This is a genomic window from Iningainema tapete BLCC-T55, assembly GCF_014698965.1.
GTDB classification, from domain to species: domain Bacteria; phylum Cyanobacteriota; class Cyanobacteriia; order Cyanobacteriales; family Nostocaceae; genus Iningainema; species Iningainema tapete.
Window position 1 is genome coordinate 23,362 of sequence record NZ_JACXAE010000043.1, and the last position, 115,343, is coordinate 138,704.

Annotated in this window: 92 protein-coding genes, 4 pseudogenes and 1 riboswitch (1 of these 97 running past the window's edge); of the genes and pseudogenes, 51 read left to right on the plus strand and 45 right to left on the minus strand. The window is 42.2% G+C overall.

The features are described from left to right. The 13 genes and pseudogenes from ICL16_RS11510 to ICL16_RS11575 all read right to left on the minus strand — a co-directional run. A partial coding sequence (locus ICL16_RS11510; protein WP_202895505.1) for an AAA-like domain-containing protein occupies window positions 1-2,666 on the minus strand: 2,666 nt, incomplete at its 3' end. After that, a complete protein-coding gene (locus tag ICL16_RS11515; RefSeq protein WP_190827556.1) occupies window positions 2,666-4,708 on the minus strand; it encodes an AAA-like domain-containing protein in 2,043 nt (680 codons plus the stop codon). The genes ICL16_RS11515 and ICL16_RS11510, both read right to left, overlap by 1 nt. A gap of 311 nt (window positions 4,709-5,019) precedes the next feature. Beyond that, window positions 5,020-5,106 (minus strand): annotated as a pseudogene (locus tag ICL16_RS11520) (Uma2 family endonuclease); the annotation flags it as partial. A gap of 63 nt (window positions 5,107-5,169) precedes the next feature. Next, entirely contained in the window at window positions 5,170-5,361 is a 192-nt protein-coding gene (gene rpsU, locus ICL16_RS11525) for a 30S ribosomal protein S21 (protein WP_190827558.1), read from the minus strand. Between the two features lie 220 nt (window positions 5,362-5,581). Further along, window positions 5,582-5,896, minus strand: a complete 315-nt coding sequence (locus ICL16_RS11530) for an RNA recognition motif domain-containing protein (RefSeq protein ID WP_190827560.1) — start codon at window positions 5,894-5,896, stop codon at window positions 5,582-5,584. 357 nt (window positions 5,897-6,253) lie between these two features. Next, window positions 6,254-6,410: pseudogene (locus ICL16_RS11535) on the minus strand (Uma2 family endonuclease); the annotation flags it as partial. Between the two features lie 45 nt (window positions 6,411-6,455). Then, complete coding sequence (locus tag ICL16_RS11540) at window positions 6,456-7,037, minus strand: tetratricopeptide repeat protein (protein ID WP_190827562.1); 582 nt, start codon at window positions 7,035-7,037, stop codon at window positions 6,456-6,458. A 227-nt stretch (window positions 7,038-7,264) separates the two neighbouring features. Next, the gene (locus tag ICL16_RS11545) at window positions 7,265-8,122 is read right to left on the minus strand and encodes a hypothetical protein (RefSeq protein WP_190827564.1); all 858 of its coding nucleotides are present in this window, start codon (window positions 8,120-8,122) and stop codon (window positions 7,265-7,267) included. Next, window positions 8,109-8,684 (minus strand): annotated as a pseudogene (locus ICL16_RS47200) (DUF4365 domain-containing protein). Before ICL16_RS47200 ends, ICL16_RS11545 begins: the two are co-directional and overlap by 14 nt. A gap of 235 nt (window positions 8,685-8,919) precedes the next feature. Then, window positions 8,920-9,315, minus strand: coding sequence for a hypothetical protein (locus ICL16_RS11560; protein WP_190827571.1), 396 nt, complete (start codon window positions 9,313-9,315; stop codon window positions 8,920-8,922). Between the two features lie 24 nt (window positions 9,316-9,339). Further along, a complete protein-coding gene (locus ICL16_RS11565) occupies window positions 9,340-10,698 on the minus strand; it encodes a S8 family serine peptidase (protein WP_190827573.1) in 1,359 nt (452 codons plus the stop codon). Between the two features lie 290 nt (window positions 10,699-10,988). Then, complete coding sequence (locus tag ICL16_RS11570) at window positions 10,989-11,747, minus strand: hypothetical protein (RefSeq protein ID WP_190827575.1); 759 nt, start codon at window positions 11,745-11,747, stop codon at window positions 10,989-10,991. Window positions 11,748-11,811: 64 nt separating this feature from the next. Continuing rightward, window positions 11,812-13,164: an LVIVD repeat-containing protein gene (locus tag ICL16_RS11575; protein WP_190827578.1), complete on the minus strand. Its 1,353-nt coding sequence runs from the start codon at window positions 13,162-13,164 to the stop codon at window positions 11,812-11,814. Window positions 13,165-13,290: 126 nt separating this feature from the next. Between ICL16_RS11575 and ICL16_RS11580 the strand changes: the two genes are divergently transcribed. Together ICL16_RS11580 and ICL16_RS11585 are read left to right on the plus strand one after the other, a co-directional pair. Next, on the plus strand, window positions 13,291-14,265 hold the full coding sequence (locus ICL16_RS11580) for a LysR family transcriptional regulator (RefSeq protein WP_190827580.1): 975 nt from the start codon (window positions 13,291-13,293) through the stop codon (window positions 14,263-14,265). 124 nt (window positions 14,266-14,389) lie between these two features. Beyond that, a complete protein-coding gene (locus ICL16_RS11585; protein WP_190827583.1) occupies window positions 14,390-15,979 on the plus strand; it encodes a flavin monoamine oxidase family protein in 1,590 nt (529 codons plus the stop codon). 12 nt (window positions 15,980-15,991) lie between these two features. Here ICL16_RS11585 and ICL16_RS11590 read toward each other — a convergent pair whose 3' ends face one another. Continuing rightward, on the minus strand, window positions 15,992-17,395 hold the full coding sequence (locus ICL16_RS11590; protein ID WP_190827585.1) for a PP2C family protein-serine/threonine phosphatase: 1,404 nt from the start codon (window positions 17,393-17,395) through the stop codon (window positions 15,992-15,994). Between the two features lie 439 nt (window positions 17,396-17,834). Between ICL16_RS11590 and ICL16_RS11595 the strand changes: the two genes are divergently transcribed. From ICL16_RS11595 to ICL16_RS11635, 9 genes are all read left to right on the plus strand, one after another. Beyond that, a complete protein-coding gene (locus tag ICL16_RS11595) occupies window positions 17,835-18,578 on the plus strand; it encodes a VOC family protein (protein ID WP_190827587.1) in 744 nt (247 codons plus the stop codon). A gap of 17 nt (window positions 18,579-18,595) precedes the next feature. After that, entirely contained in the window at window positions 18,596-19,162 is a 567-nt protein-coding gene (locus tag ICL16_RS11600) for a hypothetical protein (protein WP_190827590.1), read from the plus strand. Between the two features lie 78 nt (window positions 19,163-19,240). Next, window positions 19,241-19,861: a DJ-1/PfpI family protein gene (locus ICL16_RS11605; protein ID WP_190827602.1), complete on the plus strand. Its 621-nt coding sequence runs from the start codon at window positions 19,241-19,243 to the stop codon at window positions 19,859-19,861. Window positions 19,862-19,898: 37 nt separating this feature from the next. Next, entirely contained in the window at window positions 19,899-21,716 is a 1,818-nt protein-coding gene (locus ICL16_RS11610; protein WP_202895504.1) for an AGE family epimerase/isomerase, read from the plus strand. Between the two features lie 36 nt (window positions 21,717-21,752). Next, window positions 21,753-22,820 (plus strand): methyltransferase, encoded by a 1,068-nt coding sequence (locus ICL16_RS11615; protein ID WP_190827605.1) that lies wholly within the window; start codon window positions 21,753-21,755, stop codon window positions 22,818-22,820. Then, window positions 22,814-23,251 carry an anti-sigma factor antagonist gene (locus ICL16_RS11620; protein ID WP_337906985.1) on the plus strand — a complete coding sequence of 146 codons (438 nt, stop codon included), beginning with the start codon at window positions 22,814-22,816 and terminating at the stop codon, window positions 23,249-23,251. Before ICL16_RS11615 ends, ICL16_RS11620 begins: the two co-directional genes overlap by 7 nt. A 68-nt stretch (window positions 23,252-23,319) precedes the next feature. After that, window positions 23,320-25,443: a glycogen debranching protein GlgX gene (gene glgX / locus ICL16_RS11625; RefSeq protein WP_238360733.1), complete on the plus strand. Its 2,124-nt coding sequence runs from the start codon at window positions 23,320-23,322 to the stop codon at window positions 25,441-25,443. 67 nt (window positions 25,444-25,510) lie between these two features. Further along, window positions 25,511-25,840, plus strand: a complete 330-nt coding sequence (locus ICL16_RS11630) for an anti-sigma factor antagonist (RefSeq protein ID WP_190827611.1) — start codon at window positions 25,511-25,513, stop codon at window positions 25,838-25,840. A gap of 69 nt (window positions 25,841-25,909) precedes the next feature. Continuing rightward, complete coding sequence (locus tag ICL16_RS11635; protein WP_238360734.1) at window positions 25,910-26,347, plus strand: ATP-binding protein; 438 nt, start codon at window positions 25,910-25,912, stop codon at window positions 26,345-26,347. 63 nt (window positions 26,348-26,410) lie between these two features. Here ICL16_RS11635 and ICL16_RS11640 read toward each other — a convergent pair whose 3' ends face one another. The 3 genes from ICL16_RS11640 to ICL16_RS11650 all read right to left on the minus strand — a co-directional run bounded on the left by ICL16_RS11640 (window position 26,411) and on the right by ICL16_RS11650 (window position 30,096). Beyond that, complete coding sequence (locus tag ICL16_RS11640; RefSeq protein WP_238360735.1) at window positions 26,411-27,013, minus strand: DUF1045 domain-containing protein; 603 nt, start codon at window positions 27,011-27,013, stop codon at window positions 26,411-26,413. 46 nt (window positions 27,014-27,059) lie between these two features. After that, window positions 27,060-27,827, minus strand: coding sequence for a GntR family transcriptional regulator (locus ICL16_RS11645; RefSeq protein ID WP_190827614.1), 768 nt, complete (start codon window positions 27,825-27,827; stop codon window positions 27,060-27,062). A gap of 487 nt (window positions 27,828-28,314) precedes the next feature. Then, window positions 28,315-30,096 (minus strand): iron uptake porin, encoded by a 1,782-nt coding sequence (locus ICL16_RS11650; RefSeq protein ID WP_190827621.1) that lies wholly within the window; start codon window positions 30,094-30,096, stop codon window positions 28,315-28,317. A gap of 937 nt (window positions 30,097-31,033) precedes the next feature. Here ICL16_RS11650 and phnD point away from each other — a divergent pair. From phnD to ICL16_RS11705, 11 genes are all read left to right on the plus strand, one after another. Beyond that, on the plus strand, window positions 31,034-31,963 hold the full coding sequence (phnD, locus tag ICL16_RS11655; RefSeq protein ID WP_190827627.1) for a phosphonate ABC transporter substrate-binding protein: 930 nt from the start codon (window positions 31,034-31,036) through the stop codon (window positions 31,961-31,963). Between the two features lie 90 nt (window positions 31,964-32,053). Next, a complete protein-coding gene (gene phnC, locus ICL16_RS11660; RefSeq protein ID WP_190827630.1) occupies window positions 32,054-32,845 on the plus strand; it encodes a phosphonate ABC transporter ATP-binding protein in 792 nt (263 codons plus the stop codon). After that, on the plus strand, window positions 32,805-33,608 hold the full coding sequence (phnE, locus tag ICL16_RS11665; RefSeq protein WP_190827632.1) for a phosphonate ABC transporter, permease protein PhnE: 804 nt from the start codon (window positions 32,805-32,807) through the stop codon (window positions 33,606-33,608). The genes phnC and phnE (ICL16_RS11665) overlap by 41 nt, the downstream gene beginning before the upstream one ends. Before the next feature lie 2 nt (window positions 33,609-33,610). After that, window positions 33,611-34,405, plus strand: a complete 795-nt coding sequence (gene phnE / locus ICL16_RS11670) for a phosphonate ABC transporter, permease protein PhnE (RefSeq protein WP_190827634.1) — start codon at window positions 33,611-33,613, stop codon at window positions 34,403-34,405. After that, complete coding sequence (gene phnG, locus ICL16_RS11675; protein ID WP_190827637.1) at window positions 34,402-34,869, plus strand: phosphonate C-P lyase system protein PhnG; 468 nt, start codon at window positions 34,402-34,404, stop codon at window positions 34,867-34,869. The genes phnE (ICL16_RS11670) and phnG overlap by 4 nt, the downstream gene beginning before the upstream one ends. After that, window positions 34,856-35,440, plus strand: a complete 585-nt coding sequence (gene phnH / locus ICL16_RS11680) for a phosphonate C-P lyase system protein PhnH (RefSeq protein ID WP_190827639.1) — start codon at window positions 34,856-34,858, stop codon at window positions 35,438-35,440. Before phnG ends, phnH begins: the two co-directional genes overlap by 14 nt. Before the next feature lie 28 nt (window positions 35,441-35,468). Further along, on the plus strand, window positions 35,469-36,563 hold the full coding sequence (locus ICL16_RS11685) for a carbon-phosphorus lyase complex subunit PhnI (RefSeq protein ID WP_190827641.1): 1,095 nt from the start codon (window positions 35,469-35,471) through the stop codon (window positions 36,561-36,563). After that, window positions 36,563-37,525 carry an alpha-D-ribose 1-methylphosphonate 5-phosphate C-P-lyase PhnJ gene (locus ICL16_RS11690; protein ID WP_190827643.1) on the plus strand — a complete coding sequence of 321 codons (963 nt, stop codon included), beginning with the start codon at window positions 36,563-36,565 and terminating at the stop codon, window positions 37,523-37,525. Before ICL16_RS11685 ends, ICL16_RS11690 begins: the two co-directional genes overlap by 1 nt. Further along, entirely contained in the window at window positions 37,518-38,348 is an 831-nt protein-coding gene (locus ICL16_RS11695) for an ATP-binding cassette domain-containing protein (RefSeq protein ID WP_190827644.1), read from the plus strand. Before ICL16_RS11690 ends, ICL16_RS11695 begins: the two co-directional genes overlap by 8 nt. Window positions 38,349-38,362: 14 nt before the next feature. Next, window positions 38,363-39,070, plus strand: coding sequence for a phosphonate C-P lyase system protein PhnL (gene phnL, locus ICL16_RS11700; protein WP_190827646.1), 708 nt, complete (start codon window positions 38,363-38,365; stop codon window positions 39,068-39,070). 15 nt (window positions 39,071-39,085) lie between these two features. After that, on the plus strand, window positions 39,086-40,228 hold the full coding sequence (locus ICL16_RS11705) for an alpha-D-ribose 1-methylphosphonate 5-triphosphate diphosphatase (protein ID WP_190827649.1): 1,143 nt from the start codon (window positions 39,086-39,088) through the stop codon (window positions 40,226-40,228). Here ICL16_RS11705 and cax read toward each other — a convergent pair. From cax to ICL16_RS11730, 6 genes and pseudogenes are all read right to left on the minus strand, one after another. Then, entirely contained in the window at window positions 40,225-41,292 is a 1,068-nt protein-coding gene (gene cax / locus ICL16_RS11710; RefSeq protein WP_190827651.1) for a calcium/proton exchanger, read from the minus strand. The genes ICL16_RS11705 and cax overlap by 4 nt on opposite strands. A 199-nt stretch (window positions 41,293-41,491) precedes the next feature. Further along, the gene (gene ilvD, locus ICL16_RS11715; protein WP_190827653.1) at window positions 41,492-43,174 is read right to left on the minus strand and encodes a dihydroxy-acid dehydratase; all 1,683 of its coding nucleotides are present in this window, start codon (window positions 43,172-43,174) and stop codon (window positions 41,492-41,494) included. A gap of 96 nt (window positions 43,175-43,270) precedes the next feature. Beyond that, a complete protein-coding gene (locus tag ICL16_RS11720; protein WP_190827789.1) occupies window positions 43,271-43,690 on the minus strand; it encodes a pentapeptide repeat-containing protein in 420 nt (139 codons plus the stop codon). A 158-nt stretch (window positions 43,691-43,848) separates the two neighbouring features. Then, window positions 43,849-44,475 carry a TenA family protein gene (locus ICL16_RS44800; RefSeq protein WP_202895506.1) on the minus strand — a complete coding sequence of 209 codons (627 nt, stop codon included), beginning with the start codon at window positions 44,473-44,475 and terminating at the stop codon, window positions 43,849-43,851. Between the two features lie 51 nt (window positions 44,476-44,526). Beyond that, window positions 44,527-44,832 (minus strand): annotated as a pseudogene (locus ICL16_RS44805) (Uma2 family endonuclease); the annotation flags it as partial. A 46-nt stretch (window positions 44,833-44,878) separates the two neighbouring features. Beyond that, window positions 44,879-45,454 (minus strand): Uma2 family endonuclease, encoded by a 576-nt coding sequence (locus tag ICL16_RS11730; RefSeq protein ID WP_190827657.1) that lies wholly within the window; start codon window positions 45,452-45,454, stop codon window positions 44,879-44,881. A gap of 202 nt (window positions 45,455-45,656) precedes the next feature. On the opposite strand from ICL16_RS11730, the gene ICL16_RS11735 reads away from it, so the two are divergent. From ICL16_RS11735 to ICL16_RS11745, 3 genes are all read left to right on the plus strand, one after another. After that, window positions 45,657-46,715: a chlorophyll a/b binding light-harvesting protein gene (locus ICL16_RS11735; RefSeq protein ID WP_190827659.1), complete on the plus strand. Its 1,059-nt coding sequence runs from the start codon at window positions 45,657-45,659 to the stop codon at window positions 46,713-46,715. 94 nt (window positions 46,716-46,809) lie between these two features. Continuing rightward, the gene (locus ICL16_RS11740; RefSeq protein WP_190827661.1) at window positions 46,810-48,324 is read left to right on the plus strand and encodes a chlorophyll a/b binding light-harvesting protein; all 1,515 of its coding nucleotides are present in this window, start codon (window positions 46,810-46,812) and stop codon (window positions 48,322-48,324) included. A 95-nt stretch (window positions 48,325-48,419) separates the two neighbouring features. Next, a complete protein-coding gene (locus tag ICL16_RS11745; protein WP_190827663.1) occupies window positions 48,420-49,148 on the plus strand; it encodes an alpha/beta fold hydrolase in 729 nt (242 codons plus the stop codon). Here the strand turns inward: ICL16_RS11745 and ICL16_RS11750 are convergent. Both ICL16_RS11750 and ICL16_RS11755 read right to left on the minus strand, forming a co-directional pair. Continuing rightward, window positions 49,145-49,306, minus strand: coding sequence for a hypothetical protein (locus tag ICL16_RS11750; protein WP_190827665.1), 162 nt, complete (start codon window positions 49,304-49,306; stop codon window positions 49,145-49,147). The genes ICL16_RS11745 and ICL16_RS11750 overlap by 4 nt on opposite strands. Before the next feature lie 169 nt (window positions 49,307-49,475). Continuing rightward, window positions 49,476-49,748, minus strand: a complete 273-nt coding sequence (locus ICL16_RS11755) for a hypothetical protein (protein WP_190827667.1) — start codon at window positions 49,746-49,748, stop codon at window positions 49,476-49,478. Window positions 49,749-50,297: 549 nt separating this feature from the next. On the opposite strand from ICL16_RS11755, the gene fldA reads away from it, so the two are divergent. After that, window positions 50,298-50,810 (plus strand): flavodoxin FldA, encoded by a 513-nt coding sequence (gene fldA, locus ICL16_RS11760; RefSeq protein WP_190827669.1) that lies wholly within the window; start codon window positions 50,298-50,300, stop codon window positions 50,808-50,810. 46 nt (window positions 50,811-50,856) lie between these two features. Here fldA and cobW read toward each other — a convergent pair whose 3' ends face one another. Both cobW and ICL16_RS11770 read right to left on the minus strand, forming a co-directional pair. Continuing rightward, window positions 50,857-51,891 carry a cobalamin biosynthesis protein CobW gene (cobW, locus tag ICL16_RS11765; protein WP_190827671.1) on the minus strand — a complete coding sequence of 345 codons (1,035 nt, stop codon included), beginning with the start codon at window positions 51,889-51,891 and terminating at the stop codon, window positions 50,857-50,859. A 25-nt stretch (window positions 51,892-51,916) separates the two neighbouring features. Further along, window positions 51,917-52,064, minus strand: a riboswitch (cobalamin riboswitch). Between the two features lie 41 nt (window positions 52,065-52,105). Further along, window positions 52,106-52,879, minus strand: a complete 774-nt coding sequence (locus tag ICL16_RS11770) for a pentapeptide repeat-containing protein (RefSeq protein WP_190827673.1) — start codon at window positions 52,877-52,879, stop codon at window positions 52,106-52,108. A 41-nt stretch (window positions 52,880-52,920) separates the two neighbouring features. Between ICL16_RS11770 and ICL16_RS11775 the strand changes: the two genes are divergently transcribed. Continuing rightward, window positions 52,921-53,124, plus strand: coding sequence for a hypothetical protein (locus ICL16_RS11775; RefSeq protein WP_190827676.1), 204 nt, complete (start codon window positions 52,921-52,923; stop codon window positions 53,122-53,124). 202 nt (window positions 53,125-53,326) lie between these two features. Here the strand turns inward: ICL16_RS11775 and ICL16_RS11780 are convergent, their stop codons facing one another. After that, the gene (locus tag ICL16_RS11780; protein WP_190827678.1) at window positions 53,327-53,836 is read right to left on the minus strand and encodes a pentapeptide repeat-containing protein; all 510 of its coding nucleotides are present in this window, start codon (window positions 53,834-53,836) and stop codon (window positions 53,327-53,329) included. Window positions 53,837-54,321: 485 nt separating this feature from the next. On the opposite strand from ICL16_RS11780, the gene ICL16_RS11785 reads away from it, so the two are divergent. The 10 genes from ICL16_RS11785 (at window position 54,322) to ICL16_RS11820 (ending at window position 62,976) form a co-directional block, all read left to right on the plus strand. Next, window positions 54,322-56,316, plus strand: coding sequence for a general stress protein (locus ICL16_RS11785; protein ID WP_420485269.1), 1,995 nt, complete (start codon window positions 54,322-54,324; stop codon window positions 56,314-56,316). An 81-nt stretch (window positions 56,317-56,397) separates the two neighbouring features. After that, window positions 56,398-56,868 carry a BON domain-containing protein gene (locus ICL16_RS11790; RefSeq protein ID WP_190827680.1) on the plus strand — a complete coding sequence of 157 codons (471 nt, stop codon included), beginning with the start codon at window positions 56,398-56,400 and terminating at the stop codon, window positions 56,866-56,868. Window positions 56,869-56,893: 25 nt separating this feature from the next. Then, window positions 56,894-57,337 carry a CAAD domain-containing protein gene (locus ICL16_RS11795; RefSeq protein WP_190827682.1) on the plus strand — a complete coding sequence of 148 codons (444 nt, stop codon included), beginning with the start codon at window positions 56,894-56,896 and terminating at the stop codon, window positions 57,335-57,337. A 311-nt stretch (window positions 57,338-57,648) separates the two neighbouring features. Beyond that, window positions 57,649-58,059, plus strand: coding sequence for a hypothetical protein (locus ICL16_RS11800; protein ID WP_190827684.1), 411 nt, complete (start codon window positions 57,649-57,651; stop codon window positions 58,057-58,059). A 151-nt stretch (window positions 58,060-58,210) separates the two neighbouring features. Further along, complete coding sequence (locus ICL16_RS11805) at window positions 58,211-60,466, plus strand: cation:proton antiporter domain-containing protein (RefSeq protein WP_190827686.1); 2,256 nt, start codon at window positions 58,211-58,213, stop codon at window positions 60,464-60,466. A 22-nt stretch (window positions 60,467-60,488) separates the two neighbouring features. After that, the gene (locus ICL16_RS46770; protein WP_273038637.1) at window positions 60,489-60,620 is read left to right on the plus strand and encodes a type II toxin-antitoxin system HicB family antitoxin; all 132 of its coding nucleotides are present in this window, start codon (window positions 60,489-60,491) and stop codon (window positions 60,618-60,620) included. Next, entirely contained in the window at window positions 60,601-60,798 is a 198-nt protein-coding gene (locus ICL16_RS45590; RefSeq protein ID WP_238360736.1) for a hypothetical protein, read from the plus strand. The genes ICL16_RS46770 and ICL16_RS45590 overlap by 20 nt, the downstream gene beginning before the upstream one ends. Further along, window positions 60,798-60,920, plus strand: coding sequence for a hypothetical protein (locus ICL16_RS46775; protein ID WP_273038638.1), 123 nt, complete (start codon window positions 60,798-60,800; stop codon window positions 60,918-60,920). Before ICL16_RS45590 ends, ICL16_RS46775 begins: the two co-directional genes overlap by 1 nt. A gap of 98 nt (window positions 60,921-61,018) precedes the next feature. Then, complete coding sequence (locus ICL16_RS11815) at window positions 61,019-62,362, plus strand: APC family permease (protein WP_190827688.1); 1,344 nt, start codon at window positions 61,019-61,021, stop codon at window positions 62,360-62,362. After that, window positions 62,359-62,976 carry an SAM-dependent methyltransferase gene (locus tag ICL16_RS11820; protein WP_190827690.1) on the plus strand — a complete coding sequence of 206 codons (618 nt, stop codon included), beginning with the start codon at window positions 62,359-62,361 and terminating at the stop codon, window positions 62,974-62,976. Before ICL16_RS11815 ends, ICL16_RS11820 begins: the two co-directional genes overlap by 4 nt. A gap of 2 nt (window positions 62,977-62,978) precedes the next feature. Here the strand turns inward: ICL16_RS11820 and ICL16_RS11825 are convergent, their stop codons facing one another. Further along, entirely contained in the window at window positions 62,979-63,572 is a 594-nt protein-coding gene (locus ICL16_RS11825) for a TetR/AcrR family transcriptional regulator (protein ID WP_190827692.1), read from the minus strand. 126 nt (window positions 63,573-63,698) lie between these two features. Between ICL16_RS11825 and ICL16_RS11830 the strand changes: the two genes are divergently transcribed. The 6 genes from ICL16_RS11830 to ICL16_RS11855 all read left to right on the plus strand — a co-directional run bounded on the left by ICL16_RS11830 (window position 63,699) and on the right by ICL16_RS11855 (window position 74,778). Further along, window positions 63,699-64,445 carry a 2Fe-2S iron-sulfur cluster-binding protein gene (locus tag ICL16_RS11830; protein ID WP_190827694.1) on the plus strand — a complete coding sequence of 249 codons (747 nt, stop codon included), beginning with the start codon at window positions 63,699-63,701 and terminating at the stop codon, window positions 64,443-64,445. 3 nt (window positions 64,446-64,448) lie between these two features. Continuing rightward, window positions 64,449-65,456 carry an FAD binding domain-containing protein gene (locus ICL16_RS11835; protein ID WP_190827696.1) on the plus strand — a complete coding sequence of 336 codons (1,008 nt, stop codon included), beginning with the start codon at window positions 64,449-64,451 and terminating at the stop codon, window positions 65,454-65,456. A gap of 34 nt (window positions 65,457-65,490) precedes the next feature. Then, window positions 65,491-67,638 carry a xanthine dehydrogenase family protein molybdopterin-binding subunit gene (locus tag ICL16_RS11840; protein WP_190827699.1) on the plus strand — a complete coding sequence of 716 codons (2,148 nt, stop codon included), beginning with the start codon at window positions 65,491-65,493 and terminating at the stop codon, window positions 67,636-67,638. Between the two features lie 139 nt (window positions 67,639-67,777). After that, window positions 67,778-69,931 carry a xanthine dehydrogenase family protein molybdopterin-binding subunit gene (locus ICL16_RS11845; protein ID WP_190827701.1) on the plus strand — a complete coding sequence of 718 codons (2,154 nt, stop codon included), beginning with the start codon at window positions 67,778-67,780 and terminating at the stop codon, window positions 69,929-69,931. 292 nt (window positions 69,932-70,223) lie between these two features. Next, on the plus strand, window positions 70,224-71,564 hold the full coding sequence (locus ICL16_RS11850; RefSeq protein ID WP_190827703.1) for an efflux RND transporter periplasmic adaptor subunit: 1,341 nt from the start codon (window positions 70,224-70,226) through the stop codon (window positions 71,562-71,564). Between the two features lie 7 nt (window positions 71,565-71,571). Further along, window positions 71,572-74,778 (plus strand): efflux RND transporter permease subunit, encoded by a 3,207-nt coding sequence (locus ICL16_RS11855; RefSeq protein WP_190827704.1) that lies wholly within the window; start codon window positions 71,572-71,574, stop codon window positions 74,776-74,778. A gap of 93 nt (window positions 74,779-74,871) precedes the next feature. Here the strand turns inward: ICL16_RS11855 and ICL16_RS11860 are convergent, their stop codons facing one another. Further along, the gene (locus tag ICL16_RS11860) at window positions 74,872-75,990 is read right to left on the minus strand and encodes a glycoside hydrolase family 5 protein (protein ID WP_190827706.1); all 1,119 of its coding nucleotides are present in this window, start codon (window positions 75,988-75,990) and stop codon (window positions 74,872-74,874) included. A gap of 800 nt (window positions 75,991-76,790) precedes the next feature. On the opposite strand from ICL16_RS11860, the gene ICL16_RS11865 reads away from it, so the two are divergent. The 3 genes from ICL16_RS11865 to ICL16_RS11875 all read left to right on the plus strand — a co-directional run bounded on the left by ICL16_RS11865 (window position 76,791) and on the right by ICL16_RS11875 (window position 85,466). Beyond that, window positions 76,791-78,833, plus strand: a complete 2,043-nt coding sequence (locus ICL16_RS11865; protein WP_190827708.1) for a caspase family protein — start codon at window positions 76,791-76,793, stop codon at window positions 78,831-78,833. Continuing rightward, complete coding sequence (locus ICL16_RS11870; protein ID WP_190827709.1) at window positions 78,826-84,630, plus strand: nSTAND1 domain-containing NTPase; 5,805 nt, start codon at window positions 78,826-78,828, stop codon at window positions 84,628-84,630. The genes ICL16_RS11865 and ICL16_RS11870 overlap by 8 nt, the downstream gene beginning before the upstream one ends. Before the next feature lie 176 nt (window positions 84,631-84,806). After that, window positions 84,807-85,466 carry a beta-class carbonic anhydrase gene (locus ICL16_RS11875; RefSeq protein ID WP_190827711.1) on the plus strand — a complete coding sequence of 220 codons (660 nt, stop codon included), beginning with the start codon at window positions 84,807-84,809 and terminating at the stop codon, window positions 85,464-85,466. 37 nt (window positions 85,467-85,503) lie between these two features. Here ICL16_RS11875 and ICL16_RS11880 read toward each other — a convergent pair whose 3' ends face one another. From ICL16_RS11880 to ICL16_RS11925, 10 genes are all read right to left on the minus strand, one after another. Then, window positions 85,504-86,022, minus strand: coding sequence for a hypothetical protein (locus tag ICL16_RS11880; protein ID WP_190827713.1), 519 nt, complete (start codon window positions 86,020-86,022; stop codon window positions 85,504-85,506). Next, window positions 86,019-86,462, minus strand: a complete 444-nt coding sequence (locus tag ICL16_RS11885) for a DUF6932 family protein (protein WP_190827714.1) — start codon at window positions 86,460-86,462, stop codon at window positions 86,019-86,021. Before ICL16_RS11885 ends, ICL16_RS11880 begins: the two co-directional genes overlap by 4 nt. A gap of 60 nt (window positions 86,463-86,522) precedes the next feature. After that, window positions 86,523-88,070: a metallophosphoesterase family protein gene (locus ICL16_RS11890; RefSeq protein ID WP_190827716.1), complete on the minus strand. Its 1,548-nt coding sequence runs from the start codon at window positions 88,068-88,070 to the stop codon at window positions 86,523-86,525. Then, the gene (locus tag ICL16_RS11895; RefSeq protein ID WP_190827722.1) at window positions 88,067-89,038 is read right to left on the minus strand and encodes a YegS/Rv2252/BmrU family lipid kinase; all 972 of its coding nucleotides are present in this window, start codon (window positions 89,036-89,038) and stop codon (window positions 88,067-88,069) included. The genes ICL16_RS11890 and ICL16_RS11895 overlap by 4 nt, the downstream gene beginning before the upstream one ends. 90 nt (window positions 89,039-89,128) lie before the next feature. Beyond that, complete coding sequence (locus tag ICL16_RS11900; protein ID WP_190827724.1) at window positions 89,129-91,117, minus strand: hybrid sensor histidine kinase/response regulator; 1,989 nt, start codon at window positions 91,115-91,117, stop codon at window positions 89,129-89,131. 10 nt (window positions 91,118-91,127) lie between these two features. Then, on the minus strand, window positions 91,128-93,266 hold the full coding sequence (locus tag ICL16_RS11905; RefSeq protein ID WP_190827726.1) for an ATP-binding protein: 2,139 nt from the start codon (window positions 93,264-93,266) through the stop codon (window positions 91,128-91,130). A gap of 2 nt (window positions 93,267-93,268) precedes the next feature. Then, entirely contained in the window at window positions 93,269-94,273 is a 1,005-nt protein-coding gene (locus ICL16_RS11910) for an ATP-binding SpoIIE family protein phosphatase (protein WP_190827728.1), read from the minus strand. Window positions 94,274-94,280: 7 nt separating this feature from the next. Next, a complete protein-coding gene (locus ICL16_RS11915) occupies window positions 94,281-94,682 on the minus strand; it encodes an anti-sigma regulatory factor (RefSeq protein WP_238360737.1) in 402 nt (133 codons plus the stop codon). Beyond that, the gene (locus tag ICL16_RS11920; protein WP_190827730.1) at window positions 94,663-95,046 is read right to left on the minus strand and encodes an STAS domain-containing protein; all 384 of its coding nucleotides are present in this window, start codon (window positions 95,044-95,046) and stop codon (window positions 94,663-94,665) included. Before ICL16_RS11920 ends, ICL16_RS11915 begins: the two co-directional genes overlap by 20 nt. 19 nt (window positions 95,047-95,065) lie before the next feature. Then, window positions 95,066-95,926: an STAS domain-containing protein gene (locus ICL16_RS11925; RefSeq protein ID WP_190827732.1), complete on the minus strand. Its 861-nt coding sequence runs from the start codon at window positions 95,924-95,926 to the stop codon at window positions 95,066-95,068. Window positions 95,927-96,222: 296 nt separating this feature from the next. On the opposite strand from ICL16_RS11925, the gene hemC reads away from it, so the two are divergent. Together hemC and glgA are read left to right on the plus strand one after the other, a co-directional pair. Next, window positions 96,223-97,191, plus strand: a complete 969-nt coding sequence (hemC, locus tag ICL16_RS11930; protein WP_190827733.1) for a hydroxymethylbilane synthase — start codon at window positions 96,223-96,225, stop codon at window positions 97,189-97,191. A gap of 151 nt (window positions 97,192-97,342) precedes the next feature. Further along, window positions 97,343-98,758, plus strand: coding sequence for a glycogen synthase GlgA (gene glgA, locus ICL16_RS11935; RefSeq protein WP_190827736.1), 1,416 nt, complete (start codon window positions 97,343-97,345; stop codon window positions 98,756-98,758). 47 nt (window positions 98,759-98,805) lie between these two features. Here the strand turns inward: glgA and ICL16_RS11940 are convergent, their stop codons facing one another. Both ICL16_RS11940 and ICL16_RS11945 read right to left on the minus strand, forming a co-directional pair. Beyond that, entirely contained in the window at window positions 98,806-104,187 is a 5,382-nt protein-coding gene (locus tag ICL16_RS11940) for an ATP-binding sensor histidine kinase (RefSeq protein WP_190827738.1), read from the minus strand. An 89-nt stretch (window positions 104,188-104,276) separates the two neighbouring features. Beyond that, window positions 104,277-105,566, minus strand: a complete 1,290-nt coding sequence (locus ICL16_RS11945) for an aminotransferase class I/II-fold pyridoxal phosphate-dependent enzyme (RefSeq protein ID WP_190827740.1) — start codon at window positions 105,564-105,566, stop codon at window positions 104,277-104,279. Window positions 105,567-105,937: 371 nt separating this feature from the next. Here ICL16_RS11945 and ICL16_RS11950 point away from each other — a divergent pair, with 371 nt between their 5' ends. Next, the gene (locus tag ICL16_RS11950; RefSeq protein ID WP_190827742.1) at window positions 105,938-106,840 is read left to right on the plus strand and encodes a M23 family metallopeptidase; all 903 of its coding nucleotides are present in this window, start codon (window positions 105,938-105,940) and stop codon (window positions 106,838-106,840) included. A 363-nt stretch (window positions 106,841-107,203) separates the two neighbouring features. Then, window positions 107,204-107,803, plus strand: coding sequence for a peptidoglycan-binding protein (locus ICL16_RS47205; protein WP_190827750.1), 600 nt, complete (start codon window positions 107,204-107,206; stop codon window positions 107,801-107,803). 253 nt (window positions 107,804-108,056) lie between these two features. Here ICL16_RS47205 and ICL16_RS11960 read toward each other — a convergent pair whose 3' ends face one another. Beyond that, window positions 108,057-109,946, minus strand: coding sequence for a PAS domain-containing sensor histidine kinase (locus tag ICL16_RS11960; RefSeq protein ID WP_190827752.1), 1,890 nt, complete (start codon window positions 109,944-109,946; stop codon window positions 108,057-108,059). Window positions 109,947-110,241: 295 nt separating this feature from the next. Further along, window positions 110,242-110,979 (minus strand): hypothetical protein, encoded by a 738-nt coding sequence (locus ICL16_RS11965; protein ID WP_190827754.1) that lies wholly within the window; start codon window positions 110,977-110,979, stop codon window positions 110,242-110,244. 663 nt (window positions 110,980-111,642) lie between these two features. Here ICL16_RS11965 and ICL16_RS11970 point away from each other — a divergent pair. Beyond that, window positions 111,643-112,725, plus strand: a complete 1,083-nt coding sequence (locus ICL16_RS11970) for a methyltransferase (RefSeq protein WP_190827756.1) — start codon at window positions 111,643-111,645, stop codon at window positions 112,723-112,725. 46 nt (window positions 112,726-112,771) lie between these two features. Here the strand turns inward: ICL16_RS11970 and ICL16_RS11975 are convergent, their stop codons facing one another. Then, window positions 112,772-115,343, minus strand: partial view of a PAS domain S-box protein gene (locus ICL16_RS11975; RefSeq protein ID WP_190827758.1) — the 3' portion only. 209 nt of this gene lie beyond the right edge of the window; 2,572 of the gene's 2,781 nt are visible here — the last part of the coding sequence; its start codon lies off the right edge, out of view — the gene reads right to left on this strand; the stop codon is at window positions 112,772-112,774.

Genomic DNA, 115,343 nt, shown 5'->3' on the forward strand with positions numbered 1-115,343 from the left:
GATGCGGTGACGATGCGCTGTCCATCCGGGCTAAAACTGGCACTTTTGACACCGTACTGATGCCCAGTCAGTTGGGCTAGCTGCTTGCCGGATAAATCCCACACCCGGGCGGTGTTGTCTTTTGATGCGGTGACGATGCGCTGTCCATCCGGGCTAAAACTGGCACTGATGACATAGTCCTGATGCCCAGTCAGTTGGGCTAGCTCCTTGCCGGACAAATCCCACACCCGGGCGGTGTCGTCAAATGATGTAGTGACGATGCGCTGTCCATCCGGGCTAAAACTGGCACTGTAGACAACGTCCTGATGCCCAGTCAGTTGGGCTAGCTCCTTGCCGGACAAATCCCACACTCGGGCAGTTTTGTCCGATGATGCGGTGACGATGCGCTGTCCATCTGGGCTAAAACTGGCACTGATGACACTGCGCTGATGCCCAGTTAGTTGGGCTAGCTGCTTGCCGGATAAATCCCACACCCGCGCAGTGTTGTCATCTGATGCGGTGACGATGCGCTGTCCATCCGGGCTAAAACTGGCACTTTTGACACTGCGCTGATGCCCTTGGAGTTGAGTCTGCTCTCGGATGTTGTCGAGAATTGTTTGTAAAGCCAGAATGGGACTGGCGGCTGGATATTTTTCTACAGGGCGTCCGTCTTTAACCAGTTCTTTCAACCTTTGTCCTGCATTTATAGCTGACAGTAATGCTTCTATTTGTTGAAACTCAAACTGACGTAATGCAGTCACCCCTGCCTGTTCCAGGCTAGTGCCTTCCCGTGCTTCTTTTGCTTCTTTAAGGGCTTGTGTTTGTGCTGCTTGTGCTTGTCGCCGGCTTAATCGCGCTGTTTGAACTTGTGTTTGAGCTTGCACAACTTGTTCTTGTGCTTGACCTGCTTTTTTCTCTGCCAAACTTACTTTTTGTTGTGCTTCCTTAGTTCTCTGTACCGCCTCTTGCTTGACACTTTGCAGATTCTTATTAGCATCAGCTAATTGTAGTTCCGATTGTTCAACTTTCTTTTCTGCCTGTTGCTGTTTTCCTTGTGCAACTCTGAAATTCTCTTCTGCTTGCTGCTGTACTCCTTTGGCTTTTTCCGCTTGTTTGTTGGCAACTATTTTATCCTGAGTCGCTTTCTGGATTGCTTGTTTTGCCTTATTTAGTTCTAATATGGCAGAACTTCTTTGTTGATTTGCCTGCTCCCGTTGTGATTCAGCAAAAAGTTTTTGTTGATTTGCCTGCTCCCGTTGTTGATTTGCCTGCTCCCGTTGTTGATTTGCTATGCCTGCTAATCCCAAGGCGATGCTTGCCCCAATTACGGACAATGCCAATATTGTACTCCCAACTAGAATTTGCCGCTTGGATCTGCGTTGCGCGGAGGTTAATTCTAATTTTTGGCTGGCAGATATGAACTGATAATCTTCATCGCTCAAACTTTTACCATCCGCCCATTTCAAGGTTTCCTGCAACGCCTGCCCCCGCAATAAGCGCGATTCATCTTGATAACCCGAATCTACCCAAGCTGTCAGTGCTTCTGCATAAGGGCGCAAATCTGCCAGTGTTTTTTCCAGCCAACTCTGATTAAAAACTTCTGCATAAATGCGGTTGTAAACTTTCAACTTCCCCTCACGCCTAACTACCAATCCTGATAGCCGCAATTCTATTTGTTCAAGACTACCATCTGCGGCGATCGCACCTTGTTGCAATTGCTGATATAATCCTAGTAGACGACCTGTACGCTGTCCGCCACTCCGTAAAATGCGATCGCGTATCGTCTTCAAATGCTCTGGTTCATCCTGTGCCTCCCAGTTAGAAATTACCAATCTTTGCACCAACTGCTCTACCCATTGTGTAACGCCATGCTCTGGAATGGGATCATCAACAGTTTGAATTAGCTTACAAACTTTTTGTGTCAAAAATGGGTGTCCCCCTGTCCAATCCAATACTGCTTGCAACACAACTTTGGGATTGGTAGCTTTAACTGCCAAACCTTGAGCTAACGGTTTAGCTGATTGTAAGTCAAAGCCAGTCAATTCAATGGCTCTACCAATATTAAATGGTGTGCGTCGCCTGTCTTGAATCAAATCTGAGGGAGTAGCCACCCCCAGCAGGGCAAACGTGAGTCGTCGGTATTCCAACTTATCTGCTCGATTATTATAACAGTCACGGATAACAGCAAAAAAATCATCTAAGTTGAATTTGAGGCTGAGAATACTGTCGATTTCGTCTACAAAAATCACTAAGTTTTGCTCAATCAACTTCAGTAAAACTTCTTCAATAAACTTGCTAAATAGTAACACAGGAGATAGCTTTGCATGACTCAACCACCAGTTGTCTAAATCAAATTTTTCAGATAAATTGAGACTGTTCGCTATCCTATCAATTACTCCTGCATACCACTGTTCTGGAGTGGTATCCGATGCACCAATAGCTGTAATATCAACAGCAGCACAAGCTATGCCCTCTGCCCGCAACCGTTGCATAGTTCTTACTCGCAAGCTTGATTTACCCATTTGCCGGGAGTTAAGCACATAACAGAACTCTCCTGCTTTCAAGGCTTCGTAAAAGTCATAATCTGCTTGCCGCGTTACATAGGTAGGGGCTTCAATCGGCAGACTCCCCCCGACTTGATATTGGTAGGATGGGTGGTTTGCCCAAATCAGTTGCTTTCCATTCATCAGCTTACCCCCAAGCGATCGCCAAAATACTGCCGATACAAGTCACATAAAGGCATCACATCATTACCTTGGAATTTCACCAAGCCCATACTACGTAACTTAAATGCCAACCCTGTCTCTATCCTTACTGGTTGAGGAGATGCAATGACTTGTTTGATGGCAGCCACTAAATTGGCATCTTCTTGTAAGTTTGATAGATGGCGACGTAGATGATCGCTGAACATTCCTGCTTCAGTAGGTGCTGTTTGTAACAATTGCGGCAAACTAATCCTACCACGGGCAATTTCGTAAAGCGATCGCCTGACTAAATAAGGATGTCCGCCCACCATTGCCATGAGTTGCGTTACCTCCGCCTGACTCCAATCAAGCTTGTGTCGTTGCACCAAATCTTGCACTTGTGACTGATTTAACTCTGGTAACTCGATTGGCAATCCCACGTTAAAAGGTGACTGATTAATATTCAAAGGAATGTAAACTTCTTTGGAATGCACAATTACCAATCTCAGTTTTTTCCAAATTTCCTCATTCTTTGCTATCTCATGCCAAACTCGTAGCAATCCAAAAAAGTCAGCAGCAAGTTCAGGATGTTGGAAAACCTGATCGACTTCATCCAAACCTAAAACCACTGGACTAGTAATTGTTGATAACAGGTATTTTTGAAAGTAGTTTGTACACTTGCTCTTGCTACCAAGAACACTTTGCCAATAGTCAGTTAGCTTATTCGTTAGATTCAATTTATCAGTAATGCTATCACAGAACCACTGCAAGAATTTATCCAGGCTGGTGAAAGACTCTGCATCCGCTGATTGAAGGTTCAAGTATGCAGTTTTACAACCTTGTTTCTGGGCATGGTGGAGAATACGTGTTAGAAGTGAAGTTTTCCCCATCTGCCGGGGAGCTTTAATCCGAATGAGTGCCCCTGGTTGTAAAATTGTTTCATAACAGTCTGCCTCAATCGGGGAACGCTCCACATAAAAGGCAGAGTCTAGACTGACTTGTCCTTCTGGTTGCTCCCAACTTTGAGTGAGCGGTGTTGATTGTGGTATAATATTAGGCTGCTTGCTCCTTGCTGTTTCACCTCCATCAAACAGTTGCCGTATCGCTTGGAGAATCCGCGCTAAAAGTGAAGGTTGCGAAGGCGACAACAAAGAACTTGTTGGTGAGGTTTGAACGCTAGTTGATACCTGATAAATGTTGAGCAGTGACTGGAGGGCTTGTAGCGCAACAGAAGCATCTTGGTAACGCTGACGATAATCAAAGCGCACCATTTTATCTAAAACTTCTTTAAAACTTGGGTTGAGCTGGGCGCACTCACTAAATAAAGCACAATGCAACTCGCCTGTGTGGAAGTCTCGCGGTAGATTTAAAGGTTCTAACCCTGTCAATGCTTGAAAACAAATGATCCCAACTGCATAAATATCGCTGCTGAAATAGGGACGAAAAGCTTGTTGTTCGGCGGGCATATAACCAAGAGTACCGATTGCCACTGTCTGACTTGTTTCCCCCTGATTATTAATTCCCAAAGCACTGATTTCCTTAACTGCCCCAAAGTCAATCAGCACAATTTTCCCATCTTTGCGCCGCCGCCTTAAATTCGGTGGTTTGATATCCCGATGGATGACGTTGTTTTGATGAACAAATGCCAAAACTTCCAAGATGTCCTTCAACAGTTTAAAGACAACTTGCTCACTCTTGGGTGAGCCTGGAATAATTTCTTTTGTTAAGTCATGTCCTTCAACATATTCTTGCACCAAATAAAATTGCCCACCTTCTTCAAAGTGGGCAAAAAGTTCGGGAATTTGATTGTTCTGCTTGCCTAACCGATACAGAGTTTGTGCTTCCCTCTCAAATAACCTTTGAGCGATTGACACCGTAGCAGGATTTGGGTTTTTTGGTTTGAGATGTTTGACAACACATTGTGGTTTTTCTGGTAAGTGCAAATCATTAGCTAAGTAGGTATTGCCAAACCCCCCGCAGCCCAATAGTTTAGTAATTTCGTAGCGATTTCCAAGCTTTTCTCCAATTAAAGGGTCTTGGCTCATATGGATTTTCGTACTCCAAGAGCTAAATTGCTAACCAGTCAAACTAATGAGTAATTAATAGTTTGTGCATTTTGCTAAAATAGCATACATTAAATATTAATATTTTCTAAGTGTAATTAAATAAATTTAACAATTAATTATATGGGGGTATCTCAGGGCTATTTCATTCTTCCGCAATCCGCCTAGAACTGAAGTTCTAGGCTTATAGCTCAAGTCGGTTTTAACCGACTAAATTGTTGATTTTCAGTCCGTTTTAACGGAAAATGTTGGGATAGCGACTGTTAGTTTGAATGATGTGGCGATCGCCCTTTGCGTCCATGATCTGGTAAGGGAGCCATGAACAGAATCTCTCCGGGGCAGTATTTAATGCGAGGGATCGAGCGATCGCCCAGTTGCTGACGAGCTTGCCTAGTGCTACTGTTGAGCAATGTTTGCTTTTTTTGTGGAGTTGTGTTAGCAATCTAACGGGAACGTCTTTTATACCGCTTAGACTTAGCAACTTCCTTAGCTTTACGCTTGTGTTTCTCTAAAGGAGTTTCAAAATGACGATGTTTCTTTATATCTGAAAAAATCCCCGCATTAGAAACTTCTCGCTTAAATCGACGTAAAGCTGACTCAATCCCTTCATTTTCGCCCATAATTATTTGGGTCATTTTCTCTCCTAGTTGATTAACTTAATTGATGGCAACAAGCTGGGTATAAACAATCGCAGTGAAATTTAAGTAAAAAAGGGCAGACAAAAAAGGATCTGCCCATAATACCCAAAATTTAAATTATTTGTTTGGGATGAAACGATTGGAGCAATAGCTGGGACTTATCTCAAAGCTTAGTAGCTTCAAGAGTATCAAATTTCCCAATATTTCCCCTCAAAACTTAGTAGCGGCGAGAGTATCCCCCTCCTCCACTATTGTTTGAGCGTCTACCACCACCAAAAGAATCTCTATCTTCACGCGGTTTAGCCTTATTAACCTTGAGGTTACGTCCCATCCATTCAGCAGTGTCCAGGGCTTCAATCGCCGCTGCTTCTTCTGCATCTGTTCCCATTTCTACAAAAGCGAAACCACGCAAACGACCAGTTTCCCGGTCTTTGGGCAATTGAACGCTTTTAACAGTACCATATTCTGCAAAGACTTGCTTTAGGTCTTCATCTCCAACTTCATAAGAAAGATTACCTACATAAATTGACATAAAAACATCTCCAAAACTAAATGATGTAGAGATTTAGATTCGGAGAAAAGCTTGTAAATAAGTAAACACAAACTAGATAACCGAAAATAATCTTCGATTATCATAACATGGAATGAACAGGTTGTGCTTACCATCCCATATACTACATCGGCACGCAAAATTTAATGATTACATCAACCTCAAAGCCAAGTGAAATACTGATAAGTAATTGTTATAGAAGGTTTTTGCACACCCTTGGTAAGGCGGCGAGCGCTCCTTCAATCCTCGTCACGGGCTTTTTAATTTGTTTCGCAACTCCCGAATAGCGGTACTTGTATTGCGCTGAGCAATTTGTAAGCACTCGTTAATTGCTTCAATAGCCATCAACAGAATCTCTCCGGGGCGGTATTTAATGCGGGGGATCGAGCGATCGCCTAGTTGCTGACACAGTACTTGATAGTCTTGCCAACTACAGTTGACTACTAACTGCCCCTGGAGGTAACTGGATTTTCTCCGGTGTGACAACAGCAAACATTCAGCTTACACCTCATCAACTGGGTCATCTACTATAATTTTCACTTTAGACTATGACATGCTGGGGTTGCGGCAAATCTATAAATAAAAACTGTACTACTTGGCGTGCTTGTTCAATACGTTTTCTTGGTTCAGCATATGGTTCAGCAGCCAGTGCCTTCTCCAACTCAAAAAGCGCACGTTCATTGTCTCCCTTTGCACCATGAATCAATCCATATAAATGGTGATGCCTTGCCCAATTATCATTTTTCGATGCTGCCACTCTTAAAGCACCAAATGCCCAATCGTAGGAACCCTGAATAGCATGACATAAGGCGCTGCGGCAGCAAGACTTGTAGTTGTCTTCATCAGATTTGCAGGATGCCAACACGTCTGCTACCGCTCTTATTACTAACGTGGTATTTTTAACTTTAACTAGTTCGGCGATTGCTTTTTGAGTAAGTCCAGCATTAACGAATACCAGTACACCGCTTGCCAAGAATTGTTCAACCGCAACGCTAGCAGGCACTTTCACAAGATTTCCCAACCAAGAAGCTACCTCTGCATAATTGTACTCAGATCGCAACCTATCTTCTAGCAAGAACTCTTGCAAAATCATGCTTTTGAAAACATCAGTAGAACAAATCATATACGCCTTGTCTTTGCTTGTGTTGTAACTTAACTATTCAGTACAACTTAGCATTACACAGCAGAAGTTAGGGAAAACGAAGGTATAACACAGTACCGTTATTTGTCTACACTATTAATTAATTCTTGTAAAAGATAGCCTTTATACTCTGTGTCATTTTTTTATCAATTCAGATAAATATTCTTTCTCCTTTTTTTATCCTACTCCTCCTACTATTAATCTTTTAACTACCTCGGATCTATAAGGAGTTTAATTCTTTCTAATTCTACTTTACTAACTATTTCAAAAGCTTGTACTATTTTATGAAGCGGCAACTTTGTGATTGCTCCCTTTTCTGGGTTTACCGACCCCCATTCTATAATTAAATCTGAGTCTAGTTCCATAAAACTTTTTATTAAAATTTTGAATTTAACTAACGGTTCATCCGGTAATTTTTCAATTTCTTTTCTTAAAATCTCATAATTATCATTGCTGCTTACTTGTATAAGAGCAATGAAACTTTCTGCTGCTTGTTCCGCTACTAAATTTTCAAATAAATCTGGCTGCCTATGTTCTGGTAAAGCAACTCTTATCCCAAAAGATCCTTGAAATGTGTCTATTAATGATAATTCTAGTTCAGATTTTCTACTATTTTTTTCAAATCTTTTTCTCACCGTTTCACTTTTTAAACTTTCTATCGAGCAAAAAAAATCTTGCAGAGATGTTAAAACTGTTCCTATCTCTTTTGCCGACACCTCATGTTGATTTTTTTCTAAAAACTGTATTTTTATATCTATTACTTCTCTGTTTTTTTCTTTTGCAATTGATGATGTGTTTTCTAAAGCTTTTAAAATTTCTGTTTTATGTCTTTCTTCTACTTTTGCTAATACAGTTACCAGTTCCTCCATTTTTATTTCAAAATCAGCGAATTCTTTATCTAGTGGTACAAGCACACTTATTTTTTTATCTTTCTTTATGTAAGACCATACTGATGCTATTCCCTCTACCTCCTTCTGTTTTTTCCATCCTTTGTATTCAAGATACATTAATATTTTGTTAAGGGATATATTTGTAAATAATTCTGTGTCTATTTTATATGGTATCATTTTCTCTTGTTTGCCTCTCTGTTGTATACTCTGTTATTAGGTCTAATCCAAGGAGTCTTTTTCTATAGTCTAACGATTCTTTCATGATTCCTTTTAATGCTTCCGGCGTTAGTACATTCTCTTTTGGAATTTTTATTCTTATTTTCTCTTTGTTCTGAGTTTCTTTCTCTCCTTTTAAAGATACCCAATATCCGCATTTCTTCAATAACGTTTCTTGTTGTTCTTTATCTACACTTATCCAGTTAGTTGTTTCTTCTGGTACTATAACTATAATTAAAATTACAGGATCTATAGATTTTTTTCTCAACTGATTATAATTTTTAACTTCTAAGTCATACTTAAAATATCTTTATTCTTCATAAAAATATTTTAAAGTTGTACATTTATTTTGTACTGCTATTCTAGGTGCCTCTCCGTTTTCTAATTCTGAACCTATAATTTCTAAATCTATGCCTCTATTATCTAATGGTCTTTCTGACCTTATTGTTATATATCCACATGCTGATGCTAATGTATGAATATATCCATAACTGAATTCTTCTTTTTTACTGTTTTCATCCATCCCTTCAAGTAGTAACTTGAATACTCTCCTTTTAATGTATTTATATAAATCTTATGAGTCGTATTTTTCTTGACCCTAATTAAATGGTAGACGCACATGAAAGTGAAAGGTTCCTGGGGTAAAAAATTGTTAAAGTCTTGCCTATGTTGGCAAATTTATCCGGAAAGTGATACCATTGCCTAGAAAGCATTAGTGCTAAAGTCGTCGGCAATGGCTCTGCAATTTAAGAAGTAGGCTAGTAGTAAGTGTCAAACCCATCTCCTGGATAAATTTGTTGATCCTCCATTACGGCTTTAACCGCATCTGATTGAGCAAGTGCTTTAACACCTGCTGCCGAGATTTCCACTGGAATAGTTCCCAGCGCATTCGGATCTTCGGCAAGTTGTTTACCGCCGAAATCCTGAATGATCTTCCGAATATAACTCAGAGCCTGCTTTGCCCCTGTGCGTATTCCTTCCACCTTTGCTACTCGCTCAGATGGAGATTGACGACGATTGACAGAGTTAAACACGCCATTGTCAAACTTGAGCATGACAACAACGCGAACCTTCTGTTGTGGCTGTAAACAACTTAATCGATGTGCAAACTCAGAGCTGATCTTATTCCCATTAAATAGGTTATGTTGATACATATTGTGTGCGATCCCTGACTGCCCTCAACTAAGAGCTTTCAACGCTTCAGTAGGTTGAATTAATCCCCATCCCCAGCGATTATCTTGTAACCGCTGAGAACCTACTGGGTGTTTTGCCGTTTCCTTGAGTACCTTTATGATATCAGTTACGGGTGCAGTGGGATTAGCTGCCATTAATAAAGCTGCAACCCCAGCCACATGGGGAGTTGCCATAGAAGTTCCGTCCATATAGTTGTATGCGTAGGTTCCGTCAGGTGTTTTAGTTGGTGGTATGCATGAGTATACCTGAACTCCAGGGGCAACTACATCCGGTTTTGTAACTAATTTATTCGGTTCTTGTTCAGGAAATACTAAACTCGCTCCACTACTAAAGAAAGCAACATCAACTTTATTTTGGGGCAACTTTTCCACTGCTCCTACTGAAAAGGCATTATGAATATTCCCTGGTGAACTAGTATTTCCATGGTTCTCGTTACCGATCGCCACTACAGGTAGAATACCATACTGCTCGATTAATATATCCAAAACTTCGGCAAACATTGGCTCATAGTAGTACAAGCCCAAAGACATATTAATAATGTCAGCACCTTTTTCTATTGCCCAAGAAATTCCTTCTAACAAGGTTCTTAGAGTAGTATCACCAATCAGCACACCAGCAACTAACAAATTTGTTTCTGGCGCAACCCCGATAGAAATACCTTTCGCTGCTTGCCCACCTGCAATTGTGCCACATACATGTGTACCGTGCTGTCCACTGTCAAAAGGTGGAGACGCAGTAATTCGTCTACCCAAAGGATCGATGACGACAAATTTTTTGACACGATTTTTTAGTGCTGGATGAGCAGCATACACTCCCGTATCCAACACAGCCACATTAATATTCTCTCCCTTGGTCGTTTCCCACAACTTAGGAACCTCCAAATGCTTTAGTCCCCAAGTTAGTTGATCTTCGCTTTCGGTCCTAATTAAATCAGAATATTCGATTTTACGCGGTTGAATCAGACGTATTTGCTGATTTGGTAAAATTGCTACTACATTAGGTTGTTCTGCTAAAGCTTCTAAAGTTTTGGGAGTTACTTCCACCGTAGCCACTGGTAAAGTACCCGATCCAATCGCAGAAACCTCCAATGGTTCATCATGATAACCCAGATCGCGACTAGCTTCTTGGTAGTGGTCAAAAATTTCTTCTTGTACAGCTTTTTGAATTGCAACTTGTTGTTGAACCTCGAACATCCGCCTCTTGGCTTCACGCAAACGACCTCGTGGCGGCAGACCTTCTGTTTGCGGGGTATGGTAAATTACTATTGCATCCCGTTTTTCATCTTCCTCAAGATCGGCAAGAAATGGTTCAAACGCTGGTGAGATTTTATTTTCGATACTCATAGTTTTTAGTTTATTGTTTAGGTTTTCAACTAGTGTAAGTAGACGGATTTAATATTTACCTTTGTGTCCGAAGAATGCTAATATTACGCGAATGTAGAGACGTTCCGCCGGAACCTCTCTACAAAATCGGTGTTTAATTTGTGGGATTAATGCATTCGCCTACCCCAACCCATAGCACCCTGCGTTATGAGACATCCATCGTAACATATCGTATTTTTACTTAAAAATACTGTGAAAAGTATTTAATTATACCAAAAGAGGTAGAAGCACAACCAAAGGATATACTATATTTAAGGTAATAGATGATTTAATGTTCTGACATTTTTTAATTCAGGATCGTTAATCTGTAGAGACGTTCCATGAAAAGTCTCTGCTGCGTTTGAAGCCAAAAGTTCTGCGGCTTCTTGCATCAGATAATTTTGCTCTGTGTGAATTTCCTGTAGCCTTTGTGAAATCTCTGCCAACCGTTGTTGCTTCTGCTGCAAAGGTGGAGAGGGTAATTGAGGTAAGGCTTCTACTATATCACTTGTTTTATTGCTTGCTTGTTTAACTACTCTCCACATCCAAGAGAACCCTTTGGAGGTAACTTTAAATAAACCTTGAAGTAATTTAAAAGGAAGTTGCAGTAATGATAGACTTGCCGATTCAATCCAACTACCAACTACTTTGATTGTAGTCCAAAGCAGAGCTAGCGAGACTAGCAGAATTACCGCACTGATAATTGGGTGATTAACCCCCCAACCTAGTATTTGTAGAAAACGAAAAATTGCCGGATGTTCAACTAGCCAGTTATCTACAGAAGAAGTAATGGCTGTTTGTACTGCATCTTTTGTAGTACTCTTAATTTGTTCAGCAGATTGCAAAGACTGTTGTAAAGTTGTTGTAACGGAGTTAATAGCGCGATCGCTTGCCCCAGTTGCTGTTTGCTGCAAAGACTCCTTAACTTGCTGAGCGCCAAGAGACAGAGAGTTAACTTTTGCATTCACCAAATCCAATGTGTGCTGCCAACGCTCTCCAACTCCCTCAGGGATACTAACTTGAAAAACCATAACAAAACCTTGGTAGGGTGCGTTAATGCAGTGTAACGCACCTTAACCTATAGGTGGAGCCTCATTAACCAGGACTCAGTTGTCCAGTATACTTGAGAATCCAAAGACCCTGATTTTTATGGGTAATGTATATGTAACCTCTCGTATCAACTAGTACATCCTCTGTTTGCAGAGCTAAGCGTCCTTTGGGCATCGGACCAAATCGTTTTGTCGGTTCAGGCGGCAAGAAAAAGCCTATCTCCGTTGGCTGGCGCGAATTCGCAACGTTGAAAATGCGAAGTCCCGCGTTAAAGTGTGCGATGTAAAGTAAGTTGCCCTGCTTCTGTACTGCCCGATTGTGCTGTAATAGATTAATGTTGTGGGGACCTGACCAACCACCTTTCTCAAAGAAGTCACGATAGGGAAGCTCTGGTGGCGGCACTGGCTCAGGCATAGTGGAGAGCAGAACCGGGTTGGTTGGATCTGAGATATCAACAATCGAAGCGTGATGCAAAGGTCCTTTTCCGTAGGAAGTGTCTTCGGAGTTGACATATGCCAACCCCTTGGACGGCAGCGGCAGCACGCTATGCGCTCCAAACTGTAAGTGAAACGGAGGGCTAAAGTCTAGCCGACCAATTTGCTTTGGTTTGGACACATCACTGATATCCAAAACGATCATGCCTGCCGAACCGTATGGTAGATAAGCTCGATTACCAATCACGTATGGCGGACCATGTAGTGAGATTTCAGGTTCCGGAGGTTTCTCAAGCGCTGCTGTATGCTGTCCTGGCACCCACCATCGTCCCGCTTCCACAGGTCGAGCCGGGTTAGTGATGTCAACAATCACATAAATGTTTCCTTCGTAACCAGGCATCCCAGCAGCGAGATGCATATACCGTCCACCAGCGTAGAAGTTACGGTGTGTACCTGTGCCACCAGTGCGAAACTGACCCAGCCGCTTCGGATTAAGCGGCTCTTTAATGTCCCAGATCACTACTCCTTCATCAAACGGTTGATTAGGCTCTCCACCAAAACCAGGCAGAATCCTCTCCAACGAAGTGATCATCGTATTCCCGGACAGTTCCATTTGTCCTGTAAAGGTGTTTGCAGGTCCAGGAATAAACTTGACCACCTTTGGCTTTGACGGATTAGTTACATCCACAATGCTCCAGCCCCGATGCCAGAAGTGACCCATGTAGAGATACCAACGACCTTGGTGTTCCGTGATAGACATTTTGAAGGCTGGTTTTCCATTCAAGTCACTATAGCCCACAGCTTGAACATTGCTGCTCAAAGCTCCTTGAGGAAGCTGCTGAGCGTGTGCAATGGTTGCAACTATAACTGTTAGCAGTAGAAAACCAGCGCTCAACACTAGAGCAAGTCGAATCCAAGTTGCTATAGCAATACCTGCCAAGAGAATTTTGATGCTTTGCTTCATTGCCAAATATATAGTTGTATGCTTTACAAAAATAAAATCGTCTTATTTCAAAAATAGAAGGAATGTTTTAAGATTGTCCAACAGCTGTTTAAGGGTAAATTAACAACTTAGAGTTACTAATTCGTTATGGAATTTCGACATCTCACATATTTTGTTGCTGTTGCCGAGGAACTGCACTTTGGTCGCGCTGCTAAACGGTTGTATGTCACTCAGCAAGCATTAAGCAAACAAATTCATTGCCTAGAGGCTGAATTAGAAATACAGCTTTTTTACAGAACAAAGCGCTCCTGTCAACTAACTGAGGCAGGAGTTGTGTTTTTGGAGGAAGCACGCCGACTTCTAGATCAGGCTCTTCATGCTGTGCAGGTAACCAAACGTGTAGCTCGTGGAGAGGTTGGGCAACTTAAGCTCAGTTTTGCATCTCCTGCTCTTCATAGCGTGCTGCCAAAAATCCTCAAAATTTTCCGTGAAACACATCCAGATGTGGAAGTTATCCTGAAAGAAATTTCTACGCTCGAACAGGTGAAAGCTCTCTTGAAGAACGAGGTTGATGTTGGATTCCTTTATCCTCCAATTAATGAGAATTCTTTAAACCTCCAACCTATTTTAGAAGAAGCTTTAATGATTGTTTTGCCCGCATACCATCCCTTAGCAGCTTTAAAACATTTGCCATTAGAGGCATTAGCCAACGAACCCTTTATTTTACATCCACGACATGAAGGACCTGTATTGTATGACCAAATCATGAGTTTGTGTGAGCAAGCAGGTTTTCAACCCAAAGTGGTGCAAGAAGTGGCAATGAGTCAAACCCGCATTGGCTGGGTAGCTGCTGGAATTGGCATCTCCTTTGTTTTTGCAAGTCTTCAAAACCTGATCAATTCGGAGGTGGTTTACCGCGCTTTAGATGGAGCAACTCTAACCTTGCAACTTGCTGCTGCTTGGCGAGTCGATAATTCATCACCCGTCTTACAGGAGTTTCTCAAGGTCACTCAAGATCTTGTTCATCAGTCAGCACTAAAAAATATTGACAGTGAATCGAAATCACTGTCAATAGCAACACGCAGCAACCAACAGATCATTATTTCCGCAAACAAGGTTTGAGGTATTCCGTATCGCCTCAAGTACGTTGGATAGGCACATACGAGTCCTCACATAAACTCATGATGGTGCGTTACACTACGTTAACACACCCTACGATATTGTAATATTTATAGAGGTAAAATAAATGGCTAGGTCACCACTGATGACATCGTTGCGACGAGCTTACAAAGTCGCAAGGGCTTCAGTAAAAACAGGAATTCCCACAGACGAGTTAGTTGACATCTTCCAACAAAGAACCTCTCGCCGTCGTTTACTATACGGGGGTTTGGCGTTAGCAAGTGCGGTTGGAGCAGTACTTTCCAGTGGACGTGATTCGGTTGCATTTGCTACGATTCCCAAAGTGCTGGTGGTGGGTGCGGGAATTGCCGGACTAACTGCTGCTTATCGACTCAAACAGGCAGGGGTTCCTTTCGATATCATTGAGGGGAGAAATCGGGTTGGTGGCAGGATACAGAGTTTACCTAATGTGGGTGGTACTTCTGTCTCAGTGGATGTGGGTGGAGAATTTATTGATACTAGTCATACTAGCATGCGATCGCTTGCTCAAGAACTTGGGTTACAAACTGCCGATTTGTTAGCAGCAGATGAAGGTTTGACACGGCAAACTTGGTATTTTGAAGGACGCAAAATACCAGAAACAGAAATTATTAATTACTTTATCCCTTTAGCTAATAAAATTGAACAAGATTTAGCTGCCATTGGTGATGCACCCTTAAGTTATAAATCTTATAATCAGGCGACTGCGGTATTAGATAATACTTCTTTAGCTGATTATTTAGACTCAGTTGATATCAACCCAATTTTACGGCAGATGCTCCGAATTGCTTTCACCACAGAACTTGGTCGAGAGCCAGAGGAACAGACTTCTCTAAACTTACTGTTTCTGATTAGCACTGATACAAATACATTTGAAGTATATGGTGAAAGTGATGAAAAATACCAAATTATTGGTGGAAATGACCAACTACCCCGTTTACTAGCACAGTCTTTAGCTAATCATATCGAAATTGGCACTGAGTTGGAAGCTATTAACACACGTCCTGATGGTCGCTACAAAGTAAGTCTTCGCTCTGGTTATAGAACTTTTGAGCGGACTTATGAACGGATTTTGCTCACATTACCATTTAGTACATTGCGTTTAGTATCATTGCGGGTGAATTTACCACCAGTGAAAAGGCGAGCGATCGCTCAATTAGGTTACGGTACAAATACTAAGTTAATCACAGCGTATAGTAAAAGGGTGTGGCGCGATCGCTATAACTCAACAGCCGCAATATTTACTGACACAGGCTTTCAAAACACTTGGGAAGCCAGCCGTTACCAAAGCGGTAAGAGCGGTGTAATTACCGACTATACTGGTGGACGACAGGGTTTAGCTATTAGTAAAGGTTCACCCCTATCCCAAGCACAAATACTTTTACCACAATTAGAGCAGATTTTCCCAGGAATCACTAAAGAGCGTCAAGGGAATGCCATCCGCACAGAATGGCTGAAACAAGAGTACACACGCGGCTCTTATTCGTGCTATTTAGTTGGACAGGTAACTAGTATAGGTGGATCTGAAGGAGAAACTGTTGGTAATCTCTTTTTTGCTGGAGAACACTGTTCACAAGGGGCACAAGGTTACATGGAAGGTGGTTGTAGCACAGGAGAAACCGCCGCCAAAGAAATCCTGCGTTCTTTGGGGTTGCGTTCTGGGCGGAGTGTTTACTAATCAAACGCCAAGTTATCTTGTTTGGGGTAACCACTGCACAGCCAACATGGTAATGTCATCAAATTGTGCTGCGTTATTGATGTGAGTGAACAAATTAGTTTTAATGCGCTCCAGTAAGTCAGATACAGATGAGGTTGGCTGCTCTAGGAGTGATAACAGTCTTTGAAGAGTAAAAAACTCACCCTTCGGGGCACGAGCTTCTGTTACCCCGTCGGTATAGCCAATTAAGATGTCACCAGGCTCGAGCTGAACCTGGTGAATTTTAAACTTCATGTCTGGGATCATTCCCACTGCAGGTCCAGTAGGTTTAAGACTTTGCTTTACCCCCTGAGAGTTAACGACAAACAGAGGTTCATGCCCAGCGTTGATGTAGGCTAGTGAGTTTGTAGCCGGATTTAGCACTCCAAAAAAGAGCGTGGCAAACATACCCATTTGAGCATGATTTTGGGTAATGTAGTTGTTCGTCAACTCAACAGCTTTGAGGGCGTTGATTTGAGCTAGAACAGGTGCATCAAGTGCGTCAACATCACAACACGAATCCTCATCGTCAGTAACTATAGACAATCCGTATAAGTTGGTTTGCCCAGAAAAAATTCTCATTAAGCTGCGAAACAAAGCCATAAAGAGTGCCGCACCCACACCCTTATCACAAACATCAGCAATGACCAATCCTAGATAATCACCAGGAAGCATGAAAGCGTCATAGAAGTCACCTGCTACCTGACGAGCTGGATAGAAACAGGTTGCAATTTCCAAATTAGGTAATTGTGGAATTTCTGTAGGCAGAAAATCTCTTTGAATCTGCCTGCCTTTTTCTAGTTCATCATCCAGTGCTCTTTTGGCTTGAGAAAGTAGATCGGCTTGCTGCTTGATCAGATGCGTTGCTAACTTATGAAGTTGAGCTTGAGCTACCAGTAATTGATGTACATCCAACAACTTATACACTTCACGATCAAATTTTACGACTAGCGGTTCGGTAAGTAACTCCGGAGGACGTTGCAAACACCGACTAGCCGCTTTGACAATTAACGTATTGCTGGGAAAAACTAGTACATCTGTTTCAATATAGGTATACAAACGACTAAGTGGAGCACACAAAAATAGCTCTCTGGCATAGGGACGACTAATAATTCTCAAGAATAGCTGCCGCGAAACTTTCCCTTTAAACTGACCTTGCTCTGTGAGAATTGCTCCAGGGAGTAACGGATTTTGTTCAAAAGCCTTTGCTAGGTCTTCCCCTGGACATGAGAGATCTATTTGGAAATCATACAGAGACAGTTCTTGCAGAGTCGATTCTAACTTAAGACTCTCAAATAAATCTTGAAAACGCTCTTGGTAGTCGCCAAGGGTTGGTTGAGTGTTGCTACTAACCTCACATGACTCAGTACAGGCGTTTAGGAACTGATGAATCAGCATAATAGCACAATAATCTCATATATATTAAGGCTTTCAACCGCAAATCCTATTAATAATTTTTTGAAACTAGCCTAACATAATACCATAAAAATAAGTTTTTGCCTAGAACGATAAAACTAATTTTATCATCTTTATTCTTTAGAGTATACCTACAGAATCTGGAAAAAAGTCAGAACAATTTAACAAAATTTTTTAACTGAATATAAGCAAAAATTAAACTACTTTTATCCTAAATTTAACTAAGTAGGGAGGGTATACAAGTCGGCATACTTATATGGATAACCTCATAAATAATTTTTAATTGAACCGCCACTTTGGATTTAAGCAACCCACCATAAATTGAAAATAAGACGAATCGAGATTGACTTCTTTCCATGTTTTTGCAAGGTTCTCACCTCGATAGCGTTTAACTTAACCAGCGACTCAGAGGACTAGAGTTATGACTGTAGCACAAATAGCTGGCTCGTTTGAACAAAAAGCTTCCTCTGCTATCAGCAAGCAGTTGAGAGGAGTTCATCATATTGGCCTCACTGTTGAGGACATGAAAAAAGCCTTGGAATTTTATACCGAAGTGTTGGGTGGAAAAGTCATCATTCCAGAAATCGGTCTGAGCGGCGAGATTATGCACAATACTTTGCTTCAAAAAGAAGAGATTGAAGCGATCGCCCTTGGAGTTGAGCCGAAAACCATTGGTATACCGAACCTCAGAGATGGTGAGCAAAATCTTGACCTTTACTTCATTCAGTTTGAGAATGTTGTCCTGGAAATTCTGCAATACAGAGATGCATCAGCGCAACCCAACGGTGCTGATGCTTTCCCAGTGAAAAATCCATATTCCAGTCCGGCTTGCATCAACTCAATGCATATCTCCTTTTATTTAAAGGACGATGTGGATGTGGATGAGTTCGTGAAAAACTTGGAAGCAGAGTGTCACAAACGTGGGATGGATCAAGTAAAGTGCAACCGTATTGTTCGCGTTAAATCAGAACAAGAAAGGAAAGAGACGAATTCTCAGTACAATTCTTGCAAACTATTTGAACCTTCCTTTGGTGATTTTGAAGGATGGACACTGGTTTACTGCAAAGGTCCTAATGGAGAGCAGTTGGAATTTAACCAGGTACTGCGTAAAGCAAAAGTTCTGTTTGAAACAGCACAACAAGAATACCAAAAAGCTACTGTGTAAAAAGGAGATAAACAGTCATGCGTCAAAGAGTTAACTACTACAAAGATTTAGCTGCTGATTATTCCAAACCTGGATTAGTGTCTGAAGAAATCAAGGAAAAACTCATCCAGTTGTCTGAAGAATTTATTTCTAAAAAAGAACTGACTTTACCACCGACTAGTGCTGATTATACTGCAAAACAAATTGAGAAAGAGAATAGAGAATGGTGGCCTACTCATTGTGAGGCATTGAGACAGGGACGCGGTGACCTCTTAACAGGCGAATATCGTGATGACCTTGTTTATTTATGCCAAGATGGTTACTATGTCGGCTTAACAGAACAACAAGAGCGAGAGAAACATTGGTGGGCATTGATTTCACAACCAGGGGTGTCGATGTGCTGGCCAATAGTTATGTTTCATGAAGATGTTACCTTCTTTGAATGGAAGTCTGTAGACGATGAAACGGGCGAAACAATTGCTAAGGGAAACGTAACTTTCCTGCGTCGCGGTCATCGAGGAGGCGTCTACTTAAAAACAGAGCAGTTGACTTTTTACCGTGATGTTTTTGCATCTAATGAACTCCTGAATTTAATCAAACTCTAATACGTTGACAGTTGACCGTTGACAATGAACAGTCAACAGTCAACTTATGTTCACTTTTAGAAAGGTAGTCAAGACGATATGACAATTAGAAGCAAAGGCAAAATCGGTGTCCTCATTGAAGAACACTTTGATGAAACAGAGTATCGGCGCTTCAATGAATTCTTCCCAGAGCATGGATACGAAGTGGAATATATTTCCAATCTTTGGAATCAGGAAAAACTTACTTTTAAAGGTAATGACCACACAGAAGAAGTGACAGTTACAGTTGATTTCAAGGATGTCCATCCAACTGATTACAAAGGCATTATGCTCATCGGCGGCTATGCAATGGATCGCTTGCGCTATCAAGTCGCGCCCAAACTCGGTCAACCCAACCAGTCACCTGCTGTGGAGTTTCTCCGTCAAGCTGTAAAAGCTATGGATGAGAGTGATGTGAAAATAGGCACGATTTGCCATAGCTTGTGGCTATTTTGTGCAGATCCAGAACTCATTAAAGGTCGTAAGGTGACTTGTGCTCACAACATCATTTGTGATGTCGAAAATGCTGGTGGAACCATCATATATAAAGGCGAACAAACTGCAACTCTTTATATAGATGGCAACCTCATATCATCCCAACATCCTGGAGTTGTTGAAGAGTTTTTGCAAGCCTTTTTAGCGGAACTGGAAAAGAAAGATAAATTACCTATCACCGTTTAACAGACCGTTAAATACATTCCTTGGGAGTGCATTAATCATGACCAATATCAATTTTCCCTTTTCAGATTTAATCGCTGGGTATGTTACTCATTTTGACGCAGAAAATGACATTTTTGGGATCAAAACATCAGATGGTAGGGAATTCCATGCAGTATTGAGTCCTATGACTTATGCCAAACTCGTTCAAAACCTCGAAGAGCCTTATCCAGATGCTACTGGTGCAATGAGGTCAATGCTTGTACCAGGACGCTATCTGTTTACCTATGGGATTTTTTATCCTGATAGCCCCAAATTTGAAGCCAAACAAATTATTTTTGTGGGTCGAACTGAAAACGATTATGTTTTTGAGAAACCCCACTGGTGGATCAATCAGATTCACTCGCTGGCAAGTTTTTACCTCAAAGCTCAGTTTGGGGAAGAGGAAATTGACTACCGCAACTATCGTACCGACTTGACCCTAGCTGGTGCTAAGCAAATCTTTAATTTTCGTCAAGAAACCGATACTATTTCACGCATGGTTTATGGGTTTGCTACCGCTTATATGTTAACTGGCGAAGAGCGATTTCTTGATGCTGCTGAAAAAGGCACTGAATATCTGCGCGAACATATGCGGTTTGTGGATTTAGACGAAGGCATTGTCTATTGGTATCACGGCATTGATGTCCAGGGTGAGCGTGAACACAAAATCTTTGCCTCAGAATTTGGTGATGACTATTACGCCATCCCAGCCTACGAGCAGATTTACGCCCTAGCAGGTCCAATACAAACTTACCGAATTACGGGCGACCCACGTATATTAAGCGACGCCCAGTTGACTGTCAAGCTATTTAACGACTTCTTCCTAGATCGAAGCGAACATGGTGGCTACTTCTCTCACATCGACCCTGTCACTCTCAACTCATACAGCGATTCCTTGGGTCGCAACAAAGCGAAAAAGAACTGGAACTCTGTTGGCGACCATGCTCCAGCTTACCTAATTAATCTTTGGCTGGCTACAGGTCAGCCAGAATACGCCAAGATGCTGGAGTATACCTTTGACACCATCGCAAAACGTTTTCCGGATTGGGAAAAAAGTCCTTTTGTTCAAGAACGTTTCTACGAAGATTGGTCGGCTGATACAACTTGGGGATGGCAGCAAAACCGCGCTGTGGTTGGTCACAACCTCAAAATTGCTTGGAACTTAATGCGGATGTACAGTCTCAAACACAAAGATGAGTACCTTGAATTGGCACAAAAAATTGCTCAAATCATGCCTGGGGTTGGCAGTGATTTGCAGCGTGGCGGATGGTACGACGTAGTTGAGCGCATTCTCGAACCAGGTCAAACCACTCATAGCTTTGTTTGGCACGATCGCAAAGCCTGGTGGCAGCAAGAACAAGCTATCTTAGCTTATTTCATTTTAGCTGGTTTGTTAAAAGACGAAGACCATCTCCGATTGGCACGTGAGTCTGCTGCCTTTTACAATGCTTGGTTCTTAGACACAGAAGACGGTGGTGTCTATTTCAATGTTCTTGCTAATGGTATTCCCTATCTCGTCAGTGGAAATGAACGTCGCAAAGGTTCACACTCAATGAGTGCGTATCATTCTACTGAGTTGTGTTATCTTGCTTCTGTTTACAGTAATCTCCTGATTCATCAGAATCCAATGGACTTTTACTTCAAGCCCACTCCAGGAGGATTTCCTGATCGCCTCCTGCGAGTGTCCCCAGATATTTTACCCCCAGGCAGTATCAAGATTGGTGCTTGTGAAATCAATGGAGAAATCTACACCAACTTTGACGCCCAAAACTTGATAGTGAAGCTACCAGAAACACAAGAGCAAGTAAGAGTCAAAGTGCAGATTGCCCCTAATTAAGTCAAAAGTAAAAAGTTAAAAACTAGGAGTAAGATTATGACCCAAGCAATTAATAAACCTGTAATTAACACTCTGAGCAAACCACTAACAGATGGCACACAAGTATGGGACGCGATCGCAGGTCTGCACGGACACCCAACAGTGTTAGTTGCTCATGAACTGAAACTATTTCCACTGTTAGCAAAAACACCACGCACTTTGCAAGAAATTTGTCAGAGCCTTAACCTTGCACCACGAGCAGCAAGAGCGCTTTTATCCATCTGCTCATCTATGGGTTTTATTCAACTAATAGATGGATACTACTCCCTAACTCCTGTAGCTTGTGAATATCTCCTGGAAACTAGCCCCACTTCTTTTTGTGGTTGGTTAGACTTAATGATTGCCAACGCCAGTTCTTTCTCCTACGAGGGAATTAAGAAAGCCATTGTGACAGATGCTCCTGTAGTTTACGAAGGTGACTCACTCTATAAAGTTCACGAACAGGAAGAAAAAGATGAACTTACCCGCACTTTTACACGAGCTATGCATTCTGCTAGCGTAGCTGCCGCTTTAGCTTGGCCCGAAACTTTAAACCTGTCTAGCAATAAACGTATGCTGGATATTGCTGGTGGTTCTGGCGCTCACAGCATTGGTGCGACTCTCAAATGGTCTAAATTGAGAGCGACGATTTTAGACATTGCGCCAGTTTGCGAAGTCGCGCAAGAGTATATTACCCAGTATGGGCTGCAAGAAAGGATTAGCACAGAAGTCAGTGATATGTGGAATGACCCCTTCCCGTCAGCTGATTTACACTTTTATTCATTGATTTATCACAATTATGACCTGGAGAAAAACCGCTTTCTCACCAGAAAAAGCTTTGATAGTCTTGAACCTGGTGGACGCATCATCATTCATCAGTGGCTATTTAATGATGACCTAACAGGACCATTCCCAACAGCGGCGTACAACGTAATTATGCAGTTATGGTGTGCTGGAGGACAGGAATATTCAGGTCTAGAGTTATCCACCCTGCTAGCAGAGGTTGGGTTTGTTGATATCGAAGTTAAACCAACCTTTGGCTATTGGAGCATTGTTACTGGTCGAAAGGCACAAGAACAGTGCTGAGTTTTAAGTATGAAGAATACTACTCAGCACCAAGCCCTATAAAAAGTGGTGTGGATAGAGTTTTTGCTCTGAGTACAATACCATTTGAACTTTTAAATATGGAAATCAAAACCCTGACAGTTGAAGAAGTAACGTTAGTAGAACTGGCAGGTGAAGTGGATGCAAATACAGTACCAATGGTTCAAGAGAAGGTTTTACCCTTAGCCCTACCAAGTACCAAAATTATTATAGATTTGACCAAGGTTTCTTATATGTCTAGTGCTGGTTTGCGAATACTATTGACGCTATACCGACAAACATATGCTCAAGACGGGAAACTAGTACTGGTGGGACTTTCGTCAGAAATTCAAGACATCATGTCTGTGACTGGATTTCTCGACTTTTTTACAACTTGTGAAACACTTGAGTCAGGATTAAAAGTGTTGAAATGATTGTATTTAATTTCGGAAAATGTCATATGCGACAGATCGCTTTTAACCACAATAAAGGATGAACTACAATGTTAATGGAACGCATTGATATTCATCCAACGCATAGCTATCAAAATTTTAAGCTACGCAGAGGAAAACCATTTCCTTTCGGTGCCACTCTAGTACCAGGAGGCGTTAACTTTTCGATTTTTTCCAGCACGGCAACGTCCTGTACGTTGGTACTTTTCAAAAAGCACGCCCCTGAACCAATGGCAGAAATTCCGTTCTGTAAAGAATTTCGGATCGGCAATGTCTTTTGCATGGTTGTATTTGATTTGGACTACGAAAACATTGAGTACGGCTATCGCATGGACGGACCTTTTAATCCTCAAGAAGGTCACTGGTTTGACAAAAGCAAAATTCTCTTAGATCCCTATGCCAAAATTATTGGTGGTCGGGATGTCTGGGGAACTCCTCCTGACTGGAATAATATTTATCAACATCGTGCGCGGCTGGCTTTCGACGACTTTGACTGGGAAGATGACAGACCTTTGGAAATCCCTCCAGAAGACCTGATTATCTACGAAATGCATGTCCGTGGCTTTACCCGTCATCTCTGTTCTGGTGTGAAACATCCTGGAACTTTTGCAGGTATCCGTGAAAAAATCCCTTACCTCAAAGAGTTGGGTGTTAACTGTGTTGAATTAATGCCCATTTATGAGTTTGATGAGTTTGAGAACAGCCGCGTTCACTCAGAAACTGGGCAATTACTGTTAAATTACTGGGGCTATAGCACCGTAGGGTTCTTTGCTCCCAAGGCTGGCTATGCCGCTTCGGGCAAATGGGGAATGCAGGTTGATGAGTTTAAAGCCCTCGTCAAAGCGCTGCACAAAAATGGCATTGAGATCATACTAGATGTGGTCTTCAACCACACAGCGGAAGGTAACGAGTACGGTCAGACAATTTCTTTCCGGGGGCTTGACAATAAAATATACTATATGCTTACCCCGGATGGATACTACTTAAATTTTAGTGGCACTGGCAACACGCTTAACTGCAACAATCCAATTGTTCGGAATATGGTGCTTGATTGCCTGCGTTATTGGGCAAGCGAATATCACATCGACGGCTTCCGCTTTGATTTAGCTTCTATCTTGGGACGCGATCCTTGGGGAGCACCACTGGCTAACCCACCATTGCTGGAATTGCTTGCCTTCGACCCAATTTTAGCTAAGTGTAAACTGATTGCTGAAGCTTGGGATGCAGGCGGACTGTACCAAGTAGGTAGTTTCCCGGCTTTTGGTCGTTGGGCTGAGTGGAATGGTAAATACCGCGATGGTATTCGTAAATTCCTCAAAGGAGATCCCGGTAGGGTAGGAGATATGGCACAACGACTACAGGGTTCGCCAGACCTTTATGCTGGGGCAGAGCGTGGACCTGCCACATCGATTAATTTCATTACAGCACACGACGGATTTACCTTGGCTGATTTGGTTTCTTATCACCACAAGCACAACGAAGCTAACGGTGAAGACAACAATGATGGGTGTAATGATAATGACAGTTGGAATTGTGGTGCAGAAGGATGGACTGAAGACCAAAGTATCCTTTCCTTGCGTCAACGGCAAATGAAAAATGCGATCGCCATGCTCATGGTAAGTCAGGGCGTGCCGATGATTCTGATGGGGGATGAGATGGGACGCACTCAGTGCGGTAACAATAATACCTATTGCCACGACAACGAACTGAACTGGCTGAACTGGAATTTGTTGGAATCCAATGCCAATCTATTTCGATTTGTTAAAAACTGCATTGCCTTCCGCATGGCTCATCCGGTGCTGAGAAATCGGTATCATTTCCGTAATATTGACTATGTGGGTAGTGGTTATGCTGATATTACCTGGCATGGTACCCAAGCTTGGAATGCAGACTGGTCTGAGCATAGCCGTGTCCTAGCTTTTCTGCTCTGTGGCAAACACGCTCAGCAAGGGACAGTTCAAGACAACTACATTTATGTGGCGATGAATATGCATTTTTGTTCGCACTGGTTTGAAATTCCGGGCTTGCGAGACGACATGAAGTGGTATGTGTTCGTCAATACAGGCGCAACTCCACCAGAGGACATCTGGGAACCAGGTACAGAACCGTTACTTGAGAATCAGTCTGGATTACTCTTAGGCTCCTGCTCTGTCGTCATCCTTGTTGGTAAATGATGTCCAAACGCTAAATTGCCTTCTTTTTACTTTCATTCCATCCAAATCTCAAATCAAAAATCGAACTATGACTTTCAACGCAACTTTAGAAACAAACAACGATATCGCTAAAATCACTTTGTCTGGAGAACTGGATGCAAGTACCGCACCAGTGTTTAAGGAGAAGGTGGAGGAGGCGGCAACGCAAAATGTCAAACGTCTTGTTTTGCTCGCGCAAGACCTAGAATATATGTCTAGTGCTGGTTTAAGGGTATTAATCTTTGCAAAGCAAAAGATGGGAGCAAAGGTTGAAATCTATATAGTAGGCGCTCAGGAAATGGTGAAGGATACCATTGAGCATACTGGCTTCCACTATAGTGTAGTGATGCTCGATGAATATAACGTACAACACGTATAGGAATTTTGCCTGTCGAAGGGTGGGCTGAAGCCCACCTTCCTTGTTGAGTATTTTTGCTCACAGATAACTATGATGGAACAACTAACTGTACCAAATTCTCTCGATTCTTTGAAAGCGATCGCCAACTACGTTATGGCAGTAGCAGCAGCAGCTGGTTTGGATAAAAAAGCTTCATATAAACTGCGGTTGGCGGTAGACGAAATCGCTACTAATATCATTGTTTACGGATATCAAGAAGCAGGTCGGTCAGGAGTATTATATTTACAAGCCGAATTAAACGAAAAAGCTTTAACCATCTGTATGGAGGATACTGGTACCCCTTATGATTCTACCCACACAGAGATGCCCAATGACCTCGATCAGCCATTGTCCAAGCGGCAGGTAGGTGGATTAGGAGTGTACCTGGCTATTCATGGCGTGGATAAATTCATTTATGAACGAGTGGGCAACCGAAATCGAAATATTTTTATAGTAAACAGGAGTACAGTCAAAATATTTCGTAATTGATAATTCGTAATTCGTAATTATTAATTACGAATTATTTTGCTCTATTAGTAATAGACATTCTCTTCAAATATTGACATAGTATAAAGTGTGAGCATGACTTCCGTTTTCACCTAATTCATAAATAGTAATCATTTGGATAGTACCGATAAAGTTTGAAGTAAATGATTTAATCAAATGCCTCAGATTTTCTTCGTCACGAATCCGACTACAATCAAGACTTCTACCTAAAGTGATATGAGGATGAAAAGCATCTAGAATATATCGATATCCATAGCTAAGATAATTATGTTTTTCTAAAGGAGAGTAATTAGAAGTGTCTTTTTGCCGATCTTCTTCTGTGAGAAAGATTAAATCTTGTAGTCGTTCAAAAACAAATTTATGAGCTTCATAAAATATGGGGTGATTTAATGTCAAAAAATACCAACCAGGTGGCTTATACTCTAATTTAGCGTCTTTAAACTCTAAGGAGTATTTTTGCTCTCGGCAATAATCACGTAATTCGCAAATCAATCTCACCCAATCAATAGGATTCCTAAATCTTCCTTGGAGAAGTGTAATGTGTGGAAGATTTTGTTCGGTTCCCAATAAAGGACTTAGTGGGCATATATGTAATAATTTCGTCTGTAATTCCACCAGAGATTCAATTGTCTCTGCGCTCGGAACCATTGCAATACCAACTTTCATGCTAGGTAAAGAAAATCTGAAAAGTTAATCAATCTTTACAAGAAACATCCAAGGAAAAGCGATCGCCTCGGAAATGGCTGACTGTATACTCGAATAATTCGTTATTTTGGTCGCAGACTTGGCTTTTAGTTGTTAATACTGGCGATCCTGGGGGAATTTTGAGAAGTTTCGCTTCTTCTTTGTAAGCCGCTTGCGTTTCAATTTGAGTGCGAGTACGACGCGGCTGAATCCCATAGTGGTTTCGCAGTAAACTGTAGAGAGAGTGAGCCTTGTAAATCAGTACAGGTAAGTCAGGAAATTTTTCCAACAGTAAATAGGAAATGCTGATACATAATGGCAGCATTTGCGGTACAGTGGTACTATCAGCCATAGTTGGTGATGCTGCACGTAGAAGTTTTACTCGAAATACTGAATTTCCCACATTAGTTTCTAATAAACTAGCAAGTTCTTCGCCGACTGTAATGCTTTTGCCACTAATGATTCGGATACAGGGAAGATAACCCAAATTGAATAAAGTTTGAGTAAAGTTAGTATTGAAGTTAAGAGAATAATCAATCTTTTCTTCTTTAACAAAAGCACCGCGCCCTTGTATTCTGTATACCAAATCCTTATCAACTACTGCTGTGATCGCCATGCGAGCTGTGAGCCGATGAACACTGTACTGAGTAGCTAATTCATTTTCTGAAGGTAAGCGATCGCCCGGACGATAAACACCAGCTTCAATATCGGCGATGAGCTTTTGTGCTATCTGATTGTAGAGAGAATTACCTTTTTGTGGTTGGTTTATGGGTTTCATAAAAACATCACCCCAATTTAATAATTACAGTTTGTTATTGTCGGCAAAAACCTTTAATCATCTACACAACGATTAAAATTGATAGTAAATCATAATTTTTTTTTAATTTAAAATTTAAATATTTTTTAATTTCCATCTTGTCAAGCTAATAAAATATAAATTAATAAGCAATATAGCAATCCTATTTGAGTTGCAAATGCTAGCTATCAAAAACCCGGTTTCTTAAAGAAACCGGGTTTCTCGGTGTTCGTAAATTATTTACGACTGCTATATATTTATGTTAATTGTTATTTATATAATACTTTTGATTTAAGAACAGGTAAAAAAATCAGTAATTTTTGTTTAAAATTACTGATTTTATAGTTAAAAACGATGTAGAGACGTTCCCTCATCCTTCATACAAGGATTGCAGACAACGAACAATTAAATTCGGTTGATGCCTTCTAAATATCGTCGCGTGTTTGATTCCAACGAGAACCTAAAATACCTAAAAACTGAAGGTCACACGCATAGCTCCTACATAAATGTTATTGTTGTTACTATTATGTTCTGGGTTAAAAATTACAAATGCTCCAGGGGTGATGGCGATATTGTCAGTCATCCTATAGCGATAGAAAGCTTCCAGATGGTATGAAGTATCCCGATCTTGAAAAAGACTAACATCGTTATCTGTTACCTTAGGTGGCATACCGAATACGAAACCCAGTAAGCTACCTTTAGAACCAATGTCAGACACACCCAATGTTGCCGCCCAGTTCCAAATGTTTGCGCTATCTCCTCTGGTTACATTAGTGGGAGTACCGTCTTCAGCGATCGCAGTCGTATAACCAACCCAACCAGATAGAGAAATTTTCGGGTTGAATCGGAAGTTTGCTTGTATCCCATAGTGATTAGCAGAAGTTGCAACGTTACCAAAAGGCTGATTAGCAAAAGCACTACCAGTCGTACCGGAGACTTGGACACCACCTGAGGAATTATAGTAGGAATGCACGTAGGTAAAACCTAAGTTAATGACATCATTAGGTCGAAATGCCAACTGCGCAAGGGCTGCATAGGAACCATCATCAAGGCCAAACTTCTGCGCCGGGTTATTGGCAACACCAGGGCGTGTCATATAGCCCAAACTTAAAGCAAGTGCTTTGTTAAAGTTATAGGTGAAAGTCGCTCCTGTACCTTCGGCACTTTCCCGGTAGATCGGATTAAAGCGCCCGAATCGGGAAAGCGCACCGTTACCACTTGAGTCAAAGCCAGGGTTAAAGTTGAACATATTGTCATTGAACTCACCCCCAGTTGCCGAAACATAGACAACTGCTTGCGACGTTAAGGGGAAGCGGTATTCTAGCTTTTGTAAGAAGGCACTATTGTTTTCATTGCCGTCATAACCCAATCGCGTCATGTTAGTTCCTGTCACCGCACTACCAAATTGGGTAATGTTGCGAGCTTGCAGACGAGCTTGCAGCCGATCTTTGCCAGTAAAACTGGTAAGGAAGTTGAGGCGTATACGATTGCCAAAGATAATGTTGGTGTTCAAGTCAGGATTGTTAGCAGTGCTACTAGAAGGAAGAGCTTGTTGATCACCAAAAGTATCAGCAATAGTAAAGATAGCTTCACCTACAAGTTTGGTAGTCGTTGAGAATTGATTTGCTTCCAATTGAGCAGTATGCGCTTCTAAAGTATCCACCCGACCGCGCAGGGTTGCTAGTTCTGGGGAAAACTCTTCTTGCAACCGTTGCAAAATAGCCAAATCTTCTTTTGTGACTAATTGAGCTGTTGCTGTGGCAATTAGTTCGCTGACTCGATCCAAACAAGCATTTAAACCTGCAGCAAATTCATAACGAGTCATTGGTCGGTTGCCGCGATAAGTACCATTCGGATAACCGGCAATACAACCATAGCGTTCAACCAAAGACTGCAATGCTTGGAAAGCCCAGTCTGTTGGTTGTACATCAGAAAATTGGGAAACCGATGTCACTTGTGATAGAGAATTGTGATTCCCTTGGTTACTGTATCGGTTAACTTGTTCTAAAACTTCAGTGGTTTCTTGAACATTAGCAGTATCCGTAACAGAGGTTTGAGCAATTTGGATGCTGTCTACGTTCTTCTGCACTATGGTTGCTGGTGTCTCAAGCTGTTTATTGTCTGTGATATTTACTATGTCGATACCAACTTCAGTCGCTGATGCTTTGGTAGATATGGTGGCATTTGCTGTTAATATGATACCTAAGACAACTGGATACAGTTGTAAGTTATTCCAAAATATTCTGAGCATTTTTTAATCCTCACATCTTGATTGACTAAATCTGATAAGCTGTGACGCATTTAAAATGTATATTTACTCATTAGGGCCGTCATTTGTCATTAGTCATTTGTCACAAAGGACACGCTGACGAAGGACAAAGGACTGTCTTCACGAAAAAATGTTCAATTTAGATGCGTATTAGCTTAGCTTTCCTCTTAAAAATTTCTTACTAGGAAAAGGAAATGGAATAAAAACTAATTTTTCAGAGGGTAATTCTTAAATTACAGAGTATTTATTAAGTTCCCAGGAGCAATTTTATTAAAAAATTTTTATGAGCATGTCTACACAAGTACAACTACTTGTATAAGGTTTGTAGTAAGCGCTTTAGCGCTAAAGCGCTTACTACGAGCTAATTTACAAACTTTACTTTTCTTTACATAGTTGGGTTTATTCGTGCCAATCTACTTACTTAAATCTGAAAAGAATAAGCAGTTAGTATAGTAGTCTTAAATAATTAGTAAGCAATTATAGGAATCCGGTTTGATTTTTGAACAAATCTACGTATATGTAGGTAGGGCTATGCCACACAAATCCCAGGTGTGGTGGGCAGTGCCCACCCTACGTGTATTTCAAAAATCAAATAGAAATCCTATAGAAGCCCGGTTTCTTTGAGAAACCGGGCTTCTTTGGATGCGTAGAGTTAATTCAAGCTATACAAGTAGAGTTGCTTGTATATATTGCCTCATAAGTAACTTTTAATAAAACTACCCCTTGGAATTTAAAAAACAAACCTTAGATTAAAACTAAGACAAATCGAGGTGAGAAATTCTCAAGTCGTTTTCAAGGGTTCCTGCCTCGCTTATTATCTGACTTCACAAGCTGAAAAGCTTTTATTTCTGAACGTTTTAGCTAAAGAACTTCATACTTCGATTAATTAATCCTTTACTTAAGTAGGAGATTTGCGTCTATGTTTTACCGAAAGTTTGTCACTACTGCTGTCGCTGTTTTACCTGTTTTAGCAATCGGTAGTCAGGTAAATCCTCAAACAATGGGTTCTTTGCTGCAAGGACAATTGAACTTACCAGTGGCTTCAGCTCAAAACCGTCCGATTGTGATGGGGCTAATTCCTGCCGAAAATAACCAAGAAATGGTGCAAAAATTTGAGCCAATGCGAGCCTACCTGGAAAAGAAACTTAATCGCCCTGTCAAAGTTTTCACCGCTACTGATTATGCAGGTGTAATTGAAGCCATGAGAAGAGACCGGGTAGACATTGCTTGGTTTGGTCCTCTCTCCTACGTGCTTGCTGAGCAAGAAGCAGGAGCAGAAGCTTTTGCGGTAGGTGTTCGTAAAAATGGTCAATCCACATACCGCAGTATATTTGTTGTGCCTGGTGATTCACCTATCAAATCTCTGCAAGATTTAAAAGGCAAGAGTGTTGCCTTTGTCGATCCAGCTTCTACATCTGGAGCACTCGTACCAAGTTTCATCGTTAAGAAAACCACAGGAAAGTTGCCTCAAGAATTTTTCGGTAAGCTAACTTATGCTGGTTCCCATGATGCTGCCCAACTAGCAGTTAAAAACAGGACTGTAGATGCAGCTGCTGACAACGATATCACTTACGAAAAGATGCTTTCTCAAGGTTTAATCACCAAACAAAGCAATCGCGTGCTGCTTACCTCTGATCCCTTGCCTGGTTCTCCCCTTGTCTACCGTAACGACTTGGATGCAGCTACTAAACAAAAAATTCGGGATGCTATTTTAGGTGCCCACAAAGAAATTCAAGTAACAGGCTACGGCGATCTTCTGCGTTACGATGCGGTTACTCCCAGTAAATATCAACCAATTCGGGATATGGTCCAGCAGTTGGGACTCAGACGCGAGCAAATGCTGAAGTGATATGTGTTGTTAATTGTTAGTAGTTAGTTGTTGCTTGCTATTCCATTAACTACTAACACCCACTACAATTTTTTAAATTTTGAATTGCTTATGTGTTTAATACAACTCAATCAAGTCAGTAAGCGCTACGAAAATGGGTTTCAAGCTCTGCATCCCACGACATTGACAATCAATTCAGGCGAATTCACTGTCATTCTTGGACCTTCTGGTGCAGGAAAATCTACACTACTACGTCTCATTAATGGCTTAGAAACTCCCAGTAGTGGTCAAATTTTCATTGCCGATCGCCAACTAACAAAAGAAAATCGACGTCGCCTTCGCGCTCAAATTGGCATGGTGTTCCAACAATTTAATTTGGTGGGTCGCTTAAACGTTATGACTAACGTTCTCACCGGAAGACTATATCACCGTTCTTGGTGGGAAAGTCTGTTTTACCTATTTCCTAAAAAAGATTATGAATTAGCCCATTGGGCATTAACACGGGTCAATTTGACAGATAAAGCTTGGAATCGCGCCAGCAGACTCTCTGGAGGTCAGCAGCAACGAGTAGCGATCGCCCGTGTTTTAGCCCAGCAACCCCAGGTGATTCTGGCAGATGAACCTGTAGCCAGTCTCGATCCAGTAACTACTGACGAAATTATGCACTTGTTGCAAGATATTTGCAAAAGTGATGGTGTGACTGTAGTTGCAAGCTTACACCAAGTTGGGTTAGCGATGCAGTTTGCCGAACGCATCATTGGCATCAATCAAGGTCAAGTTGTTTTTGATGGTACAGCCTGCGAATTATTTCATCAACAAGAAATTCTCGAAACCATTTATCGTCGTCCGGATGGAAGCTTAGATGAAAACTTTAACATGGAAATGGCATTGGCCAAGTCATAACGGTTTGCCTCCTCTTTCACTAATTGCTTTGCTGTTAGTAATTTTGCTAGCTCTTGGCAGTACCGCTGCATTGGTGGAAGTGGATTTAGTCCATATCTTTCAATCCACAGGAAGACTGTTTGAGTTTACACGACAATTATTTGCTGTTCCTAATTGGAGCTATCTGCCAACTCTGGGAACAAAAATGTTGGAAACTTTAGAAATTGCTTTTTTAAGTACAACCCTTGCCCTGATTCTCAGCCTACCTCTAGGAATACTTGCAGCTCGCAACAGCAGTCTTCATCCCATTGTTTACCATTGTAGCCGTAACCTTCTTTCTGTAATGCGTGCTTTACCAGAAGTCGTGTGGGCGCTGATATTTGTTTCAGCAGTGGGACTAGGTGCATTACCAGGAGTGATGGCACTCACTTTTGTCACAACTGGCTTCATGGCAAAGTTTTTTGCTGAAAGTATTGAAGTAGTAAATAGCAAGGCTATTGAGGGAATTACAGCCACAGGTGCAAATTGGTTGCAAGTGATCAACTTCGCAATGCTTCCCCAAGCTTTTCCTGATTTAATTGGCACAGTTCTCTATATTCTCGACCACAATCTGCGCACAGCAACAATTGTTGGTTTAGTAGGTGCTGGCGGAATTGGCTATGAGCTTGTGACATCAATTCGCCTATTTAACTATAGCCAACTCGTCATGATTGTGCTGACGATTTATTTAGCTGTAACTGTGCTGGATCGGGTATCGAACCAATTACGATCGCGAGTGATATAAAGATGTTAATCAAGAATTCTCAACTTCCGCCTCTGCCTAAAAAACCTGCTAATTTGGTTCCGCTTTGGTTGTGTTTATTATTAATCCTTATCGGGTTAGTGATTGTCCATTTAGAAATATCATTTGAAACTTTATTTTGGGGTTTTAGTGATATTCTTGAATACTTAGGAAGGTACACATCACCAAACTTTAGTGCAATTAGTAAGTATCTGGAATTGATGGGGCAAACTTTAGCAATAGCCCTATGGGGAACGGCTTTAGCCTTTAGTATTAGCTTATTCCTGACACCATTGGCTGCCAAAAATATTTCTCCTTATCCTGTACTTTACAGAATTGTACGCGAGTTGCTGATCTTTTTGCTAGCCTTGCCTGATTTGATTTTAGCGCTGATATTTGTAGCAGCTTTAGGTCTTGGTCCTTTACCAGGGGTGTTAGCTTTAGGGTTTCATACAGCAGGGTTCTTGTCTAAGTTTTTTTCAGAAAGTATGGAGCGAGTTGAACCAGGAGTTTATGAAGCTATTAATGCCACTGGTGCTAACTTTCTTCAACTAGTGATGTTTGCGGCTTGGCCCTCAATTATTCAAGAAGTCGTTGGCTATACTTTGTATATTTTTGACCGAAATGTTAGAGTAGCAACTGTATTGGGATTGGTGGGAGCCGGAGGAATTGGTTTAGAGTTAAATGCTAATTTGCGCTTTTTTCAATATGACCAGGCGGCGGCAATAATTATCATTATCCTCATCACAATTGTTACCATTGATTACCTTTCTGGTTTCTTAAGAAGAAAACTTTCATGAAAATTCCTTCTCGATGTCTTTGGATCAGAGCCTTAACTGCTCATTCACCTCATAAGCTTGTATCTTTAGCAGAAGATTTAACCTCCAATATGTCAGTCAACTATAAATCTTTACCTGAAGCTGGCTTAAGTTTACTGCAAATGGAAGATGGTGTGTTTCACGAACCCTACTATTTAGGAGAAATCCCTGTGGCAAGTGCGTGGATAGAAATCACCAATTCAAGGGATGAAAGCTTTGAGGGTGCTGCTCAGGTTATGAGTGATTCTGCTGATTTAGCCGTAGCTCTAGCCATATGTGATGCGATCATGGCTCATCAACTACCGGGGTGGCAAAAAGTTGCCGATTTAATTGACAAAGGAATAGAAAAACGCACTTTGGAAGAAGCTCAACGGGGTGCAATTTTAGCAAAAACAAAGGTAAATTTTTCTTTGTTGAGTCAGGAAGAAGAAGATGCTGAAGATTGATACTATTTGGCTACCAGAAACCCAACAGAAGATTTTTCGTAATTTGTTGCATTGTATGAGCTTACCAGGAGAAATTTCTGATTTAAGCGAGTATTTAAATAAATCTTCAGCTTTGGTGGGGGTGTTAGCAACACTTTTAGATAAAAGTGTGAGTTGGAGTGATGAAGACGGTTTGGTGAGTCCAAGCGATCGCTACCTACTTCAAGCACCTACCGCCTCTGTAGAAACAGCAAAATTTGTAGTCAGAAATGCTACTAATCCCCCAGAAAGTCATTTCACACCCAACTTAGGAGAGTTACCCAATCCAGAAACAGGAGCTACCATTATCCTTCAAGGAACAGCATTAGCTATAGGGAATACAACGCTACAGTTATCAGGTGCTGGCGTGAAAGGAACTCGCTTAGTTAATCTGGCTGGATTTCATCCTGAATGGTTCAGGCGGCGTCACGATTGGAACACAAATTTTCCTTTAGGAGTAGACGTGATTTTGGTAGATTCTACTCGAATTATGGCACTACCTAGAACCACTCATATTCAAATGAGTTACTTCTCTTCTACTTTGTATGGATAAATCCAAAATCTAAAATTCAAAATCAATTATGGGTTACGTTGCAATTAAAGGCGGCGAAACAGCTATCGAAGAAGCAATTAAATTACTAGACTTCTTAAGAACCCAGGATAGCACTGAATCGCCCTTAGCTCTAGAAACAATTCGTCATCAACTGCACTTTTTACACAGTCGTGTTTTATCAGAAGGAGGCTTATATCATCCTGAGTTAGCCTCGCTAGCAATTAAGCAAAGTGCTGGTGATACTCTAGAAGCTGCTTTTTACTTAAGAGCTTATCGTTCAACTCGTCCACGTTTGAGCGAAACCCCTCTTCATAATGGTAAAAATATGCGTCTTATCCGCCGCATTTCTTCCACATTCAAGGATATTCCCGGTGGTCAAATGTTGGGACCAACACCAGATTATTTACAGCGTCTGTTTCGGTTTGAACTGCTAGAAGAATCACCAAAACAGTTTCGGAAAATTGCTAAGAATTGGCTGAAAGACATACCAGAAGAAGCGCTACCAACAACGTTTCCTAAGGTGTTGGATACATTACGTCAAGAAGGTTTGCTACCAGCAGTTACAGAACATCACGAACCTCCCTTTGATATCACAAGGGAACCTTTAGTTTTCCCAGTTCCACGTTCTGCAGCACTATCGACTATGGCACGGGCAGAAACAGGTTCTATTTTATCCATTGCCTATTCCAATATGCGCGGTTATGGCGACATCCACCCCACTGTGGCTGAGTTACGAGTTGGTTACCTACCAGTTCAATTAGCACATCCAGTGACGGGTGAATTGATTGAAATTGGAGAAGTGCTGATGACGGAGTGTGAAGTTATTGCTATGTATGAGGCGGATGAAAACAAAAGTAAACCTACTTTTGGCTTGGGATATGGTGCTTGTTTTGGACATAACGAAGTCAAAGCCATAGCTATGGCTATCTTAGATCGCGCTTTGCAAAAAGGCATGAAACAAGGTCCCAATCACCCCTCCGAAGATCCCGAATTTGTGCTTCTCCATATTGATGGCATTGAGTCAATGGGTTTTGCCTCCCACTACAAAATGCCCCACTATGTCACCTTCCAATCTGACTTAGATAGACTCCGTACCACTCAAAAAAATTACGAACAAAAGTAATGAAACTCAGAGCGCAATCTTTAATCAATCAGAAGTTAGCAACAAAAGAGAGTGTATTTTTAGAATCAAAAAAAGGCACTTATACACCTCAAAACCATGCTTATAGCTATCAATTTGGCTTTTTAGATGAAGACGCCAAAAAAGAGATTCGCCGCGCCCTCCTCAAAGCTGTTGCTATTCCTGGCTATCAAGTACCTTACGCCTCCCGTGAGATGCCAATTGCTAGGGGATTCGGTACTGGCGGATTACAAATTACTCTCTCTCTCATTGGTGCTGATGACACTCTCAAAGTCATAGATCAAGGAAGTGATGACTCTGTCAATGCTGTCAACATCCGCAAATTTACTGCCACAACTTGTCCTGGGATAAAACTTACCAATCACACACAAGAAGCTACCATAATTCAAACTCGTCACCGCATTCCCGAAATTCCCTTAAAGCGTGGGCAAATTCTGGTTCTCCAAGTTCCTTATCCTGATCCTTTGGTAGTAGTAGAAGCAAGTGAAGAAAAGCGCAAAATTATGCATAGTGAAGGTGACTATGCACGTTTGTGGGTGAAGTTGTATGAAGATATAGTGAAATTTTCTGAAATTACCATCTCTCACCGCTATCCTACCCGTATCAACAGGTTCTATGTGATCGATCCCTCACCAATTCCCCGTTTTGATGTACTAAAACTGCACCAATCTGAATGCTTAAATCTCTTTGGTGCTGGGAGAGAAAAGAAAATTTATGTTGTGCCACCTTATACAAATGCTGAACCTCTAGCCTTCAGAGATATTCCCTTCCGAGTTGAAGATTTTACCAATGAAAAAGGTGAGCGCTATGCTTGTGTTCGGTGTGGTTCTACTACTAGTTTTTTAGATGAACTTATCAGCAACACAGGAGAAAAAATTTATCAATGTTCTGACAGTGACTACTGCAATCAGCATCTCGCTTTCGAGGAAATAGGTGATGAATAAGATTTTACAAGTTCGAGATTTGACAAAAATATACGGTTCTGGTTGCAGCCAATGTTCCACTGCTACTGGACCTGAAACTAATACGAATATCTGTCCTTACTGCGGAAGTATTGTTGCCACTTTTGATGTTTCTTTTGACCTTTATCAGGGGGAAATTCTCGGCATTATGGGGGAGTCAGGCAGTGGCAAATCCACTCTCGTAAAAATGCTGTATTTTGACCAAAAACCAACTCAAGGTAATGCTAAATTTTATGATAAGAGTAAAACTTACGACTTATTTACCTTAAATCCGGCACAAGCTAGATGGTTGAGGAATCATAAGTTTGGCATGGTTTATCAGAACCCTCACTTGGGCTTGAATTTCCGGGTAACAGCAGGAGGAAATATCGCTGAACGGCTGTTAATGAGCGATGTGTTGGATTATGGAGAAATACGCGATCGCTCTAAAAATCTGTTGGCTCGTACCGAATTCCTAATTGAGCGCATCGACGAATTACCTAAAAATTTTTCTGGAGGAATGCAACAGCGAGTCCAAATCACTCGTGCCTTAGCTACTGAACCACCGTTACTATTTCTTGATGAAGTAACAACAGGATTAGATTTATCAATTCAGGCAAAAATTCTCGATTTAATTCTAGAACTACAGCAACAATTAAGAGTGACAATGATTGTTGTTACCCACGATTTAGGAGTTATTCGGCTCTTGACATCGCGCACAATTGTGATGAAGTATGGTCGAGTCGTCGAATCAGGTTTAACTGACCAAATACTCGAAGATCCTCAACATATTTATACCCAGCAGTTAGTCGCTTCTGCTTTGTAAGCAACAGAAAACCCATGTCTTCAAATATCATCTTACGCACAGAGGGGTTGAGTAAAAGCTTTCTCCTCCAAGAACAAGGAAAACACATTCCTTCTGCTCAAAACGTATCTTTAGAAGTTCAAGCGGGAAAACTTACAGCTTTAACCGGTGCTTCTGGTACTGGCAAATCTAGTCTTCTTAAGTGTATTTATCGAACTTATTTGCCCACCAAGGGAGCTATTTACTATCACACAGATGAAGGAGAATGGATTGATTTAGCGAAAGCTAGTGAACGTGATATTTTAGCACTGCGTCGTACCGAAATCAGCTTTGTTACTCAATTTCTTCACTGTTTACCGCGACAATCTACTATAGATGTTGTAGCCAAACCCTTGTTTGATTTAGGAATAGAACGTACCGAAGCCAGAGAGAGAGCCAAGGAATTATTAAGTCAAATTCACCTTCCGCAGAGACTTTGGGAAATTTCTCCCTCAACTTTTTCAGGTGGAGAAAAACAACGTGTCAATTTGGCGCGTGCCATGATACTTCGCCCTCGTTTACTATTACTAGATGAACCCACTGCCAGTCTCGATCCCACTTGCGTGTCACGAGTCATTGAGATGGTTAGCCGTTTGAAAAAAGCTGGCACTGGAATTTTAGCGATTTTCCACGATCAAGAGTTAGTTAAACAGTTAGCAGATTTTGACATTACTCTCACTTCTGCTGAGATAAAGCACAGTTAATCAGTCAAGGCTACTATGAAAACTTATTTAACAAATGCTCAGATTATATTGTCAAATTATGTACTAGAGAATGCCTCACTGCTGATCGAAGATGGCACGATTGCTGCTATCAACCCAGTAGTCACTAGTAACGCTAAAGCCATTGATTTAAATGGAAAAACTGTTATGCCAGGGATGATTGATTTACACTGCGATGCGATTGAAAAGGAAATAGAACCCCGTCCCGGTGCTTTATTTCCCATACCTTTTGCTGTGGCACAAATTGACAAACGTAATGCAATGGCAGGGATAACGACTCCCTTTCATGCGATTTCCTTTGCTCACGAGGAGTTAGGGGTTCGGAATAATGATATTGCCGCAGAAGTGGTGCGTTCAATTCATGCTTATCAGCCTTACGCCTTAGTCGATAATCACGTCCATTGTCGCTATGAAATTACCGATCCCACAGGCTTACCAATACTTCTTGACTTGCTAGCTGAAGACTGCATTCATCTAATTTCTTTGATGGATCACACGCCAGGACAAGGACAATTTAAAGATTTACAAGCTTATCAAAATTATATGACGAGGACTTACAAGAAAACTGCTGCCGAAGTAGAGGCAATGGCGAACAAGAAGATCCAAAATGCTGAAGATGCTAAGTCACGTATTAAAACATTAATTTCTAAAGCTTTGCACCAAAATATTCAGATTGCCAGCCATGATGACGATACTCCAGAACGAGTAGAGATGATGGCAAATATGGGAGTGAGATTGAGTGAATTTCCCATCAATTTAGAAACAGCAAAAGCAGCTAAAGCTAATAGACTGTTCACAATTTTTGGCGCACCCAATATCCTACGAGGTAAAAGTCAAAGTGGCTCAATCAAAGCAATTGAGGCAGTAAATAATCAAGTTGCCAGTTGTTTATGTTCAGATTATGCACCTGCAACTTTACTTGCTGCCGTATTCCGGCTTCCAGAAATTTCTGAATTAAGTTTACCACAGGCGATCGCCTTAGTTACTCATAACCCTGCTCAAGCTTTAAAGTTACATGATCGAGGGGAAATCGCCGTGGGTAAACGGGCTGATTTATTGGCTGTAGAACTGGTTAACAATTTACCCCAAGTCATAACCACTTGGGTAAAAGGTAAAGCCGTTTACCGTATAATTCCTTAAGGGTGGAAGTAAAATGCTACTCCTAAAACAGCATAGGTGATGAGTAACAAAACGCCTTCTAACCAATTAGAACGACCATCATTACTAATTGAATTGGTACTGACTACAGCCATAGCCACTGCTACCAGTTCAAAAAGATTGAAGCGTAAATTCATTGGTTCACCGATGATAAAACCAACTATCACTAAGATAGGAGCTACGAACATCGCGATTTGCAAACTAGAGCCAATAGCCACAGCAACGGCTAACTCCATTTTGTTTTTGACAGCAAAAGTGACGCAAGTAATATACTCGACAATGCCGCCAAAAATGGGAATCAGAATTACACCTGTAAATAAGCTAGTCAACCCTAAAGTAGAAGTAGCTGTTTCTAAACTTTCGACAAGAATATCTGATACAAATACAAGTACTACAGTAGTAATTAGTAGTATTGTAACTTGCAACCATAAATTAACTTTATGAGCCTCTTTAGTTAGAGCAATTTCAGTATCTTCTACATAAAAATCTTTATGAGTTTTCATCGAAAACAAGAGCATCAAACAGTAAAATACCAGTAATAATATTGCTGCTACGTAAGAAAAATTATTTAAAGTTGAGATTTCCAAGCCTTTAGAAGTTAATTGAATAGCCGCAGGTGTGACTAGAACAATAACTGCCAAAGTTAAAGAAGAAGCATTGAGGCGTGCTACAGCAGGGGGAAAAACTTGTTCCTTGAAACGCAATCCGCCAAAAAGAGTAGCAAGTCCTAAAGCGAAAAGCAAGTTAGCAATGATTGCTCCTGTTAAACTAGCTTTCACAACATCTACCAAACCTGCACGCAAGGCAACAATTGAGATAATCATTTCCGTAGCGTTACCAAAGGTAGCATTAAGTAAGCCTCCGAAAGCCGGACCAATAACCTCTGCAATTTCTTCAGTAGACTCAGCGATTAATGCTGCGAGAGGAATAATTGCCAAACCAGAAGTTATAAAGATAACTAAGGCGTTTAAATGCAGAAATTGTACAGTTATGGCAACTGGCACAAACACTAGCATTGAGCGTAGAATCAAATCTTTTTTGTTCATTTTCCCAAATTATAGATGGTTAATAGTTAATTGAACCACAGATTTTCGTAGGGGCACGGCATTGCCGTGCCCCTACCCGGTGGTTTATTTACTTGAAAACCGCTGTAAAACCACAGATGCACACAGATGAACACTGATAATTTATCTGTGTTCATCTGTGTTTATCTGTGGTTTCATTTTCATCAATTTGAATCAATGTTTACAGATCCAAATCTGTAACAGCACCTAAACTACTCGAAGAAACCAACTTAGCATACTTTGCCAACACACCCGTAGTGTAACGGGGTGGGCGCGGTTGCCAATTGGCGCGACGACGGGCTAACTCTTCATCGGATACGTGCAATTGCAGTAACCGAGCATGAGCATCAATGGTGATGGTATCACCTTCTTCGACCAAAGCGATCGCACCTCCAACGGCTGCTTCTGGTGCAACGTGTCCGACTACCATACCGTAAGTACCGCCAGAGAACCGCCCATCGGTGATTAATCCGACAGAATCTCCCAACCCAGCACCAATAATTGCCGAAGTGGGTGCTAGCATTTCCCGCATCCCCGGACCACCCTTGGGACCTTCGTAACGAATGACGAGGACATCTCCCGGGTTAATTTTCTTGTCCAAAATTGCCGCTAAACACAATTCCTCTGATTCAAAAACTCGTGCAGAACCAGTAATTATCGGCTTTTTCACTCCAGTAATTTTCGCTACAGATCCTTCTGTGGCGAGATTTCCCTTGAGGACGGCTAAATGTCCTTGACTATACATCGGGTTATCCCAGGGACGGATCACATCTTGGTTGGCAGGTGGTTCTGTTGGCACATTTGCCAGTACTTCGGCAATAGTTTGACCTGTAATTGTCAAGCAATCTCCATGTATTAAATTATGCTCTAGTAGCATTTTCATGACTTGGGGAATGCCCCCAGCTTTGTGTAAGTCTGTCGCTACGTATCTACCACTTGGTTTCAAATCACACAAAACTGGTACACGAGCGCGGATAGTTTCCAAGTCGTCTAAGCATAGTTCTACACCAGCAGCATGAGCGATCGCCAGGAAATGCAACACCGCGTTTGTCGAACCACCCACTGCCATCACTACAGCAAGAGCATTTTCTATCGATTTGCGGGTGATAATTTGGCGGGGTAGGATCTGTTTGCGGATCGCTTCTACTAAAACGAATGCCGATTTTTCGGTATTGTCGGCTTTTTCTTGATCTTCTGCTGCCATTGTGGAGGAATAAGGTAAACTCATTCCCATCGCTTCAATAGCACTTGACATGGTATTTGCTGTGAACATCCCTCCACAGGAACCAGCTCCAGGGCAAGCGTTATGTTCTACTGCCAACAATTCTCGCTCATCTATTTTACCAGCACTATATTGACCTACAGCTTCAAAAGAACTCACAACTGTCAGGTCAGTTCCATTGTAATGTCCTGGTTTGATCGTGCCACCGTAAACAAAGATGGCAGGGATATTCATGCGAGCAATAGCAATTAGTGCTCCTGGCATATTCTTATCGCAACCGCCAATGGCGAGAACCCCATCCATACTTTGCCCATTACAGGCGGTTTCAATTGAGTCAGCAATTACTTCTCGCGACACCAGGGAATATTTCATCCCTTCTGTTCCCATGGAAATACCATCGCTAATCGTAATTGTGCCGAACATTTGCGGCATTGCGCCAGCTTGTTTGACGCCAATTTCTGCCCTTTGCGCCAGTTTGTTGATCCCCATATTACAGGGGGTGATGGTACTGTAGCCATTGGCTATACCCACAATGGCTTTGGTAAAATCTTGATCTTGAAAACCAACAGCACGCAGCATTGCTCGGTTAGGCGATCGCTGCACCCCTTGTGTGACAACCTTACTTCTGATATTATCTGACATTTTGGTTTCCCCTACGCCATCATCAGTATTAGGCGCATTTCTCTTTTGGATTATTACAAAATATCAGAATACTACAACTTATGTTCACACCTACACTCACTCACCTAGTGAGCCGTCTGGCATTATAGCACCTTGCATCCTAGTACCTGTCAAATATGCTCCATACAAATTGGCTCCCTGTAAGTTGGCAGCAGTAAAGTCTGCATCTATTAGATCTGCCATTTTTAAGTTTGCACCATCAAGGATAGCTCCTGTGAGCTTGGCTTCATACAGATTTGCTCCACTTAAATTAGCTCCAGTGAGGTTAGCTCCAGTGAGGTTAGCTCTAACTAGAGATGCTTCTCGCAAATCCACCCCCACCAGATTTGCTTTACTCAAATCAGCTTCACTCAGAGACGCTCCTTGAAAACAAGCTCCACTCAGGTTGACTTCATTGAGATAGTCACCAACTAGGTTTACACCTTTAAAATTCCTTTCCCCTGACTGGTATCGTCTAAAAAGCTCATCCACATCCATTGCCGTTCGTTCAACACTATTTTTGTAGTGTGCCTCCATTCACAAAATTTATCAGTTATTTGTTTTACTTTAAATTTTTTTCTTAATAAATATAATTTTATATCTACAATTCGTAATAATATCACCAGATCCCGTACAGACGCACTGCCGGGGCGTCTCTACAATTGGCACGCCCATGCGGCTTGGAAAAAATCTCGTTCACACAGCATGGCGTAACGATAGGTGGATTGTACCAAAGCTGTACTACTGGCGTAACTATCAAGCAAACTTTCTAATTGTTGCGCCAACGGTTGAAAATCTGCACTGCTATATGTCCGAATCCAGTCAGCATACTGGTGATTAGGAATACCATTACTAGCTAACTGTTCTCCTAAAAAAGCATACAACCGCATACAAGGAGACATAGCCGCAGCAGTTACACCTACATCCCCACCCCAAGCCGTTGCTAACAAAAAATCAGTGTAGCGACGAGTAGCTACTCCTGGTTCGACAAAACGTAAGTTGACGCTCCAAGACGCAGCATAACTTTCATGTAGCTGTAGTTCTGACAATACTCCACTAGCTAGATTATGAAATACGGTAAATCCAGAAAAGTCTGGTGCTTTAGCCGCAGCAATACTGTAGGCGCGGGCAAAGGCTTCTAAGAAAAAAGCATCTTGCCCTACATAGTAAGCGAATTTCTGCTCCTCAAGAGTACCGTCAGCAATTCCTTGAACAAATGGATGCTCTAGACTTGCTTGCGCTAAGTCTTGATTTGCCTGCCACAATTCATTTGATAAATTCATATGATGTAGGGTGCGATCTTGGGCATATGTAAATTTATTTACGCTTTGAAATTTGATGCGCAGTAGGGCATCTGGTTGGGGTTCATTGTCCAAATCCAGCCGGGTGGTGGCGTTATCCGCTCCGCTTACACCCGGAGTAGCTGTGCTGTATACCCCCAGCCAGGTAATTAAATTGAAATGAGGATTGCCATGAAAAACTCTCACAGAGGATGCCACGTAAACCACTCCTTCGATCAATTCCGCTTTAAATTTTTCTGGGGTTGCCTCATAGCGGCGCTCAAACTCAGCACGAGTTAAGCGATCGCCACTTTCTAAGGGTGGAATAGGGATATAACGAGCAAACTGCTGCAACACCATAATCAATTTCAAGAGTTGGAGATAGAGTCATTTTAACAATAGACCCTTAGCCCCGTGACACGAAAAGACGCGCTACTTCACAGACAAAATTGGGCAGCAATGGCGACGTAATCACATCATTAACCAGCAAAGTCGTCACCTGTTTTAACTGAGCGTTATCTCGTCGATAGACTTCGATTCGTTGCGCAATGCGATCAACAATCCAATACTCCTGCACTCCCTGAATTGAATACAGTTTCAACTTAGCTAATCGATCTCGATCTTCATTCGCTTTTCCCAAAGAAAGTACTTCTACTACCAATTCCGGCGCTCCGCGAAAATGCCCTGCTTCATCCTGAATTTGTGCCAACCGCTCATAACTTACCCACACCACATCGGGAGCCACGTTATCGGAGTCGGAAAAGATTAGCCCTGGCATAATTGAGGCTTCTCCTAAACCGCTCGACATAGACCAATTATCTAAGACGGCAAAAATGCGACCAGTAACCTGCTGATGTTTATGATGAGGTGATCGCGTCACAAACAATTCTCCGTCAATAATTTCATAACAAATCCATTCGTTATCGGGTAAAGCTGCAACATCTTGAATTGTCCAGCGAACACCGCTTGCTGTTTGGCTCATGACAGTGTTTTTTCGTGTGAGGCTGCTTCGATTGTATCGGACAAAAGAGTGCGATCGCCATTGCTTTTGGTAGTAGGGCGAGTAGGAGAAAGCTAGGCGTGAATCAAAAATTAATGAAAATCTCTTTCATTAATTTAAATTTTAGTGTAAGCTATTTCCTAAGCTTGTTGAATAATCTTATCAACAGTCTTAAGGAAGAATAATGACAACTTCTACAAGTCCGCTGTCGGTGGAGCAAAACCTCGCCGACTCACCTTGGTGGGCAGGTAATGCAAGGCTTACCAACTTATCGGGTAAATTGCTGGGCGCTCACGTCGCTCATTCTGGCTTAATCGTCTTGTGGGCTGGAGTTATGACTCTATTTGAGCTAGCCCACTTTAATCCAGCAAAGCCCATGTATGAACAAGGCTTAATTTTGCTACCTCATCTAGCCTCTCTTGGTTGGGGTGTGGGCGCTGGGGGTGCAGTTGTAGATACTTATCCCTATTTTGTCATCGGCGCTTTGCATCTAATCTCCTCTGCCTTTCTAGGTTTTGGCGGTATCTTTCACTCGCTGCGTGGTCCAGAAACCTTAGAAGGTAAATTTCGTTTCTTCGGTTACGATTGGGCAGATATCAACAAAATGTCCACCATCCTTGGTATTCACCTGGTTTTACTAGGGTTGGGAGCATTTCTTCTAGTAGCTAAAGCCATGTATTTTGGTGGCTTGTACGACCCCAATGTTGAGAATGTACGGGTAATTACTAATCCTACTCTGAATCCAGCAGTCATTTTCGGCTATCTGTTTGGCGCAATTGGCAAATTCTGGATTGCAGGGGTTGACAACCTAGAAGACGTGATTGGCGGTCACATTTGGGTCGGTGCTATGTTGATTGGTGGTGGTATTTTCCACATCTTCACCAAACCTTTTACTTGGACACATCCCCTATTTGTTTGGTCTGGAGAAGCTTATCTATCATACAGTTTAGGTGCTTTGGCACTGATGGGCTTTATCGCGACTCTCTTCGTATCAGTAAATACTACCGTTTATCCGGAAGTCTTCTATGGTCCTGGGCTGGTAATTCGCCAGAATATCTTGCCCTACTTTTCCTCACCCGATCCCGATCTTGTGACTTCTCGAACTTGGTTAGCCAACGCTCACTTTTGGCTAGCTTTTTTCTTTCTTCAGGGTCATATCTGGCACGCTCTACGGGCGCGTGGTTTTGATTTTCGTAAAGGTAGGGTGAGTGAAGTTGCGGTGATTCCACAACCGATCGCCTAAATCAAACGAATTCCGAATTGTCTTAGTTGAGATTAGTGCAAATATTTATCAAGGCATTTAGTCACCAATTGCTAATAGTTCTCAAGGAGGAATAATGACAGCAGTAGTTGCGGATAGTCCTTATAAGGAACATATACCAGATGTAGGTTGGTGGGCAGGTAACTTTCGTCTGACTAATCTATCGGGCAAGTTATTAGGCGCTCATGTTGCTCATGCTGGATTAATTTTGTTGTGGGCTGGGGGGATGACGCTATTTGAGTTATCTCGCTTGAATCCTGATGTGCCGATGTACGAGCAAGGGTTAATCTTGTTGCCTCACTTGGCGACTCTCGGTTTTGGTGTTGGTGCTGGTGGGCAGGTGCAGAGCGTTTATCCCTACTTCGTAATTGCCGTTTTGCATCTGATTCCTTCAGTGATTCTGGCAGCAGGTGGGATCTACCACTCTCTGCTGGGACCAGAAGTGTTAGAAGACAATCCCACCTTAGCAGGCTTTTTTGGCTATGACTGGAAAGATAAAGACAAGATGACGACGATCTTGGGCATTCACCTGACGATTTTAGGTTTAGGTGCTTTGCTTTTGGTTGCCAAGGCGATGTTCTGGGGTGGATTGTTTGACCCTTGGGTAGCTGGTGGTGGAGATGTTCGGACGATCAATCATCCGACACTCAACCCTGTGAAAATCTTTGGCTACCTGTTTGGCGCTTGGGGAGCAGAGGGTATGGCAGCTGTCGATAACTTAGAAGATGTTGTCGGCGGTCACATCTGGATTGGTTTAATGTTAATTAGCGGTGGCATTTTTCATATCTTGACTAAGCCTTTCGCTTGGGCGCGTCGAATTCTAGTTTGGTCTGGAGAAGCCTATCTTTCTTATAGTATTGGTGCTGTCGCCTACATGGGCTTTTTTGCGGCATACTTTGCCTACGTCAACAACACTGTCTATCCTGAAGTTTTCTATGGTCCGGTTCGCACTTTAGAAACTTCTACTGGTACAGTTTCCGTCCGTGGTTGGTTGGTAACTTTTCATTTTGTTCTGGCATTGATCTTCCTACTCGGTCACATTTGGCACGCCCTCCGCGCTCGTGCGATTGAAGCTGGATTTGATTTGAATAAAGGCGACTTGATTCAACCACCACTGGAAAATCGTCAGATGGATAGAGTAGCTTCAGTTAATTCAGACGATTTCACACTCAACTTTCTCAAATACTTGCCAATTTACCGCCCTGGTGTAAATCCTCTCTCGCGGGGATTGGAAATCGGCATGGCTCATGGTTATTGGTTGATTGGTCCGTTTGCCACATTAGCTTCAATCGGTTCATTACGCAATGCTAATGTAGGTAACTTGATTGGTTTACTAGCCGCAGGTGGTTTAATTGTCATCCTCACAATTGGTTTCTCCATTTACGGCACTACCTCATTTGAAAAGCACTTGAATGTCGGGCGACAAGTGGTAGCAACAGTACCAAACGTGCCTTCTTCTGTGCAAAATTTAGACGATTGGAGTCAGTTTACTACGGGTTTTCTCATTGGCGGCATTGGTGGAGCAATCTTCGCCTATTGGCTGTTGAATAGTCTGAGTCTGTTTAGTGCGATCGCCATCAACTCATTGTAAGCAAGTGCTAATGGCTAATAGCTAATAGTAATCGGGCTATTAGCTATTAACAGTCTTCATGAATTCACAACTTCAATTACTTACAGGATAAACTAATGTCTAAGCCAGAAGTCCTTTGGGTGAATACCAGTCCTAGCTTGCTCTGCTTTGCTCAACCACTACTGTATCACTTGTCACGTCATGTGACAGTGCGGACGTGGGAATATAGTCAAAGCCGGGATGAAGCAAGTTCGTTAGATGTTGCAATACACTTTTTGCATGACTATTTACAATCTTGCAATCAACCAGTGCATTTGATCGGACATAGTACAGGCGGATTACTTGGGCTATTATATGCTCGTCGATATCCAGAAAAAGTTAAGTCTTTAACTCTGTTAGCCGTAGGTGCTGATGCAGCTATTGATTGGCAAGCTCATTACTATTCTCATCTCCCGTTCATGAGTCGGCAAAAAATTCTCACAGCAATGGTATACAACCTGTTTGGCTATCAGAATGAACGTACAGCCAAGCGTCTAGAAAGACTGTTGGAAAGAGATTTAGATTGTTCGCTCTCACCTCACTCGCTATTTAAACGGCTAAATGTGCCAGCTTGTCCGGTGCCAGTTCCCTTGATGGTTTGTGGTAGCAAAGACGATATTATCGTAGAACCTGATGTTCTGCAAGAGTGGCGTCCATATTTGATATCCGGCGATCGCTTGTGGGAATGTGAACAAGGACGACATTTTTTTCACTTCTTTCATCCTCAACTAGTGGGAGAACAAATTCTCAACTTTTGGCAATCTTCATACCAGTCGAATTCACTTTGTTCCAATCTAAAACTTTAAACAAAGTGCATCAAATCGAATATTCGGTAAGATGAACCCCAATCGCTTTCTAGAAGATTGCCAGTAATGTAGCGGATGCGATCGCTTAGTCCCGCTTTTTCAACCACCATTGTACCGTACTTCACTGTTTCTGGTAATTCAATTATGGAGGCTTTCAAGTTTGGGTATTTTTCGCAGAAAGCAATACTGTACTGTGCGGGATCCCCTGCTACATCTAATAAATGCTGATGTCATTTTAGCATCAACTCTATAGATATTATTGGCATAAATTCTGAATAACCATAGAACACATTGACAATACTACACATCGAAAGTTCTTCGAGTACTTTAACAAATCTTTTGCCGACCCTTTTGGGCAGCATTACAGGAAGCAGTTTTTACTTTAAAGTCAACACAGTTAGTTGCTTCCAGCGAGCAAGCTTTTTGTGGATGTACTGTACATTTTAGTCTGTGATCGTTGGTAAAATATTCACAGCCAGCACAGGGAATTTGGTGTAACATTTTGACATAATTTGTCCCCTTGCTCAAGTTCCGCCAAGCACTGTAGATGAATAGAAGTATAGTTGCCCAAGTACAAAAGACGCACAAAAGTGTAACCATTGTTAGTTATCCTCATGAATTCTAAAAAAGTACCCGCAGCACTGCAGCACTGACAGAACCGCAGGCATGAAAAATAGTTAGCTGTGTTGCACAATCGAAATTCGGAATTTTTCGGTGTCAGCCCATATATTTATTTAGGGAAAAGAAAAAATTGCCAAACGAAATCCAAGTCAGCCTATACACCCAAGAAGATCTGGATATCTGCCATTGCTAAATGATTGGGAAAACAGTATGGGGATAATCTTCTGTTTATTTAAGCATTAATAAAAATACTTGTCAACTATTTTATGTAAATAATAGGGGATTTAGGATAGATGCCAATTTAACAAACGGTCTTTAGCCCGGTATACAGCGCTTTATAGCTTGTGACGCCCTAAGACTTTACAAAAATTAAAATAAACTAGATAAAAAATAGTTTCATTAAGTCTGGTAGTATGTATCTAATGGTTATTGAGAGTATTCATCATTAAAGTGGTGATGCTCTTGATCGTGAACTCAGCACAGCCTATTCAGGCGATGAAATGACTAAGTTATATACGAGGAGTCAAAATGTCGAAAAAAATTGGTCTGTTCTATGGAACTCAAACAGGTAAAACTGAATCCATAGCTGAAACGATTCGAGATTTGTTTGGTGATGGTGTTGTGACTTTACATGATATGTCCCAAACGGACAAGAGCGAATTTGACGAGTATGAATATCTCATCATTGGTTGTCCTACTTGGGATGTTGGTGAACTTCAAAGCGATTGGGACAGTTTTTTCCCCGAACTCGACAGTATGAATTTTAGCGGTAAGTTAGTAGCCTATTTTGGTACAGGAGATCAGATGGGCTATGCTGACAATTTTCAGGATGCAATCGGAATTTTGGAAGAAAAAATTACACAAAAAGGTGGTAAAACTGTTGGTTATTGGTCAACAGATGGTTATGAATTTAGCGAGTCTAGAGCTTTGAGAAATGGTAAATTTGTTGGGCTGGCGATTGATGAAGATAATCAATCTGATTTAACAGATGAGCGAGTTAAAGCCTGGGTTACTCAGTTGAAGAAAGAATTTGCTTTATAATTGAATAGGGCACAACGCCCGTTGTGCCCCGCTCAATGTGGTCTAATTACCTGAAAATAGCTGTAATATCAGTTTGATTGAGGTGACGCCCAATCAACACCAATCGAGTTTGGCGCAGTTCGTGAGTTTTCCACATGCGATCGTAGAAAGATTCTATGCGCGTGCCTACACCCTGTAACACCATTCGCATTGGCTTATCAGGAACATTAACAAAGCCTTTAATCCGGTAAATTTCTTGTTGGGTAATCAGATATTTTAATTTGTCAATTAATATCTTTGGTTCAAAGGCTTGATCTAAAATTAAATGAACTGAGTTAATATCATCATCATGTTCATGTTCTGCCTCAGTATCATGGTGGCTGGGGCGAGAATCCAAATTATCTTCAACAGCAGCATTAAATCCAAACATTACATCAGTATCAATTTGCCCCTCAAGACAAGGAATAATCTTCACTCCTGGTTTTAACTGTTGCTGCAACCAATTTTGTACTTGCAGACGAGTTTGGGAATTGACTAAATCAGTTTTAGTTAATAGTATTAAATCAGCACAAGCTAGCTGATCTTCAAACAACTCCTCTATTGGTGTTTCATGTTCTATATTTGGATCAGCTTGTCTTTGGGCATTGAGTGCATTTAAATCAGCAGCAAGAGTACCAGTGGCTACAGCTTCACAGTCAACCACGGTGACGACACTATCAACAGTAGCACCCGTGCGAATTTCTGGCCAGCGGAAAGCTTGCACCAAGGGTTTAGGTAATGCTAACCCAGAGGTTTCAATAAGCATACAATCAATCTGCTCACGACGCTTGAGCAGTTGTTGCATGAGTGGGAAAAACTCTTCTTGAACGGTACAACACAAACAACCGTTAGTCAGTTCTAGGATATTACTATTGGGATCTTCCTCGTCATCACAGATCTGACACGATCGCAACAGTTCACCATCAATTCCGATTTCACCAAATTCATTGACAACAACAGCAATGCGCCGTCCTTGATTATTTTGTAGTAGATGGCGAATGATAGTCGTTTTGCCAGCACCAAGAAATCCGGTAATCACCGTGGCTGGAATTTTATTAGGCATCCGTACCTCGCAGATGTTTACGTATATGTGACTTGCAATATCGGCGGGCATTCTGACTTAGAAACATAAACTTTGTTTCCTTACAGCTGCGGGACAGCGCTGGACTTGCACCAGACTTTCCCCGTTACCTCTAGTGGCTGCTCCCCACTAGAACCGAATATCAAATAATCATACAACGATTGGCTTGTTTTTAGTGGAAAAATTTTGACGATGTTTAAAAGGGGAAAAAATTCAGTAAGAATGAGGCAAGCCCACCGACAAAATCAACAAAATTAGGTTTAGCAGCAGTTACCTTGGTTGGTTGGTTGGGTGTTTGTAGTTCTTTAATAAAAGCTTGCGCCGTTTGCAATCCTTCGCTGTTGCTTTGCGATGTAAAAAGTTTTTCTGCTGCCTGGGCGTCTTGGAATGCACCAGAGCGATCAAATATCTGGAAACGTGCCACACCACGGGCTAAGTAAGCTGTAGCATAATCTGGTTTACTGGCGATCGCTTGATTAAAATAGTCAATAGCTTGCTGTTGGTTCCCCTTCTGTGCTTCGGTTACACCCCAAGCATAAAATTCTTCTGGTTTAGCCACCTGCAATGGGATACCAACTGCTCCTTGTAAATTAACAGTGCTGAGATTAACACCACTCAATTGTGCATTAACAAGATAGGTATTTCGCAAATCAGCCCCAGCTACAGTTGCCCCATTAAGTTTAGCACCACTAAGGTTAACACCAAATAAACTAGCGCCGCTCAAATTTGCACCTTGCAAATCAGCACCACTTAAATTGGCGCGGCTGAGGTTAGCACCTGCAAGATTAGCACCGCTTAAATTTGCCCCTGATAAGTCAGCCAGCACTAAACCAGCGCCGCTCAAGTCACAATTTTGACATTGTTTGCTTGCCAGCACCTGTCTGATATGTTCTGGATTTGCTGCGATTACAAGTTGATTGAGGCTGAGAGTAGTTAAAAATGCGCTTGTGGCTAATATTCCCTTTTTCATACTCAGTGTTGCAATATTGTCTCCTGAATGCGCTACCCAAAATGCAGGCAAAAGAGCGAAGATTTCCGCTATCAACCATAATTCTGGTTAATGCAGCCATCAAGCGCCTGCCTACTGTAGTAGCGTATATCAGTTATGCCTCTGAGTTAGAAAAAAAACAAGGTGGTTTTGCCTATTTACATCCATACTTTGAGTTGCCGCAGTTTTCTCCGACAAACTCTGGGCTGCAAAAATGCTCAGAGTGAACGTTAAAGTAGCCGCTAGTAATAATTTTTCCCACATATCAGTTTCCCCTCAACCGCAAAAATTAAAACCAACTCCTACTTCGGTTTTAACCAATAATTATTTTTCTCTCAACTTAATCTATAAGTCAGAGTGGGGGAAGTGATTGAAATCTCACTTTAGAGTGATACTTATCACAGAAGAGTGCGATGTTTTGCCGAATAGCTAAGGATAACTTACCTCTTTAGACATAGTTGTGCCAGTTAAATTAGCACCATCAAGAAGAGTACCATTTAAATTAGCTTTCTCCAAATTAGCTTCATGAAGATTTGCGCCTCTCAAGTCAGCTTTACTTAGATTAGCATTGCTGAGATTAGCTTTGTCAAGATTAGCGCCACTTAAATTTGCGCCGCTTAAATCCACACCCCTCAAATCAGCATTAGCTAAATTAGCACCGCCTAAATTAGCGAGTCGCAAGTTCATTCCTTGTAAGTTTCGTCCTTGCCAATTTACACCTCCCAGATTCTTTCCTGGTTCATTTTGTCGCACCATAGCTGGTACTTCTTGGACTGTAACTGATGTCTCTACTGGAGCGTCTGTAATTTGTGACGCTGCAAAGGGTGTGTCGGCACTTTTGAGTGCTAAATAAATACCAACTCCAGCCAATAAAGCTGTTCCTGTAAGTACACCGGCAAGAGTGAAAAGCAAACCCTGACGCTGATTATCCTGATACATCTGTGCTGCCTCAGTAGTGGAGATTTCCTTGATTAGATTTTGACCTGTGCCTATTGATTCAATAGTTTAGTTTGTTTTCTGGGAAATCCGGTAGAGTTGCTGACAGCACTTCTTAAGATCTTCTTATTTTTTCCTTCAACATCAGCTAATTCTTCATATATGGCAATCTTATTTGAGTTATGAACCGCCTTCCCTTCTCCGCTAGGAGAAGGGAAGGCGTCTCGCACCAGAAGACGCCAAGTACGCCAAGAAAAGAAAGATTTGTGTTGACTAATTGTTTAAATCAGCATTTTACATTATTTTTAATTATGTTCAACTATATGATTATATGACTAATACAAATAAGTGGTTAATAATGCTACTAAAAAATATTTTATAAATTTTACTTTTCTTAATTATACTAAAAAAGTATTACTCTTGATAGATTAAAAAGTTATTCCAAGGGATTGATGAAAAGTTAATAGAAAAATGTAGAAATAAAATTAATGACAGCAACATTCATAGCAATAACTAACTTTACTATAGGGGCAAGTGGCATGGTAATAGGAGTACAAAGACGTGCTGTTGGCGTATTTTCCACACGCCGGGATGCGGAAAACGCGCTATATGAATTGAGAAATTCCGGCTTTGCGATGGACAGAGTATCTGTAATTGCTCAAGATGTAGACCGCAATGATAGTATTGCTGGTTCTGAAGTCAGAGAAAAAGTTGGCGATAAATCTGACGAAGGTGCAACAGTTGGAGCGCTTTCTGGTGGTGCAGTAGGCGGTTTAACTGGTTTATTAGTAGGTCTTGGTCTTTTAGCAATTCCCGGAATTGGTCCAATTATGCTTGCGGGAGCAACAGCAACTACTCTTGCCACAACTTTAGCGGGGGCAGGAATTGGTGCTGCTGCTGGTAGTTTGGTTGGCGCACTAATTGGTTTAGGAATTCCCGAAGAAAGAGCAAGAGTTTATAACGAAAGAGTAGGGCGAGGACACTACTTAGTAATTGTTGATGGCACAGAGGCAGAAATTGCTAAAGCAGAAGCAATTTTACGTCGTGGCGGAATTGAAGAGTTTGAAGTTTACGATCATCCTAATACTCGTCCTGGTGATGTCACTACCACTACACCAGTAACAGGCGTTGCGCCTAAGGGTGTTACTCACACTCGTAAACGGGCAATTGGTGCATTCCCCCACCGTCGTGATGCAGAAGCTGCATTAACTGAACTGCGCGATGCTGGTTTCTCCATGAACCAAGTGTCTTTGTTAGCTAAACATGCAGATTCAGATCATAATATTGCCGGTGTAGCTCCACAAACAGGTGTAGGTAATAAAGCAGACGAAGGCGCAAAAGCAGGTGCAGTTACAGGTGGCGCATTAGGTGGTTTAGGTGGTTTATTGGTAGGGTTGGGTGCATTAGCAATTCCCGGAATTGGACCGGTAATTGCTGGTGGCGCAACGGCTACAGCTTTGGCGACAGCTTTAACTGGCGGTGCGCTCGGTGCTGCAGCAGGTGGTATAGCAGGCGGACTTGTTGGTTTGGGAATTCCTGAAAACAAAGCAAGGGTGTATAGCGATCGCCTCAACAGAGGTGACTACTTGGTGATTGTCGAGGGAACTGATGACGAAGTGCGTCGTGCTGAAGCAATTCTCAAACGTCACGGTATTCAAGAGTTTGAAATCTTTGACCACTCTGATTTTAAACATCCAAGAACAGATGTCGATACAACACCAGTTTCAGGTGTTGCTTACAATCCAACTGGTGTCAGTGCATCTACAGTTGGGACAGGAATTGCTTATAACCCAGGCGATGTTACCACAACTACTCCTGTAAGTGGTATTACCAATACCAGAAGAAGAGCAATTGGTGTATTCCCCCATCGCCGTGATGCAGAAGCTGCACTGACTGAACTGCGCGATGCTGGTTTTTCTATGAACCAAGTGTCACTAATAGCTAAAGACGGCAATACAGGTTCCAACGTTGCAGGTGTAGCTACACCAGGTGTAGGTAATAAAGCCGACGAAGGCGCAAAAGCAGGCGCAGTAACAGGTGGTGCATTAGGTGGTTTAGGTGGTTTATTGGTAGGGCTGGGTGCTTTAGCAATTCCCGGAATTGGACCGGTAATTGCTGGTGGCGCAGTAGCTACAGCTTTGGCAACATCTCTGGCTGGCGGTGCAATCGGCGCTGCCGCAGGTGGTATAACAGGTGGATTAGTTGGTTTGGGAATTCCTGAAAACAAAGCGCGGGCGTATAGCGATCGCTTAAACAGAGGCGACTACTTAGTGATTGTTGATGGCACTGACGACGAGATTCGCCACGCTGAAGCAATTCTCAAACGTCACGGTGTTCAAGATTTTGATACCTTTGACGCCACAGATGTGAGTGGTGTACGTCACCAAACACCTGTTGTGAATACAACCGATACCAATTACGTATCGCAGATCACTCATGATGATCCTGCTGTGATCATTATCGACCGTCGTGATGAACGGTAGAGACGTTCTGCCGGAACGTTTCGACTAACAAATTTACAGACGTGCCAACGGCACGTCTCTACAAATTAGGATTAATTAAAAATGAAAAAACTAGCTCCCGTATTAATTACTTGCCTTTTAGTTTTTGGCGCTGTAGGTTGTCAAAATGCTGCTAAAACAACTGCGGATGCACCAACCAGTACAAACACAACTCCGAATGAAGCACCCAGCCCAGAAGCAACTCAAGCCGCGCTTAATGATGCCCAAAGTGTAACTCGCAGAAGACAACTTAATGCTGATATCCGTGCCAACGAGCAGCGCAATAATCAATTTAATAGTGGCAGCGGTGTGAATAGATCTGAAAACGCTCTTGCTAGTGAAGTTCGGTCTAAGTTAGAAGCTAATATTCCTAAAGGTAATTTGACAGTTGAAGCTAAAGATGATGGTACAGTAACAGTAGCTGGTACTGTCACTAATAAACAAGAACTAGCTAAAATCGAACGTTTGGCAAAGGAAATAAAAGGTGTTAAAAATGTTGTTGTAAAAGCAATCGTTAGCGATAAGCAAAGCTAAATAGACAATTGAAAAAAGGATAATTATGGCAAACGAAGTACAAAAACCCGAATACATTGATACTCCTCCTAATGAAGCTATTGCTGCACTTGATGGTACACAAATTGGCTCTCAACCACTGTTACCTCCTGCATCACAAACAAACAACCAATGGCAGGAAGTAGGAGATAAAATTTCTATCTTTTTCAACCAGTTGCCTGAGTATTTAGGTGGATTTTTCAACCAATACAGAAAACCAATTATTAACCTTGGTTTAATTTTTGCCGCAATTATTGCCGTTAGACTGCTATTGGCTGTACTAGATGCAATAAATGACGTTCCTCTACTATACTCATTTTTTGAGTTAGTGGGAATTGGCTATGCAACTTGGTTTGTTTTCCGTTATCTGCTCAAAACTTCTACCAGGCAAGAATTAGCCGAAAAAATTAGCTTAATCAGAAAAGACATTTTAGGTAGAGAAGATTCCTAGTCAATTGCTGAGTTTTTTCTCACTTAAAATTAAAAAATCTTAATTCTTAGTTGAATGCTATGGTCAAGGAGATAAAATTAATTCTGCTTGACCATTTTACTAAGAAGGAGTCAGGAGTCAGGAGTCAGGAGTCAGGAAAATTTTGTGGGAGGATGGGAAAAAATTATAATTATTAGTTATATGTACCTAAAGATAGAGAAAAAATTTTGATTTGTAAACTAAGTCACTTCTAAAGATAGTAGATTGCTGTGCATCAAAATCTTAATCTAGTTCAAGAAGATATTTAAACATTGTTTAACGAGGACAAATTTATGGCAGAGCCACAAACTAACAAAAATTTAGATTCAGATCAGCGCGTAGCAGATAATAATTACGATCGCGGAATAACACCCGCTGAAACTGCCGCACGGATGCAAAGAGAAGGGGATCAGTTCAAAAAAACACCTTCACAAGATAAAGACAGCAGAGAGGTAACAGACGATCAAACCCATCCAGGCGATACTATAGATACTACCGCAGGTTACACAGTAGACAAAGAAGGTTTGTTGAATAACTATGCAGTTGAACCAGAAATGTACTACGAAACACCAGGTGACGCACGGCAAGAATTAGTGGACGACGCAAAACTTCGTGTCCAGACAGAGAACGAAGTGAATGAAGATAAACAAGGCGAACTCACAATGGATCGTGATGTCCGAGGTAAAGGACCTGGAGCAGTATAACATTGCCAAAAAAAGTTTCTCATTCCATAAAGGCACGATTAAAGCGATGACTGGAAGATATTTTAGTCATCGCTTTTCTATCCTGAAGATCCCCGACTTCTTTAAGAAGTCGGGGATCTAGTTAAACTTGATTAGAATGTAAATTAAAAAGATGAATCAACTGCCCAACCTTTTACTTACAGCTAGTGCAGCAGGCGAAAAAGGACTAATCAAACCGCTAGGACACCATGAGTTACTTCTGGTTTTGCTCGAACTCGCATTGCTGCTTTTTGTAGCTAGAGGGTTAGGCGAATTAATGCGTAGAATCCAATTACCACCAGTGGTAGGTGAACTACTTGCAGGAGTACTACTTGGTCCTTCAGTATTTGGTTGGATTTTACCCAATTTACAAGAGCATATTTTTCCCAAAAATCAAGCACAGTCTGACTTACTTTCAGTTATATCTTGGTTAGGAGTGCTGTTTTTACTAGTTGTAACTGGACTGGAAACAGATTTAAATTTAATTGTCCGTAAAGGCAAAACGGCACTGCTAATTTCGCTGGGAGGTATTATCATCCCCTTTGGCACGGGATTGGGTATGGGCTGGTATTTGCCAGAAAGTTTTTTAGCGAACCCCGGTGAACGTTTAATCTTCAGTTTGTTTATTGCTACCGCTATGAGTATATCGGCGGTGCCAGTGCTTGCCAAAGTTTTGATGGATTTAAAATTGATTCGACGAGACATTGGTCAAGTTGCTTTGGCAGCGGGGATGACTGATGATACCATTGGTTGGATTTTGCTTTCTGTAGTATCTGGTTTAGCAAGCAGTGGCAAATTCGATTTCCAAACTGTATTTAAATCGGTTGGCGGAGCAGTATTGTTTTTGGTGATCGCCTTTACTGTGGGACGAACGGTAATGGCTTGGGTGTTTCGCTGGGTAGATAATTACATTGGTGGACCAACGGCTAGTTTATCAGCTTTATTAGTGCTAGCGCTAAGTGCTGCTGCTTTTACTCACAATTTGGGAATTGAAGCTGCACTGGGAGCATTTGTCACAGGGATTCTTGCCGGACAATCGCCACGCTTTAGTCGTGAAGCGGGATTGACTTTGGAACTGATTACAAGTGGGTTCCTAGCTCCAATCTTCTTCGCTACAGCAGGATTGAAGGTAAACTTACTACAAATGCTCAACCCTTGGACTTTGGTGATTGGCTTAGTAGTACTGGCAGTTGCATGTTTCGGTAAATTCGCTGGAGCTTACATCGGTTCTCGTGTAGGTGGTTTGAGCCACTGGGAAGGCATCGCTATGGGTTCGGGAATGAATGCCCGTGGTGCAATGGAGATTATTGTTGCCACTATCGGGGTTTCCTTGGGTGTATTGAATCCATCAATGTACTCAATTATTGTGATGGTAGCTATTGTTACTTCATTAATGGCTCCTCCCCTGTTGCGCTGGTCATTGTCCCATGTATCAATGAGTGAAGAAGAAGCTCAACGGTTGGAGCGAGAAGAACTAGCAAGCCGCAGCTTTATCAAGCGCATCCATCGGGTTTTGGTTCCCACTCAAGGGGGACAGAATGTCAGGTTAGCGGCTCAGTTAGTTAGTCATCTAGCACACCAAAATCCCCTAGAGATGACAGTTCTGTTTGCAAAAAGTGATAAAAAACCCAATCGTAAATCAACCGCTGTAGTAAATAATGTCCAGGAAACCACAGCCGAAGCTGATATTGCTGCTGTGGTGGATGAATTTCATATCCCGGCGAACGCCATGCTGCAAACTAAAGTTGAGTCGGGACGAAATAAAGCTGAGGTGATTCTTAAAGAAGCTTGCAAAGGGTATGATTTGATTGTCATGGGTGCATCGGAACGTCAGCGTTCTAGAGGTATTCTATTTAACATGCTAGTAGACCGGGTTGTTCAAGAAGCTCCCTGTGCCACAATGGTGGTAAAGTCGAATCTATCCCAAGCCACTGAGCCGAGTAATTATCACAAAATTGGTCATATTTTAGTACCTACTAGCGGTAATGAGTACAGCGAAAATGCGGTTGAGGTGGCAAGTACAATTGCTGCCCAAACTGGGGCAGTAGTCACGTTAATTAATGTTGTCAATAGGACTAAGCAGGAATACATTTTGTTTGAGGAGCAGACAATCGACTCGGTAACAGAAATTGCCCGTCAGATTGTCCATCAACAGGCAGAGGTAGGACGAGGACTGGGTGCTGAAGTGAAAACAGCGATCGTCACGGGAATTCCAGAAGTAGAAATCCTCCACTTTGCCCGCAAAAGTCAAGTAGATTTGATTGTTATGGGTAGCAGTGTGCGTACAGTCTCAGGTCGGGCTTTCTTCGGTCATCGCACCGATGCTATCCTCAACAAAGCACCCTGCCCAGTCGCTGTGATTACATTATCCGCTAACCCTTACTGTTAATTCCCCATTAAAACTATTCACTATGCAATATCAGGTTTTTGTTCAGAGTCATCCGGATAAAAAATTTATCGCTTCTGTTGTTGGCATCCCTAATTGCACGATTGAAGGAAGCACAAAGGAAGAAGCGATCGCACTTGCCAAAGCTGACGAGTGAAAACCAACTGGCTAATGGTGAATTAGTCACAATTGAAATAGATCAAGAGCGCTCCCCACAAGAAACCGATCCTTGGATTAAACATATGGGTATATTTGCGGATGATCCAACATTTGACGATTTCTTAGCAGAAGTGGCGGCTTATCGTCAATTAGTCGATGCTCAAGAGGTGGAATAGTGACATGCTACGTGATGGATACAGATCATCTCAGTCTCTATGAACGTACTCATCCACAAGTATGCGAACGTATTCTCAGGACACGACGGCATATATTGCGCGTCGCGATCGCCTCACCATAAACGACTATACTGCTAAGGTGTCATTTTTCTGTCACACTTGGCAAGTAAACTAAGACTGAAACTAAACAGTAATCAACTTAGTTTACCTATGGGAACGCATGACCATCACCAAAGTTGCAAGAAAAGCAACGCTGTCAGTCGTAGACGTAGTTGCCTTGATTATTGGTCTTGTCATCGGTGCAGGGATTTTTGAAACACCACCGATTGTAGTTGCCAATACTGGTAGTGCTTTTGTTGCACTTCTCACTTGGTTATTAGGTGGTGGTTGCTCATTAATTGGTGCTGTGTGCTATGCAGAGTTAGCAACAGCATATCCTCATCCTGGTGGTAACTATTATTACTTTCAGCGTGCCTTTGGTCAAGGAGTCGCTTTTTTGTTCGCATGGGCACGCATGACGGTGATTCAAACAGGCTCAATTGCGGTTTTGGCGTTTGCTTTAGGTGACTATGCCTCGCAGCTACTTCGGCTGGGTAACTATTCTTCATCCATATACGCAGGTGGTGCGATCGCCCTATTGACTGGCTTAAATATTCTTGGCATCAAACAAAGCAAGTGGACGCAGAATTGGTTGGCAGTTGCCCAAGTGCTAGGCTTGCTATTGGTGATTGTTGTTGGGTTGACTTTTACAAATCTACGCCCTGATACTACGGTATCCACGCCACCAACAACCAGCAAAAATTTAGGCTTGGCAATGATTTTCGTACTGTTAAGTTACGGTGGCTGGAATGAAGCCGCTTACATTTCAGCTGAGTTGCGGGATGTGCAGCGAAATATGTCACGTACACTGTTATTCTCTCTCAGTATAATCACTGTACTTTTCTTACTGGTCAACCTAGCTTACATCCATGGTTTAGGAATTGAGGCAATGGCTTCATCCCAAGCTGTGGCTGCTGATTTGATGCGCCATACCATTGGTGAGCCTGGTGCTGTATTTATCAGTTTACTGGTTGTGGTGGCAACTTTATGTTCAATCAATGCCACAATTTTTACAGGCGCTCGTACCAACTATGCACTAGGACAGGACTTTTCTTTCTTCGCCTTCCTGGGCCACTGGAGCGAACGTCGCAGTACACCAACAAATGCCGTGCTTGTACAGGGTGGAATTTCTTTAGTACTAGTGTTGTTAGGTACTCTGACACCGCGAGGCTTTGAAACTATGGTGGATTACACCACACCCGTGTTCTGGTTCTTTTTTTTGCTCACTGGGGTATCGCTGTTTGTTTTACGAATGCGTGAACCGTCGGTTCTGCGCCCATTCCAAGTTCCCTTGTACCCCTTGACACCACTGTTATTTTGTGCATTCTGCCTTTACATGTTGCAATCCAGTCTTGCTTATACAGGATGGGGAGCTAGTGTGGGTGTGTTCGTTTTGTTAGCAGGTGTGCCGTTGCTAGGTATAGCACGGCGACTAGACAAAAACAATCAAAGGACAGAAAAATGATTCATCAATTCAAACTCATTGGGTTAGCGATCGCAATTATCAGCTTTGCCAGTGGAATTGCCGGATGTACCACACAAACGCAGACAAATGCCGAAACTCCACCAGCCCAAACTGAAGTTCAAACAGCACAACGTGAACCTGATGTTGTGTATGTACCAACACCCCAACAAGTCGTAGATGAAATGCTCACACTGGCAAAAGTCACAAAAGACGATATCATCTACGATCTTGGTAGCGGTGACGGAAGGATTCCAATTACCGCAGCACAAAGATATGGTGCTAGAGGCTTTGGTATAGATATTAACCCAGAAAGGATTAATGAAGCCAGGGCAAATGCCAAAAAGGCTGGGGTAACTGATCGTGTGCAGTTTTTCCAGCAAGACTTATTCCAAACTGACATTAGCAAAGCTACAGTAGTAACACTTTATTTATTGCCCGAACTCAACGTCAAGCTACGACCAAGACTGTTTAAGCAACTCAAACCAGGTACTCGAATCGTGTCTCATGACTTTGACATGGGCAATTGGAAACCAGATCGTACAGTCAAAACCAAGGAAGGTTCTACTATTTACTACTGGGTTATCCCTAAAGAAATACCAGCTAATTTGCGCTAATCTTACCTCTTTTTGAGGAAACAACGCAACGCTCTTTCTAATAGGGAGAGCGCAAATTCTTCATTTAGAGGTAAGTGAGCGATCAACAATCGGTAGTAAATTGGACCGTAGAGAATATCCATTGCCAATTCGGCATCGAGGTTCGGATCAAACTCACCACTTTGAATACCTTTCTCAATCACTGCTCGTGCTGCCAAGCGTCGTGGCAAAAGGAATCTTTGACGAAAATTCTCTAAAGCTTCTTTATCCCCTTGTCCTTCAGCAATTATTTCTGCCACAATCCGACCATAGTCTCCACTGTATGCTTTAACTAGGGAGATGACTTGTTCTGTCAGTGCTTCGGTTGCTGAGGACTTATCAGGAAAAGGAATTTCATTCGTCACTTTTGCTAAAAAGGCATCGATTACCACGGCTGTTTTACTTTGCCACCAACGATAAATCGTGGTTTTGCCCACACCAGCTGCTCGTGCGATCGCCTCTATTGACAAATCCCTCACTGTACCCTCTATGAGCAACTTCCAAGTCGCATTCAAAATTGCCTGTTCTGCCTCTACAGAACGGGGACGCCCCGGCGATACAACATTACTTTGTTTCATCACAAAAAACTGTTTGCACTTTCTTTTATTATATATTACGATACGTATTGTTTATAATTAAACTGTGTAGTAAATTTGGAAAACTTTCAACCCATACTAGTTTTATCTAGCACATCTGTTTTGAGTATGAAACTGAGAGTAAAACGACGAAGATTTGGTCAACTAGTAATAGCAGGTACGGTAACAACTGTTGTCGGAGATTTTAGCAATAAAATCCTTGCACAAACTCGCGTTCAGTCGCCTACAGCAGCATCAGCGCTGGATGAGAGCGTTGATGTCACACTTTCAATCAACAGTAAGAAGTACCCACTAAAAATCGACCCGCGTGTGACGTTACTTGATGCACTACGCGAAAATATCGGGCTGACAGGCTCGAAAAAAGGCTGCGATCATGGACAGTGCGGTGCATGTACGGTGCTCGTTGATGGGCGGCGAGTGTTGTCCTGCTTGACACTCGCGGTGACGTGCGAAGGCACAGAAGTGACGACAATTGAGGGTTTGGCGCGAGGTAACGATCTGCATCCGATGCAGACGGCGTTTATCAAACACGACGGTTTTCAGTGCGGTTATTGCACGCCCGGTCAGATTTGCTCGGCTGTTGCTGTTCTTAATGAAGCGAAAAACGGCGAGGCAAGCTATGTCACAGCGAACGTGCGGCAAAAACCGCGCCCGGTGGAACTCTCGGACGACGAGATTAGAGAAAGAATGTCGGGCAACATCTGTCGCTGCGGTGCATATCCGAACATCGTCGCGGCGATCCGAGAAGTTTACACCGGCAAGGCGCAGGCGCAGACATGGCAGTTTGCGGGTGAAAACGAGACAGCAATTTTCGACCAGCCGGAAATAACGACGGAAACAGGTGAGGTGGCATAAATTATGAGATCCTTTAAATATACGAAAGCGAGTAACGCGGACGCTGCCGTACAAACCGTTTCGGCAAACGCGAATTCACAATTTCTGGCGGGCGGCACCAACCTGATCGACCTGATGAAGGAAGATGTGGCGCGTCCCGTCGAATTGGTGGACATCACGCGCCTGAACCTGACGCAAATCAGAACCATCGCAGATGGCGCTCTTCGCGGCAATTTGTCAATCGGAGCGTTAGCGAAAAACTCTGATACGGCAAATCATCCCCTTGTGCGGCAAAACTACCCGCTTTTGACGCAGGCGATTCTAGCAGGTGCAAGCGGGCAGATTCGCAATATGGCAACCAACGGCGGCAATCTCAATCAGCGCACGCGCTGTCCGTATTTTTACGATACAGCAATGCCGTGTAACAAACGCACTCCAGGCAGTGGGTGTGGTGCAATAGAAGGTATCAACCGCTATCACGCAATCTTTGGCTGGTCAGAACAGTGTGTCGCAGTATACCCAAGTGATATGGCGATCGCACTCGCAGCGCTGGATGCGATCGTGCAGGTACAGCGTCAAGATGGTAGACAGCGCATGATCGCCTTTACCGATTATCACCGCCTGCCCGGAAGCAATCCCGAAAAAGACAACACGCTCGAACATGGCGAGTTGATTACGGCGATCGAACTGCCGCAGAACAACTTCGCCGCGAAATCATACTACCTCAAAGTCCGCGATCGCGCCAGTTACGCTTTCGCTTTGGTCAGTGTTGCCGCCGCGCTCGAAACTGATGGCGATCGCATCAAACAGGTGCGATTGGCGATGGGCGGCGTAGCGCACAAACCGTGGCGGGCATTGGTGGCAGAGAAATTCTTAGCCGGAAAAGCAGCGACAGAAGCAAATTTCAAGGCGGCGGCGGATGCGGAAATGAAACAGGCGAAACCCCTCGAACATAATAAATTCAAAGTCGAACTGGGAAACCGAATGATTGTCCGCGCTTTGACTCAAGCGCTCAACGGCGGTAGCGCATGATGTCCAAAATTTTCAATGTGGGGAAATAATAAAAATGGCAGAGATTAGCAAACCAATTGATCGTGTTGACGGGTTTTTAAAAGTAACCGGACAGGCGAAATACGCAGCGGAATTTCCGGTGAAAAACGTCACTTACGGTTTTCCAGTGCAAAGCACGATTGCAGCGGGAAAAATTAAGGATATTGACACAAGCGTGGCGGAAAAATCTGCCGGAGTTCTCGCCGTCATTACGCATAAAAATGCCTTGAAACTAGCGCCGCGCCCCGAACCAGTAACGCCGCAAAATCGGGCGACGCGATCAATCCCAATTTTACAGGACACGCGCATTTATCAATTCGGACAATACATCGGCGTGGTGGTTGCCGAAACCTATGAGCAAGCGCGCAGCGCAGCGCAACTTGTCAAAGTCGTTTACGAAACTGAAAAACCGCTGGTTGATTTTGACGAAAATTTACCGAAAGCCTATAAGCCGCCAATTATTAACGCCGGTTATCCTACCGATACACAGAAAGGCGATGTCGAAACGGCTTTGAAAACGGCAGATTTTACACTCGAAGAAACTTACCAGACACCGATTGAGCATCATCATCCGATGGAAGCGCACTCGACGATCGCGGTTTGGGAAAATGGCAAATTGACGCTTTATGATTCAACGCAGATGGTTGAAAACCCGAAACAAGCTGTCGCCAACACGTTCCAAATTCCCAAGGAAAACATTCGTGTGTTTGCGCCCTTTATTGGCGGCGGTTTCGGCTCGAAAATTGCGGCGGGCGCTCACATCATTCTGGCGGTGATGGCGGCGCAAGTCACTCAACGCCCAGTCAAAATCGTGCTGACGCGCCAGATGATGCAGACGAATGTCGGTTTGCGGCAAATTAATCGCCAAAAGATGCGGCTCGGCGCGTCGAAAGACGGAAAATTGACGGCAATCGCCCACGAAACCGTCACGCATACGTCGGTTGACGAGGAGTTTGTCGAGCAGTCGGGAGTGATGACGCGGATGATGTATGACGCACCAAATTCACTTGTGACGCACCGCGTTTTTCCGCTCAACGTTCAAGTTCCGCGCTGGACTCGCGCACCAGGCGAGGCTCCGGGTAGTTTCGCGTTGGAATCGGCGATGGACGAACTCGCGTATAAATTGCAGCTTGACCCAATTGAGTTCCGTTTGAAAAACGAACCAGCGAAAAATCCCGAAAACGGCAAACCCTGGGCATCGCGATCGCTAATTGAGGCGATGAAAGTGGGCGCGGAAAAATTCGGTTGGAGCAAGCGAAAATTTGCGCCGCGCTCAAACAAACAAGGCAGATGGCTAGTCGGTTATGGCATGGCAGGCGTCTCTCGCGGTGCGCCGTTTCGGGAAACGTCGGCGCGGGTGAAATTAACTAGAAAAAACAATGATGTCAAAGCCGTGATCGAAATGGGTGCAACCGACATCGGTACGGGCAGCTACACGATTATTGCGCAGGCAGCAGCGGAAAGTTTGGGTTTGCCCATCGAAAAAATCGAAGTTGTAATTGGCGATTCGAGTTTACCGCCAACTCCCGGTTCGGGTGGTTCTTGGGGCGCGGGCTGTTTTTCAAACGCGGCTTATGCGGCTTGTGAAAAAGCGAAAACCGATTTACAGGCACAGATAAAAGTCAATTTCGTCAAAGCCCCAACCATTGCCGAGTTAATGACGGCGGGCAATATTAACGAATTTCAAGCTGAGGTGACTGAAAAGCCTTCTGCCGAGTTTGCCAAATACGCGCATTTCAGCTTTGGCGCGAATTTCTGTGAAGTCTGGGTTGACGAATCTTTAGGAATCGTCAAAATTCCGCGCTTTCTCATGGCGGCAGCGGCTGGAAGAATTTTGAATCCAAAAACCGCCGCATCGCAAGTCATCGGCGGTATCGTCTGGGGCATCGGACAGGCACTCACCGAAGAATCCACCCTCGACGCACGTTACGGCAATTTCACGACGCGCACGCTGGCTGATTATCACGTCCCGGTTAATCTGGATATTGGTACAGTCGAAACGATTTTCATCAACGAAGAAGATAAAATCGTCAATCGTTTGGGCGTTAAAGGCATCGGCGAACTCGGCATTACGAGTGTCGCGGCGGCGATCGCCAACGCGGTTTTCAACGCGACCGGGAAACGTCTGAGAGATTTGCCGCTCACGCCCGATAAATTGATTTGACAAAAATCTTTGAGAAACGCACATGATCGTGCACGCTTTGCAAACGGCGCTGAAAGGCAGCAAAAGCCGATTTGTAAAATGACAAGGAGTTTCAAATGCAAGAATTGCCCATCACACTCGACAAATTATTATAAGTGTCATGACCAATGTCGTTGGAAAAGAAATTGTGCGTGCCGATGCGCTGTTGAAAGTTACCGGAGCCGCAAGATATTCGGCGGAAATTCCCATAGCGAAAATGGCTTATGCGGTTTTTGTCGGTAGCAAGATCGCCAAAGGCAAAATCTTGAAAATTGAAACGAAAGCCGCTGAATCCGCAGGCGGGGTGCTAATGGTTTTAACCCACGAAAACGCAATGCGGATTAAAAAGCCCGCTGACATCTTCGATCCTGGTAAAAAAGTCGAGAAACCGACGAACACGGCGACGAGTGTACTGCCGCTACAGTCGAACGAAATCTTTTTTCGCGGACAAGCGATCGCAGCGGTCGTCGCCGAAACTTATGAGCAGGCGCGGTATGCCGCCGCGCTCGTTAAAATAGAATACATTGAAGACCCTCCCGCCGTTGATTTTTTGAAAAATATTAAAAACGCCGTCGTCCCCGAATCGCTTTGGGGTGAACCGCCGACGACGATTGAGGGTGATCCCGAAAACGCGCTGAAAACGGCGGCAATTAAAATTGACGAGATTTATCACACGCCGCTCGAAAACCATCACGCGATGGAGATGCAGTCAACCTCGGCGGAATGGCGCGGCGATGAACTTGTCGTTTACGATACGACGAGATTCGTGCAGGGTGTCAAGCGAATGCTCGCGCAGTCGTTCGATTTGGTGGAGGAGAAAGTTCGTGTTCGTGCCGAGTTTGTCGGCGGGGCGTTCGGCAGTAAAGGAATGGTTCGCCCGCACGTCGCGCTCGTGGCAATGTGCGCGAAACAAGTTAATCGTCCGGTGAAACTCGTCCTAACGCGCCGCCAAATGACTGAAACCAGTGGGCATCGTCCCGAAACCAGGCAGCGCGTCGCACTAGGCGCAGGAAAAGACGGGAAACTGACGGCGATTATCCACGAAGGCGAGTCGAGTTGCTCGGCGACCGATCCCTTTGTCGAACCGTTCACCATTCAAACGCACGGGCTTTACGCCGCGCCGCACCGAAAACTCGCCCAAAGAATTGTTTATCTAAATGTCGCGCAGCCAGCACCGATGCGGGCACCGGGCGAAGCGTCGGGAATGTTTGCGCTGGAGTCGGCGATGGACGAACTTGCCTTTAAGTTAAAAATTGATCCGCTTGAATTGCGACGAATCAACGAACCGGCAAAAGAACCCGTGACGAATAAGGAATTTTCCTGCCGCCGTTTGATTCAGTGTATCGACAAGGGGGCGGAGGCGTTCGGTTGGTCAAAACGAAATGTCCAGGCTGAGGCGCGGCGAGAAGGAAATAATCTGATCGGCTACGGTTTCGCCGCGTCAGTTTACCCGCTCAAAGGCAATCCGACCGAAGCGAGTTGCCGAATTTACGCGGATGGGCGCGTTGTCGTTCAAAGCTCGACCCACGATTTCGGCAACGGCATCTCAACTTCCGCCAGACAAATCGCGGCGGACGCACTCGGCGTCGGTTACGAAAAAATCAAGTTTGAATATGCCGATTCGAGTTTGCCACCTGCACCGATGACCGGCGGTTCAACCGCAACGATGTGGGTCGGAACGGCGATCAAAAAAGCCTGCGAACAGGCCAAAGCGCAAGTCGCCGCTCTCGCCGGAAACGAAAACGCTGCTGATTACGCCACCGTTTTGAAAAAATCGAACCGCAAATTCGTCGAGGCGCGTGCCGAAGCGAAACCCGACGCGGAAAAGAAAAAGAAATACGCGATGGATTCTTACGGAGCGCATTTTTGCGAAGTGGCGGTTGATGCTGTTATCGGCACGGTGACGGTGCGCCGTTTTACGAGCGTTTACAACTGTGGGCGAATTATCAACCCGAAGCTCGCACACAGCCAGTTCGTCAGCAGCATTGTCTGGGGCATCGGCATGGCTTTGATGGAATACAACCTGCTCGATGCACGCAACGGCAAATGGATTCACGCCGATTTAAACGATTATCACGTCCCGACTTTTGCCGACATCACACGCATTGAAGCGTTGTGGCTCGACGAACCGGACGAAATCGCTAATCCGCTCGGTGCGAAAGGTGTTGGTGAGATCGGTATCGTCGGCGCGGCAGCGGCGATCGCCAACGCGGTTTTTAACGCGACGGGCAAGCGCATCCGCGATCTACCTATTACGCCCGATCAGCTGCTGTAGAAATCAGAAAATCAAAAGATTCTTCAATAAAAGAGGTAGACGAAAATATGCAAAATGAAAACAAGCAAAATAATAGGTTAGGAATTATTTAATAAACTGCTGATAGCTTTTAATCAGGTGCGGAACAAATTTTTCTGTTAGTGTCTGTCACTATTCCGTCATATTTAGTTAGTAGAATGACAATGAACTATTTTCTGATGTTAATTGTCCAATATAATCCAAGAGGCTGAGTTTATTCTTGACTAAACGAAACGTATCGTAAATAATAAAAATATGGTGATAGTTGTAAGTCATGAATACCTTTGATACCAAATCCGACCAGGAAGATCGATTGGATAATTCTGTACAATCCAACTCAAAATCTGCTCGTTCCAAAAAGCACTGGTTGTGGATGCTACTAGTGTTATTGCTAACGGGTGGTAGCATTACCTTGTGGCGTTGGTTCTCTCCTGGGCAACAGACGCCTAAGCCAGTTGCGGCGCAAACACCACCACCAAAGCCAATTGAAACTACAACATTGACCGCTGGTAGGGGTGTCCGGCGCATCCAATTGCTAGGTCAAGTGGAAAGCAGAGAACAAGCGACAATTCGCAGTCAAACTGCGGGTATTGTACAACAGATTTTGGTACAACCGGGCGATCGCGTCACCACAGGCACAACTATTGCCATATTAGACGATGCAGATCAAAAACTAGCCGTTGCACAAGCAAAGGCAAGATTAGCCCAAGAGCGCAGTAACCTAGCACGGTTAGAAGTTGGCACTCGCCGAGAAATCATCGCCCAGCGTCAAGCTACAGTACAATCTGCTATAGCCAGAGAGCAAGAAGCTGCCGATAACCTCAAGCGTACTAGTAACTTGGTTGCACAAGGTGCCCTTTCGCGAAGAGTGCTGGTGGAAGCCAGAGCAGCATTGGATGATGCCAGAGGCGATCGCTTGGCAGCAGAGGCACAATTAGCAGAGGCACAAGCCGGTCCCACCCGTGAAGAAATTGATGCCCAAAGAGCAAATGTTGCCGCTGCACTTTCAGCAGTAAATCAAGCTGAGCTTTCACTGCGTCGGACTCGCATTCGCGCATTATCTGATGGAGTCGTGCAAGTTCGACAAGTCAGTCCTGGTGATTACGTACAAACAGCTAATCCGGTTGTCACTACAATTAGTGGCAATAACCTCGACATTTTTCTTGAACTACCAGAAAACCTCAGTGGTAGAATTCAACCGGGACAATCAGTAGCATTGACGGCTCGCGCTCTGCCTCAGTGGAATGGACGTGCTACGATTACAGGTGTAGTTCCGGCAGCAGAAGCTACATCAAGACGACAAAGGGTACGGGTAAGGCTGGACAACCCACCCCAAGGCTTACTTCCAGGAATGGCAATTACAGGCAATTTAGAGATAGCCGCGAATACACAGAGCTTTGTAGTCTCCCGTGATACTTTAACTCAAAGACAAAATCAGTGGCTCATATTTACCGTAGCTAATGGCAAAGTCCAGCAACAAAAGGTAGAACTAGTAGCTGATATGGGAGAAAAAGTCGCAATTTACAATCCACAGTTACGAGCAGGTCAATCGATTGTGTTGCGCGGTGGAGACGGCTTGACTAATGGCGCATCTGTAAAAGTAGTTAATCGGTAATCAAACAATGAGTCTGATCAAAACGGCTGTTCGTTGGCGACACGGTACCTTTGTTTTGTTTTGCCTGTTGGCATTATTTGGCGTAATGTCACTATTGAGACTGCCCTTAGAACTGCAACCAGGAGGCGATCGCCCCGAAATTACCATTACCACAACATACCCAGGCGCAGGTCCAACAGAAGTAGAAGATTTAATTACGCGCCCGATTGAAGAGCAAATGGAAGAAGTCTTAGGGGTGCAAGAAATCAGCAGTACTTCTCGTGCTGGTAGAAGTGCTATTACCCTAGAATTCAATTGGGACAGCGATGTCAACGAGCGTTTGGTAGACGTACTCAATCGACTCCAGCAGGTGGAAGATTTGCCGGAAGAAGCGCAGGAATCTTCTGTGGAACTAGTAGGCGGCAATAGTTCCCCCATGATGTGGGTTGTTCTGACGCCAAAACCAGGCTTCCAAAGTAACCCCGATCACTACCGTGATTTGGTTGAAGAGGTTATTTTGCCCAGATTCCGCCGAGTGGAAGGAGTAGGGCAATTTACTGTTCCAGGGGGAAGGGAACGGGAAGTAGAAGTACGAGTCGATCCCAAAGCTCTCTCAGATCGCAACCTGACAATTGGTGATGTAGTGCGGGTGTTGAGAGAAAACAATCGCGACATCCGAGGTGGTCCATTAGAATTGGGTAGAAGAGAGTATCGCGTGCGCACTATCAGTCGAGCGCAGAATGTAGAACAAATCCAGGGATTTGTCTTGCGTCGAGATCAAGCGGGTACAGTTTACTTGCGCGATGTCGCTCAGGTGCAGATGGGGCGTAAACCTCAAGATAGTTCCCTTGTATTTAATGATGTACCGACAGTTGCCGTTGGTGTGATTCGCCAAATTGGAGCGAATGTCCCGGAAGTTGCGAAGGGATTGCGGGCAGCAGTTGCCGAACTAGAGCAACAGTTTGACCGTGCGGGGGAAGGAATTCGCTTTGTTTATAACTATGATGAAAGTAACTACATTAACCAATCTATAGAGTTGGTGCAAGGTAACTTAGTTAGTGGTGCTCTGTTAGCAACCGCAGTGTTGGTGCTGTTTCTTGGCTCGATGCGGACAGTGGCAGTAGTTGCCATCACCATCCCCACCACTTTAATCATGGTATTTATTGTCATGGCGTTCTTCGGCAGAACGCTGAATATCATCAGTCTTGCAGGGCTGGCGTTTGCTGTGGGCATGGTAGTAGATAACGCTATCGTGGTAATTGAGAATGTTTTTACCCATTTACAGCAGGGTAAGAATCCGGTAAAAGCGGCGATTGAAGGTACTGAAGAAGTTTGGGGAGCTATGCTGGGTTCAACTTTGACTAACGTGGTGGTGTTTGTGCCACTGGTGTTAGTGCAAGGTGAGGCGGGACAGTTATTTGCTGATATGGCGATCGCTCTATCCTCTTCCTCGTTGTTTTCTTTGTTTGCTGCCATAACTTTAGTGCCGATGCTATCTGGGTTGTTCCTCAAGCAAGAAGAAGCAACGCAAATGCTTTCTGGAGGTGAGTACCGGGGTGGCAATTGGTTGGAGCGTTCTGTTGCTAAAACTTCTCAAGTCTTTCGATTTTTTCAAGATAAACTAGAGACAACTTTAGCTAATACCGTGCGTTGGTCGTTAGGACGCAAGCGTTTTGGGCGCAGACTATTTATATTATCTATTCCTGTTGCTTTGTTAATTGTGAGCATTTTTCTGCTACCACCAGCAGATTATCTGCCGGAGGGAAATCGTAACTTAGTACTGTGGCGAGCGGAACCAATGCCAGGAACCAGCTTTAGCGAAGCAATTCGTCAGTCAGAACCAGTTCGGCAATTCTTGCGATCGCAACCAGAGATTGATCGAGTGATGTATGTTGATCGCCCTGGTGGATTACGAGGAATCGCTGCCATCCTCAAGTCAGAGTTTGCCACAACCAATGGACTTTCGGAGATGATTGACAGGATGCGGCAACAAAGTAATAACTTTGCTGGTTACCGTTTTATGGTTCCCAATCGCGTTTCCATCTTTCGTGACCCTGGTAAAGAATTTGACATTGATATTGTTGGTGAAGACTTGCAGCAGTTGAGTACACTAGAGCGGCAAATCACCGAGAAACTGCGACAACTCCCTGGTGTGCGTAATGTGCGCTCAAATTTTGTCATGGGAGCAGCGGAACTGCAAGTGATTCCGAATCGAGAACGACTGACAGAGGCTGGTTTGTCAGAAGCAGAAGTGGGAACAATGGTAGAAGCTGCTTTGGGTGGACGCATCGCTTCAGATTTCATTGATGGTAAAGAGGAACTGGATGTTTCCGTAGAACTACAAAATACTTTTGTGAAAACTCCAGAACAGTTACGCCAACTTCCTCTTTACACTAATCAAAGACAGCAGGTACAACTTGCTGATGTAGCTGAAGTACGTGAAACTACTGGTGCAGATGTAATCAATCACGTTGATTTAGAGCGATCAATCACCTTGACAACTTCCTTAGCACCAGATGCTCCGCTTGGTAAACTGGTACAACAGACACAAAATGAGATTTTGGCTCCACTACAGGCAAGTTTGCCTGCGGGGTATAGAATAGAACTTGCTGGAACTGCTGATCGCTTGGCAGAAACGGTGTTACAGTTGGCGACGGCATTTGCATTATCGATTTTCATTACCTACTTGTTGCTGATCGCTTTGTATCGCTCGTTTATTTACCCAATCGTGATTATGGCAACTGTGCCAATGGGTATGAGTGGCGCATTGTTGAGCTTGGTAATTGCTAATCGGATTCCTGGTATGGTAGTTCCCTTGGATATGATTACAGCATTGGGATTTATCATTTTGACAGGTGTGGTAGTGAACAATGCTATTTTGCTAGTAGATCGGGCATTGCAACTCCAGCAAGAAGGACAGGAATACGATGCATCGTTGTATAATGCGACAGGCGATCGCCTACGTGCGATCTTCATGTCTGCTGGAACCAGCGTACTAGGGATGCTACCTTTGGCAGTAGTGCCGGGACAAGGTGCTGAACTTTACCAAGGATTAGGTATTGTCCTCACCGGCGGACTAGCATTCTCCACCTTGCTCACTCCCACAGTAGTTCCTGCCCTCATGGGTTTGTTACGTGACTTTTCTGGACGCAAACCACCGAAACAAACTATACCTTTTGACAACGTTCAAGAATCTCACGTGAGTGACGAGTTGGTAAATTTATCTAGCAAGTGATCTCGCTGCTACGCCTCGTTCCCTGATTCTGTAAGGGAACGAGGGGCCTCCTGTACAGACGCTCCGGCGGAGCGTCTCTACGCCTGACGACTACTATCTCGCATCCCAGAAATATTGTCCGAAGCCTGGGGTGAGATTGCTAGGAGATGGTTCAGCGTTGCGATCTTTGACCAAACTAAATCCATCTTTAGGTTGAAAATGCCATGCAAGTATCCCTACTCCTTTTTGTGGGGCAACCCGAAAGGCTGTTCCTGTAGTTTCACGATGATTGGTATCACCTTGACCGCGATCGCCTACTTCACCAATTAAGATCGCGTGTCCTTTGGCATGAACTCTATCAAGATAATCAGATAATTTGCTATCCATTCTCTGACCTTGATATCCCCACTGATCGTACATATGCAGACTGAAAACTATATTTGGGAATACTTTGCCATCGAACTGCTTTAACTCTTTACCGTGCGACAGGATAGCACTGTTTTGTTCGGGAATTGATTCTGTTCCCCAGATTCCCGCGTCTTGTCCGCACTGAGTACCATCGACAACAATGATATTGTTAGCCTTTGCATCTGTACGAATCGTCTTAATCAGTTGCTGATGAGTAGTTATCCATTCAGGCTCAACTCTTCCTGGGGTGAATCCAGGTTCATTGAGAAGATTGAACCAGACATAAGGATTATTGTTGTAGCGTTTAGCTAAGGTGAACCAAAAATCTTTGAGAAGGTTAATATCGTTGCCTTTTGGGAATTCGCATGTCCAATCATGAGCCTCCAGCATCACCACAATTTTTCGTTTTGTGTAAGTATCAACAATTTTATCCAAAGCTGACAGCGCTTCCTGTCTATTGTTTTGCCAAGTTTTGGTGGAATAAGTTCTGCCTTCCCATACCTGTTCTTTCAAGCCTGCACTGGCACGGATAATGTTAAAATTCCAGACTTTTTCAACTTTATCCACATCTTGCAAAGTGCTCTGAGCTTCAGTATCCCATCCATAATAGTTCCACCCGACGAGATTAGCTCCAAGAGGTATAAAAGATTTTTGCTCAGGGTCGAAAATCTGAGTACCTTTGACACTAAATCCTGTAGTCTGTGCTTCTACCTTGTCAAAATGAAATCCTCCACTAACAGATAACAACAGAGTCAAGAAAAAGGTTAACAGGAAAAAGATTCGAGAAGAACGCTTAAAGGGTTTGAGGTTTGTGTTGATAGTCATGCTGACAAAACCAAAAAAGGGAACTTAACGTTGAAAAAATTACAGAATTAGCTAGGCAAAGATGCCTCAAAGAAAGTTGATTCAGTATCTAAATCAACACTCTTTGATAACGGTTTAAAGTTAATACACCGCTGGTATCACACTCTGGTTGGGAAGAAAAAATCTTTCTAAGCACACTTGTGCTTAATTTTTGTCTGTACGAGAAACGAAATTAAAGTGTTAATCACGTACTAAAACAAACTTGTGTTGGAAGCACCGCGAAAAAGTGAGAGCAAACTTATAACGATACTTTAAGAACTTTTTACAAACTGTAGCATCGGTAAAAACACTCAAAAAAGTAGTTTTGCTCTCTTGATTATCAATACACGAATTTTACTGATAATAAAAGTAAAATGTGCCAAAATCGCATTGCTCCTCCTATGGGTGTGTTCAAAAAACAACTAATTTATTGATGACAGAGAAAACTTGAATTACGAATTTCCCTACCATTAGCTCTTTGAGGTTACCCTTGATAATGCAGGTAAATTACTTGAAAACTCATGTAATTTAGATGCATTTTGATACGCTTCTCTGAGCATACATATTATTTGTGCGAAAATCTACAATTAAATAAAAATATTTTGCCTAAAATTAATAATCTAATTTCTTGAGGAAATGGTGATAAATTTTTCTGAACACCGACTTAGAACCCCGACTTCTTAGAGAAGTCGGGGTTCTAGTTGAATAAGAAATGTGAAAGCACGAGTTAATCTAGCTAATCTTTGCTTTAAAATAGAGATACCTGACAAGGTATAATTTCTATGGCTAAAAATATTTACGCCTTGCTGGTTGGTATTGACAAATATCATCCTAATTCAGGAGTTCCTTGCTTATACGGTTGTGTTAACGATATCAAAGCTATAGAAGCCTATCTCCGCAAGCGCATTATTACAGGCTCAGAGTGGCAGCTAGTGGAATCTGATGTTCCTTGGCTACTAATTAATGAACACAGTACACGCAGGGCAATTATCAATGGCTTTCAGCAACACCTGTACAAAGCTGACAGCGAAGATATAGCATTATTTTACTTTGCAGGTCATGGTTCGCAAGAAGCTGCACCACAAGAGTTTTGTTCTGAAGAACCAGACCATTTAATTGAAAATTTAGTATGCTATGACAGCAGGACACAAAATGGTCTTCATCTAGCAGATAAGGAATTGGATTACTTAATTTATCAGCTAGCAAAGAATAATCCACATATTCTCGTCATTCTCGACTGTTGTCACTCTGGTACAGGTACAAGAAATCCAGAAGTTGCAGTGCGTCAAGCTGTCGTTGATGGTAGAAGAAGGGATTTAAAGGACTTTATATTTTCTGAACAATGGGTTCGCGATCGCAATAGTGCAAACTACAAACCAGGAAGACACGTTACCCTCGCCGCTTGTCGCTCCCATGAAACAGCTAAGGAATATACACCTGAAGATGGTGTGACTAGGGGCGTTTTTTCTTATTTTTTGATGCGCTCGCTACATAACAGCAACAATATTATATCATATATAGACTTAATCAGCAATACTCGTGCATTAGTCAGTGGTAAAAAACAAGAACAATCGCCGCAAATTGAAGCCACCCACAGCGAAGACTTAAACCAAGCTTTCTTAGGTATGTATGATGCAGGCGATCGCTCGGCTTGCTTTCATCTCACTTACAATAGTAAAAAATATGATACTTGGGTAATTAACGCTGGAGCTTTACATGGTATTCCCATACCATCCAAAGGTGAAGAGATATTGTTAGCAATCTTCCCAGATAACACTAGAGAACAACTAAGCCAAGAAAATGAGATTTGTCAAGCCAAATTAACACAGGTACTACCAGAATTAAGCCTAGTTGAAATTATTAACGACAGTACTAATTTATCTAACGAACAAGCTTATTGTGCTGTTATTGCTAGCTTACCACTACCACAATTAAAAGCTTATTTTCAAGGTGACACTACAGGTGTAGAACTTGCTCGCCAAGCACTTTTAACATCTGGGTATAACGAGCAACATTCATTATTTGTGAGGGAAGTCACGGAACGAAAAGATGTAAATTTCTATGTAGAAGCTAGTAATGGGCAGTACTGGATTAAACAAGCTTCAAATCAAAGTCCATTAGTTGCACCAATCCCAGAAATACCAGATGGAGATGGCTACACATTTAAACGCGCACATCAAGTGATTCAACGATTAGAACACATCGCTCGTTGGCAGAACATTATTGAATTAAAATCTCCACCTACAAGTAGAATTAAACAGAGTGATGTTGAGATGGAAGTAATCATCTGTTCAGGAGAAAAAGTGTTTTCCTCAAAATCAGCAACTTCAGAAATGCGAGGAGAATATACATATAATAATGGGAAGTGGAAAGGACCAATAATTCAAATTATAGTCACAAATAAAAGTAGCAGAGACCTCTACTTTCAAATAGTAGAATTAGCAGGCGATTACGAAGTCTGTATTCCTCCTTTTTTTAGGGAAAGGAGTAGTTTGTTTTTACCAAACAAAACAAAACAAGGCGCAATAATTGAAAGCAAAAAAGTTACCTACGGAATTCCTAAAAACTATTTAGCCAAGGGCATTACTGAATACCAAGAAATATTTAAGTTAATTGTCAGTACCTCAGATTTTGATGCCAGCTTACTTACTCAAAAAGGACTTGATTCACAACCACCTACAACTCGTTATACAGGAGGATTGACAGGTTCTCTCAATCGTTTGATGAACCAAGTATATACTCGTGAAGCTATTCACTCTGAAAGAAACGATCATTGGATGACTAAAGAAGTGTCACTTACCTTGGTGCGTAGACTTTATGGTTGAAATTAGAAACAGTTACGCGATCATTATTGGTATTAATCAGTATAATGAACCGAATTGGAAGCTGAGAACAGCGGTTAATGACGCTTGTAAACTGACGGATATTTTAAAAGATAGATATCAATATGAAGTTTTGCAGTTGTTAGATGAACAAGCAATTGGTGAAAAACTTGAGCATCTATTAACAGCTTTTGCAAATCAAACTATTCCTTTCCATGATGGTAGCAAAAAAGTAGAACCTGATGACCGTGTTTTATTCTACTTTGCTGGGCATGGGATTGCTGTTAGAGATGAAAAAGACGATAGCCCACAAGGCTTTATTTACCCTCAAGATGCTATTAGAGGAGATAATAAAAGCCTACTACCTATGCGGCGATTACATGATGCTTTAGTGCAACTGGGCTGTCGTCATTTGTTAATTATCTTAGATTGCTGCTTTGCTGGGAGCTTTCGTTGGGTTACTAGACAAGCAGAACTTTCAGAAGCAGAAATGTACCTAGAGCGCTATAATCGCTACATGACAGGATGTGCGCAAGAAGTTATTACCTCTGCTGCTTATAACGAAACTGCCGCAGATTTTTTGTATGGTTTTGGAGAAAGAGGAGAAGATGAACAAAATTCTCCCTTTGCAAAAGCGTTACTTGAAGCGCTCAACCCAAACAATGAAAAAAATGCAGATTTTAACAAAGACGGTGTAATCACTATTACTGAAATTATTAAATATATAGAAGATAAGTTTCTCGATTTAAATGCTGGGCAAACTCCCGGATATTGTCAACTGAAAAAACATGATTTTGGTAAGTATATATTTGTTATTCCAGGGTTTGATGCTGCTAGTAATTTAAAAACAGCACCGCTACCTGATGAAAAAGATCCCACTTATCCCTATAAAGGTTTGTTATCATTTGAAGAAGGTGATAAAGATAAATTCTTTGGTAGAGAAAGGTTAAGAAAAAAACTAGTTCAAAAGGTTAAAGAAGAACCATTAACTGTAGTATTGGGTGCTTCTGGTTCAGGAAAATCTAGTTTAGTGAAAGCGGGACTTATACCTGATTTAAAATCTACTCAGTCTGAGTTTATAATTTTAGCGCCTATTCGTCCAGGCGAATCACCCCTCACTGCTTTAGCAAAAGTGTGTCAGGATATAGAAAATCAAAAGAAATCAAGTAAAACTGAGTTCTATCGTGAAAAACTTAATGAAGCAGATTATTTTGCCGACAGAGTTGGGAATTGGAGTTTAGTCCATCTTAATAAAAAATTGTTGTTGGCGATCGATCAGTTTGAAGAATTAGTCACTTTGTGTAGTAATGAAAATGAGCGTCTACAGTTTTTACAACAGTTAACCCAGGCGATAGTCAATTATCCAAAAAAGTTACGCATTGTTATTACATTACGTTCCGACTATGAACTATTAATTAACTCACTATTTTCACAATTGCAAAATAATTCCCAGTTCGATTGGGTAAAAGCGCGAATGGAAGTGTCACCAATGACACGCGAAGAATTACGAGCAGCGATTGTCGAACCTGCGGAAAAAATTGCCTTGTTTTTTGAGGAAAAAACACAAGAGTCAGAAAGTTCTTTGGTAAACCAATTGATTGACGAGGTAATCAATATGCCTGGTGGTTTACCATTGCTTTCTTTTACTCTAAGTGAACTCTACCGCAAATTTTTTAAAAAAGCGCAAATAGAGGAACAATACAATCGAGTAATTACACACAATGATTATCAAGAATTAGGTAGAGTAACTGGTAGTCTCACTAAAAGGGCTGATGAAATATACGAGCAGTTAAAAAGTAAAGACAAAGACTACGAGAAAATCATCAAACATGTGATGCTACGGATGGTGGCAGAAAGTAGTGGTGATTTGGCGCGTAGACGGGTATCTATGACAGAATTGGAATATCCACAGTCATTTCAGCCGCAAGTGGATGAGGTGATTAAAGAATTTACACAAGCGCGTCTGTTGGTAAAAGGGCGAGATGAGAAAGACAATGAATACGTTGAGCCAGCCCATGATGCATTGATTCGGGGATGGGGTAAGCTGCGTGAGTGGTTAAAAGCAACACATGAGCAGGAGATAGCGATACAAAGACGATTAACCCCAGCAGCAGAGGAATGGCATCGTCAGAAACCTGGAAATTTTCGTCTGTTTACACATCCTTTTAATTGGTTAAGTAATTTTCGGCAAATCAATGAACAAGCAAAGTATTTATGGCATAACAATCCCTATTTAGATGTACTCAAAAATATACTGAATTCATCAGATAATTGGTATAACCAAATAGAAACTGAGTTTGTCAAGCGTAGCATTCAAAAGCAAACAAATAATCAACGGTTGCGATGGGGTTTGATTGCTGGTGCATTCACTGTAGTATCAGGATTTGCTTTTATTCAGTGGTGTCAGAGTCGAAATGCTGAAGTAGGAAGATTGGCAGCTCTTTCTGAAGCCTCTTTTAATTCCAATCGGCAATTGGAAGCATTAATCAATAGTTTAAAAGCAGGCAAAAAGTTACAAGAGCCAATAGGGATACAAGATAATACCAACTTGCAAACAATGACTGCTCTCCAACAAGCTGTTTACTCGGTAAGTGAACGCAATCGTTTGCTAGGACATGGAGATACAATTAGAAGTCTCAGCTTCAGCCCAAATGGACAAATTATTGCTTCGGCAAGTGTTGACAAGACAATTAAACTTTGGAATTTAGAAGGCAATCTAATTAATAGTCTCGAAGGGCATCAAGGTATCGTTAATAGTGTCAGCTTTAGTCCCAACGGACAAATGCTGGCTTCGGCAAGTTTTGACAAAACTATTAAACTCTGGAGTATCAACGGCAAGTTACTCGACAACAAACAAAAAGAGCATAAAGCAGAAGTCTATAGTGTTAGTTTCAGCCCCGATGGGAAGATGCTAGTTTCGGCTAGTTGGGATGGAACTATCAAACTTTGGCGCATTAGCGATCGCACTTTAAAGTTTATCAAGAATGTTGAACTTCCTCCAGAAATTCTGCAAGCGATCAAAAAAGATTCAGGTACTAATACCCCAAAGCCATTTTCGTTTCATGGAGTTAGTTTTAGCCCTGATGGTAAGCTGATTGCTGCAGGCAATGAAGATAAAAATGTGCGGATTTGGAATCGTGAGGGTAAGCTGCTCAAAACTTTGTCAGGGCATAGCGATTTTGTGTATGCAGTCAGCTTTAGTCCTAACGGTAAAATGTTGGCAACATCTAGTGCCGATAGCACAATTATACTCTGGAACGTTCTTGATGGTAAAAGGCTGAAAACTCTGAATGGGCATAAAGCTGATGTATATAGCACAATCTTTAGCTCAGATGGCAAAATATTAATTTCGGCAAGCAATGATAACACAATCAAATTATGGAACATTGAAGATGGTAAGGAACTGAAAACTTTGGCGGGGCATAGCAGTGGTGTTCGTACTGTCAACATCAGTCCTAACGGCAAAATTCTCGCCTCAGCAAGTGTTGATAGTACGATCAAACTTTGGAGTGTTGATAGTGAGGATGCGATCGCTTTAACAAATCATCGCAAAAAAGTTTATAGCATTAGCATTAGTCCTAACAGCAATACTATAGCTACGGCTGGTAGTGACTTTACATCAACAAAGAATGGCAAGTTATACGAGATTAAACTTTGGCGATCAGATGGAAAGGAATTAAGATCACTCGTTGGGCATGAAAGTGAGATTATTTCCACTAGCTTTAATCCGGTTAGTCAAATACTAGCGTCAGGAGATACAAACGGTAACATTATACTCTGGAACCCAATCAATGGTAAAATAATCCGTAATATGCGGAAGGCGCATCAAAAAAATATTCGGGGACTTAGTTTCAGTCCTGATGGTAAGATATTAGCGTCAGCAAGTCATGATAACACTATCAAACTTTGGGATCGAGCAGGAAAGTTATTGAAAACTCTTCGTGAACATAAAAATATAGTTCTCAGCATCAGTTTTAGTCCAGATAGTAAGATGATGGCTTCGGGAAGTGCCGACAAAACCATTAAACTGTGGAATGTAGAGCAGCGCCAACTCATCAAAACACTTGACGAAGCACACACAGGATCAGTAAATAGCTTAAGTTTTAGCTCTAACGGCAAGATACTAGCTTCCGGGAGTGAATCCAAAACAGTTAAAATCTGGAGCATTCCCGATGGAAAGAGACTACATACACTGTGGGGACATGGTGATGGTATTAATAGTATCAGTTTTCATCATAAGTTAGATATATTAGCTTCTGCTAGTGATGACAAAACTGTAAGACTCTGGGATATAAAGGAAGGTAAAGCAATCAGTATTCTCAAAGGGCATAGCGCTCCCGTCTATGACGTTAGCTTTAGTCGCGATGATAAGACATTGGCTTCAGCTAGTGGCGATAGTACTGCCCTGTTGTGGAACACAGAACTCTTAGATTTAAACACAACACTAGCACGGGGTTGTAAGTGGGTGAACAAGTACCGCAATAATTACCCTTGGATAGATCAAGATAATAGCGTTCGGGAAATCTGCGATTCTGTTGAAGAAACTAATCCAAAGCTAAAAATTAGTAGTGGTGACAAAAACCTTTTACCAACTCGACCCCACCGTGATAAAATAGCTGGGATAGATGCGTTTATTAATGGCAAATTAGAGCAAGCTGCTAGACATTTACAAAAATATTTAAATCAAAATCATAATGATCCAGAAGCATTAATTTACAAAAATAACGCACAAATTAATCAGCAAAAATCTTATACCATCGCTGTTTCTGTTCCACTTAGTAGTAATGTCAACGGTGCATTAGAAATCTTGCGGGGAGTTGCGCAAGCACAAAACGAAATTAACTCTTCGGGTGGTATCAATGGGGTGAAGCTACGGGTGTTAATTGCTGATGACGAAAACAATCCCACGGTTGCCCGACAAGTGGCAAACGCATTGGTAAAAAATCCTAATGTATTGGGTGTGGTAGGAAATTATGCCAGCGATGTTGCTCAAGAGACAAGCAAGATTTATAATGATAATAAACTGGTGGCTATCTACCCAGTTAGTACCTCAGTTAATTTAGCTATGGGTAGTGGTGGTAATTATCTTTTTCGCATGGCTCCTAGCGATCGCCAAGCCGCAACAGCCCTAGCTAAATACATGCAACAGCAATTAAATAAGCAGAAAGTTGCCATTTTTTATAACTCCAAAAGTGCATATAGTCGTTCTTTCAAATCTGAGTTTGAACGCACCATCAAGCCTAATCAAATAGTAAGCGTGTATGATTTTTCCACTAAAGCAGATATTAGTATTGATAATTTGCGCAAAGCAGGGGCTGAAGTCTTGGTTTTATTCCCTAATACAGAAGAATTATACAAAGCCTTGGCAGTTGTAAATAAGAATGCGAAAAAATCAAAACTACCTGTTTTAGGTGGAGATAGTTTATACTCCCCATTCACCTTAGAAATTGGTGCAGACAATGCTCAAGATATGATTGTTTCAGTTCCTTGGCATTGGGAAACAGCGCATAAATCTGGTTCAAAATTTACTACTTCATCTCAAAAACTTTGGCATGGATTTGTGAGTTGGCGTACAGCGATGTCTTACGATGCCACCCAAGCTTTGATTGCTGCTCTTCATACGAAAGACTCTCGTGAAGGCGTCGCGGAAGTATTGCGAGCAAAAGACTTTAGTGCTGATGGAGCTAGTAGGATTACCTTTGTCAATGGCGAGCGTGTTCAAAACAGTCAATTAGTCAAAGTGCAACGCAATAATAAATCCCGCTCAGGCTATGATTACGATTTTGTTCCTGTACCTTAGCTACTGCTGGTACTTGCTCCCAAAAACCTAATTCATAATTAAGATGTTCAGAGTCGGGCGGCGTGGGCAGCCACGCCCACTACAATGAATAGGAGAGGCATCTTTGGTGTCTGACACAGGGGTTGTCGCCACAATACACCGTCAGGGTTACACTCGTATCAATAAAATTTCCAGCAATGTTGCACCAAAAAGTTGACCAAGATTTATCAGACAGGAAAAACTGGGCATTACGGCGTCAATTGGGAATTCCCAATAACAAACGCCTGTGGGTATTAGCTTGCATGGATGAGCGTTTACCAGTGGAAAAAGCCTTGGGAATAGGAGTTGGAGATGCTCATATTTTCCGTAATGCAGGAGGGGTAGTGACAGATGACGCGATTCGATCTGCCATGATCACAACGCAGTTTTTTGGAACTAAAGAAATTATCGTCATCAACCATACTGAATGCGGCATGATGACTACTTCTGGAGAGTTTATCAGTCATTTCTTAGAAAAAAAAGGAATTAATTTAGACCAGACATCCATTGATCCTGCCCTACCTGAATTAAAGCTATCGTCGGGTGTTTTTTCTAAATGGATTAAAACATTTGTTGACGTAGATGAAACTTGCGTGAAACAGGTAGAGTTGCTGCGAAATTCTCCCTTGATTCCTGAGGATGTAGTAATTCACGGCTACATCTGGGAAGTGGAGACGATGAGGTTACGCTCTCCTCATAAGCGTCCTCGTTTTGAAAGTGAACACGGCACAAGCAATGAGTGGCAAAGGTTCATAAGCAAATCGGCGTTGTCGGAAGCACCCTTACCCAATGCCGTAACCGTGGGCGACCAGAATTAGTTCATCGGTCCGCCCCTCCTTTTATAAGTTAGATGGATTAAGATGCAGCCTTGATCTCGTTATCCTGATTTATGGAGGAGCGTATATTTATTAGCTCTTGTTGATAAAAATCATTTAATTGAGCAACAAATTTGCCTTCAATAATCTGAATTCCCAAAGCATTGGCAACTGCTAGAAAATTCAGAAAACTGGCATTATGATAATTTTTATCTTCAAAATCTTTAATTTGCTCTTCTGTATGATCGCTTAAAATTGCTAGTTCTTTTTGAGTGAGTTTTAGCGCGATTCTAGCTTTAATTACTAAGTTTGATATATAATTAATATCCTCAATTTCAAGTAATAATGGTTTTCGTGGATCGTGAGCAACTAATGCTTCATATTCTCTAATTTCATCCAAAAGATTTTGTCTTTGAGCAGCATAAGAATCCTGCATTAACTGCCATCTTTCTGGTTCTTTTAATCTTCTTTCTTCATTTTCTTTTACTTTTATTTCTGCTAGATAAAACCTGTGAGCCCAGTATTTAGTAGTCTCATATTGCTGAGAATCCTTAATCATAGCTCCCACTCCTGTAAATTAATTCCTATAATACCTTTTTTATTTTGTCTTCTATCTAGTTGGAAGAACTCTATAGATACTGTATCTTCATCTACAGGTTGGTCAGATGGATAAATTTCACCTCTATATTTAGCTTTTTGAGCATTGGAGTTATAAAAATTTAAGATTAGTGGTGCATTTTTTCTGAGGTAGTCAATATCTACATCATCTTGATCCCAGCAGCAGTCAAAATCGTTAGGTGATGGTTCTCTTGTCACAAACGAGCCATTGATATAAAAATTCCTACATCCAGCAGCCTTTAATTGTGCCATCACTTCTTCTAATCCTTGAATCATTTGTCTGCGCTTACGTGTATAACCAAATCTCTCTTTAAACTCCGACCAATGGCAAAAATGTACACCTACTGGTAAATTACCGTTATCGTCAAATTCAGGAATCATTAAGAATGCAATTATAACCCCCTAATACTTTACTAAATAATCACATTCATTGTAAAATTATCAAAGTATGATTGGCTGAATTTCGGGGTAATGCCATTGTCGGTGATACCATTCGGCAACTAAGGGACGGATGATAAACTTGGGAGGGCAGCCATCTTTAACATCTATGCGTAAACTAGAGTAAGGTCTACGTTTGTTGAAACCTTGACCGCTACGCCCGATGAAAAGGTGCGATCGCGCTATTAATCTTTCATTCTCTATCAAATCTCCTCCCTCGGTACGTTGACGGCGAAGACTATAGCCACTACCACCACAAATCATCCAATGAATACCAGCATCACCACTTCCGTTGTCCATTGTTTGAATGTGTTCTAAACAGTGAGCGTGTCCATTGAAAACTAAATCTACCAGAGGACGACCACCAGTATCACCTACAGATGCAGCTACAATATCCAGTACTCCACGTAAGCGTCCGCGAATGGCGATAGTTTGCGACTGAAGCCACTTTGTTGCTTCAGTAACGTAGGGAGGATGATGAAAGTATATCACTCTTCCTCGAACATCTTTGGTATGCCAAGATTCAATTAGTCTTTGCTCCAACCATTCTAATTGGTCGAGGTCAGTAACTGTTTTGTTGTTAGTGTTTAACTGCTTATCGATATCAACGATGATTTCTTCGATCTGAGAGACATTGTTGTGTATATCGTCTAATTGCTCTGCTTCTTGGGGATTATCTGAATTAAGTTTTGCCGACTTTTCCATCAATTGATTCTTCTGTTGCTCTAACTCATTACGGCGTAGCTTTAATGATTTGCGATCGGCATCTCCCTCCTTAGTTGCTGGTAGAGGAAGAGGGGCGTTAAATGTGTTAGAGTCTAGAGCGAAGAAGTCAATTCCTCCATAGCGGAAAGTGTAGTAGCGATTGGGCAGGCGGGTAAAACTCCCTGGCTCGTAGCGCAAACAACGACCCGTGTCCGTTTTGGCTGTATAATGTTTATCTAAATGACGCTCTAGCTCTCCGGGCTGCCTATAGGCTTTGAGGTAGTCTAAAAATGCCCGTGCATAAGCATCACCCTGTCCTGAACCTTGCCAACCAACATCAAAATAGAGATTCGCTCCTAGCAAACGCTGTAATGGCAATGTGGTTAAAGATACTAAACCAAAGATGAATGGCAAGTCGTAGTAGTCATGATTACCCGGAACAGGTAAAATGGGTAGCGAGAACACCATTTGATCGTAAGCAATCCGCTCTGGATGCTCTCCCCCCAAAATAAACTCTCGGTAAGGCTTGATGAAATTATCCTGGTAGAACTCGTTTGAACCCACCAAGTAAATTACATCCCCTGTATGTAGCATAAAACTGCATTCACCAGTGTGGGGTAGCATCATTTCAGCTACTTGTCGCTGGGGATTGTGTCCCCGATGCGCACCCGAACCGCTATCACCTATTACCAAAAACGAGAATTCTGATTCTTCCGCTCGACCATCATCCAGTACTAGCCGAGTTTGGTCAATTCCTTTTTCAACAATTGTACGGTCAAGCCACCGTACTCGCTGATTCATTTTGGCTATTTTATCGGCGATCGCCGGATCGGAAACGAGTTTCAAAGCAATTTACTCCTTTTATCTTCTATTACCACATTGGGTAGTCTATTTAATTTTTCTACTGGTTCAACTTCTTCTGTGAGCGGCACAAAAATGTTCAAACCTCCGGGAATGCAGTGAATCTCCACAGGAGTTGCCCCCAAAATTTCCCCATCAACAACTATCTTTTGCGGCGGGTTAGTTGTAATTTTGAATTGTTTTGCACGCAGATAACCGATGTCATCTCGATCAGCTGCATTACCTGTAGAAGCAGTTTGAAACAGATGAAAAGTAGCGGCGATCGCCGCTGCTTTGTTAGCTGGTGCGACAATAGTTAAATCTAGTAGCCCATCATCAACAATAATCCCTGCTGGTCCTTGAGCAAAGACAGAAGTAGCAGGTGCAGCATTTGCTACTGTTACTGCTGCAGCAGTTGACTTAATTGTTCTGTCTTCTGTTTCAATTTCCACCTCAAAAGTCTCAAAGGATCTCAATTGCTGGAGTCCTGCTAAAATATAAGCCAAGACACCAAGCCGATTCTTCGCCTCTCGATCTGCCCTTTCTACAGTTTCCGCTTCAAAACCAATGCCTGCTAGTAGTACCATTGGGTGTCCATTACAATTAGCCGCATCTACAACCCGAGTGTTTCCCTGCAAAATTACTTGACAAGCACCAGCAATTGTGTCAGGGATTCCTAACGCTGTGGCAAAAGCGTTTGCCGTTCCCCGTGAAATAATTCCAAAAGGAATATTACTACCAACCACAGCCGCAGCTGCAGCCGAGAGAGTGCCATCTCCCCCTGAAGCGATAATAGCATCTACACCCCGCCCAACAGCTTCATGCGCCAGTTGATCGGCGTCAATTTCAGCAGTTGTAAAGTAAATATCCAAATCAATTTGTGGCTCTAGAATTGAGCAAATCTGTGCTAAATCTTGTTCTGGATCTCCATTACCTGCAACTGGGTTAAAGATAAGGCATGCGGAGCGATTCATAGATGGTACGTAACAGATTTTAAAGAAGTGAGTTCCCTTAATTATTACTTAACGTGATTAGGAACTCCAAACTTCCCTCCTGCGGCAGGTTTACCCCCCTCGCCCAACTAAGCTTTTGATCGCACTCACTAATTCAGTAGGAACCACAGGCTTAGGCAGGTGCATTTGAAAACCTGCACTCTCGCATCGCAGACGATCTTCATTGCTAGCATAAGCTGTGAGTGCTAGCGCCGGAATATTCCCACCTTGCTCTGGTGGAAGCTTACGCAACTGACGAATTAAATCGTAGCCGTCTTCATCTGGCATCCCAATATCACTTACCAAAACATGTGGTTGCTGTAGTGAGATCACTTGAATCGCCTCAACTACCGACGAAACAGCAGTAACTTTAGCGTCACACATCTCTAAAGCTGTGACTAAAAAATCTCGCGCATCTGCGTGATCATCTACTACTAGCACACGCACCCCACTCAGAGAAAATAGAGCTACAGCATCATTCTCTCCCCTCTCCCCCTGCTCCCCCACTCCCCTACTCCCCTCCTCAATAACTCCCCTACCTTTTTGTATCAACGGTAACTTCACTGTAAATGTCGCACCCTGTCCCACACCTGGTGAGTATGCATGAACAGTTCCACCGTGCAACTCTACTAAATGACGTACAATTGCCAAACCTATTCCCAATCCGGTGTAGGTACGCTTCGTTGAACTATCAGCCTGACTAAAGCGATCGAACACGTAAGGTAGAAACTCTGGGTGAATGCCCTGCCCTGTATCTGTAACGATAATTTCTACTTGAGAATCAATATGTTCTAATTTAACTTTAACGCATCCACCTTGAGGTGTAAATTTAATGGCATTAGATAATAAATTCCAAATAACTTGCTGTAAGCGATCGGAATCGCCAGCCACTTTATGAGCTACCCCATCAAGCACCAATTGGAGTATAATCTCTTTGGCATTAGCTGATGGACGCAAAGTCTCCAACGCAGCCTCAATCACTGTTACCAAATCCAGAGGACGGATATTCAAGCGCAGCTTACCCCGAATAATCCGGGAGACATCAAGTATATCCTCAACCAGTTGCGCTTGAGATTTGGCATTGCGCTCAATCGTCTCCATTGCCCGCACCGTTGTAGCTTCGTCAAACTTGCGCGTATTCAGTAACCGAATCCAGCCTAGCATGGCATTGAGGGGAGAACGAAGTTCGTGGGAAAGAGTCGCCAAGAATTCATCTTTCATGCGATTGGCTGCTTCGGCTGCACTTCTTGCCTCCTGCTCACTTGCAAGTAACTGGGCGCGTTCGTCTTCTATCCGCTTTCGTTCAGTGTAATCACGTAATATTTTACAGAAACCGCGTAGCTTTCCAGTATCATCTAGTAAGGGTGTAACAATGCCACTTCCCCAGAAAAGGCTGCCGTCTTTGCGCACATGCCAGCGTTCGTCCTCAGTCCGCCCTTCTCTCACAGCTGTTTCTATTTCTTGCTTGTCTGCAGCTTTTTGCAAGTCTTCTGGTGTAAAAATACACGAGGCAGGTTGTCCGAGAATTTCTGCCTCTTGATAGCCCAAAATATACTCTGCTCCCTGGCTCCATCCCGTAATCAGCCCTTGTGGATCAAAGAAGAAAATTGCGTAGTCTTTCACATTGTCCAACAGTAGGCGAAATCGCTCTTCGCTTGAGCTTGCAGAATTTTCAGCTCGCCGAATCCGCAGTAGTGCTTTGACTGTGGCAATTAATTCAATCGGCTCTACTGGTTGCGCTAGGTAGCCATCTGCGCCGCTGTCTAACCCTTGAGCTTTATCACGACTTTCCACAAAATGGGCAGACAGATGAAGCACGGGAAGGTTCGCAGTTGCTGGGTTGGATTTAATTTGATGGCAAACTTCAAAACCGCTCATATCGGGAAGCTTGATATCTAAGATTACCAAATCTGGTTTAGTAATGGCGATCGCACTTAATCCCTGTGTACCTGTTACCGCCTCCGTCACCGCAAACCCTGCATTACGCAATACCCTAGCGACAACATAACGATTGACTTCGTTGTCATCTATATGCAATATACTACCTAACAGTTCTGACATAATTTTTCCCTCACTTATCTAGGACTAGCCCAGCTTTGATGAGGGCTGACCATAATGGATTGAAGGCTCCTTGCTGAGAATTACTTTCTTTAGATATAATTGCCACAGTGCGTTCAGCCAGATACTTTTGCTCTTGTTCCTCAAGTTGTTCTGAAGTATTGATAACTACGGGAATAGCAATTGTTGCGGGATTGCTTTTGAGTTGGTTTAAAACTTCAATGCCACTCATTTCGGGCATAGTCAAATCCAGCACAATGCAATCAGGTTTTTCAACTAGAGCTAAACGAATCCCCTCGCGCCCATCCTCCGCTTCTACTATATAGATAGGACTATGGACTAAAAGTTGCTTTAACAAGTATCGGGATACCTGATCGTCATCAATTAGTAAAACTTTTTGTTGCCTATTATGCTTGACGAGCTTACTAAGTTTGTCCAACAATAACAATCTATCTACAGGTTTAACTAAGAAACCATCTGCTCCTTGAGCCAAAGCTTGCTTTTCGTTATCTATCACAGTGATGACAATAATGGGAATATTGCGGGTTACTTCATCCCTATGAGTATCAGCCAGAAACGCCCAAGTATTTTCCTGAGCCAGCAGAATGTCCAAGATAATCGCAACGGGCTTAAACGCCATAAGCGCCTGCTTCGCCTCATTGAGCGTTTTGACGCAAATCAGTTGATAATTCGACTCTTGCAAATACTTCTGGTAAGTCAAAATAGTTTCGGCATTGTCTTCTACTACCAAGATAGGGTAGCGAGTCGGATCAAGCAGCCAGGTAGGTTGGGGCGATGCTTCTACTTGAGCAGCATCGGGGTAGACAACTGGGATAGACACAAAAAACATAGATCCCATACCCAAGGTACTAGAAACCCAAACTTTTCCTCCTAACAATTCTGCCAACTTACGTGAAAGCGGTAGTCCCAAACCTGTTCCTTTCACTCGTTTTTGTAGATGAGACTCGATCTGAACAAAATCCTCAAAAATCCGTTCAAGATTTTCTGGTGCAATTCCAATACCTGTATCTGCAACTGAAAAAGTGACAGTGTTTTCTGTCATAACTGCTGCCACTCTAACCTCACCCCGATCTGTATATTTTATAGCATTAGAAATGAAGTTGCGCAAAATTTGTGCCACCTTGCCTTCATCAGTGTACAGGGTTGGGATAGCAACAGGTTCCGCAAAGACCAGCGCAATTGAGGAGTTATGAGCAAGCAGGGGACGCAACATCCCTCTCAAAGTTCCAAATAACTCGATAACTTCAAACTCATTGGGATGAACGACAATTTTTCCGGCTTCTACCTTCGCTAAATCTAACAGGTCGTTGACTAACTCCAAAAGAGTTTCTGCACCTTTTTGAATAAACCTGACCTGCTTTTCCTGCTCAAATGTTAACGGGCCATCCATTAAGTCTAACAAGATCCGCGACAAAGACACAATCGAGTTCAGGGGTGTGCGAAACTCATGACTCATATTCGAGAGGAATCGAGTTTTCAGTTCATTCGCTCGTTGTAAAGAATCGGCTTTTTCGTCGAGTTCGGCATACAAAGCAACTACGCCGCGATTAGTATCTTCTAGTTCGCGGTTAATTTGACTTAACTGCTCATCGCGCTTGCGTAACTCGGACATAGCGCGGAGTAATTCCTGGTTTTGTTGTTGAATTTCCTCAAACGGATTTTGCGGCTTAAGGGAAGCCAACTCCTCTCTCACTAGCTGCAAGCGCTGGTGAGTTAGTTTTGGCACGCGCTTGGGCAAAGACTTCCCCATCAACACAGTAGTGCCTTGATTGGGCATCGACTCAATCTCAAACTTATCCATCAGCCTTCGAGTGCCAACAATTCCCAAACCCATTCCTGTAGTGGATGTATATTGACCATTAAGAATAGCACTCAAATTGAGAATACCCGCACCCTGATCCCGAACGCTAATCAAAAAATTCTGGGGGGATTCATCATCTACCCCAAATTCAACAGTTCCGCCCCCAGCATACATAAAAGCATTCCGCGCAATTTCTGAGACAGATGTGGCAAGGCGTGCTTGATCTTGGTTATCAAATCCCAAAGCTTGGGCAATTTGGCGTGCGCGTTGACGAGTTAGCACCACATCTTGCTCGTAGCGAAGTTGTAAAGTGAGGATGATTGTCATCATTTTTACGTAACCTCACGAGCAACCAGGATGGTGATATCATCGCGGACTCGGTTAAAGTCTCGGTATAAAACGCCAGCAATCAAGCTGGGATGTCTATAAATTATACCAGGATAACGCTCTAATCGCCATTGGCTTCCCAAGCCATCGGAATGCATGATTAAGAGTCCACCAATCAGCCATTGGTAAGTGAACTCCTGAATTTTGCGAACTTCATGCCCGACTGTCCCGTTGTAAGAAACCAAGTTGTGGCGTTTGGCATCACAGATAACTGTGCCAGCAATGTTACCTACTCCTGCATAACGAACAGACTGGAGGGCAAAGTTTACTTCTGCGATCGCCACAGCTGCTCCCCGCGTACTGCGCAACGCCCCATGAGCGGCGGCGATAATATCTTTCGGACTGCGGTGGACATTTTCCGTAAAGACTCTGACAGCTTCACCAGAAGCTTCAGCGGCTAGCAGTCCGTGACCTAATCCATCGGCAACTAGCAGCAGTGTGCGCTCTTGATGTATAATACTAGCCCAGGCATCACCTGAAACCTCTTCACCAGCCTTGGGCAAACAAACCACTCCCAGTTCAAAATTTTCTTTGTTAGTTGCGCTAATTGGGCTAGCCCAGAGATGGCAGAGGATAGCAGTCCCCACATCTGGGATGGAATGAATATCAAAAAAACCAGAAAGACGGCTAATCGCTCCTAACCCATTTCCCGGACCAGAGGCTGTAGAAAATCCATCGCCCATACACTCACTAATATTGCTCATTCCCGGTCCTTTGTCTAAAGCCAGGATTTCTACACCCATAATATTGTCTTTTTCCATCGCCTGTAGCAGCAGTACCCCGTCCCTAGCGTGCCGCACCAAGTTGTTAGCAACTTCTGTTACTACAAGGCCGACTTTTCCGCGCTCGGTTTCGTTGAAGCCGAGACGAGTAGCCAGGGCTAAAGCAGTTCTACGTGCTTCACCTGCCTGAGAAGATTCTACAATTGGTAGGGCGAGGGATTCTTTCATAATTTAATTATTTCCACTTTATAATTGTGACGCATGTACCCTCACCTACACGAGAAATGATATTGAATTCGTTCACCAGTCGCTTTGCCCCACCTAGTCCCATGCCCAACCCACTACCTGTGGTATAACCGTCTTTGAGTGCCAACTCAATATCGGGAATTCCCGGGCCTGAGTCTTCAAAAATGAGTTGTATACCTCGACGCATTCCATTTTGGAGTGCTTGCAGTTTGACACTACCACCGCCACCATACTCCAGAGTATTACGGGCTAGTTCGCTGGCTGCAGTGACAATTTTAGTTTGCTCTACCAAACTAAAACCCAGTTCTACGGCAAACTTACGCACCTCCTGCCGTACCAAAACTATGTCTTGTGAGGACTGGATACTCATGTCACGGCTGGGTATATCCATTTGTGCTTCCTCCAGCGGTTGCCCGCAGAAGTGCCATCCCCTTCTCAACGTTCAAAGCGGTGCGTATGCCTGTTAAGGAAAGTCCTAGCTCTACTAAGGTGATAGCGACTGCGGGCTGCATTCCCACTACAATTGTCTGCGCATCAAGTATCCGTGACATCTTAGCAATGTTGGCGAGAATTCTGCCAATGAACGAATCGACAATTTCTAAAGACGAAATATCAATTAGCACTCCATGAGCTTGAGTATCGGTAATCCGACTTGTTAAGTCCTCTTGCAAAGTCATCGCTAGGCGATCGTGCATATCGACTTGAATTGTCACTAGAAGGAATTCGCCCATTTGCAGGATGGGAATGCGTTCCATAATTAATTCTTGCTCCTGACTAATTGCTGCGATCGCTAATTTTCAGCCCAAGACGTTTGAGCGCCATCACAAAAGCGTCTGCTAAAGATGCTTTTGTCACCACATCCGCCAAATCCACACCCAAATAAACAATCGTTTGCGCAATCTGGGGGCGAATTCCACTGATAATGCAATCTGCTCCCATTAACCGCGCTGCCGTTACCGTTTTTAATAGATGTTGAGCTGTGAGCGTGTCCACTGTTGGCACTCCCGTAATGTCGATGATAGCGACTTCTGAACCTGTTTCCACAATCTTTTGTAACAGCGACTCCATCATTACCTGAGTGCGGGTGCTATCTAAAGTGCCAATAATCGGCAAAGCTAAGATCCCATTCCAGAGCTTCACCACCGGTGTGGAAAGTTCCATCAACTCTTCTTGCTGGCGAAGGATTACTTCTTCCCGCGACTTTTGATAAGCTTCGATTGTCAACAGTCCTAGTTGGTCAATTAGAGTGGTAGCTAGCCAGGTATCTTCAACCAAAGCATTTGGAGCATCAGCATGTTCTAGGCGCAAACGCGCAAATAAGGGTTGCTTAAACGAAAAGATAAACTTAGCCGTATCCGATGGTGTAAATCCTTTTTGCGATCGCGTGCGAGAAATACTGTTAAGCATTTCTCGTACATAGCGCCACTCAGAAGATTGCGCACTTGTCAAGTTGCCGTGATGTACAGCCGTTCTGAGTAAACTAAGAAATTCTCTACACTCCTCGCGCAAATCTGCCTCTTTGAGCAAACCTTTGCTGGCATTATCAGCCATAAGCGCTTGAGTCCAGTCTGCCAACAGTTCCGCTTCATATTTCTCAACAACCGAGGGAATTTTACTCCCATCACTCAAGCCCATACTATTATTCCTGATCCCATCTCAAATTTATGCCGTGATTGTATTATTCAGTAAAAAATCTAGGCTTACAAGTCTACTAGCTCGGCGATCGCGCTTGCGTGATTACTGGCTGAGGTAGTTACCAAAGGCTAATTACTTCCACCCTATTATAAGAATAAACAAGATCCCCGACTTCTTTAAGAAGTCGGGGATCTTTAACAAATTGAAACAAAATCGAGCATTTGCAACGTTCATTAGTCTCCGCGTGCGGTAGTCTAGATCAAGTGAATTTATCTCCTGGCAAGACATATTTGTTTATGACATCTGTTATTTCTCCCCCCCGCACTATTCGCATCGGTACTCGGAAAAGCCAACTCGCCCTTGTTCAGACTTACTGGGTACAAGAACAACTCCAGAAAAACTTTCCCGGTATTAGTTTTGAAGTCCACACTATGTCTACCCAGGGCGATAAAATCTTAGATGTGGCGTTAGCCAAAATTGGCGACAAAGGACTTTTCACCAAAGAATTAGAACTGGGTATGATCAATCAGGAGATTGACTTTGCGGTTCATTCTCTGAAGGATTTGCCTACTCGTTTACCCGAAGGGTTAGTGTTAGCAGCAATCACAGAACGAGAAAATCCAGCTGATGCAATGGTTGTGCATGAAAAGCACAAAGATAAGCAAATTGATACTTTACCAGAAGGTGCGGTGATCGGTACATCTTCCTTGCGGAGACTGGCGCAGTTGCGTCACCACTTCCCCCACCTCCAGTTTAAAGATGTGCGGGGAAATTTGAACACGCGCATGGCAAAATTGGATGCTGGTGAGTACGATGCACTAATTTTGGCAGTAGCAGGGTTAGAGCGATTGGAGATGGGCTCGCGCATTCACCAAGTTCTCCCCAAGGAAATTTCCCTCCATGCTGTTGGACAAGGCGCTTTAGGAATTGAATGTCGTGCAGATGACACCGAAGTAATCTCAATACTTAAAGCAATCGAACATCCACATACACGCGATCGTTGTCTGGCTGAACGATCTTTCTTACGTGAATTAGAAGGCGGTTGTCAAGTACCTATTGGTGTAAATACTGAATTAAATGATAATAGTTTAACACTAACAGGTATAGTGATCAGTGTGGATGGTCAAAAGTTAGCAAAAGATACAGTCACAGGGGTTGCATCCTCCGCCGAACAATTAGGTTCATATCTAGCACAGCGCTTGCGCCAACAAGGAGCACAGGAAATTTTGGATGAAATATTCACCCAAATTCAAAGAGGTTCTTGAACTGTTGTGCAGGCAGATGTGGTTAGATCAAGAAGTCAGGAGTCAGGAGAGACGCGATTAATCGCGTCTGTACAGTAGGGAAATCTCCTGTCTCCTGTCTCCTGACTCCCGATCAACAAACAAACGCCAGATCGGGGGAACAGAAATTACCATGCGGATTCTATTTGTTGCAGCAGAAGCAGCGCCCATTGCCAAAGTAGGAGGAATGGGTGATGTAGTCGGGGCATTGCCGAAAATATTGAGAAAAATGGGGCATGATGTGCGCATATTTTTGCCTTACTACGGCTTCCTGCCAGACAAAATGGAAATTCCCACTGAGCCAATTTGGCGGGGATATGCCATGTTTCAAGACTTTGCCGTATATGAATCGGTTCTGCCCGGTACTGATGTTCCTTTATACTTATTTGGACATCCGGCTTTTTCGCCCCGCCGCATCTACGCAGGTGAAGATGAACACTGGCGGTTCACGTTATTTGCCAATGGTGCAGCGGAGTTTTGTTGGAATTACTGGAAGCCGGAAATTGTTCACTGTCACGATTGGCATACGGGAATGATTCCAGTGTGGATGCACCAATCTCCTGATATACAAAGCGTTTTTACCATTCATAACTTAGCATATCAAGGACCGTGGCGTTGGTATTTAGAGAAAATTACTTGGTGTCCTTGGTATATGCAAGGACACAACACTATGGCAGCAGCCGTGCAGTTTGCTGATCGCGTGAATACAGTTTCTCCTACTTATGCCGAGCAAATCAAGACTGCAGCATATGGCGAACAACTAGAAGGCTTACTGTCTTTTATTAGCGGTAAACTATCTGGTATTCTTAATGGCATTGATACTGAGGTTTACGATCCAGCTACCGATAAGTACATTGCCCAAACTTTCAACGAAGACACTTTGGAAAAACGTAAAGCAAACAAAATTGCTTTGCAAGAAGAAGTGGGGTTAGAAGTTAACAGCAATGCCTTTTTAGTTGGTTTAGTGTCGCGCTTGGTGGAACAAAAAGGCATTGATTTGGTGTTGCAAATTTTAGATCGCTTCTTGTCTTACACCGATGCTCAAATTGTACTACTAGGGACAGGCGATCGCTACTACGAAAGCCAATTGTGGCAAATGGCTTCTCGCTTTCCCGGACGGATGGCAACCTACCTACTATATAATGATGCACTTGCCCGCCGGATCTATGCTGGTAGTGACGCCTTCTTAATGCCTAGCCGTTTTGAACCCTGCGGGATTAGCCAACTGCTAGCTTTGCGCTACGGCTGCGCACCAATAGTCCGTCGTACCGGGGGATTAGTGGATACTGTATCACACCATGACCCCATGAACAATGCAGGCACAGGCTATTGCTTTGACCGCTATGAACCCCTAGACTTTTATACGTGCTTAATTCGCGCTTGGGAAGGATTCCGCTATAAACCCCAATGGCAAGCAATGCAGCAACGCGGTATGAGCCAAGACTTCAGTTGGTATCAATCTGCCAAGCAGTACGTCAAGCTATATCGCTCAATGTACGGATTGCCCGATGAAGAGGAAACTTCACAACCAGAGTTAGTCTTAAAATAGTTTACACAAACTTGATTCCCGACAACTATACGCCCTTGTCGGGGATGTTAGGTTAGTTGGAGTTGAATGACAAACTCTGCACCTTTACCTGGTGTAGAGAAACACTCCAAGCTACCACTGTGGGTTTCGGTAATAATCTGATGACTAATTGCTAGTCCCAATCCAGTGCCTTTACCTTCTGGCTTAGTGGTGAAAAAGGGTTCAAACAATTTCTGACGCACTTCTTCGGACATGCCTGGTCCGTTATCAGCAATACGAATGGTAACATAATTGTTTTGTACAGTGGTGTAAATGTGAATTGTGGGTGATTGCTGATTACTCTCTTCCAAGGCATCGATCGCATTTGCCAACAAATTCATAAATACTTGGTTGAGTGGTCCTACATAGCATTCAACCCTGGGCAAATTACCATACTGCTTCACAACATTAATTGCCGGACGTTGTGCCTTCGCTTTCAAACGGTGCTGCAAAATCATTAAGGTGGTGTCAAGTCCTTCGTGAATATTAACTATCTTTTTATCAGGGCCATCTACCCGTGAGAAATTCCGCAACGACTGCATGATATCCTGAATACGGTCAATGCCTAATTCCATCGAAGAAATTATTTGGGGTAAATCGGATAGCAAGTACTCTAAGTCGATTGCTTTAATTTCCTGTTCAATTTCACTCCCAGGATTAGGAAACTTATGTATGTAGAGGTTGAGTAGATTTATCAAGTCTTGAAAGTACTGCTGCGTATGGGATAAATTACCAGAGATAAAGCCTACGGGATTGTTGATTTCATGAGCAACGCCTGCAACTAATTGTCCTAAAGAAGAGATTTTTTCGGTTTGTACCAATTGCGCTTGAGTCTGTTGCAGCTTAAGTAATGATTGCTGCAACTGTCGGGATTTTTCTTGTTCATTGGCGTAGAGGCGGGCGTTTTCTAGTGCGATCGCCACTTGGGAGATTAAAATATTTAAAATTTCCACTCGCTTGGGGCTAAAAACTCCCGCCATTAAGTTATTTTCTAGGTAAATCATTCCTTGGAACTGAGATTGATAAATAATCGGCGCACACAGGATTGATTTTGGTTGAAATTTGCGAATGTAAATATCAGTACTAAAGGGTTCAGACATCGTTGCGTCATTTAAGACGAGATACTTTTGACTTCTGTTGACATAATTAACAACGTTCAGAGGTAAATATTCGCCAGTAGTTAAAGGAATAGACTGGAAAACTTTGATAATATTATCTGTGGTATTTCCCGAGGCTTCAATTAAGAGTTGGTTGTCTTTTAATAGTAATACAAATCCTTTTTGCGCCCCTGCATTTTCCAGCATAATTTCAATTAATTTGCTCAACAGTTTTTCTAAGATCATTTCACTAGATATAGCTTGTGCAGCTTTGATAAAAGTAGACAAGTCTAAGAAATACCCAAAACCGTTGGTGGTGGTGGTAGTAGTAGATTTTGTGCGTGTGACATCAAACGTCGTTACAGTTAACGCAGTGGAAGTTTGTGCGATTAAAGTTGAATGTTTGACTTGCAAATTTTGTGCTAGGGCAGTGGCTTCCCACTGAATATAACAATAGTAAGCTTTAGTCATATAGAGTTTGGCAAACTCTTGTTTCCCTTTACTTAACCAGAACTTAGCAGCTAATTCATTCCCCAAAGCTTCATTTTGGATAAATCCATGTTCTTGTGCTGTGGCAATTGCGCGATCGTATAAATCCATCGCGGCTAAATCGTTACCAGTGATGCGAGCAATTTCCGCTTCTACCAGCAGGTATTTATGCTGAAAGTTTTCTGTTGAGAAGTTAGCCCAATGTTTCATTTGCTGCTGTAGGGACAGCAGTTTTTCTTTAAATTGAGTTTGCACCGACTTGGAAGCTGAAGTATAAAGAGCCGTCAAACTCAAGGAATAGTAAAAATTGTGAGCAAAAATCAAAAACTTACCGCTACTAGCACTCAAATACTGTTCAGTTTGGGCTACATGAAAGTGTGCCAGTTCATACTCACCAAACAGGTAGTAAAGCATTGACTGGGCAATGTTAGCGTAGTTAACGGTGTTGAAATTTTTGGTAGCGATGAGTTGTGGTAACACCACTTCAATATCAAAACACTCCCCTTTAAGTAGAGCGAAGGAAGCAGATTTTCCTGTCAAATTATGAATAACTTGAGTCCAAATGTGAAGCTGGTTAATAACCTGCTCTTGCTTAAATTCAACAACGTGCTGAATGAATTTCTCAAATTTGGTTCGTGTCTGCTCTAAAGGTTCTCCGCCCAGGATAGAGCAGAAATAAGCATTGACTATACAGTAGGCAGCATATTCTGCATCACCAGTATCAGAAAAACTGAGATAACCCTCAATCAGCGGTTGAATAGAGCTTTTGACAGGTTGATAAAAAGGACGTGATAAACCGTAGTAAAGAGCATAAACTGCGGTTTTATATTCCCAACTATAACGCTGCTGCTTCAGGTGAAAAACGGCTAAATCGCCAAATTTAGATCCTGTGGCAATATCACCTATACCGCTATTGAGTAGGATGCTGAATACTGTGAAGGCGTAAGAAGTGAGCGGTGATTCACCATACTGGATAGTTAAATCTACCAAGCGACAAACAATAAATCCCAGCATAGAGGGTACGCCGAAGAAAGCTGGACTGAAAGCACGATATAATATTCTCAGGGCATACCATTTGCTCTGATTTTGTATTGGTGGCAGGTGTTGAAGATTTTCAACGCCAACTTCTGTAATCAGTTGTTGGGTATGGGTAAAGGCTTCAAGTAAGCTTTGATGATCGGGATTGTCGGTGAATTTTTCTCCTAGCTGTGCTAGTGTTTGTACTGCCACTGTAACTGCCTCTTTGAACTGAGACTGGGTGTGGTGGTAAAGAATTAGCAGTTCGTAGATTTTAACTTTGTCGTTGATGTCATCAATTTCCGCCAAGGCAATGTCAGCGAGCGCTTTAGTTGTGGCAAAATCAGTACTCAAGCAAGCGGCTTGAACTGCATTTGTATACAGTTTTACTGTTAATTCATAATGCTGTTGCCAGCAGTTCGGTGGTAGTAAAGCTATACCTTGAGTAAAATAGTTGTCAGCAGATTCAAAAGCTGCTGCTAGTAAAGCTCGTTCTCCAGCGATTCGGTTCAAATCAGCTAGCTGAATTTTTGCTTGCGGTTCATCAATTAAATCAATTCCGTGATTTAACTGGTTAACAATGTCAAAAATATTGTCGAGTAATTGCTCTGATGGAGTATTCTCAAGTAATAATTGACCAATTTCTAAGTGAGTTGCAGCAGCTTTTTGAGCTGGAATAAGAGAATAAGCCGCTTGTTGGACGCGATCGTGTAAGAAGCGATATTCTAATCGAGAGTCATCAAAGTTGAAACTACCAACTTCTTCAGTATCAAATAATAAAGGAATTTTGTAGTCGTTACTCAGCGGCAAAATCAATCCTTGCTGCAAGGCTAACCATAAATCACCAGCAACAGACAAAGAGGATTTTTTACAAGTGGTGGCAAGTACGTTTAACTTGAAGCGACATCCTATGCAAGCAGCTAGTTTCAAAACGGATTGAGTTGCTGGTGGCATCCGATCAATATTACTAGCTACCAGTTCAACTACACTCAAATCAACAATCCCAACTGCTTGAATTTGCTCGATACTCCAATGCCAACATCCAAGAGCAAAGTCAAAAGTCAGTAGTTGTTTTTGCGCCAAAGCCTTCAACAGCTGGGTTAAGAAAAAGGGATTGCCTGCTGTTTTGTTAAACAGCAGAGCTGCGAGTTCTTGCATTTGGGGGTTTTGGGCGGTTTCATTGAGGGTATCGCAAAGCAGTTGCATAACGTGGCGTTGCTCTAACCCTTCTACCACAATATTGTTTACCACCGTACCTGCAGCTTGAATTTCCTTCAAGGTTAATATCAATGGATGTAGAGATGCGAAATACGAAGTCTCGACTTCATGATCTCGATAAGCCCCAATCAGTAGCAAATGTTGTGTATTGGGATCACTCATCAGCCATTGCATTAACTTCAATGTGGCAGAATCAGCCCATTGTAAATCATCTAAAAATATTACTAATGGATATTCTTTTTGAGTAAATACACGAATAAATTCTTTGAAAACTCGATTAAAGCGGTTTTGAGATTCCGCAAGTCCGAGTTGCGGTACTTGTGGCTGCTTACCGATAACTAACTCCAGCAATGGAATTACATCGATCATCACTTGTCCATTGGAACCCAAAGCCGTTAAAATTTTGCTGCGCCACTTTTCGATCACAGTGGCACTTTCAGTTAATAATTGCCGCATCAATGAGCTAAAAGCTTGAATCAATGCAGCATAGGGAATATTCCGCTTAAATTGATCAAACTTGCCAAAGATAAAGTAACCCCGGTTGGTGATGGGTTTATTTACCTCATTGACGATCGCAGATTTGCCAATTCCCGAATAGCCAGAGAAGAGAACGATCTCAATTTTGGATGTTCCCTCTGCTACACGCTCAAATGCTGCTAGCAGTGCAGCAACTTGCGCCTCTCTGCCATAGAGTTTTTGGGGAATCATTAACTGACTGAGAACATCTAAGCGTCCTAATGTAAACTCAGTAATTTCACCAGTATTTTTTAATTGCTCTGTGACAGTTTCTAAATCTGCTAGCAATCCCGTTGCACTTTGATAGCGATCTTCTGCATTCTTTGCCATCAATTTCATCGTAATTTGAGCAATAGCAGCGGGAACTTCTGGATTGATTTCCTGAATGGGAGTGGGAAGTTTGGCGATATGAAAGTGAACTAATTCTAGTGGATCTTGACTTTCAAAAGGTAAGCAACCTGTGAGCATTTGATAGAAAGTCACACCCAGAGAGTAAAAATCGCTGCGGTAGTCTAAGCAGCGATTCATTCTCCCAGTTTGCTCTGGAGACATGTATGCCAGAGTTCCTTCTACTTGCGCAGAGTCAATTAATTGGGGTGTTTCTTGACTTAAACGAGAGGCTATGCTAAAGTCAGTGATTTTAACTACCCCTTGGGGATTAATAATGATGTTGGCAGGTTTGATGTCTTTGTGAATAATGTGGTGAGTATGTAGCGATCGCAGGGATTGTGCCAGTTGCACAGCAATGTTGAGGAAGGATATTACTGATAACTTACCATTGGCAAGATGTTGTTGCAGCGACTGTCCATTGAAGTCTTCACATACTAAAGCCAAAACATTGTGATGATTTTCCAGTCCATAGACTTTGACCACACCAAGCAGTGTAAGATTTTCTGTAATTTTGTATTCGTGTTTGAGACGAATAATTTGCTCAAGGCTAGGATACTCTGCTTTAATGACTTTGAGAATCACTTTTTGCTGGTTTTTTTGTGACCAAGCCCTGTAAATGACTGTATTTAGCCCTTCGTGAATTACTTCGTTGAGGTGATAACCTGGAATAGTCATTGACAGCATAATTTCTCACTTTCCTGCTCTGGTTGCTTATACTGTTTATATTTCCCCTTGGCAACAGTCAAATCTCACAACCAGAGTTAATTGCTTCACTATGCTGCCGCTAGTTGTGATAAAGGTATAATATCATACTTAATTGCCAACTCGTGTAATGTATCAACTGTTTTATCTATTTGTTCTCTGGTATGTGCGGCACTTAAGATCAATCTAATACGCCCTTCTTTTGGTTTCACTATGGGATAAAAAAGAGTTACCGAAAATATCCCCCGTGCAAAAAGTTCTTTGTTGAATGACAACATTTTAGCTTCATCTGACATGAAAATAGGGATAATTGGGCTAAGGCTAGTGCCTAAATTAAAACCAATGCTTGTTAATCTTTTCCTCATGTATCTATTGTTTTGATGAAGCTGCTCAATCATTTGAGGATTATTCTCTATTTCTTCTAAAGATGCTAAAATAGCCGCAGCATCTGGTGGTGTTAAACAAGCTTGAAATACATACGTATTTGCCCGCCATTGTAGTAAAGGTATATATTTCGATTTTGTCGCAATAAATCCACCAATAGAAGCTGTTGCTTTGGAGAGAGTTGCAGCGATAAAATCTACTTGATCGACAATCCCTAATTCGTTACAGTAACCAGAACCATTTTTACCGTAGATGCCAAAAGTATGTGCTTCATCAACATACAAGAAAAATTTGTGTTTCTGCTTTAACTCAATGATTTCTTGCAAAGGAGCCAGATCGCCACTCATGGAGTATGCTGATTCAACCACAACAAAAATATTCTCATAATTACTGGAATATTTTTGTAATTTTGCCAGTAAATCATTTACATTATTATGCTTAAAAGGGAGCCATTTTTTCCCCGACATCTTAATTCCATCAATTAGAGAAGCATGACTTTCTCGATCAAAAAGAATTAAATCATTTTGTCCAGGAAAAGCTGATAAGAAACCCAAATTAGCAGTGTAACCAGTTGGAAACAGCATGACGCTTTCTTTTCCAATTAAATTTTTAAGTTTTAACTCAACTGCTTTATGTAGGCTTGACATACCACCAGAAATAGCAGATGTTCCACAACCAGTTCCAAATTTTTGGACGGCTTCACAAACTTTATTAATTACATTTTGGTTTCGATTTAATCCCAAATAGTGGTTAATACACCATAAAATACATTCATTTTTGGAATTACTAGATTCTGAAACAATGGTTCCGGCAACATCGCTGCCCAATTCGGTGTAGCGATCATTGGAATATACACCATGTCGAATTTGTTCGTTGACATGGTGATACAATTTGTCAGTGATGACTTCTATATCAGTAATACCTTGACTCTCCAATTGTTTCAAATAACTGATAAGTGGTGTTGATGTTGATAGCATAACTGTTGGCAAAAAAAAATTAGTGATTTATAGTTGTTTATTGTTCTTGAGCTTTCAATCGGCTATACAAATATTGTGTTCTAAACATAATCATTTGCCTACCGTAAAAATGAGGAGAAAAATTATAAAGTTAAATAGTAGATAAAGAGAAAAATTATAAAGTTAGGAAATATTAAGTAAATATACTAAATATATATGCAATTCATACTACATTAGACCAGCAAGTACTACTAGCTTACGAGTAAAAAGTTTGCTTTTCTGCCAAAACACACAGGGATTACTTGTAATTTTTACTGATTTTGCTGACTTAAGGTTGTAACAGCAAATAATCAGAAGCTTTCTGAACCATTGTTATCACAGGCTTTGAACGAATGAAAAAAGACACTGTTTCTCAATTCTGTACTTGTATTTTGATTAATTTAGCATCTTTTTTGGTAATATTTGGTACAAATACCTTTGGTTTGACTCAGACAGCACGCGAATCCTTTATTAAGCCTCCCAGTTCTTCTACATATATATGGCCCGCTCAAGGAATTCTTTCTCAACGCTTTAATAAAAATCGACATATAGGAATTGACATCGCCGGACCACCTGGTACGCCAATTGTTGCCGCAGCATCAGGTCAAGTAGTAAAAGCAGAATGGGATGATTGGGGTTTGGGCAATGCGGTGACCATTCAGCATCCCGATCAAAGTATCACAGTTTATGGTCATAATCGCCGTTTTTTGGTCAAAAAAGGTCAACAAGTCAGTCAAGGTCAAGTAATTGCGGAGATGGGAAATACAGGTAATAGTTCCGGACCTCATCTACATTTTGAAATTCATCCTCGTCCTCGTGCAGTAGTTGATCCCATGCCTGTATTACCTCCTTTAATTGCAGGTAAAATTCCGCCGCTACAAACAGCAACCACTGCTCGTACTAGAGTAAACGCTCCTAGACCAACAACAGAAGTAACCACACCAAGTGATGAACAGCCCCAAGCTATTCCCATAGCTATTGAACCAGTAAATTTAGATGCTAAATGTAATGGTAAAACTATGATCGAAGGTGAGACAACGGATGTTCGTGTCAAAGTTTGTCAAGAGAATAATCAGTTCTTTTATATTGGACAATTGAAGCAACATCCAACTCAACCTGTGCGATTACCTGCTTTGAATGTTGGTGAAGCGCGATATCAAGCTAATAATGGTAGTTTTTCCTATATTGTTAGTCCAGTTGGTGTAGAAGTATGGCGCAACGGTCGGCAGATACGTTCTGACAGTTTCCACTCGTAATTCAACACAAACCTTAGGGAGAACCCCGACAACTTCTGCGAAGTCGGGTTTCTGAGATGATGTGCATAAGTTAATTTCACTTACACCTAGATAAGAAGTAGAAGGAGGACTTCTGTCCTTCGCTAGTTCAAAATCTCGAAAAAGTTGAGGTATCTGTGTCTACTCTGGTAATTTTCACACAATCAAAATTTTGTCAATGCGTAAGTTCTCGTTTTCCGGTTTTTTGTTATAAAACTTAATTCATTTTTAGGTAACAATGCTCTATCATGTAATGTTATCTAAGTTACACTTAGATAAAAACCAGAGAAAAACAATGAAATTCTCTGCAATCATTACAACTTTCAATTCTTTCAGGAGATCATCGTGGAATATCTAGCTTATTCACATACGATTCTTGCCAATATAGAAGCAGACTCGGAAGGCGAATTTAGTCTTCCCGAATCTAATCTCAACTTAAACTGGAAACAATCTGGAAAATCTGCCTGGTTAAGTTTCGCTCTGCTTGGTACCGTATTAGCAATTGTCGGTCAATCTCAACCAGCTTCAGCATATACACAGTACTATGTGAACACAAACGGCAGCTGTTTGAATGTACGCACATATGCTAGTACCTCTGCACCAACTGTTGGATGCATCCGCAATGGCGCAGCACTTGCACCAGTTCTCTCATACAGAAATGGTTTCGCTAGATTAAGTACTGGTCGTTACGTTGCTGCCAATTACATTAGCACAAGACCTGGTGGCGGATATAGTCCTGGTCCTGGCGTCGGTGGTTCAGTAACTGTTGGTTTAGGTTCTCAAGGTCGGACAGTTAGACAAGTTCAAAGAGCTTTAGGACTTAATGTAACTGGAGTTTACGATTACCGCACTTACTATGCTGTACAAAGATTTCAGTCCAGAAATGGTTTAAGACCAGATGGAGTTGTGGGACCACAAACTCGATTAGCTTTGTTGGGATACTAGGGAAGATTCACCAAGAAGCTCACTCAGGAAGTGACCATATTCTTGGCGGTTATTTTACCTTCCATCAATGAAAGGCTCTCCCCATAACGGGACATATAACACAATCTGCAAGTTTGTTGCCGCAAGCTTGCAGGTTTTTTTATGACTATATTAATTGCCCTAAATAATAATAATACACAATTTTTCGCAAATGTGTCAAGTTCAATCTACAACAATCGCCGATTTTCTGTAGAGACGTTCCGCCGGAACGTCTCTACAATTGTGGACAATTTTGCTGAAGGGGAATTTCAATTACGAATTCTGTACCTCGACCGCATTCACTGTTACAGTGTAGTTGACCACGGTGTTTTTCCACGACAATTTGATAACTAATAGATAGTCCTAAGCCTGTACCAACACCAACAGGTTTGGTAGTAAAGAAGGGATCAAATAGGTATTTTTGCACTTCTATTGCGATTCCAGGTCCATTATCAGCAATGCGAATTAACACATGTTTGTTATCTAAAAGTTCTGTTTTGATTTCAATTCGAGGATCAGGAGTTTTATACCCACAATTAGAGTTGTTCTTCGAGCGTGGGGAAGTCAAAGCAAAGTTTGCATTTTTGATTACAGAATTATCTCGACAAGATTCTTCTAAAGCATCAATTGCATTGGCGAGTAAATTCATAAACACTTGGTTAAGTTGCCCAGCACAGCACTCAACTAAAGGTAATTTGCCATAGTTTTTAATCACTTCTATTCCGGGATAATCGGGTTTATGTTTGAGACGATGTTGTAAGATCATTAATGTGCTGTCTAAACCTTCGTGAATATCTACAGCCTTCATCTCTGCTTCGTCATGGCGGGAAAAGTTACGCAATGAACGGACAATTCCCCGTATACGATCTGCTCCTACTTTCATGGAAGATAGGAGTTTGGGTAAGTCTGAAAGTAGGAAATCTAAATCTATGGCGTCAATTTCTTCTTGAATTTGTGGTGTAGCTGGACAATATTCATGCTGATAAAGTTTGATTAAGCCGATTAAGTCTTTGGTATATTCGCTCGCATGAGCTAAGTTGCCATAGATAAAGTTAACGGGGTTGTTAATTTCGTGAGCGACTCCCGCAACTAGCTGTCCTAAACTAGACATTTTTTCACTTTGCACCAACTGAGTTTGGGTTCTCGTCAGTTCTGCTAAGGTTTTTTCTAGCTGCTGTGTTTGATTTTGGGCGTTAATTGCAGCTTCTCGATACCGTGCTTCTGATTGTCTCAAAGCTTCTTCTATCTGTTGTCGCTCTTTGATTTCTACTTGCAGTTGAAGATTGGCTTTGTGTAATTCAGCAGTGCGGCTTTGCACCTTAGCTTCTAAATCTTCATGATATTGACGTAATACTTGCTCTGCTTGCAACCTGTCGCTAATGTCGATAATCAACCCATCCCAGAGAATATCACCATCTGCTTGCTTAGATGGTCGAGAAACAGCGCGAACCCATTTTAACTTACCGGTACGTGTCGTAATTCGCCCTTCCCATACCCAAGGTAATAATGTGTCTAGTGACACGACCATTGAGTCTTTTAAGAATAGGCGATCGCTTTTATGAACAAGTGTATATATTTGGCGAAAATTTTGCTGAATTTGTTGTGGCTCTAGCTCAAATAATTGGCGACTAAATGAACTTATGTATGGACAAGATAAGAAGCCATTACTACGCAGCAATAACTGAAAAATCACTCCTGGCACATTGGCACAGAGGTTGTAAAAACGCTTCTCGCTTGCACTCAAAGCCTCTTCGGTACACTTTTGCTCAGTAATCAATTGCGCAAAAAAGATAATACCCCCAATTTCACCGTTGTGCTCATACCAAGGACGACACTCCCATTTTACCCACTCAACTCCTCCATCCTGACGGACAAAACTATCAGCGTCGCAATGCTCTACAGATCCTGCCAAACAACGCTGATGAACTGTTTTCCACTTGTCAGAAATTTCTGGAAACACCTCGTAATGCGATCGCCCAATAACGCTACGCTGATGAATGCCATAATCTGTCAACCATTTGCGACTAGTGGCAATGTAGCGCATTTGGCGATCAAACATAGCAACAGCAGCGGGTGTATGTTCCAAAAAAAGTCGGAAGAGTTCAGAATTGTTGTGCAAGTGCATAAATTAGCCGCAAGATGCTTTAGGCAAGCATAAATACAACCTGCATTCGGGGGCAAGCCCAAGTGCGGAAAAAGGTATTGTCTGTAATGTAACTTAATTTAACTACCTTTTAGTTACTTCAGCCTCCGAATTTTCGCTTAAATTATTATTCCCATTTCTTCACAATCTTTAAATATAGCAGATTATCTCCGTATATGTTCCAAACGGTAAAGCAGAGCTATACAAGGAGCATTTTGTAATATTGGTAGTGCAACCTAATAACTAAGCTGCAAGTTTCTCTAGTTGTAAACCAGATTTACACACATACTAATACAGGAGTGTCAGATGCTTTAACTGTGGTTTTATCTAAATTTTGCGTAATAGCATAAGCTAGTAATTCGTGTGTCCATTCTGAAAAAATGCTAAATACTTTTTCAACTACCCTAAAAGCAGAAGAAAGCTGTTCTGGCGTAAGTTCTATTTTGGTGAGCAAGTCTTCTCCTGAAGTAACTACAGCGTGTCCAGTTTCAAGGTTGAGATGAAAATCACCAAAATATATGTATTCTTGTTTGGTAATTGCTTTTAATTCCGCAGCAATTTCTGCTGTTCTCGAAAACAAAATGTTGCCCGTTGCTTCTATCGCTTCGATCGCCACTATTTTCATGACAGGATCTGCTTGTAATGTATATGCAGAAAGTTCATAGGACAACTGGCGAGTAACCTTGGTTTGTTCACTCCAAAGAAATCTTAACGCCTGAGTGAAATTCAACTGTTGGTTAAATCCTAGTTTTTCCAAATCTGTGACAAACCAAGCCCAGTGATGATCATCTTCATAGGTATGTTCGTTAATTATATGCTGAATTTTACTCACAGGTTGCTTTTCCCGGAATACATATTTATTCAAGTCACTAAAGCTCATAATAAAGTGAGCCATACATGGAGCAAAACTCAACCTTTGTTTTGGGTCTATACTTTTGTCTTGCATAAACTCAAATAAAGGTAACTGGGCATATTCTTGCTTCTTATCTTCAATCAAAGCCAATACTTCTTGCATAAAATTATTTTCCTTTCTATCTTAATGCTTTACCGCACTAAATTAATTTTTCCAAGTGTTGTCTGAACTTCTTATAAATCTAATTTAAAATAAATCTTGAATTTTAGCAGCAGTAAAAACACATAAATATGTATTTGTTAGTAAAAATAATCAAGCACAATTTCACGTCTATTTTTAAGTGATTTGCAGGGTTTTTCCTGAATCATTTATAAAATAATCTCTCATAAACTTGCTTGTTTTGTAAAATCTTTATGTTCATGAAGCGCTCATGATAGTTTGTTAAATTTGAGAAAGCTCATTTAAACATAATTTTAAAAATACATTGTTGAGTAACCAGATTTTGTAAAATGTGAATCACTTCCATTTCATCAACCTAGTTTCTTCAAATTAGATTAATAATTTACAATAAGTAGATTTACTTAACTCAACATCTATTTATATAAACAACATACTTTTTTCCGAGTTTTTACTACTGTCATAACTTAATTGAGAGTTTAAATTGTATTTAGATCACAAATCTTCTAGTAGCTGTGTTATCAGGTTGCGTGCTATCAAATTTGGAACAAAATAATCAAATCTACATCTTACTTAATAGTAGTTAGTTTTGATATTTTGATTATATTCGTAAATAGATAATAGCTAGCAACACGGGAAAATAATTTCATGCAAGAAGTAATAGGTTTGAATAAAAGGCATCAGCAAGAACAAAACAATATTGTTTTTCCACACAACAAACTAAATTTGATGCCAACTTGTGATGATAAATTATTGTGGGAGACGTGGATGTCTATGTTCCATTTTCCTACACTTACCATTGCTGATGAGTTGGGGTTATTCTCTCTGATTAATCAAGCACCTGCTACAGCATCTGATGTGGCAATAAGTTTTGGTTTGGGGAAACGTGCAACGGAAGCGCTGTTAGGAGTAATGACATCCTTAGGTTATCTTGTGCAGCACAATGGCAAGTTTCAGCTTACAGGAGTGTCTCGCAATTTTCTGCTGCCTGAAAGTCCCTATTACTGGGGTGGAATGCTGAAACTTATGGCAAAGAATCCACTATCTCACTCTACATTACTAGAAGCATTAAAAAATGATAGATCTAGCGTCTATCAGGATCAAAATGTATGGGTAATCCACGAAATAGAGCCGGAAAAAGCGAAATTATTTACTGGTGCAATGCAAAGCATGACTATATCTTGCGCAGTAAATGCGGCGAAGGATGGAGACTTTAGTGGTGTAAAAAACCTTCTTGATGTGGGTGGCGGTTCGGCAATATGTTCTATTGCTTTAGCTCAAATTTATCCACAAATAAATTTCACAATTTTAGAACTACCAGTGATATGTAAGATAGCAGAAGAATATATTGCGCAAGCTGGGTTACAAAACAGAATAGACACGTGTAAGGGAGATTTCTTTCGAGATCCTTTTCCTTCTGGTTATGATGCAATTTTATTTAGCAATATTTTTCATGATTGGGGTTGGGAAAAATGTCAGCTTTTAGCACAGCGTAGCTTTGAAGCTTTGCCTAAAGGTGGACGCATCTATTTAAATGAAATACTACTATCTGATACAAAAGATAGCCCAATGGTTGCAACTTCATTTTCTATGTGTATGATTTGGTGGACTGATGGTAAGCAATTGACAGTAGCTGAAGTTAATGAACTTTTGCAATCTGTAGGATTCGAGAACATATCTGTCACCCCAACCCATTCTTACTATTCTTTAATTAGTGCTGTTAAACCATGATAAATTAGAAGCCCGACAAATGAATGCGAAGTCGGGCTTCTGAAGATCAGGTATTATCAGGTTGAGAAACAGGAATTTCAATCACAAATTCTGTGCCTTGCCCTGGTTCACTCTTATAGTGTAGTTGACCACCATGACGGTCAACTACAATTTGATAACTAATTGATAAACCCAAGCCCGTACCCACACCAATGGGTTTGGTAGTAAAAAATGGATCAAATAATCGCCGCTGGACTTCTGGTTTTATTCCTATACCATTATCAGCAATGCGAATAGCAATGCGGTCATTATCTATAATTTCAGTGGCAATAAGAATTTGGGGATTTATCCTTTGTTCCTTGTCCTTTGTCCCTTGTCCTTTGTTCTCTACAAATGACAAATGATTATTGACTAATGACTCTTGTAGGGCATCTATTGCATTAGCCAGCAAATTCATAAAAACTTGGTTGAGTTGTCCTGGATAGCAAACTATCTGTGGTAAATTTCCATATTCTTTGATTACCTCAATTCCGAGATTTTCCTGTTTAGGTTTAAGGCGATGTTGCAAAATCATTAATGTACTGTCGATCCCCTCATGAATATCGACTTCCTTCATCTCAGCTTCGTCAAGACGGGAAAATGTTCGCAGTGACTGAACAATTTCTCGAATACGTTCGGCTCCTACTCTCATTGAACTAATCATTTTTGGTAAGTCAGACAGTAAGAAATCTAAATCTATCGCCTCCATGAACTCTTGAATTTCTGACTTAGGTTCAGGGTAGGCTTGTTGATAGAGTTTAAGTAAGCTGAGTATGTCTTGAATATATTCGTCAGTGTAAGTCAAGTTACCATAAATAAAGTTAACCGGGTTATTGATTTCGTGAGCTACCCCCGCTACTAGTTGTCCCAAACTTGACATTTTTTCACTTTGCACCAGTTGAGTTTGTGTTTTCTGAAGTTCTTGCAAAGTTCGTTCGAGTTGCTGAGCCTGATTTTGAGCAGTGATTGCGGCAGTATGAGATGTGAGGTAAAGCTCGGCTTGGTTGATGGCGATCGCTAATTGATCGACCACTGCTTGCAGCAATTCTACTTCACCCTCAGTCCAAGGACGAGTTTCACTCCAATGTCCGCAGACAATTATACCAACTTGACCAGAACGAGTTTTAATTGGTAAAACAATTTCTGATTTAATCCCAAAACGTTCTAGAAACTGGCGGTGTATTGGTTCGGTAAAAGTTGTTACGTCATTTATTTGCAGTATTTCTTGCCTCAAAAACATCTGCGTCACTGGTCCAATTCTCTCAATAAAATGGTTCCCCAGTAAACTAGGAATATTCGGATTTTTTGCTTCTTTAATCGTTACCCAACAGAGCGGGTTAGCATCTGGTTTAAACCAAGAAAAGCTACAGCGATCAATCCTTAATAGTTGCTGAATTTGTTGAATTGCCGTTTCTAAAATCGTGTCTACGTCAAGTGTATTGCGAATTTGACTTGCTAAACTATTCAGCAGTTGTTCTCGAAGAGCTAACTCTCGGTATCTTGCTTCCGATTGCCGTAGCGCTTCTTCAGCAAGTTTGCGATCGGCAATATCTCGCCAAACACAGTAAAATACTTCTCTACCATCTAGAGGAATTGCGGTTAAGAGAACTTCTAATGGATAATCTTGACCATCCAGGCGACGAATTACCCACTCAAAACGAACATTACCTTGAGCAAAAGCAATCTCAGTCAACGCTTGAGCCTTCTCTAAAGAATTTACACCATCAGGTTGATATTCAGGTGATATTCCCGATGGAGGAAAACCCATGAGCTGGTTTTTGTTCTGACAACCCATCATCTTGACAGCAGCTTGATTACAGTCGATAAAAACCTGTCCGTCGTAGATGAGAATGCCATCTGCTGATCGCTCAAATAGTGTGCGGAACTTATTTTCACTTTGCCGCAGTGCCAGATCGGCAAGTTTTGTCAAAGTGATGTCCATCATAATACCATCCCAGATGATATCACCGTTGACTTGCTTGGATGGTCTAGCCTGTCCTTGTACCCATTTAATCCGCCCTGAGGGTGTAATAATTCGATACTCCTGCTTCCAAGGCTTTAAAGTCTGAGCTGAAATTACAACCGAAGAGTTAAATTCTGCTAAATCATCAGGATGAATCAGCGCAAAGACACGAGCAAAATCTTGTTGAATTTCCTCTGGCTCTATTTCATGCAATTCACGACAACCAGGACTCACATAAGAAAAATACTGAGTGTCATCTGCACTGATAACAAATCGATAAATCATTCCCGGTACATTAGCCGCCAGCTTTTGGAAGCGCATCTCACTTTGCCGTAAAGCTTCTTGAGTCTGTTTTCGCTCAATGATTTCCGTTCGTAGTTCTTCAATAACTTTTTGTAGTTCAGCGGTGCGATATTTGACTTTAGCTTCTAAATCTTCCTGGTATATACGTAAGAGTGCTTCGCTGGCACGCAGGGCATCTTCTGTGTGCTTACGTTCAGTAACTACCTCAGTAAAAAGGATTACACCCCCAATTTCACCGTTATTTTCATACCAAGGACGACATTCCCATTTCACCCATTCAACTGAACCATCGTCTCGGACAAAACTATCAGCTTCACAACTTTCTGTTGCTCCT

Excerpts from the sequence above, each read along its gene's own strand:
- ICL16_RS11515 (WP_190827556.1), bottom strand. The coding sequence starts at position 4,708 with ATGAGCCAAGACCCTTTAATTGGAGAAAAGCTTGGAAATCGCTACGAA.
- rpsU (WP_190827558.1), bottom strand. The coding sequence starts at position 5,361 with ATGACCCAAATAATTATGGGCGAAAATGAAGGGATTGAGTCAGCTTTA.
- ICL16_RS11530 (WP_190827560.1), bottom strand. The coding sequence starts at position 5,896 with ATGTCAATTTATGTAGGTAATCTTTCTTATGAAGTTGGAGATGAAGAC.
- ICL16_RS11540 (WP_190827562.1), bottom strand. The coding sequence starts at position 7,037 with ATGATTTGTTCTACTGATGTTTTCAAAAGCATGATTTTGCAAGAGTTC.
- ICL16_RS11545 (WP_190827564.1), bottom strand. The coding sequence starts at position 8,122 with ATGATACCATATAAAATAGACACAGAATTATTTACAAATATATCCCTT.
- ICL16_RS11560 (WP_190827571.1), bottom strand. The coding sequence starts at position 9,315 with ATGTATCAACATAACCTATTTAATGGGAATAAGATCAGCTCTGAGTTT.
- ICL16_RS11565 (WP_190827573.1), bottom strand. The coding sequence starts at position 10,698 with ATGAGTATCGAAAATAAAATCTCACCAGCGTTTGAACCATTTCTTGCC.
- ICL16_RS11570 (WP_190827575.1), bottom strand. The coding sequence starts at position 11,747 with ATGGTTTTTCAAGTTAGTATCCCTGAGGGAGTTGGAGAGCGTTGGCAG.
- ICL16_RS11575 (WP_190827578.1), bottom strand. The coding sequence starts at position 13,164 with ATGAAGCAAAGCATCAAAATTCTCTTGGCAGGTATTGCTATAGCAACT.
- ICL16_RS11580 (WP_190827580.1), top strand. The coding sequence starts at position 13,291 with ATGGAATTTCGACATCTCACATATTTTGTTGCTGTTGCCGAGGAACTG.
- ICL16_RS11585 (WP_190827583.1), top strand. The coding sequence starts at position 14,390 with ATGGCTAGGTCACCACTGATGACATCGTTGCGACGAGCTTACAAAGTC.
- ICL16_RS11590 (WP_190827585.1), bottom strand. The coding sequence starts at position 17,395 with ATGCTGATTCATCAGTTCCTAAACGCCTGTACTGAGTCATGTGAGGTT.
- ICL16_RS11595 (WP_190827587.1), top strand. The coding sequence starts at position 17,835 with ATGACTGTAGCACAAATAGCTGGCTCGTTTGAACAAAAAGCTTCCTCT.
- ICL16_RS11600 (WP_190827590.1), top strand. The coding sequence starts at position 18,596 with ATGCGTCAAAGAGTTAACTACTACAAAGATTTAGCTGCTGATTATTCC.
- ICL16_RS11605 (WP_190827602.1), top strand. The coding sequence starts at position 19,241 with ATGACAATTAGAAGCAAAGGCAAAATCGGTGTCCTCATTGAAGAACAC.
- ICL16_RS11610 (WP_202895504.1), top strand. The coding sequence starts at position 19,899 with ATGACCAATATCAATTTTCCCTTTTCAGATTTAATCGCTGGGTATGTT.
- ICL16_RS11615 (WP_190827605.1), top strand. The coding sequence starts at position 21,753 with ATGACCCAAGCAATTAATAAACCTGTAATTAACACTCTGAGCAAACCA.
- glgX (WP_238360733.1), top strand. The coding sequence starts at position 23,320 with ATGTTAATGGAACGCATTGATATTCATCCAACGCATAGCTATCAAAAT.
- ICL16_RS11630 (WP_190827611.1), top strand. The coding sequence starts at position 25,511 with ATGACTTTCAACGCAACTTTAGAAACAAACAACGATATCGCTAAAATC.
- ICL16_RS11635 (WP_238360734.1), top strand. The coding sequence starts at position 25,910 with ATGATGGAACAACTAACTGTACCAAATTCTCTCGATTCTTTGAAAGCG.
- ICL16_RS11640 (WP_238360735.1), bottom strand. The coding sequence starts at position 27,013 with ATGGTTCCGAGCGCAGAGACAATTGAATCTCTGGTGGAATTACAGACG.
- ICL16_RS11645 (WP_190827614.1), bottom strand. The coding sequence starts at position 27,827 with ATGAAACCCATAAACCAACCACAAAAAGGTAATTCTCTCTACAATCAG.
- ICL16_RS11650 (WP_190827621.1), bottom strand. The coding sequence starts at position 30,096 with ATGCTCAGAATATTTTGGAATAACTTACAACTGTATCCAGTTGTCTTA.
- phnD (WP_190827627.1), top strand. The coding sequence starts at position 31,034 with ATGTTTTACCGAAAGTTTGTCACTACTGCTGTCGCTGTTTTACCTGTT.
- phnC (WP_190827630.1), top strand. The coding sequence starts at position 32,054 with ATGTGTTTAATACAACTCAATCAAGTCAGTAAGCGCTACGAAAATGGG.
- phnE (WP_190827632.1), top strand. The coding sequence starts at position 32,805 with ATGAAAACTTTAACATGGAAATGGCATTGGCCAAGTCATAACGGTTTG.
- phnE (WP_190827634.1), top strand. The coding sequence starts at position 33,611 with ATGTTAATCAAGAATTCTCAACTTCCGCCTCTGCCTAAAAAACCTGCT.
- phnG (WP_190827637.1), top strand. The coding sequence starts at position 34,402 with ATGAAAATTCCTTCTCGATGTCTTTGGATCAGAGCCTTAACTGCTCAT.
- phnH (WP_190827639.1), top strand. The coding sequence starts at position 34,856 with ATGCTGAAGATTGATACTATTTGGCTACCAGAAACCCAACAGAAGATT.
- ICL16_RS11685 (WP_190827641.1), top strand. The coding sequence starts at position 35,469 with ATGGGTTACGTTGCAATTAAAGGCGGCGAAACAGCTATCGAAGAAGCA.
- ICL16_RS11690 (WP_190827643.1), top strand. The coding sequence starts at position 36,563 with ATGAAACTCAGAGCGCAATCTTTAATCAATCAGAAGTTAGCAACAAAA.
- ICL16_RS11695 (WP_190827644.1), top strand. The coding sequence starts at position 37,518 with ATGAATAAGATTTTACAAGTTCGAGATTTGACAAAAATATACGGTTCT.
- phnL (WP_190827646.1), top strand. The coding sequence starts at position 38,363 with ATGTCTTCAAATATCATCTTACGCACAGAGGGGTTGAGTAAAAGCTTT.
- ICL16_RS11705 (WP_190827649.1), top strand. The coding sequence starts at position 39,086 with ATGAAAACTTATTTAACAAATGCTCAGATTATATTGTCAAATTATGTA.
- cax (WP_190827651.1), bottom strand. The coding sequence starts at position 41,292 with ATGAACAAAAAAGATTTGATTCTACGCTCAATGCTAGTGTTTGTGCCA.
- ilvD (WP_190827653.1), bottom strand. The coding sequence starts at position 43,174 with ATGTCAGATAATATCAGAAGTAAGGTTGTCACACAAGGGGTGCAGCGA.
- ICL16_RS11720 (WP_190827789.1), bottom strand. The coding sequence starts at position 43,690 with ATGGATGTGGATGAGCTTTTTAGACGATACCAGTCAGGGGAAAGGAAT.
- ICL16_RS44800 (WP_202895506.1), bottom strand. The coding sequence starts at position 44,475 with ATGAATTTATCAAATGAATTGTGGCAGGCAAATCAAGACTTAGCGCAA.
- ICL16_RS11730 (WP_190827657.1), bottom strand. The coding sequence starts at position 45,454 with ATGAGCCAAACAGCAAGCGGTGTTCGCTGGACAATTCAAGATGTTGCA.
- ICL16_RS11735 (WP_190827659.1), top strand. The coding sequence starts at position 45,657 with ATGACAACTTCTACAAGTCCGCTGTCGGTGGAGCAAAACCTCGCCGAC.
- ICL16_RS11740 (WP_190827661.1), top strand. The coding sequence starts at position 46,810 with ATGACAGCAGTAGTTGCGGATAGTCCTTATAAGGAACATATACCAGAT.
- ICL16_RS11745 (WP_190827663.1), top strand. The coding sequence starts at position 48,420 with ATGTCTAAGCCAGAAGTCCTTTGGGTGAATACCAGTCCTAGCTTGCTC.
- ICL16_RS11755 (WP_190827667.1), bottom strand. The coding sequence starts at position 49,748 with ATGGTTACACTTTTGTGCGTCTTTTGTACTTGGGCAACTATACTTCTA.
- fldA (WP_190827669.1), top strand. The coding sequence starts at position 50,298 with ATGTCGAAAAAAATTGGTCTGTTCTATGGAACTCAAACAGGTAAAACT.
- cobW (WP_190827671.1), bottom strand. The coding sequence starts at position 51,891 with ATGCCTAATAAAATTCCAGCCACGGTGATTACCGGATTTCTTGGTGCT.
- ICL16_RS11770 (WP_190827673.1), bottom strand. The coding sequence starts at position 52,879 with ATGAAAAAGGGAATATTAGCCACAAGCGCATTTTTAACTACTCTCAGC.
- ICL16_RS11775 (WP_190827676.1), top strand. The coding sequence starts at position 52,921 with ATGCAGGCAAAAGAGCGAAGATTTCCGCTATCAACCATAATTCTGGTT.
- ICL16_RS11780 (WP_190827678.1), bottom strand. The coding sequence starts at position 53,836 with ATGTATCAGGATAATCAGCGTCAGGGTTTGCTTTTCACTCTTGCCGGT.
- ICL16_RS11785 (WP_420485269.1), top strand. The coding sequence starts at position 54,322 with ATGACAGCAACATTCATAGCAATAACTAACTTTACTATAGGGGCAAGT.
- ICL16_RS11790 (WP_190827680.1), top strand. The coding sequence starts at position 56,398 with ATGAAAAAACTAGCTCCCGTATTAATTACTTGCCTTTTAGTTTTTGGC.
- ICL16_RS11795 (WP_190827682.1), top strand. The coding sequence starts at position 56,894 with ATGGCAAACGAAGTACAAAAACCCGAATACATTGATACTCCTCCTAAT.
- ICL16_RS11800 (WP_190827684.1), top strand. The coding sequence starts at position 57,649 with ATGGCAGAGCCACAAACTAACAAAAATTTAGATTCAGATCAGCGCGTA.
- ICL16_RS11805 (WP_190827686.1), top strand. The coding sequence starts at position 58,211 with ATGAATCAACTGCCCAACCTTTTACTTACAGCTAGTGCAGCAGGCGAA.
- ICL16_RS46770 (WP_273038637.1), top strand. The coding sequence starts at position 60,489 with ATGCAATATCAGGTTTTTGTTCAGAGTCATCCGGATAAAAAATTTATC.
- ICL16_RS11815 (WP_190827688.1), top strand. The coding sequence starts at position 61,019 with ATGACCATCACCAAAGTTGCAAGAAAAGCAACGCTGTCAGTCGTAGAC.
- ICL16_RS11820 (WP_190827690.1), top strand. The coding sequence starts at position 62,359 with ATGATTCATCAATTCAAACTCATTGGGTTAGCGATCGCAATTATCAGC.
- ICL16_RS11825 (WP_190827692.1), bottom strand. The coding sequence starts at position 63,572 with ATGAAACAAAGTAATGTTGTATCGCCGGGGCGTCCCCGTTCTGTAGAG.
- ICL16_RS11830 (WP_190827694.1), top strand. The coding sequence starts at position 63,699 with ATGAAACTGAGAGTAAAACGACGAAGATTTGGTCAACTAGTAATAGCA.
- ICL16_RS11835 (WP_190827696.1), top strand. The coding sequence starts at position 64,449 with ATGAGATCCTTTAAATATACGAAAGCGAGTAACGCGGACGCTGCCGTA.
- ICL16_RS11840 (WP_190827699.1), top strand. The coding sequence starts at position 65,491 with ATGGCAGAGATTAGCAAACCAATTGATCGTGTTGACGGGTTTTTAAAA.
- ICL16_RS11845 (WP_190827701.1), top strand. The coding sequence starts at position 67,778 with ATGACCAATGTCGTTGGAAAAGAAATTGTGCGTGCCGATGCGCTGTTG.
- ICL16_RS11850 (WP_190827703.1), top strand. The coding sequence starts at position 70,224 with ATGAATACCTTTGATACCAAATCCGACCAGGAAGATCGATTGGATAAT.
- ICL16_RS11855 (WP_190827704.1), top strand. The coding sequence starts at position 71,572 with ATGAGTCTGATCAAAACGGCTGTTCGTTGGCGACACGGTACCTTTGTT.
- ICL16_RS11860 (WP_190827706.1), bottom strand. The coding sequence starts at position 75,990 with ATGACTATCAACACAAACCTCAAACCCTTTAAGCGTTCTTCTCGAATC.
- ICL16_RS11865 (WP_190827708.1), top strand. The coding sequence starts at position 76,791 with ATGGCTAAAAATATTTACGCCTTGCTGGTTGGTATTGACAAATATCAT.
- ICL16_RS11870 (WP_190827709.1), top strand. The coding sequence starts at position 78,826 with ATGGTTGAAATTAGAAACAGTTACGCGATCATTATTGGTATTAATCAG.
- ICL16_RS11875 (WP_190827711.1), top strand. The coding sequence starts at position 84,807 with ATGTTGCACCAAAAAGTTGACCAAGATTTATCAGACAGGAAAAACTGG.
- ICL16_RS11880 (WP_190827713.1), bottom strand. The coding sequence starts at position 86,022 with ATGATTAAGGATTCTCAGCAATATGAGACTACTAAATACTGGGCTCAC.
- ICL16_RS11885 (WP_190827714.1), bottom strand. The coding sequence starts at position 86,462 with ATGATTCCTGAATTTGACGATAACGGTAATTTACCAGTAGGTGTACAT.
- ICL16_RS11895 (WP_190827722.1), bottom strand. The coding sequence starts at position 89,038 with ATGAATCGCTCCGCATGCCTTATCTTTAACCCAGTTGCAGGTAATGGA.
- ICL16_RS11900 (WP_190827724.1), bottom strand. The coding sequence starts at position 91,117 with ATGTCAGAACTGTTAGGTAGTATATTGCATATAGATGACAACGAAGTC.
- ICL16_RS11905 (WP_190827726.1), bottom strand. The coding sequence starts at position 93,266 with ATGATGACAATCATCCTCACTTTACAACTTCGCTACGAGCAAGATGTG.
- ICL16_RS11910 (WP_190827728.1), bottom strand. The coding sequence starts at position 94,273 with ATGAAAGAATCCCTCGCCCTACCAATTGTAGAATCTTCTCAGGCAGGT.
- ICL16_RS11915 (WP_238360737.1), bottom strand. The coding sequence starts at position 94,682 with ATGGATATACCCAGCCGTGACATGAGTATCCAGTCCTCACAAGACATA.
- ICL16_RS11920 (WP_190827730.1), bottom strand. The coding sequence starts at position 95,046 with ATGGAACGCATTCCCATCCTGCAAATGGGCGAATTCCTTCTAGTGACA.
- ICL16_RS11925 (WP_190827732.1), bottom strand. The coding sequence starts at position 95,926 with ATGGGCTTGAGTGATGGGAGTAAAATTCCCTCGGTTGTTGAGAAATAT.
- hemC (WP_190827733.1), top strand. The coding sequence starts at position 96,223 with ATGACATCTGTTATTTCTCCCCCCCGCACTATTCGCATCGGTACTCGG.
- glgA (WP_190827736.1), top strand. The coding sequence starts at position 97,343 with ATGCGGATTCTATTTGTTGCAGCAGAAGCAGCGCCCATTGCCAAAGTA.
- ICL16_RS11940 (WP_190827738.1), bottom strand. The coding sequence starts at position 104,187 with ATGCTGTCAATGACTATTCCAGGTTATCACCTCAACGAAGTAATTCAC.
- ICL16_RS11945 (WP_190827740.1), bottom strand. The coding sequence starts at position 105,566 with ATGCTATCAACATCAACACCACTTATCAGTTATTTGAAACAATTGGAG.
- ICL16_RS11950 (WP_190827742.1), top strand. The coding sequence starts at position 105,938 with ATGAAAAAAGACACTGTTTCTCAATTCTGTACTTGTATTTTGATTAAT.
- ICL16_RS11960 (WP_190827752.1), bottom strand. The coding sequence starts at position 109,946 with ATGCACTTGCACAACAATTCTGAACTCTTCCGACTTTTTTTGGAACAT.
- ICL16_RS11965 (WP_190827754.1), bottom strand. The coding sequence starts at position 110,979 with ATGCAAGAAGTATTGGCTTTGATTGAAGATAAGAAGCAAGAATATGCC.
- ICL16_RS11970 (WP_190827756.1), top strand. The coding sequence starts at position 111,643 with ATGCAAGAAGTAATAGGTTTGAATAAAAGGCATCAGCAAGAACAAAAC.